The sequence below is a fragment of the Streptomyces sp. NPDC014734 genome, from assembly GCF_043083325.1.
Lineage (GTDB): Bacteria > Actinomycetota > Actinomycetes > Streptomycetales > Streptomycetaceae > Streptomyces.
Genome location: NZ_JBIBYN010000007.1, coordinates 156,950 through 272,292, shown reverse-complemented (window position 1 = coordinate 272,292; position 115,343 = coordinate 156,950). Strand labels below are relative to the sequence as shown.

Sequence of the window (115,343 nt, the reverse complement as noted above, 5' to 3'; positions counted from 1 at the left end):
GTTGCACAGGCCGACGGCCTTGTGGCCGGCCTGGAGCAGCGCCCGGGTGACGATGCCGACCGGGTTGGTGAAGTCGATGATCCAGGCGTTCGGGTTGGTGCGGCGGACCCGTTCGGCGATGTCCAGGACGACCGGTACGGTGCGCAGCGCCTTGGCGAGGCCGCCGGCTCCGGTGGTCTCCTGGCCGACGCAGCCGCACTCCAGCGGCCACGTCTCGTCCTGGTTGCGGGCGGCCTGGCCGCCGACGCGCAGCTGGAGCAGGACCGCGTCGGCGTCGGCGACGCCCGCGTCGAGGTCCGAGGTGGTGACGATCCGCCCCGGATGGTCCTGCTTGGCGAAGATCCGCCGGGCCAGTCCGCCGACGAGTTCGAGGCGGTCGGCCGCCGGGTCGACGAGCACCAGTTCCTCGATGGGCAGCGTGTCGCGCAGCCTGGCGAATCCGTCGATCAGTTCGGGTGTGTAGGTGGACCCGCCACCCACTACTGCGAGCTTCATGGTCAGCCCTTTACTCCGGTCAGTGTGACGCCCTCGACAAACGCCTTCTGGGCGAAGAAGAAGACGAGGATCACGGGGGCCATGACCAGTACGGTCGCGGCCATGGTCAGGTTCCAGTCGGTGTGGTGCGCGCCCTTGAAGGACTCCAGTCCGTAGCTCAGGGTCCAGGCGGCCGGGTTCTCGGAGGCGTAGATCTGCGGTCCGAAGTAGTCGTTCCAGGCGTAGAAGAACTGGAAGAGCGCGACGGCCGCGATGCCCGGTTTGGCCATCGGCAGGACGACCCTCAGCAGGGTGCGCAGTTCGCCGCAGCCGTCGACCTTCGCCGCGTCGAGGTACTCGTTCGGGATGGTCAGCAGGAACTGCCGCAGCAGGAAGATGGAGAACGCGTCGCCGAACGCCATCGGGATGATCAACGGCCAGAGCGTGCCGGACAGGTCCAGCTGCTTCGCCCAGAACAGGTACATCGGGATGACGACGACCTGCGGCGGCAGCATCATCATCGAGATGACGAGCATCAGCGACAGATGCCTTCCGCGGAAGCGGAACTTGGCGAGTGCGTACGCCACGGGCAGCGACGACACGACGGTCAGGACGGTGCCGAGCCCCGCGTACAGCAGGGTGTTGCGCCACCAGGTCAGGAAGCCCGGGGTGTCGAACACCTTCCGGTAGTTGCTCCACTCGAAGGGGTGCGGCCACAGGTCGCGGGTCAGCGCCTGCTGGTCGCTCATCAGCGAGGTGAGCACGAGGAAGACGAACGGCAGCACGAAGAAGAGCGCCGCCGCCACCCCGAGCGCGTGCACGGCGATCCAGTTGAGCAGCGCCTTGCGACGCGCGGTCCGTCCGGCCGGTGTGTCCGGGGCGGCTTCGGGGGCCGTCGCCGTACGGGTGTCGAGAGCCTGCGCCACGTCACTCACCTGCCTGGATCAGCCCGCTGCGGCGCCGCATCAGCAGTGCGGTGAACGCCATGGCGAGGACGAACAGAACGAGCGCGACCACGCAGGCGGAGCCGTAGTCGAAGCGCTGGAAGCCGAGGTTGTAGACGAGCTGGGGCAGCGTCAATGTCGACTTGTCGGGATAGCCGGGTTCGAATTGCTGCCCGGAGCCGCCGATCACTCCGGAGGCGACTTTCCCCGCCACGAGTGGCTGGGTGTAGTACTGCATCGTCTGGATGATCCCGGTGACCACGGCGAACATCACGATCGGCGAGATGTTCGGCAGGGTGACGAAGCGGAACCGCTGGAACGGGCCGGCCCCGTCCAGTTCCGCCGCCTCGTACTGCTCCTTCGGCACGTCGAGCAGTGCGGCCATGAAGATCACCATCAGGTCGCCCACGCCCCATACCGCCAGCGCGGTCAGCGCGGGCTTGGACCAGGCGGCGTCCGTGAACCAGCCGGGCGTCGGCAGCCCCAGCTCGCCGAGGAGCGAATTGACCGGTCCGGTACCCGGGTTGAGGAGGAAGACGAAGCCGAGCGTCGCCGCGACCGGCGGCGCCAGGTACGGCAGGTAGAACAGGGTGCGGAAGACCCCGGCCCCAGTCTTGATCTTGGTGATCAGCAGCCCGACACCGAGACCGAAGACCACCCGGCAGGCCACCATCACCACGACCAGCCAGAGCGTGTTGCGCAGCGCGGGCCAGAACAGCGGGTAGTCCGAGAAGACGAACGACCAGTTCTTCAGCCCGCTGAACTCGGGGGTGGCGAAACCGTCGTAGGAGGTGAAGGAGAAGTAGACCGTGGAGATCAACGGGTAGGCGAAGAAGACGCAGAACCCGATCAGCCACGGCGACATGAACGCCGCGGTCCGAAGCGCCGACCTGCGGCGCTTCGAACGCAGCGTGTACGTGCCCGCACGCGTCGGCGTACTCGTGGACGTGCTCATCGCGGTACTACTTCGCCTGCGCGATCGCGGCGTCGATCTCGGCGGCGGTCTTCTCCAGCCCCGCCTTGATGTCCTTCTGCTTGCCCTTCTCGATGTCGAATCCGAGGTTCTGCAGGGAGACCAGGTACGCGCCGCCGTTCACCGAGGGCGGGGTGGTGGTGCTCTTCGGGTTCGCGGCGATGTCCAGGAAGGTCTTGAACCGCGGGTCGTACTTCAGCTTCGGGGACTTCAGCGCCTCCAGCGTGGAGGGCACGTTGTGGATGGCGTTGGCGAAGTCGACAACCGCGTCGGTGTCCGTGGTCATGAACTTGACCAGTTCCCAGGCCGCGTTCTGCTTCTTCGACGTGGCGGCGACACCGGCGACCGTGCCGGTCAGGTAGCCCTTGCCGTAGGTGTCGCGCTGGTCGTCGGCGACGGGCATCGGGGCCACCCCGATCTCGAACTCCGGCTTGGTCTCCTCGGCCATCCCCAGCCGCCACTCGCCGTCCAGCTGCATGGCGACCTGGCCGGTGTGGAAGGGGTGCTTGGCGCCCCACTCGTCGCCGAACGACGCGCGGTACTTCTCCAGCTTCTCGTACCCGCCGAGGTCGTCGACCAGCTTCTTCTGCGTGGTGAGCATGGCGGCGAACGCCGGGTCCTTGACGATGTTCGACTTGCCGTCCGCGTCGAAGTACTTCGGGTCCCAGCCCCCCAGGTAGTGCTCGGTCGTCGACTCGTAGCCGTGGTAGTTGGGCATGAAGCCGAGCTGCTCGTACGAGTCGCCCTTGGTCTTCGTCAGCTTCTTGGCGACCGCGGCCAGCTCCGACCACGTCTCCGGCGGCTTGGCGACACCGGCCGCCTTGAACGCGTCCTTGTTGTAGTAGAGCCCGTAGGCGTCACCGAGCAGCGGGACGGTGCAGCGCACCCCGTCGAACTGCGTGTACTCGTTCATCGCCTTCGGGAACGTCTTGTCAGGGTCGATCCCGTCCCGCTTCAGGAAGGGGTTCAGGTCGACGAACGCCTTCGACGAGCAGAACTTGCCCACGTTGTTCGTGGTGAACGACGAGACCACGTCCGGGGCGTTGGAACCACCCGCCCGCAGCGCCTGGTTGATCTTGTCGTCGGTCATGTTGCCGATGACCTTCACATGGATGTTGGAGTGCTTCTTCTCGAAGGCGTCGACCGTCGCCTTGATCGCCGCGACCTCGCCGGGATCGCTCCAGCCGTGCCAGAAGGTGATGGTGGTGTCCTTGGACGCGTCATCCGAGGCACCGGAACTGCTCTGGCCGGTACAGGCGGAGGCGAGAAGTGTGAACGCGGCGGTCGCGGCGAGCGCGGCGGCCGTCTTCCGGCGGTTTCCGGACATGACGGTGACTCCCGGTGAACGATGGGTCGGAGAGAGGATGACGTGCGGAAGGAACGGGAAAACGGTTCAGCGCGACGTGTCGAAGACTTCGTCACGAGTGGTGGCCAGCGCACTTTCCAACGCGCCGCGCAGGACGGGACGGTGGGTCACGTCACCGGCGATCAGCCGGGGGCGGGAGGCCGCCAGTTCGAGGAGCTCGGATTCCACCCGGCGGCGCAGCGGCTCGCCGCCGGCCGCGATCACCTCGCCGGACAGCACGACCACCTCCGGGTCCAGCACGGCGATCATGGAGGCGAGACCGGTCGCGAGGCCGGTGGCGTACAGATCGAGGAGCCGGGGGTACGGGCCGTCGTCGCCCGCCCGGTCCGCCTCGGCGGCCCTGGCGATCAGCCGGGCCGCGGCCTCGTGATGGGTACCGGAGCCGCGGGCCGCCCCGTCCTCGATGCCGAGCTCCCTGGCCAGCCGGGCCAGCACCTGGGCGCCCGCCAGCTCCTGGAACCCGCCCGAGTTCGCCTTGGTGACCTGCCGGACCAGCGGCGCGCCCGGCACCGGCAGGAAGCCGACCTCACCGGCGCCGCCGGTGAAGCCGCGGTGCAGCCGTCCGTTGATCACGAGGGCGGCGCCGAGCCCCTCCTCGTTCCACAGCAGGACGAAGTCGTCGTGCCCGCGTGCCGCGCCGAGCCGTTGTTCGGCCACCGCGACCAGGTTCACGTCGTTCTCGTACTCGACCGGCATCGGCAGGAACGCGGCAAGCTCCTCCAGCAGGGTGGGGGAGTGCCAGCCGGGCAGGTGCGAGGCGTACCGCAGGCGGCCGGTGCCCGGATCGAAGGCCCCGGGGGTGCCGATGACGACCCGGTGCACCTCGGAGCGGGTGAGCCCGGCGTCCTTGATCGCCCCGTCCAGGGCGTCCGCCACCTGCCGCACCACGGAGTCGGCGCGCCGCCCCGGGGTGCGCAGTTCGAACTCCCCGACCGTCTCACCGGTCACATCGGCGACGGCCGCGAGGATGCGCTGGGCGTTCACGTCAAGCCCCGCGACGTGCGCTGCCCGCGCGTTCACCGCGTACAGCTGGGCGTTGGGACCCGGCCGCCCGACCACGGTCCCGGTGGCGACGACCAGCCCGGCCGCCTCCAGCCGCGCCAGGAGCTGGGAGGCGGTGGGCTTGGACAGTCCGGTCAGCTTCCCGATCCTGGTCCGGGAGAGGGGGCCGTGCTTCAGCAGCAGGTCGAGGGCGGCCCGGTCGTTCATGGCCCGCAGAACGCGGGGGGTACCCGGTGTGGTTCCGGCCATGAGCTTCCACCCGCCCTCTGTTAGGAAAGTTTCCTATTCTGTGAGAGGACCGTATGGCGCCCGCGCCGGGGCGTCAATGGTCGGCATCGCTGCGGCAACCAAAGCGTTACGTGGCGTCCGCCTGCCGGACGCCTCGCGATGCCCCGACACCGCGTCCGGGGGCCGGATCCGGGGCGCTGTGCCCGGGGTCGTCGTGCCGGGGGCGCCGTGCCGGGGGCGCCGTGCCCGCGGGTGTCCGGCCGCTCGCGCCTTCCCGGCTACTTGCCCTTGTTCGGCGCCGGGGTGATCGGGTTGGTGGCCAGGGTCTGCGGCGAGGTGGCCGACGAGAAGGCCGACGGGGCGGCCACCGAGGCCGTCGGATCGGCCACCGGTTCCTCCTCCGCCTGGGCCGGCACACCGCCGACCATCCGGATGCCCGCCTCGTCCATGGCCTGCTTGATCCGCCAGCGCAGCTCCCGCTCCACGCCCACCGACTTGCCGGGCATCGTCTTCGCGGCGACCCGGACCGTCATCGAGTCCAACTGCACCGTGTCCAGGCCCAGGACCTCCACCGGACCCCACAGCCGCTCGCTCCACGGGTCCTCCTTGGCCATCGCGGCGGCGGCGTCGACGATCACCGAACGGACCCGGTCCAGGTCCTCCGTGAGCGGCAGCGTCACGTCGACGCCGGCCGTCGACCAGCCCTGGCTGAGGTTGCCGATCCGCTTCACCTCGCCGTTGCGGACGTACCAGATCTCGCCCTCGGCACCACGCAGCTTGGTGACCCGCAGACCGACCTCGATGACCTCGCCGGAGGCGACGCCCGCGTCGATGGTGTCGCCGACGCCGTACTGGTCCTCCAGGATCATGAAGACGCCGGAGAGGAAGTCGGTGACCAGGTTGCGCGCACCGAAACCGATCGCCACACCGGCCACCCCGGCGGAGGCCAGCAGTGGGGCCAGGTTGATCTGGAACGCGCCGAGGATCATCAGGACGGCCGTGCCGAGGATCAGGAAGGACGCCACCGAGCGCAGCACGGAGCCGATCGCCTCGGACCGCTGACGGCGGCGTTCCGCGTTGACCAGCAGACCGCCCAGCGCGGTGCCCTCGACCGCCTGGGCACTGCGGTTCATCCGTTCTATGAGCTTGGTCAGAGCACGCCGGATCGCGATGCGCAACACGATCGCGATGGCCGCGATGAGCATGATCCGCAGGCCGGTGCTCAGCCAGGTGGACCAGTTCTCCTCCACCCAGCTCGCGGCGTGACCGGCCTGCTCGGCGGCCTCGTCGAGCGAGCTGCCGGACCCGGGTGACGGGGTTGCGGTCAACAAGGCGGACACGGGCACGACGGGACCTCCGACTGGGCTGCGACGGACCCACCACACTAACGGGGCAGCGGCCCCGGGCGGCTGCCGCGACCGAGGAGGCAGAGGCGTCCCGGGGGCGCGAAGGGCGCGTGTGGCCGATCACACACCGGGTGCGGGCCTGCCGAAACGGTCCCGCGGGGCCCCCGGCGGCCCGCCGTCAGGGGGGTCACGGGGCCGCGGCGGAAAAAATCCTTCCAGCCCGTTACCCGCACGTGGTGGCGCATCGACCGGGCGTGAGGAGAAACTTGGATCGGATCGTCCCGGCGCGAGCCACGCGCCGCCGGCGTACAAGGAGGCGTCCACCGTGCCGCATGTCCTGGTTCTCAACGCGTCGTACGAGCCGCTCGGCGTCGTACCGCTCCGCCGCGCTCTCGTCCTCGTGCTCGAAAACAAGGCCATCTGTCTTGAGGAGTCCGGCGCCTTCATGCACAGTGCCACCCGGGTCGTCCCGGCCCCCAGCGTCGTCCGGCTGAAACGCTTCGTACGGGTCCCCTACCGCGGGCCCGTACCGCTCACCCGCCGGGCCCTCTTCGCCAGGGACGGCGGTCGCTGCATGTACTGCGGGGCCGCCGCCACGAGCGTCGACCACGTCATCCCGCGCAGCCGCGGCGGCCAGCACGCCTGGGACAACGTGGTGGCGGCCTGCCGCCGCTGCAACCACGTCAAGGCCGACCGGCACCTGCCGGAGCTCGGCTGGCGACTGCACCAGCAGCCCGCCCCGCCCACGGGCCTCGCGTGGCGCATCATCGGGACGGGCCATCGCGATCCGCGCTGGTTGCCGTACTTGCAACCGTTCGGCGCGGACGACGCGATGGCCCGGATCGACGGCGTATCAGCCTAGGATCCGGGCCTTCGTCGTCCCCGGGGCCTTCGCCGTCCCCGCGGGGGCACCGTGCGGGAGCCCTCCGGCCCGTGCGGGGACACGCGCGGGCGGAGGCGGTTGCTCCCCCGCTCGTCACTCCGTCGCGGCGACGGCGTACGCCTCCACCGACCAGAGGGAGTAGCCGAACTCGGTGGCGCGGGCGTCGCCCTGGATCCTGAGGAAGCGGGTGTCCTTGGCGTCCATCCGGACCGACTCGCTGCCGCCCCGTCCGTCCCGCACCGTCGCCGCCGTGCGCCAGGTCCGGCCGTCCGGGGAGACCTGGACCCGGTAGCGGGAGGCGTACGCGTCCTGCCAGTGCAGCACCACCCGGCCGATCCGGGCCGCGGCCGGCAGCTCCGCCTGCCACCAGGCGCCGTCCTCGGCCGGTGAGGACCAGCGGGTCCCCGGGTCGCCGTCGACGGCCGCCGGCGCCGGGAAGTCCGGGGTCTCGTCGGCGGACGAGGCCGCGACGGCGGTACGCAGCAGGTCCGGGCCCGCGGTGCGGGGGAACGCCCGGACGGTGAGCGTGCTGCGTTCGTCGCCGAAGCTGAGCGGTACCTCGTACTCGCCGGCCGGGGTGCCCGCCGGGACGGTGATCTCGACGGGGACGTCCGTACCGGTGCCGCGCGGCACCCGGGTCCGTTCCGGGACGCTGACCTCGATGCCGCTGGGGGCGTCGGCGGTGAGGCTGCCGTTCACCTCGGCGGGGCGCCGGGCGGCCAGCCGGGCCTTGACCCGCTGCGGCCCGCCGCCGATCTCGGCGTCCGTCTCGTCGCGAGCGAGGTCGAGCCGGGCGGCGGGTTCGTCGCCGAACCACGGCACGAGCGCCCGCACCCGCGGAGCCGACGCGTCCCCGGAGCCGGCGCCTCCGGATGTGGACGCGTCGCCTCCCGGCCCGTCCGTCCGGTTCTCCACGACGACCGACGGCCTCGCGCCGGTGATGAGCGGGGGAACGACCGGGCTCGCGGTCGGCCGGCTGATCCGGATCGCGTCGGCCCGCAGCCCCTTGGCCGGAATCTGGGTCCAGCCGGTCCGCGACACCGGCCCCAGCACGCGCCAGCCCTCGCCCGGCACGTGCGCCTCCAGCCTCGCGCCGGTTTCCGAACCGTCCCCGGGTTCGGTCATCGCCGTCACGGCCTCGACCGGACGGGCCCGGTCCAGCCGGACCGTGTGACTGCCGGGCGCCTCCGTCACCGTGCCCGCCCTGCGGTCCGCGCCCGTCCAGGCGTCCGCCTCCCGGCGCACCCGGTCCAGGAACGGGCCCAGCACCCCCGCCCCGACCGTCGCCCCGCTCGCCCCCGTCGCCCGCCGCACCGGCTCCAGCGCCAGCGACGCCTTCCACGCGGCGGCGCCGTCGCCGCGCGACTGCGCCTGCAGCAGATCGACGGCGAGCTCGCCCGCCCGGCCGTACCGGGACAGTTGCTCGGCCCACGGCCGCACTTCGTCGTCGAGCCGCCCCTCGGCGAGGTCCTCCAGCCGCTGCGGCGTCTGCCGCATCACCGTGAACGCCTCCCGCAGCGCCCGGGCCGAGGTGTCCCGCGCCGAGGCGTCCTGGTCCGTGCGGGACCGCCAGAACGCGTCAAGCAGCGGTCGCAGATACGCCGACTCGTCGCCGCCCAGCACGGACGTCGCGCTGTTCCCGGCCAGCGCGCGCAACGCGTCCCCGGAGCGGGCGTCGCCGCCCGCGAGGTCGTCGATCGCCGCCCGCCAGGACTCCTGCGGCCGGTACCCCCGCGGGTTCCACGCGAAGTCCGCGGCGGTGAACAGCGGGATGCGGGACGCGGACGGCTGCTCCATCGCGTTCGCGAGCAGCGCCGCGGAGCCGACCGCCACCGCCGGGTCCCGGCCGGTGTACGGGCCGAGGAAGATCCGGTCCTGCGCGTAGTCGTTGACGGGGTAGTTGTCCATGGTGACCAGCGGATGCCGGAACGCGGCGCGCGCCCCCGCCAGTTCGCCGCCGGTGATGGTCCTCGGCACCACCCCGACCCCGGTCCAGGCGACCTGCACCCGGTCGTCGAGTTCCTTCGCGAGCGCCGTGCGGTATGCGGTCGTCCCGTCCTGGTAGAACTCCGTCGGCATCACCGACAGCGGCTCCGCGTCCGGATACCTCCGGGCGAGGTGCCGCTGCACCGCGCTCGCCACCCGCGCCTGCGCCCGGGCCGCCGCCTCCGGACCGCGGCCGAAGGTGTCGGCGTCGGCGTCGCAGTGCCACTCGCTGTAGCTGACGTCCTGGAACTGGAGCTGGAACGTCCGTACGCCCAGCGCCCACATCGCGTCGAGCTTCCTCGTCAACGCCCTCACGTCGTCGTCCGACGCCATGCACATGGTCTGCCCGGGGGCGACGGCCCAGCCGAGCGTCACGTGCTCGGCCCGGGCCCGTTCGGCGAGCGCCCGGAAGTCGGCCCGCCGCTCGGCGGGGTACGGATCGCGCCAACGGGACTGCCGGTAGGGGTCGTCGCCCGCCGCGTACAGATAGCGGTTCTGCTTCGTGCGCCCCATGAACCCGATCTGCGCGAGCCGTTCGGCACGGGTCCACGGCTGCCCGTAGAACCCCTCCGTCATCCCGCGCACGGCGGTGCCCGGCCAGTCCCTCACGGCGACCCCGGCGACGCCGCCGTTCCGGATCAGCTGACGCAGCGTCTGGACGCCGTGGAACAGACCGTCGTCGCCGACCCCGTCCACGGCGACGGTGTCCCGGCCCGCCACCCGGCCGACCGCGATCCGGTAGCCCCCGGAGGGCAGGTCGCCGAGAGCGGGGGCGCGCAGCGCGCGCAGGGCGTCCGCGGCACCGGCACCGCCGAACCGGACGACCGGGCCGCGGCCCGGCAGCGCCTCGTGGACCGTGCGCACCCCCGCCCCGCGCAGCAGGTCGCGCAGCGCGTCGACGGCGTACGGATCGGCCTGCGCGTCGGCGACGAGGGTGACTTCGGCGGAGAGCGGAATGTCCGCCCCGGACGTCCTGACCGACTGGGGGCGCGGCCACACGGCGGGCGGTGCGCCGTCGCCGGTGCGGTCGGGCGTGGTGAGGGAGGGGGAACCGGGTGCGGAGGGCGCCGCGACGGCCGGGGCGCCCGCGGAGAGCAGCCCGCCCAGCACGGCGAACGCGACGGCCGTCGCCCGCTTCCTGCGTCCGAGCCGCATCGCCCGTCTCCTTCGCTCCCGCCGGTGGCCTCCGAGCCCACCACCCCACGCGCGCGGGTGTCAATGCGCGAGGGGCGGTGTGCCGCAAATGCCCGATGTGGTGGATGCGGTGCGGGGCGGCCGGCCGATGGCGCGGGACGCGAAAGATGACGCCGAATGGCCGAAATCGGAGGACGACTTGCGGAGAACCGGCCCCGGCGGAACGGATTGTGACCCGCGGCACGTTGAACTCGTTGTGATAACGCCTACGTCTGCGATCGAGTCCGCTGGGTAGGCCCGCTGTGTCCTGTTCCGCCAAGGCCAGGAGGCCACCATGCCCACCGTCGCGCAGCCTCTGCTCCCCGCCCCCTCCCGACAGGCATCCGGCTGCGACCCGTTGCCCGGCTTTCTTCCCGCGCCCGGTTCCGGCCCGTTGACCAGCGAGCCGCCGCTCGCCGACGCGATACCCCTGACCAGCGAGCCGCCGCTCGCCGAGGCCACCCCGTTGACCAGCGAACCCCCGCTCGCCGTCAATGCCCCGCTGACCAGCGAGCCGGTCACCACCGGCAGCATGTGGGGCATGGAGTAGTCACCAGGAGTCCGAATGGGCCTGTCCCGGCTCGCCGCACTGCATGGCGTCGCCACCTCCCACTCCCCGTCCCCCGGCGACACGGTGCCCGTCCCGGACGGCACGGTCGTCGCCGTGCTCGCCGCCCTCGGCGTGGACGCGGCAGGCCCCGAAGCGGTACGGGAGTCGCTCGCCACCGCCGAGTCCGCAGCCCGGTCCGGACTGCTCCCGCCGACGGTGGTGGTGTGGGCCGGGGAACCGCTGCCCCCGGCCCTGGCGGACCTGCCGCCGGGCACCACGCTCGACATCGCCCTGGAGGACGTCACCGCCCCGGAGGACGTCGGCGAGCCCCCGCACCCGACCCTGCGCGTTCCGGCCGACCACCCCCGTCCGGACGCCCTGGGACACGTCGGTGCGCGAACGCACACGGCCCCGGAGCCGGGCACGGGCGTGGGCGCGGAACCGGGGGCGGCCCGGGAGGCCGGTCCGGCCGTGGGCCCGGGCCCGGGCGAGGGTGCGGATCCGGCCCGGGAGGCCGCTGCGGGGACGCCGTCCACCCCGCTCTGGTGGACCGAACCGCCGCTCGGCGTGCACCGGTTGTCGGTACGCGCCCCGGGCGGCCGGAGCGCGTCCGCCACGCTCGTCGTCGCCCCGCCCCGGGCGCCCCGGCCCGCCGCACGCTGCCACGGCTTCCTCGTACAGCTCTACTCCCTGCTCTCCGCCCGCTCCTGGGGGATGGGCGACCTCGGGGACCTCGCCGACCTCGCCGCCTGGTCGGGGCGCGCCCTGGGAGCCGGATTCGTCCAGGTCAACCCGTTGCACGCCGCGGTGCTCGGCGACCCCACCGACCCGTCCCCGTACCGCCCGTCGTCGCGGCGCTTCCCCGACCCCGTCCACCTGCATGTCGAGTCCGTCCCCGAATACGGCCACGTGCCGGACCGGTCCACCCTCGACGACCTGCGCCAGAGCGCCGCCGCGCTCGGCGACACCGTCCTGAACAAGGGCGCACTGATCGACCGGGACGCAGTCTGGGAGCTCAAGCGCCAGGCCCTCGAACGCGTCCGGGACGTCCCCCTCACCCCCGGCCGACGCGCCGCCTACTGCGATTTCCTGGCCGCACAGGGGCAGGCCCTGGAGGACCACGCCCTGTGGTGCGCCCTCGCCGAGGTGCACGGACACGACTGGCACACCTGGCCGCCCGCCCTGCGCGATCCCCGCTCCGAGGAGACCGCCCACGCCCGCCACACCCTGCGCGACCGGGTCGACTTCCACTGCCGGCTCGCCTGGCTGACCGACGAGCAGCTCGCCGCCGCCCAGCGCGCCGCCCTGGACGCCGGAATGGCCGTCGGCATCGTCCACGACCTCGCGGTCGGCGTGCACCCCGGCGGCTCCGACGCCTGGGCCCAGCAGGACGCCCTCGCCCGCGGCATGTCCGTCGGCGCGCCCCCCGACGCCTTCAACGCCCGCGGCCAGGACTGGGGGCTGCCCCCGTGGCGCCCCGACGCCCTCGCCGCGTCCGGCTACGCCCCGTACCGCGGGCTGCTGCGCGCACTGTTCGCGCACGCGGGCGCCCTGCGCATCGACCACGTCATGGGCCTGTTCCGGCTCTGGTGGGTGCCCGAGGGACGCCCGCCCACCGAGGGCACCTACGTCGGCCACGACGCCGAGGCGATGCTCGCCGTCCTCGTCCTGGAGGCGCACCGGGCCGGTGCCGTGATCGTGGGGGAGGACCTCGGCACCGTCGAACCGTGGGTCCGCGAGACGCTGGCACGCCGGGGCGTGCTCGGCACCTCCGTGCTCTGGTTCGAGCGGGACTGGGACGGCACCGGCCGGCCGCTGGCCCCGGAACAGTGGCGCGAGAGCTGCCTGGCCACGGCCACCACGCACGACCTGCCGTCCACCGCCGCCCGGCTCGACGGCGACCACGTGCTGCTGCGCGACCGGCTCGGCCTGCTCACCCGTCCCCTGGCGGAGGCACTCGCCGCGGACGCCCACGACACCGCCGAATGGCTCGGCCTGCTCGCCCGGCTCGGCCTGCTCCCGGAGGGCGAGGGCGACGAGGAGGGCGCCGTCCGGGCCGTGCACCGCTTCCTGTTGCGCACCCCGGCCCGCATGGTCGGCGTCTGGCTGCCCGACGCCCTGGGCGACCGCCGCCCGCAGAACGTTCCGGGCACCTGGGACCAGTACCCCAACTGGCGCCTGCCGGTCGCCGACGCGGAGGGCAACCCGGTCACCCTGGAGGAACTGGCCGCCGCCCCCCGCCTGCACCGGCTGATGGAGGTCTTCGAGCGCCGCTGAGGACCGGTCCGGGGCACCACCGGCGCCCGTTCCCGAAGCCCGTACGGCACCCCGGGCGCGCGTGCGTCGTGGGCGTTCGCTACGTTTGCACCGTGGACAAGAAGAACGCTATGCGCGCCGGCGCCGTCGCGGCCGGAACGACGCTGATGATGCTGCTCATGTCGTCCCCCGCGCTCGCGCTCACCCGCGACGACGGTGACGACCCCGGCCCGGGCCTGAGCGTGATGGAGACCATCGGCCTGTACGTCGTGGCCCCCATCGCCCTGTTCGTGATCATCGCGGGCCTGGTCATGATCTTCGACAAGTCCAAGAAGCAGGCCTGACCGAGTCGGGAATCGAGTCGGGCGACAGGGTCCGACCGCTCCGGGTTCCGGGAAGCGGGCGGGTCCGGGATCGGTGAGCGGTCCCGATCGCAGCCCTCTCCCGACGCTCCCGCCGAGTGCGCCGCCGGTACCCCGTGCCGGGCGGCGCACACGCGTGTCCGGACCCGGACGCCACCGGATGCCGTCGCCGGACCCCGGACGGACCGGACCCCGGGTAGGTTGCGGCCATGACCGAGTGGGACATCAAGAAGCTCCGGGTCCTGCGCACGCTGCGCGACCGGGGCACGGTCACCGCGACCGCGGAGGCCCTGCTGATGACCCCGTCGGCGGTCTCGCAGCAACTGTCCAGCCTGTCCCGGCAGCTCGGCGTCCCGCTCCTGGAGGCCCAGGGCCGACGGGTCCGCCTCACCGACGCCGCCCATCTCGTGCTGCGCCACGCCGAAGCGGTCTTCGCCCGGCTGGAGCGCGCCGACGCGGAACTGACGGGGTACCTGCGCGGTGAGGCGGGGGAGGTGCGGGTCGCCGCGTTCTCGACGGCGGTGCCGGCTCTCGTCGTCCCGGCGATCCAGCGCCTGCGCGCCGAGGGCCGCCCGGGGCCGGAGGTGCGGGTGCGGGAGGCGGAGGCCGCCCGGGCGTACGAACTGCTGGCCGCCGGTGACGTGGACCTCGCGCTGTCCCTCACCGCGCACGCCCCGACCGCCCACGACCCCCGGTTCGCGGTACGGCCCCTGCTCGCGGACCCGCTGGACGTGGCCCTGCCCGCCGCCCATCCCCTGGCCGCCGCCCCCGCGCTCCGGCTGGCGGATCTCTCCGGCGATCCCTGGATCTTCGGAGGGTCCGGACCCTGGTCGCAGATCACCACGGCGGCGTGCGAGGCCGCCGGGTTCGTGCCCGAGCAGGCGCACAGTGCCTCCGGCTGGACGGCGATCCTGGCCATGGTCGAGGCGGGGATGGGGGTCGCGCTCATTCCGCGCATGGCATCGGCGGAGCGGCACGGCGGACGGCACGGGGTGGTGATGCGGGTACTGGAGGCGGACCAGCCGCGCCGCCATGTGGTGGCGGCGGTACGGCAGGGGGCCGAACACGGGCCCGCGGTGGCCCGGGTCCTCGTCGCGCTGGGCTCGGCCGCCGAATCCTTCACTTCCGCTGAACGGAAACTGTAAAAACTTTCACTGGACCTGATGGGTGTCCGGTCGTGACAGTGGCCCCATGACCTTCGACCAGAACGAGCACCGGGACGAGAACCACCACGACGACCCCCACGCCAACGACGCGGCCCCGTACGGCGGCGGCGACCCCTACGCCGACTACCGCATCACCGACCTCCCCTTCACCGGCCTCGTCGACCTCGCCGACCGCCGCCTCGGCGCGGGCGTGATCGCCGCCAACGACGAGTTCTTCGCCCAGCGCGAGAACCTCCTCGTCCGGGAGCGCGCGGTCTTCGACCCCGAGCGCTTCGGCCACAAGGGCAAGGTCATGGACGGCTGGGAGACCCGCCGCCGACGCGGCGCGGACGCCGCCCACCCGTTCCCGGCCCCCGGGGAGCACGACTGGGCCCTGATCCGCCTCGGCGCCCCCGGCGTCATCCGCGGCATCGTCGTCGACACGGCCCACTTCCGCGGCAACTACCCGCAGCGCGTCTCGATCCAGGCCACCGCCGTCGAGGGCTCGCCCGGCCCCGCCGAGCTCCTCGCCGACGACGTGAAATGGGAGGAGATCGTCCCGCCGACCCCCGTACGCGGCCACGCCGCCAACGGCTTCGAGATCACCGACGGCCGCCGCTTCACCCACATCCGCCTCTGCCAGCACCCCGACGGCGGCATCGCCCGCCTCCGCGTCCACGGCGAGGTCCTGCCCGACCCGTCCTGGCTCGCCACCCTCGGCACCTTCGACCTGCTCTCGGTCCTGAACGGCGGCAGCTACGAGGACGCCTCGGACCGCTTCTACTCCTCGCCGACCCAGATCATCCTGCCCGGCACCTCCCGCAAGATGGACGACGGCTGGGAGAACCGCCGCCGCCGGGTCCGCGACACCAATGACTGGGTCCGCTTCCGCCTCCCCGCCCAGGGCGCGGTCCGCGCGGTCGAGATCGACACCGCCTACCTCAAGGGCAACGCGGCGGGCTGGATCGCCCTGCACGGCCGCGACGGCGGGACGGGCGAATGGTTCGAGATCATCCCCCGCACCCGGCTCCAGCCCGACACTCCCCACCGCTTCCCGCTCAGCGCCCCGGCGATCGTCACCCACGTCCGCCTCGACGCCTTCCCCGACGGCGGCGTCGCCCGCATGCGCCTGCACGGCAGCCTCACGGAATCCGGCGCCGCCGACCTGACCCGCCGCCACCGGGAGGCGGGGGCCTGACCCCTCGTGCGCCGTGCCCGCGTCGGCGGAGCCGAGAGGTTCCGGAAAGAGAACTCGGACTCATGAACGTCGGGGCGGTACGCGGCCTCTCGCCGCGTACCGCCCCATCGGTTTTCTTGTTTTCTGCAATCAGTTGATCACCGGTGTCGGTGCTCCAGGAATCGAATCAGGCATTCCAGTGCGAGTTCAAATTCTTCGACGCTCATCGTGCACGTCTCGAACTGCCCGTACAAGTCACCGATCTCAACCCGATCGGAATCGATTCTCTTCGCAGTCGCACTGGATGTCCCGAGGACGTACTCGGATTCGAAATCCCGCCACATCCTCCGCCACTCTCGAAGGTAGATCTCTGTGCTTTCCGCTCTGGTTCCGAACGGAATTATCAGAGTTTCGAGAGCCAGTCTTGTGTTCTCCTCGGTCCCGGCCGGGCCCTGAGGAATGACGAGGTCATCCTGATCGACCGTGAAGGACCACGTAGCGGCCTCCATCGTTCTGTTAATTCCCCACCGGGAAGAAGGTCGATGGTGTGTACGACCCATCCGCTGTTTTCTGTAGGAAGCCCGTCATCTTCACGCCACGAAATGTTCCGGAAACCATGGTTCCTCCGCGCTTGTATGTGCCGTTGCTGAACAGGTGCTGACCGGCTGCCATCACATCTTCAGGCGTCCAGGTGGACGGGAAGAATGTATGGCCTGCGCTGGCCACCTTGGCGAGGGTTCCGCCTCCCGGGAGGAGTGCCCCGACCGTCCCGTTCACCCTGGCCGTGCCGTCGGCGTTAACGGACAGTTCACCGTTGATGAATCGATTTTCCGGGATGCCGCCCGTCTGATCGGGATGAAGATGCCAACCGGCAAACCGGTTGTCATCCGTAATAACACCGTTCAGCACGTGGTCGCGAGCCTGCGGAGAAATGCTGTCGCAGTTGTGGACGAGTACCGGCGCAGCGCCCGCCAGCACATAGTACGTGTGCTCGCCGGGCGGCCGTCACCTGCATTTTCGCTGGTCAGCGAATTCCGGCTGGTCCGTAGGTGTACGTGGAAGTGCCGTGCTGTGCGCCCCTGTTGCCGTCGGCGTTGCCGTCAGACGGCTGCGCGCCTGAGGGCGGTGGAGTGGGCTTTGGCCGGTGTCCTGCCCGGGTTGGGGTCGGGCATGGTCAGGGGGCCGTAATCCGTCTCGACGGCCGCGCGGGCCCCTACACCCCGCCGCCCGCCTGGGCCACCCCCGAACTCCTCGCCGACGCCATCCGGATCGCGGCCACCCGTGCCCATATCGACGGGCCCGAAATCAACGGCCGCGCCCGCTCCTTCGCCTTCGGCGAGCAGATCGACACCAGGATCATCCGGTCGGCCGCCTTCCAGGGCGGGACCATGATCACCGAGGGCAAGGTCGCCGGATACGTCGCCAAGTACGCCACCAAGGGCACCGAAGCCGCGACCGGCACCCTCGACCACCGGCTGAAGAGGATCACCGACCTCTGGTTCGAGTCCGTACCCGAGCACGCCGCCCGCATGATCCGCACCGCCTGGACCCTCGGCGCCCGCGACGACCTCAAGTACCTGAACCTTCGCAAGTGGGCCCACATGCTCGGCCTCCGCGGCCACTTCTCCACCAAGGCCCGCGCCTACTCCACCACCCTTGGCGCCCTCCGGGCCGCCCGAGCCGACTGGCACCGCCGCCACACCCCTCCGGCCGCCCCGACCACCCTCGTGCTCGCTCACTGGGCCTACGACGGCACCGGCCTCACCCCCGACCTCGAACGCCTCGCCGCACTCATCGGAGGTGGCCCGACGGGCGAACAGGAGGTAGCGACTCGTGCGTGACGAAGAACTCCTCACCGTCCCCGAGGTCATGGCCCGCCTCAAGATCGGCCGCTCCGCCCTCTACGACCTCCTGCGCACCCGTCGCCTGGCCTCGCTGACCATCGGCCGCGCCCGCCGTATCCCCGCCCACGCCCTCGCTGACTAGTTCAGCGCCACCTGGAAGAGGCCGCCTAATGATCGCCCCCAAGCGCAAGAAGGCCCGCGCCAACGGCGAAGGCACCATCTACTAGCGCAAGGACGGCCGCTGGGAAGCCGCCGGCTATGTCCTCGCCGCCGACGGCAGCCGCAAACGTGTCCGGGTCTACGGCAGCACTCGGAGGGAAGCCGCCGACAAGATCGCGAACAGCAACCGCGGGCTGCCTGTCGCCACCGCAGACAGCACCGTCGGCGACTACCTCACGTACTGGCTCGGCAGCGTCGCCGTCCACCGGCTCCGCGAGAACACCCACACCCGCTACGCCGCCTGCGTCCGCCTCCACCTCGTCCCCGGCCTCGGCGCCAAGAAGATCGCACGTCTCACCGCCAAGGACGTCCGCACCTTCCTCGACCGGCTCCGCACCACCTGCCAGTGCTGCACCCAGGGCCTGGACACCGAACGGAAGGAGTGCTGCGCCATCGGCGAATGCTGCCAGAAGCAGCTGTCCCCTTCGACCGTGACCTACGTGCACTCGGTCCTCAAGTCCGCCCTCGAACACGCCGTCCGCGAAGACGAGCTGCCGCGCAACGTCGCCCGGAACGTCAAAGCCGCCGCACCCCGGCCCAGGCGCTTCCAGCCCCTCACCGCAGCCGAGGCTCGCCAGTTCCTCGACACAGCCCGCGCCGACCGGCTCCACGCGCTGTACGAACTCGCGCTGCGCACCGGGCTCCGCAAGGGCGAACTCCTCGGCCTCCACTGGGAAGACCTCGACCTCACCACCGGAACGGCCAGCATCCGGCACTCACTCCAGCGCACCCGCACCGGCGGCCTCACGCACCTGCCCACCAAAACCCGCGCGTCCGAACGCCGAATCGCCCTCCCCACCGAATGCCTCCACTCCCTCAAGAAGCAACAGGAACGGCAGGACAAAGAGCGAGAGACAGCAGGGTCTGCCTGGCAGGACAGCAGCCTCGTCTTCACCACGTCAACCGGACGGCCCCTCGACCCGGCCAACCTCACCCGCCGCTTCCGCAGCTTCCTCAACCGGGCCGGACTCCGCCGCATCCGCTTCCACGACCTCCGCCACTCGACCGCCACCCTGCTCCTGGAACAAGGTGTCGACCTCATCGTGATCAAGGAACTCCTCGGGCACGCTCACATCGGCGTCACCGCCGGCGTCTACGCCCATGTCCGACTCCGGCTCCAACGCCAAGCCATCAACGCCCTGGGGGATGCACTACAGGGGAAGCGCCTCGACCATCCGCCCCACACAGCAACAGATGACTGATCCACTCTACGAACGTCGGTGCCCCCCACGAGACCTCGTGGGGGGCACCGACGTCCGGCCCTGTTGCCGTCAGCGTTGCCGTCACACGCCGATGCAGGTCCTTTCTACGCGTCTCCGCCTGCATCGGAAATCGGCAGGTTGAAGAACTGATATACGGCTACTCGCTGGGCTTCCACAGAAGTCACCTGTGATGGTTCAGCCGCAGCAAAGATGTCGACAATCTCTTCCTCTTCGGCAGATCGGGAGAGGACTGCGGCAAAGCGGCCATTATCCATCTGCTGTTGCATTCCGGAGGGAAAGACGTCCGGTCGCGCCCCTTGGCAGCAAAGCAGAAGATCTCCCTTCTCCAAGTCGATTCGAGCACTCAGGAGACACTTGAACAGATTCGACTCAGTGAAGGGCTGCCAGTCTCGACCTGAGAATTTCATTCTCAAGCCCACCCCTTCGCTATCAAGGATCTCGAATGAGACTGGAACGACTGAGGATCCTCGCCCTACAGCTAGCAGTTCAAGCGATTCCATGCCTCACTCCCGATAGTTCGGATTTGGGATCCACTCTCCTGTTGTTTCATGCCAGCACCCACGTATGTGACACGAATCAATGGTACGGGGAACAGCTATCTCTGCCTCGTTTGCGTGAGCATTTCCGGGGATCCTCTTGTTCACGTCAATCCCTCCAGATGCACCTCTGGAGTCGATTACGTAAGTGTGGCCCTTCCGGCTCAACGCGTGAGACTTCGAGGTGGTCGTCGATACGAATCCAGAGTCGGGGGTATAGACCCCGGAGACACCCGCTACGTGCTCTTCTAGATTCATATTGTCTCCCTTGGGCGCGAATCCTCCATCGAAGATTTCGCTGGGACCTCGGGTATCGCTGCGATACACGTCCTCACAGTTGTGAACGAGTACCGGTGTCGCCCCCGCCAGCACATAGTACGTGTGCAGGTCACTGACGGTGAGGTTGTGGACCGCCGCTGTCTGAGCCGTCCAGCGCTCGATCGCGGTGATCTGGACGTACGTGCCGGCGCTGGTCTGGAGCCACTGACCGGGGTGGAGGTCGGTGGCCTTGATCCAGGCGTCGAGTTCGGGGACCCAGAAGGGGTGGCCGTCGGTCGCGGTGACCTGGGCGGTCTCGGTGCCCTTCTCGCCGTCGGTGTCGATGGTGACCTTGACCAGGTGCTTGAGGCCCTGGCCCTTGATCTCGGCGGTGACGGTCTCGATACGGCGCTCGCCGGTCTTCGGGTCGGTGGCGATGACCTTGTCGCCGGTCCTGACGTCCTCGATCGGCTTGGTGGAGCCGTCGGCCATCAGGACCTTGGTGCCGGGGACGAAGCTGTTGCACGTCCCGCCGCTCTCGCCGCCGTCGGCCTTGCCGGAGCCGCCGCTGCCGCTGGAGCCGCCGCTGTTGCGGGAGGATCCGCCGGAGTTGCCGCCGGGCTTGGAACCGCCGCTCTTGGCGCCTGAGCCGCCTCCGCCGCCGGAGGCCGACGAGGACTTCGGGGCCGCCTTGGCCTGTGCCTGTTTCTGGACCGGGTTGCCGGTCTTCTTGGTCTGGCTGACCGCCTTGTCGGTGGTTCTCTTCGCCGCCTCGGCGGCTTTCTTCTTGGCTCTCTGCGCGGCTTCCTTCTTGGCCTTCTCGATGGCGAGTTTCTTGGCCTTCAGCGCGACGGCCTCGGCCGCCTTCGCGGCCTTCAGGACGGCCTCGGCCGCCTTCTTCGCCGCGCGGAAGGAGTTGATGGCCTTGATCGTGCGGTTGACGGCCTTCAGCACGGAGGGGATCTTGCCGAGCTTGGTCCACGGGATCGCCCCGATGATCAGGCTGCCGCAGGACCACATGTCACCGCCGAAGCAGGACAGGGCGTCGTTGATGCCGACGAAGTCCTTCAGCGTGTCCCACGCCACGGAAAGGATCACCGAGGACAGGGACTTGCCCTGCATCGCCTGTGCCTGCGCGACCTGCGCCGCCGACAGGCCCGCGCCCGCCAGTGCCGCGGCCCGCTCGGAGGCGGTCAGCGCGATGGACAGACCCGTCGGGTCGGCCATCGTCACCGGGTTGTTGTGCGCGTAGGTGTAGCCGTTGGACTGGAGTACGTCGTTCAGGTCCAGGACCGGGTCGGCGGACAGGAACCGTCCGACCACCGGGTCGTACAGGCGGGCGCCGAGCGGCTGGTAGCCGGAGGCGTCGTCCCGGGTGGCGCCCAGGAACCCGGTGTGGGTCTGGAGCTTGAGGCCCACCGTGCCGTTGCCGCGCTGGTTGCCGAACGGGTCCTGCTTGCGGATCCGTACGTCCATCGAATCCCTGAGCGCGACCTCCGCGTAGGTGCTGCCCTGGTGATCGCCGGTGAGGGCGACCAGGGCGCTGCCACCCGTGCCGGCCGCGTAGCGCATGACCGCGCCGCCGGGCGCCGCGTACGTGCGCTGGGTGTTGAGCAGGACACCGCCCTGCCCCATGGTGACCTCGGCCTCGCCGAGGTACAGGGTGGCCTGCTTGTCCTTGATCGTCAGCAGCCGCGTTCCGTCGGGTCCGTAGATGTGACGGGTGTCGTTCTGCGGCGCCCACAGCTGCGCGGCCTTCGTGCCGTCACAGGCGGCCAGCACGATCGGGGCCGAGTTCGCCGAACTCGCGTCCTTCACCGCCAGGCAGAGGTTCGACCCCAGGTGGGTCAGCTGACCCGACGCGTCGCGCTTCAGCTCCTGGTCGGCCGAGCCGTCGCACTTCTGCACCCTGACCGGCGATCCGGGGGTGTCCCCGGCCGGCTGCACGCACCAGTCGTCGTGGACGCTCAGCACGCCCCGGTCACGATCGGCCTGCGCCGTCCCCGGACTGGGGGTGAAGCGCCAGCTCTGCGCCGCGGTGGAGTTGCACGAGTACAGCTGGACGGCCTGCCCGGGAGCCGCCACTCCGGAGCTCAGGTCGAGACACTTGTCGGCAAGGCCCACGTAGGGGGTCCTGCCACCCGTGCCCTGGCCGCTGATCCGGTCGACCTGGCCGTCGTACGTCCAGGTCAGGTCCTGCTTGTCGCCGTTCTGGAGGGAGCTGACGGACTTGGTCTCGCCCGTCAGCTCGTACAGGCGCTCCGCCTCCGACGTGACCTGCGCGCCCTGCGGCGTGGTGTAGGTCTTCGTCACCTTGGTCAGCGTGTGCGGCTGGGTGCCGTCGGCCTTGCCGTAGGCGTAGGTGGTGGTGGCGTCCTTCGCGGCGTCGCCGCCCAGGTCCTTCTCGGTCAGCTTCTTGCGGTTGCCGACCAGGTCGTACTCGTACTCCTGCCAGTAACCGGTGCCGTCCTTGCCCGCGGCCACGTCGAGCGTGCCGTTGGCGGCCTTGGGTGCGGCGCACCCGGTCTGGTTCTTGGAGGTCCAGGCCGACTTCAGCTGACCCAGCGGGTCGTAGGCGAAGCACTGCCGCTCCGCGATCCCGTCCGAGTGCTCCCGGATCGAGGTGACGTTGCCCGCCGGGTCGTAGGTGTACGACCGGTTGGACACGAGGTTCCCGCCGACCACGGTCTTGTCACCGGTCTGCTCGCGGTAGACCGACTGCTGCTGGAGCTCGCCGCTCGACTCGTCGTAGGAGTTCTGCGCCCACACCCGGTACGGCTGCGCGCCCAGGGTCGAGCGCAGCACCTGCCCGTAGGAGGAGTAGACCGTCTCGGAGCCGTACCAGTCCTTGCCGGAGAGCGACAGCGGCAGGCCGTCCTTGTTGTACCGGGGGACGAGCTTCTCGGCGGGGAAGTTGCCGACCGCCGGCAGCGAGGCCTCCTCCAGCATGCCCGTGTCGTTGTACATGTAGCCGTACGTGTACGAGGTCGCGAGACCCCACGTGGCGGCCAGTTCCAGCGGCAGGTTCAGCGTGGTCGAGGTCGGCTGGTAGTCCTTGGTGTAGCCGTTGATCTTCTGGGTGTACGCCAGACCGTCGGTGTAGCGGGTGGCGGTGGCGGGCATGCCCTTGCCGCCGGTGACGGTGTCGTAGCCGAACTCCGCGAGCAGCGCGCCCTTTTCGTCGTTCAGCCGCTGCTTGGTCGGCCGCGACAGTTCGTCGTAGCCGTTCCAGACGGTGATGCCGCGCGCGTTGGTGGTGGTCAGCGGGCGGTCGAAACTGTCGTAGGTCATCCGCGTGGTGCCCGAGTCCGGGTCGGTGGCGGAGTCCTGCCGGCCGCGGTGGTCGTAGGTCCACGTCCACGGGTGCGTCGTGTCGGCGGAGCTGACCGCCTTCACGAGCTGACTGTGCGTGTCGTACGTGTACTTCATCGACGTACGGCCGTCGGGGGCCGCCGGGTTGAACGTGTCCACCCGGGAGGTGCGGCCGAGCGCGTCGGTGTAGACCCGGTAGGAGGAGGCACCGGTCGGGTTGACGACCTCCGACCAGTCCTGGCCGTACTTGTACCGGGTGGCCCGCTCCGGGACCGGCTGGGAGGTGGCCTCCTTGGTGTCCGGGTCCATGACCTTCAGGACCGGCATCTCCTCGACCACCCGGCCGAGACCGTCGTAGGTGTAGCGGGTGATGTTGGGGACGGCCGTGTCGGCGAGCGGGGTGAACAGCTCGCCCGGCTTGGCCTCGTGGGTCAGGTAGGCGTTGTTCGTCTGCCAGACCTCACCGGAGCTGTTGTACAGCGTGTCGGTGATCAGATGGCCGCCGCCGTTGGCCTCCTCCTGCGTCTGCCGCTCGCGGCCGAGGCCGTCGAAGAGGGTGACGGAGGTCTCGACGCGGTCCTCGAACCCGCGCGTGCGGGTGGTGACGAACGGGGGCTTGCGCTCCGGGTTCTCCGGGTCGTACGTCGGGATCGTGTAGACGGCCTTGAAGTCCGGCACGGTCGAGACCGACGAGGAGCGGCCCGGGGCCCATGCCTCGTCGAGGCGGCCCAGCGGGTCGTACGTCGCCACGCTCACGTTGCCGTTGGCGTCGGTCGTCCTGAGGGTGGTCGAACGGCCCGGTTCCAGTTCCTGCCTCTGGGAGTGGCCGCGGGCGTTGGTCTCGGTGACCTCGAAGACCTGCCCGGAGGACGGGGTGTAGGTGATCGTGGAGGAGTTCTTGTCCGGGTCGGTCCGCTTGACCACGCGGCCGATGGCGTCGAACTCGGTGGTTCCGCCGCTCTGGAAACCGGTTCCCGCGCCGTTCAGCGACCAGGATTCGGTGGCCAGACCGCGGGTGGTGCCGGCGAGCGCGGTGCCGTAGGCCTGGTTGTCGTACGCGGTGCGGGTGGCGCCGCTCAACGTGGTCAGGTCGGCGAAGTCGGCCTTCGCGCAGGTGGTCGGCGAGACCAGTGCCTGCTTGGTCAGGCCGATCAGGTGCTTGCCGGTCTGGTGGACGTACTCCAGCTTGGTGCAGGACTCGTCCCCGGGCTTCGCGGTGTCACCGAACGACTCGACGAGGGTGGGCAGACCGTACGTCGGCTCATAGGTCGTCTCGGTCCGCACGACCCGCTCGGTCGCCTTGTCGTCACCGGTGCCCGAGGACTTGGTGTACGCGATCTCCACGGGCTCCGTGACGCGCCAGGCGCGCAACGTGCTCAGGCCGTTGTCACGCGGGCGCTTGGCCAGTTCGGTGGCGGCCGGGACGGTGACGCTGCGGGACAGCCAGTTGGTGTCCGCGTCGTCCGCGTTCGTGTAGCTGAGCTCCTCGGCGATGCGGCCGGCGAACGGTTCGGCGTCCTTGGCGATCTCGGCGCCGGTGATGTCCTTCACCGGGACGGTGTCGCCCATGCCGCGGAAGTACCGGGTGACGGACTTCGACTTCTTGCTGCCGATGGCCGGCTCGTTCTCGCCCGTGATCACCGTGGTCTGTTCGAACCCGGCGAACTGCGAGTAGGTGCGCGTGGACTTCTTGGTGAACTCGGCCTCGGCCAGCTTCCACCCGGCGTTCTTGTACGCGTACGCCGTCCTGGTGCTGAACGAGCCGTCGACGTTGGGGAGTTCCTCGATGGTGTCCACCACGTACTTGTGGAACCAGTCGATGTCCTCGACCTCGGGGTCCGGATGCCAGAACGAGGGATAGCACAGGCGGGTGTTGGACTTCAGCGTGTCCGCCTTGTCCTTGCCGGGCAGATCTCCGGTGGCACAGTCCCCGACGGCCGGCTTGTAGGTGACGACCGTGTCGCCGCCGTACTCGTTGATGACACGGGTGATGCGCAGCCTGGAGAACCCGGGGCGCGGATCGTTGGGCCGCATCACCCGGTTGGGCATGTCCTCGGCGTTGGACTCGAAACGCACCGGGTTGAGGGTGACGCTCTTGTCCTTGCTGCCCAGGCGCGCGTAGCCGGTCCGCTGGATCGACTCCAGCCACAGCGCGGTGTTCGGGCCGGTCTTCAGCACCGGGAAGTTCTGCGTGAGCGTGTACTTGTCCACCACCTGGCGCGCGGTGGTGTCGGTGCGCCGCTGGGCCGAGGTGGTGATCGAGACCAGCCGCTTGCGGCTCCAGAAGGACGGACCGGCGTTCCAGCACTTCTTGCCGGACTCGCACCGCAGGTCCGCCGGGGTGTCGTACCAGATGCGGTACTTGCCCGGGTCCTTGTCGGTGAAGTTCGCCTCCGTGCACGTCAGCGCGCCCTCGCCCAGGCAGCGCTCGTCGACCTGGAAGCCGACCCGGGCCGGAGCGGTCTCGGAGAAGATGCTGTCCTTGCGCTGCCCGTAGTCGATGTGGTCCAGGTAGCCGTCGCGGTCGTAGACGACCGGCGCCTTGAAGTTGAAGTTGCGGGCGTAGTAGTTCTTGTCCTTCTTCCACCACAGGGACATGGCGTTGCCGTGGACGTCCTCGACGTAGTCGAGTCCCCAGCGCCAGGCCTGGGTGCACCACGAACCTGCCCAGTCACCGGCCTTGTAGCAGTCCTCGTCCGGGTGGTTGCCGTACACCGGCACGGTCAGCACGGAGTTGGTGACCGGCTGCCCGGTGCTCCAGCCCGGCAGCTTGTGCTGCCCGAAGTGGTAGCGGGTGCCCTCGCGGGTGGTGATGATCCAGTACTCGCCGTCCCTGGCACCGTTGCCGCTGGTGTTGTCCTGGATCCGCTCGACCCTGGAACCGTCGCCGTTGGCGGTGAACCACGCCTTCTTGTCCTTGTCCCACACCAGCTCGGTGGTCATGCCGCCGAGCGAGAGGGTGGCGTTGTCCGAGCCCCAGCACAGGTCGGCCGTGCGGTGCGTGGCGTTGTTCGACCCGGCCTTCTTCGAGTCCTCGCGGCAGTTGGCGTAGGTGCGGGTGATGGAGCCGGGGTTGTAGTCCCAGCCGTCACCGATCCACGAGGCCTGGTTGTTGGTGGCGGAGGTGCGCCCGTCGACCGACTGCGAGGAGTAGTTGAGCGCCACCTTGGGGATCAGCCCGCCGGCCGTCTCCGGCACCTGTGCCTGGTACGTGTAGGTGAAGGCGCCGGAGGAGGCGCCTGCCGACCACGAGCCGGAGGACAGCAGGGGCGACGCGGTGAAGTCGCCGGAGGCCGATGCGCCGGTGTCCATGGCGCCGACGACCTGCGGGCCGGAGGCGTCCGCCGCCTGGAGGGCGGCGGTACGGACGGAGGCGCCGGTCGCCTTCGAGGCGGCCTCGCCGCCGAGCAGGCCGGCGACCGGAACCGAGCCGGAGAGGATCTTGCGGGTGGGGGCGTTCTTCGCGGCGGTGGACTTGGTGGGTGCCTTGTCCGCCGGTACCACCTCCACCGTGCTGCGCAGCCGCTCGGCCGTGTCCTGTCCCGCCCCGCCCGACATGGTCTGGGTGCCGCCGTCGGCGGCGCAGTCGCCGCTGTCGGGGGAGGTCAGAACACATTCGGGCAGCAGCACGAGACCGAAGCGGTCGGCGGCCTGGGGGCCGTAGAGGTCGGCGAAGCCGGTGGTGTCGACGGTGAGGGCGACCTGCGCGGCCGGTTCGGCGGTGGCCGGCGGGGTGACCTGCATGATCAGGCCGGAGACGCCGGCGTCCTGGGACGCGGCCGGTGCGGCCAGGTCGACCTTCCACTCACCGGCGATCGAGGCGGGGTCGGTGCCGTCGGGCACGCCGAGCGCGACCGGCAGGCCGTTGGAGACCGGGACCTTGGTGTCGGGCTTGGCGTCCGGGGACAGCGTCGCGGTGCCGCTGTTCTCCGTCCAGGGAGTGATGGCGGTCGGTGCGTACGGGGTGACCGGGATCTCGGGCGCGGTCGTGAGGCTCTTCTCGGCCTCCTTGTTCGCCTCGATCGAGGTGTCTTCCGGCAGATCGGGCAGGTCGACCTCGGCGATCGACCGCTCGCGGCTCATGCCGGGGCCGGGTATCGCCCACACCTCCGCGCCCAGCGTCGTCATCGTCAGCGTCGATGACAACAGGAGGACGGTGGCCACGCGGCCGCGTCGGCGGCGTTGTCGTTGTGACTCCGTCATGGCTAGGCGCCCCTTCCCCAGCCATGACAGGGGACCTTGAGCTGGCATACGCGTTGACTCCCACCGGGCGATACAAACAACAGATGAGGTGCGGAAACACCAAAGAGCACGCACCTGTTGCCGGGCGCGTGCGTGTCCGCACCCTCTGTCATGAGCTCCACATATTTCAAGATCGATACGAAAGCCCCGGAGAGGGCATCCGTGACGTGCGTCACGGTGCATGTCGTGCCGATGCGTCACTCTTGGTGATCAATGCGGTGTGTAACGGAAATTCACGACTGATCAGTGGATGTCCGGTCGTCAAAAGCCTTAGTTCCGACTCCCTTTGCCGAGTTCAAGGAATCTTCATCGCTTGGTCACAGCTTCATAAAATCTTCATATGTGGACCGAGTGTGCAGATCGTGTGATCGTGTGCGCGTCAATGCCCCGTAGTTTGCCGTCCGGGGCCGTCCGCGCTGCCCCAATCCGACTGGCCCACATGGGAGTAGACCGCCGCCGTGTCCGCGCCGCCTCGTTTTCTCAGTCCGTTCGTGCGCACGCGCACCAGGCTGACTCTCACACTCGGCCTCGTCCTGGCCGCCCTGACCGCCGCGCTGCTGCCCTGGTGGCAACCTGACGAACCACCAACGGCCAAACCCCTCGGGGCGACCGACGCGAAGCGGGCGTCGACCGGCCCTCGTGACGAGGCAGCCGCCGCGGCCGAGGCCCGGCGCACCCGCAAGGAGGTGCTCGTCGACACGGCGACCACCGCCACCTCACTGACCTGGGCGCGGCCGGACGGGAAGATGCGCACCCAGATCACCGCCGTGCGCAAGCGGGCGAAGAACGCCGAGGGGACGTGGGCACCGGTCGACAACCGGCTGCGGCGGACGAAGGACGCCGCCGGCGGCCTCGGCGTCCGCCCGGTCAACCCCGCGGTGCCGGTGCGGTTCTCCAGCGGTACGCCGGGCACCTCCGCCCACGCCGACCGCTCGTACGCCCGTCCTCCGCTGGCCGAGGACCCGGCCGCGCCGGAGTCGGTGCTGGCCGAGATCGACATCGACGGCCACACCGTCGCCTACACCTGGCCGGGCACGCTGCCCGAGCCGGTGCTCGACGGCCCCCGGGCCCTCTACCCGGAGGTGCTGTCCGGCGTCGACCTGCTGCTCGTCGCCCGTGAGGAGGGCGGCTTCGGGCAGCTGCTGATCGTCAAGAACAAGGAGGCCGCGCGGAACGAGGCGCTGGCGGCGGTGTCGTACGGGCTGCGCTCGAAGACGGCGGTCTTCCGCGCGGACGAGGACGGCGCCCGGATCCTGGTCCTCGACAAGGCGGGCGAGGAGATCGGCTCCGTCCCGACGCCCTTCGCCTGGGACTCGGCCGGCCGCGACCCCGAACGCACGGACGCCGAGTCCGCGCCGCGCACGTCGGTCGCCACCTCCGCCGACGTGCTGAAGCTGTCCGGTCTGAGCGGCATCGAACCCGGGGCGCGCCAGGCCCCGGTGCCGACGCGCCTGGAGGGCGACGGGACCGGGACGGCCCGGCTCGGCCTGCGGGTCGCCGACACCGGTCTGTTCACCGACGAGGACGTCCGCTTCCCGGTGTTCATCGACCCGACGCTCAACAGCGGGTGGCAGGCGTGGACGACGGCGTACAAGCCCTATCCGAACACCAGCTTCTGGAACGGCACCAACTTCAGCAACGGCACCTCCGACGCCCGGGTCGGCCACGAAACCGACACCAATGGCACCGCCCGCTCCTTCTGGCGCATGGGATACAACGCCAGTCTGAAGGGTGCGACGATCACCTCCGCGTCCTTCAAGGTGCTCAACAACCACTCCTGGTCGTGCACCACCCGGCAGTTCCAGTTCTGGCTGACGGGGGCGATCTCCTCCGGCACGACGTGGAAGAAGCAGCCGAGCTGGGCCAAGGAACTGCAGCGCAAGTCGTTCGCGCACGGCTGGTCCAGCAGCTCCTGCCCCGACGCCTACGAGGCGTTCAACGTGAAGGCCGCCGCCCAGGAAGGCGCCGACAAGGGCTGGTCGAACATCACGCTCGGCATGCAGGCCACCAGCGAGTCGGACAAGGAGACCTGGCGCAAGTTCCGCGCGACCTCCGCGACGCTGGAGGTGGTCTACAACCGTCCGCCGAGCGAGCCCACCAAGGGCACCTCCTCTCCCGGCGGCGCCTGCAAGACCAGCCCCGGCGTGACGATCGGCAAGACCAACATCGTGCTCTCGGCGACCGGCAAGGACCCCGACGGCAACCTCAGCAAGCTGCGCTTCCGCTTCTGGAAGACCGGCGGCACCGTCCCGGCCGGCACCCTGGCCACCCCGAACTCCGGCGGAACCGCCACGGTGACCATCCCCGCCACGTTCCCGCTGGAGGACAAGACCACCTACTCGTGGGATGTGCGCTCCGAGGACTCGGGCGGCCTGGTCTCCACGTACTTCCCGCCGGGCACCGAGCCCTGCCGGATCGTCATCGACGCCACCGCCCCGGCACAGCCCACCATCGAGAGCGAGGTCTTCCCCGAGGCCACCTCCGACGGCCAGACCTGGGCGACGGTGAAGTTCGGCGGGAAGGGCGCGATGACGTTCAGTTCCCCGGACGCGGCGAAGTTCCAGTGGGCCGTCGACGGCCTGGACTGGACCTACGTGACGGCCGACGCCAACGGCAGGGCCACCATCCCCGCCCTGAGCCCGCCGCACGCCGGCCCCAACTGGATGAGCGTCTACGCCTACGACACCTACGGCAACAAGAGCGTGCGGTCGGACTACGCGTTCTACGTCCCGCCCCGCGACCGGGCCGACGCCCCCGGTGACACCAACGGCGACGGCATCCCCGACCTGCTGCTCGTCGACGCCGTGGGCAACCTGCAGAACTGTGCCGGAAGCGCCGGCGGCGAGCTGTACGGCTGCCTGAACGCCGCGTACGCCTCGGACAAGAAGCCGAATCCGAAGAACCACTGGTACGACCCCGCCACCGGCAGGGCCGCACTGATCACGCACTACGCGGACGCCTACCCCGGTGACGGCATGACCGACCTGTTCGCGGTCACCCCGGACGGCAAGTTCTGGCTCTACCCCGGTGACGGTTACGGGAGCTTCGACGTCGACAAGCGGCTCCGGGTCCGGCTGCCCGCGGGTGTCCCGGCGCCGTCCACCTGGACGCAGATCAAGGCAGTGGGCGACATCACCGGCGACAAGCTGCCCGACCTGGTGCTGCGAGCCGGTCCCGAGCTCTGGGTGCTGTCCGGCTACACCGGCGCGACCTTCCAGACGGCGACCCTCATGAACGTGGACGCCTGGGCCCGCCGCGACGTCGTCAACATCGCCGACATCAACGGCGACGGCATCCCCGACCTGCTGTGGCGCAACCTGGACAACGGCAACATGTACGTCCGCCACGGCAAGCCCGGGTCCGGCAGCGGCGGAGTCGACCTCAACTCGCTCAAGCTCGCCGCCAACTCGCTCAACGGCGACGTCTCCTACGGCACGAGCTGGAGCGAGGCCAACGTCTCCACCGCGCTCGGTATCCCGGACGTCAACGGCGACGGCATTCCCGACATCTGGGCCATCTTCGGCGCCGACGGCCAGACACGGATCTACAACCCGTCCAGGACGAACACGAACCCACCCGTGAAGATCGTCCTGACGGTGGACTGGAGGACGGTCAAGGCCTTCGGCTGACGGCCGGATTCCGTTCCCCGGTGAGCCCCGGCGTCCCGCACGCCGGGGCTCACCCACTCTCCCCGACGGGGACGCCCCGGACCGCAAGCGCGGTCCGGGGCGTCCCCGTTCCCGTTTCCGTGCGCCGGACGTTACGCCCTGGCCGCGGCGGCGTCGGCCGCCTGGGCCCTCAGGGCGCGCTCCACGCCCGAACGCGACTCGGACACGAGCCGACGCAGGGCCGCGTTCGGGTTCGCCGAGGCGAGCCAGGAGTCCGTGGCCTCCAGGGTCTCCGGCGAGACCTGGACGGCCGGGAAGAGGCCGACCGCGATCTGCTGCGCCATCTCGTGGCTCCGCGACTCCCAGACGTCCTTGACCGCCGCGAAGAACTTCTCCGTGTACGGGGCCAGCAGTTCGCGCTGGTCGGTCTGGACGAAGCCGCCGATGACCGCCTCCTGCACGGCGTTCGGCAGCCTGTCGGACTCGACGACCGAGGCCCAGGCCTCCGCCTTCGCCGCCTCCGTGGGGCGGGCCGCGCGGGCGGTCGCCGCGTGGCGCTCGCCCGCCGCCGTCCGGTCGCGCGCGTACTCGCCCGCGATCTCGTCCTCCTCGAACACACCGGTCGCGGCGAGCCGTTCGACGAACGCCCAGCGCAGCTCCGTGTCGACGGCCAGACCCTCGACGGTCTCCTTGCCGACGAGCAGCGACTCCAGCAGGTCGAGCTGCTGCGGGGTGCGGGCCGTGGCCGCGAAGGCGCGGGCCCAGGCCAGCTGGTGGTCGCTGCCCGGCCGTGCCGCGCGCAGGTGGGCGAGCGTCGCCTCGGTCCACTGGGTCAGCCCGGCCTCGCGCCACTCCGGCGCCGCGTACTGGTCCAGGGCCAGCTTCACCTGGCGGTGCAGCGACTGGACGACGCCGATGTCCGACTCCTTGCCGATGCCGGAGAGCACCAGTGCCAGGTAGTCGCGGGTGGCCAGCTCGCCGTCGCGGGTCATGTCCCACGCGGACGCCCAGCACAGGGCGCGCGGCAGGGATTCGGCGAAGTCGCCGAGGTGCTCGGTGACGACGCGCAGCGACTCCTCGTCGAGCCGGACCTTCGCGTACGAGAGGTCGTCGTCGTTGAGCAGGATCACGGCGGGGCGGGCGGTGCCCGCCGGGAACGGCACCTCGGTGCGCTCGCCGTCGACGTCCAGCTCGATCCGGTTCGTGCGGACCAGCTTGCCGGAACCGTCGAGGTCGTAGGCGCCGATCGCGATCCGGTGCGGGCGCAGCGTCGGCTCGCCCTTGGCACCGGCGGGCAGGGCGGGCGCCTCCTGGAGGACCGCGAACGAGGTGATGTTCCCGTTCTCGTCCGTGGTGATCTCCGGGCGCAGGATGTTGATGCCCGCCGTCTCCAGCCACGCCTTCGACCAGGTCCTCAGGTCGCGGCCGGAGGTCTCCTCCAGCGCGCCCAGCAGGTCGGGCAGGCGGGTGTTGCCGTACGCGTGCGCCTTGAAGTACGCCTGGACGCCCTTGAAGAACTCGTCCATGCCGACATACGCCACCAGCTGCTTCAGGACCGAGGCGCCCTTGGCGTACGTGATGCCGTCGAAGTTGACCAGCACGTCGTCCAGGTCACGGATGTCCGCCATGATCGGGTGCGTCGAGGGGAGCTGGTCCTGGCGGTAGGCCCAGGTCTTCATGGTGTTGGCGAACGTGGTCCAGGAGTGCGGCCACTTCGAGCCCTCCGCGTACGCCTGGCAGGCGATCGACGTGTACGTGGCGAACGACTCGTTCAGCCACAGGTCGTTCCACCACTCCATGGTGACGAGGTCGCCGAACCACATGTGGGCCAGCTCGTGCAGGATGGTCTCGGCCCGCGTCTCGTACGCGGCGTCCGTCACCTTGGAGCGGAAGACGTACTGGTCGCGGATGGTGACCGCGCCCGCGTTCTCCATCGCGCCCGCGTTGAACTCCGGGACGAAGAGCTGGTCGTACTTGGCGAACGGGTAGGCGTAGTCGAACTTCTCCTGGAACCAGTCGAAGCCCTGCCGGGTCACGTCGAAGATCGCGTCCGCGTCCAGGAACTCGGCGAGCGACGGGCGGCAGTAGATGCCGAGCGGGACGGTCCGGCCGTCCTTCTCGTAGCTGCTGTGCACCGCGTGGTACGGGCCGACGATCAGGGCCGTGATGTACGTCGAGATGCGCGGGGTCGGCTCGAAGGACCAGACGTTGTCGCGCGGCTCGGGCGTCGGCGAGTTCGAGATGACCGTCCAGCCCTCCGGGGCCGTCACGGTGAACCGGAACGTCGCCTTCAGGTCGGGCTGTTCGAAGCTCGCGAAGACGCGCCGGGCGTCCGGAACCTCGAACTGGGTGTACAGGTACGCCTGCTGGTCGACCGGGTCGACGAAGCGGTGCAGGCCCTCGCCGGTGTTGGTGTACGCGCAGTCGGCGACGACCTTCAGCTCGTTGGAGCCGGCGACGAGGCCCGGCAGCGCGATGCGCGAGTCGCGGAACACCGCCGCGACGTCCAGCGCCGTGCCGTTCAGCTCGACCTCGTGCACGGCCGGGGCGACCAGGTCGATGAAGGTCTCCGCACCGGCTTCGGCGGAGTCGAAGCGCACGGTGGTCACGGACCGGTAGGTGCCGCCCTCCTGCGCTCCCGAGAGGTCGAGATCGATCTCGTACGCGTCCACGGTCAGCAGGCGCGCCCGCTCCTGTGCCTCTTCGCGGGTCAGATTGGTGCCAGGCACGCGGTCATCTCCTTGGTATGCGACGTTTTCGGTCATCCTTCCACGTCGGCCCCCGGAGCGACGCGGCCGGAGCGGACCCGCCGCGAACAGGCGGGAGGGGCGGCCGGCGCGGTGGATGCCCGCGCCGGCCGCCCCTCCCGTGCCCGGTGATGTCAGCCGTTCAGCTCGGCCGCGACAAGTTCCGCGATCTGCACCGCGTTCAGCGCGGCTCCCTTGCGGAGGTTGTCGTTGGAGACGAAGAGCGCGAGCCCGTTCTCCACGGTCTCGTCGACCCGGATCCGGCCGACGAACGAGGCGTCCTTGCCGGCCGCCTGGAGCGGGGTGGGGATCTCGGAGATCTCGACGCCCGGCGCGTCCTTCAGCAGCTCGTGGGCGCGCTCGACACCGATGGGGCGGGCGAAGCGCGCGTTGATCTGGAGCGAGTGGCCGGAGAAGACCGGCACCCGGACGCAGGTGCCGGAGACCTTCAGCCCCGGGATCTCAAGGATCTTGCGGGACTCGTTGCGGAGCTTCTGCTCCTCGTCGGTCTCGAAGGAGCCGTCGTCGACGATCGAGCCGGCCAGCGGCAGCACGTTGAAGGCGATCGGACGCTTGTAGACGCCCGGCTCGGGGAAGTCGACGGCCCCGCCGTCGTGGGTGAGCCGGTCGGCCTCGGCGACGACCTTGGACGCCTGGCCGTGCAGCTCGGCGACGCCGGCCAGCCCGGATCCGGACACCGCCTGGTAGGTGGCGACGGTCAGCGCCTGGAGCCCGGCCTCGTCGTGCAGCGGGCGCAGCACGGGCATGGCGGCCATCGTGGTGCAGTTCGGGTTGGCGATGATGCCCTTGGGCCGGTCGGCGATCGCGTGCGGGTTGACCTCGGAGACGACCAGCGGGACCTCGGGGTCCTTGCGCCAGGCGGAGGAGTTGTCGATCACCACGGCGCCCTGGGCGGCGACCTTCTCGGCCAGCGCCTTCGAGGTCGCGCCACCGGCCGAGAAGAGCACGATGTCCAGTCCGGTGTAGTCGGCCGTCGAGGCGTCCTCGACGGTGATCTCCCGGCCCTCCCACTCGATGGTGGAGCCCGCGGAGCGCGCGGAGGCGAACAGCCGCAGCTCGTCGGCCGGGAACTTACGCTCGGCCAGGATGCTGCGCATGACTGTGCCGACCTGACCGGTGGCGCCGACGATTCCGACCTTCACAGGAACTCCTTCGAAACGTACGAACTGGCACGGTTGCCGTTCCATGATGCGTATGTCCACGGCTTCCTTGTCCAATCCATTGTCCGCTCTGCGGACAGCGTCCGCCCGGCAGGCCGGGAGCGGGGCGCATGGCAGTGGGGCGGGGGCCCTGTCGAGTCCCCGCCCCACTGTCGTACGGATCACATGCCTGCGACGGCTACTGCGTGACCTTCTCGATCACGACGCTGCCGGTGCCGGCCGCGGTGCCGCGGCCGTTCACCAGGTGCACCTCGCCGAAGAACTGCCGGCCCTCGGGGGCCGCTCCGGCGACCGCCACCTCGGCGGTGATCTGGGCCGAGGCGCCGTTGGCCAGGTTCAGGGCCTTCGACTCGTCGACCTTGATCGTGCCGAGCGACGGCGCGTAGTACACGTCGCGGTAGTCGTACGTGGTGGTCCCGGCCGGGACGTCGTAGCCGTCGATGACGACGGTGTACGTGCCGGCGGAGGGCTTCACCAGGCTGACCGACTCCTCGGACCCGGCGGTCGTCGACTTGCCGACCTGGGTGGTGCCCTTGAAGATGTACAGGTCCAGGTCCGCGTTGGCGTCCGAGGTGCCGCCGATGGCGATGTCCAGCTTCTCGACGCCCTCGCCGATGGTGACCGTGTACTCCTGCTCGTCACCCGTCCTGATCGACGGCTTGTCGACCTTGGCCGAGCCCAGCGAACCGCCCTTGAGCGAGCCCACCAGGTCACCGGCGTTGTTGGTGGCCTTCCAGGTCACCGCGGCGGGGGTGCCGACCTTCGCCTCGGCGATGGTCTGCACCGCCGGGTCGAAGGTGGCGCCGAGCAGCGAGACATCCAGCTTGTACGGGTTGTCCAGCAGCGGCGACGTACGGCGGGCCTCGACCTCGATCTCCCAGACGCCCGGCTGCGGGTCCTTGTAGGAGCGCACGTCGGGGCGGCAGGTGTTGGCCGGGTTCTCGTAGTTCGGGTAGCAGAAGATCGTGGAGCTGTCCTCCATCTGCACCCCGTACGGGTGGATCGAGATGAAGCGGGTCTGGCTGCCCGAGCGCAGCGCGCCGAGGGCGACCTCAAGGGTCTTGGCGCCCTCCGGAACGGTAAGGAAGTACGAGTCGCTGCTGTTGCGCTGCACCGAGCCGGACGCCTTGAACGCGTAGGTGGGCTTCACCAGCTCCGTGGAGACGACGACCGTGGTGAGGATCTGCTGGTCCACCCCGGCGGTCTTGCTGTCGTCCACCTCCAGGATCGCGCTGTGCACGCCCGTGCTGCCGGGCTTCGCCTGCACCTTGACGGTGACCGGCACGTCCAGCGGCAGGGAGACGGTCGACGAGCCGACCAGCTTGAAGGTGCCGTCGTTGTTCTTCCACGACAGCTTGTGCTTGACGGCCTTGTCCGGGCCCGTGGTGCGGGTGACCTTGACGTCGTAGGTCTTCTTCTGGCCGACCTTGAGACCGCCCTCGCGGTCGTACAGGCCGGTGCCGAAGCCGGGGGTCTTCAGCGCGAAGTCGATCGCGGTGTCGACCGGGGCCTTCACCGTGTACTCGTGCGCCGGGGTGCCCTGCTTCTTGATCAGCTTCCAGGCGTCGACGATGTTGATCAGACCGGCGCCCTGGGCGTGCGCGGGCACGTCCTTGATGTGGGTGGCGGTGCTGGTCAGTGCGACACGCAGATCGGCGGGCGGCAGCTCGATGTGCTTCTGCTTCGCGGCCGACAGCAGCAGCGCGGTCGCGCCCGCGGCCTGCGGCGAGGCCATCGAGGTGCCCTGGAGCATCGAGTAACCGGCCGGCAGGTCGTAGCCCGCCTCCTTGACCGGGCCGCCCGGCAGCCAGGTCTGGGTGGTGTTGATCGCCGCGCCCGGGGCCGTCAGGGTCGGCGTGAAGCCGCCGTCCTCACGCGGACCGCGCGAGGAGAACGGCATCATGTCGTACTTCTTGGTGACGTTGGAGCCGTAGTTGGCGGCCCAGGTCTCCTTGGAGATGGACGCGCCGACGGAGATGACGTGGTCGGCGAGGCCGGGGTCGCCGATGGTGTTGACACCCGGGCCGTCGTTGCCGGCCGAGATGACCAGCTGGACGCCGTAGATGTCGACGAGGCGCTTGTAGAGCTCCGCGCGGGCGTTGTTGCCGTCGTTCAGCGGCGGCAGACCGCCGATCGACATGTTGACGACGTCGACGCCGCGGTTCACCACGAGGTCGATCATGCCCTCGGTGAGCGCGATGTTGGTGCAGCCGCCGTCCCAGGTGCAGGCACGCGAGGAGACGATCTTCGCACCGGGCGCGGCACCGTTCATCTCTCCGCCGAACAGGCCGTTCGCGGCGGTGATGCCCGCGACGTGGGTGCCGTGCTCGCTCTCGATGACACCGATGTTGACGAAGTCGGCCTTGTCGCCCGCCGCGTTGTAGACGACGCTCTTGCGCGTCTCGACGGTGAACGGGACGCGCTCGACGACGTCGGTCCGCGGGTCGTCCTTGCCGAAGTAGGAGACCTGGTGCTTCTCCTTGTACGGCTTCAGGGCGGTGTCGTTGGTGAAGTCGGCGTCGTCGTTCAGGTCGACGCGGACGGTACCGGTGACCGGGTCGTAGAGCACGGCCCACACGTCGGTGGTGTCACCGTCGCGGTTCAGGTCGCCCGCCATGTCGCCGCCCTTGGTGGCGGCCTCGGCGAACAGCCTGATCTTGTAGTCGCCCTTGGGCGCCTTGTAGGTGCGGCCCTGGTACGTGAACGTCGGGCCGGACACGGAGTCCGTCATCCGCAGCCAGGTGCCGTCGCCGTCGCTGACCGGGTCGGTGGCGGTCACCCAGTCGACGATCTTGCGCTCACCCGTGCTGGTCTTCTGCAGCGCCGGGTGGCCGAGGTCGACACCCGAGTCGAGGATGCCGATGGTCACCCCGCGGCCGTCGGCCTTCGGGTTCTTCTTGACGAAGTCGACGGCGCCCGTCTCGAACGACGGGTTGTACGGGTTCTTCGCCGGGGTCTTCTTGCCCGGCGCCGGGTAGCTGCCGGTGGACTTCGCCTTCACCCCGGCACCGGTGGCGCGGTCGCCCGCGGGCGTCGGGTCGTCCAGCTTGATCTCCTGCTTGAGATCGATGCCGTGGACGGACGACAGCTTGGAGGCTGCCTTGATGGTCGCGTCGGCGGTCGCGGTCGGCACGGTGGCCCGTACGTAGCCGAGCTTGTCGTACGCGCGCCCCAGCACGGACCCCTCGACGGCGTCCAACTGCTTGCTGACCTGGGCGGTCGCACCGGGAGCGGTGGCGACCATCATCGTGATGTTCTTCTCGCCCCTGGCCTTGGCCTTGGCCAGGATCTCGGCGTCGTGCGCACCGAGCTTGTCCGGCGAGGCGCTCTTGGCCGAGGAGCCCCCGGCGGAGGCCTTGAGGGGGCTGGGCGCGGGGTTGTCGACGGCGAAGACGGGTGTCGCGCCGGTGGCGGCCAGCGCGGCCACCAGGCCGGCGGCGGCCGCGATTCGGGCCGCTCGTCTCGCCCCGGGTATGAGACTGGAGGACTCGGAGGTCATCAGCATCCCTGCATTTGAAAGAGACAGTCCGGAATTCGGTACCGGATGACCGCTCACCCTTTCGTAAATGACAGGGGTTTGTGGAGAGTTGTGGGGGACGAGATGTGTACATGGCAGAATCCCGCCACCGGGGGCGAAGCGTCATCGGGAACGAAGTGGTGGATACGTGGCCGCTGTGACAGGTTTTCGGCGGGACGTTCCCGGCGAACGGGTTCTCATCCGGCGGGTCCCGAGTGAAACGGTCTTTTCCGTGAACCGGTGCTCAGAGGGGCGGGATCGCGCCACGCGTGGCCGGTCGGTTGCGCGGTCCGCCCGCGCGGCACCACCGCACGCGCCGCACGACCGGAAGAGGGGCAGTTCCGGCGGATGTCTCCACCGGAACTGCCCCGCCTCCCGGCCCGCCCGATCGCCGCCGGGCCGGGCGGGGCTCCGTCGGATGCCGGTCGGCGCGGTCGCGCCCGCGTCGCCCTACAGGCTCTGGGCGCGCAGTGCCCGCGCCAGGTCGTCCCGCGACTCCAGCACCAGCCTGCGCAGCGCGGGCGCCGCCTCCCCGTGCGAGGCCAGCCACGCGTCCGTCGCCGCCAGCGTCGACGGGTCGTCCTGGAGCGCCGGGTACAGCCCCCGCACCACGACCACCCCGATCTGGATGGACCGCTCGGCCCACACCCGCTCGATCTCGGCGAAGTACTTCTCCGTGTACGGCGCCAGCAGCTCCCGCTGCGACGGCTGCACGAGACCCGCGATGGTGGCCTCCACCAGCGCGTTGGACAGCGCCTCCGACTCCACGACGTCCGCCCAGCCGCGCGCCTTGACCTCGGCCGAGGGCCGCGAGGCCAGGCACCGCACGTGGTGCCGCTCGCCGGACGCCGTGTCGTCACGGGCCAGTTCGGCATCGAGCACCGCCTCGTCGACCGCCCCGTGCGCGGCCAGCGGCGACAGCAGCGCCCACCGCAGCTCCTGGTCGACGTCGAGCCCGTCGATCACGGCCGAACCGTCGAGCAGCCCCCTCAGGAGCTGGAAGTCGGTGTCCGCGTCGGCGACCGACGCGAAGAACCGCGCCCAGGCGAGCTGGTGCTCGCTGCCCGGCTCGGCGACCCGCAGCTCCCGCAGCGCGCCCTCGGCCAGTGCCCGGCCGCCCTCCTCGCGCCACGCCGGGGCCGCGTAGTGGACGAGCGCGGTCCGGGTCCAGCTGTGCAGCATCTGGAGGACGCCGATGTCGGACTCGCGGCCGGAGAAGGCGAGCACCAGGGAGACGAAGTCGCGGGCCGGCATCAGCCCGTCGCGCGTCATGTTCCACAGCGCCGACCAGCACAGCGCCCGCGCGATGGGGTATCCCCTGCTCGAACGGAGTTGAGAGCTTGGGGAAGGGTCGGTCAGGTCGCCGAGGTGTTCCCGCAGCGTGGCCAGCGACACCTCGTCGAAACGGACCTTGCAGTAGGTCAGGTCGTCGTCGTTGACAAGGATCAGCTCGGGGCGCTCCGCCCCGGCCAGCTCCCCGACCACGGTGCGCGGACCCGCCACGTCGACCTCGGCGCGGGCGTACCGCACCAGCTCGCCGTCCGGGGTCCGCCGGTACAGGCCGACCGCGACCCGGTGCGGACGCAGTTCCGGATGGGACTCGGCCGCCTCCTGGAGGACCGCCAGCTCCGTGATCCGGCCCGCCGCGTCGTACGTCGCCACCGGAGTCAGCGAGTTGACGCCCGCCGTCTGGAGCCACGACTTCGCCCAGGCCGTCATGTCCCGCCCGGACGTCTCGGCCAGCACCGACAACAGGTCGTCCAGCCGGGTGTTGCCGTAGGCGTGCTTCTTGAAGTAGCGCCGGGCGCCCTCCAGGAACGCCTCCCGCCCCACGTACGCCACCAACTGCTTGAGCACCGAGGCGCCCTTGGCGTACGTGATGCCGTCGAAGTTGAGCTTGGCGTCCTCCAGGTCACGGATGTCGGCCGTGATCGGGTGCGTGGACGGCAACTGGTCGGCGCGGTACGCCCACGACTTGCGGTTGTTGGCGAAGGTGATCCAGCCTTCCTCGAAACGGGTGGCGCCGACCATCGCGAAGACGCCCATGAAGTCGGCGAACGACTCCTTCAGCCACAGGTCGTCCCACCACTGCATGGTGACGAGGTCGCCGAACCACATGTGCGCCATCTCGTGCAGGATGACGTTGGCCCGGCCCTCGTACGCGGCCCGGGTCACCTTGCCGCGGAAGATGTACTCCTCGCGGAACGTGACACAGCCCGGGTTCTCCATCGCGCCGAGGTTGTACTCCGGCACGAACGCCTGGTCGTACTTCCCGAACGGGTACGGGTAGTCGAAGTTGTCGTGGAAGAAGTCCAGGCCCTGCTTGGTGATGAGGAAGACGTCGTCCGCGTCGAAGTGGCGGGCGAGCCCCTTGCGGCACAGCGCGCCGAGCGGGATCTCCAGCGTCGTGCCGTCGTCGAACGTGCGGCTGTAGGAGTCGGTGACGTAGTGGTAGGGACCGGCGACGACCGCCGTGATGTACGTCGAGATCGGCTTCGTCTCGGCGAACCGCCACACCCCGCCGTCCCGCGACTCCTCGGCCCCGTTGCTCCAGACCGTCCAGCCCTCGGGCGCCGTCACCTCGAAGCGGTACGGGGCCTTGAGGTCGGGCTGCTCGAAGTTCGCGAACACCCGGCGCGCGTCGGCCGGCTCGTACTGGGTGTAGAGGTAGACCTCGCCGTCCTCCGGGTCGACGAAGCGGTGCATGCCCTCGCCGGTCCGGCTGTACGCGCACCGCGCGTCGACCACCAGGACGTTCTCACCCTCCGGCAGATCCTCCAGCGCCACCCGGGTCCCGTCGAAGACGGCGGCGGGGTCGAGTGCCCGCCCGTTCAGCGTCACCGCGTCCACGCCCGGCGCCACCAGGTCGGCGAAGGTCGACGCGCCCGCCCGCGCGGTGCGGAACCGGATGGTGGTCACCGAGCGGAAGGTCAGCGGGCCGGAGGAGGACCCGTCACCGTCCCCGGCGTCGGACCGGGCGACGGCCGACCGCAGATCCAGGGCGACCTCGTAACCGTCGACGCTCAGCAGCTCGGCCCGCTCGCGGGCCTCGTCGCGGGACAGGTTCTCACCGGGCACGGGCACACTCCTTTGTGTCATGTTCCTTTGTGTACGTTCGAATACTTTGATCCTCCCATGCCGCCTCCCGGCCCGGCGTCCGGGAATGGCCGGTGCACCCGAAGGCGTTGTGGCGCACAGGTGTGCACGTCCTTCTGAGGAGAACGATGTCCGAGAACAGCACGGCGACCGGCAGGACCCCCGTCGACTTCTGGTTCGACCCGCTCTGCCCCTGGGCGTGGATGACGTCCCGCTGGATGCTGGAGGTGGAGAAGGTCCGCGACGTCGAGGTCCGCTGGCACGTGATGAGCCTGGCCGTCCTCAACGAGGACAGGATCGACGAGCTGCCCGAGGAGTACCGGGACATGCTGGAGAACCAGGCCTGGGGCCCGGTCCGGGTGGTCGTCGCCGCCCGGCAGAAGCACGGCGACGACATCGTCGGCCCCCTCTACACCGCGCTCGGCACCCGCTTCCACAACCGGGGCGAGGGCCCCACCCGCGAGGCGATCGTGGGCGCGCTCGAAGACGTCGGCCTCCCCACCGACCTGGCCGAGTACATCGACTCCGACGCCTACGACACCGAGCTGCGCGCCTCCCACAAGGAGGGCATCGACAAGGTCGGCCAGGAGGTCGGCACCCCGGTCATCGCCGTCCCCGGCACCGACGGCGAGCAGATCGCCTTCTTCGGACCGGTCGTGACCCCCGCCCCGAAGGGTGAGGAGGCGGCGAAGCTGTGGGACGGCACGCTGCTGGTGGCGTCGATCCCCGGCTTCTACGAGATCAAGCGGACCCGGACACAGGGCCCGGTCTTCGACTGACACGGACGGCCGCGCGGGAGCCGGTGACGTCCGGGGTGCCGGGCGTCGTCCGGCCCCGTTCAGGGGCTGTCCGACGGGTCGGGGCCCGGCGCCCGTCCAACAGGGCTTCGGGCTTGCGCTTTCCGTTGCGGCAACTTCTACGGTCATGTGTGTGGCCGGAGAGACCGGCCCGGCGAGGGAGGCACCGGCAATGGCCTGGTCGATCGCGGAGGTGGCGCGGATGTCCAGGGTGACGTCGCGGACGCTGCGGCATTACGACGAGATCGGCCTGCTGCCGCCCGCATGGATCGGGAGCAACGGGCACCGCTACTACGAGGAGGCCGATCTGCTGCGGTTGCAGCAGATCCTGCTGATGCGGGAGCTGGACCTGGGGCTGCGCGAGATCCAGGCGGTCCTGGACAGCCGGCTCGACCAGGTGGCCGTGCTCCGTGAGCACCACCGACGGCTGCTCGCGGAACGGGACCGGCTGGAGACGCTGGCCCGTACGGTCGGCCGCACCATCGCCGAACTGGAAGAAGGCAAGGACAAGGGCCATATGACGAAGATCAACAAGCCGGAGAACCTGTTCGAGGGGTTCCAGCCCCCCTCCGAGGCCGAGGCCGAGGTACGGGAGCGGTGGCCGCAGGCGTGGGAGCAGTCCCGGCGGGCCGTCGAGGCGATGAACCCCGAGGACACGGAGCGCTGGCAGCGTGAGGTGACGGCGCAGATGATCCGTATGGCGGAGTTCATGGTGGCCGGCACGCCGGTGTCCGACCCGGCGGTGCAGGCCGAGGTCGACGCCAACTACCGGGGCATCTGCCGGTTCTGGACCCCGAACGCGCCCGCGTACAAGGGAGTGGGCCAGACCTATGTCGACGACCCGCGGATGCGGGCCAACTTCGACAGGATCGCCGACGGCCTCGCCGTCTACCAGCGCGATGCGATGACCGTGTACGCCGATGCCCGACTGAGCTGACCGCACGCGTCCAAGGGCTGTTCGGCGGGTCACGGGCGCAGCCGGGGGCGAATGGCCGCGACGGTCACGGTGGGTGCCGTGGAAGATGTACGCCCTCCTGTCGAACCGGATGGCTGCGGCACGGAAGTCCCTGGGGGGCGTTGGTCGTTCGCTCGGCCTCGCCCCTGCGCCCGTGGAGCGATGTGCCGAAGCCGGCGGGCCGACCGCCCCGGCGGCCACGGTGCTGACGGCCCGCCGGCTTCACCCCTCTCTCGCTCCCCAGCCCCTCAGTCCGGTACGACGACCAGCTTGCCGCGCACATGGCCGCCCTCGCTCAGGCGGTGGGCCTCGGCCGCCTCCGCCAGCGGGTACGTCCGTGCCACCGACAGGGTGAGTCCACCGGCCACGACCAGCGCGGCAGCCTGCTCAAGACGCTCACGGACGGTGTCCGTGCCGGCGAACACGAAGCGCACCGCGTGGGCCGCCGCCCCGTGGTCGGCGATCGTGACCACGCGCTCCGGCCCGCCGGTCACCTCGACGAGGTCCGGCAGCGAACCCTTCCCGGCGGCATCGAACGCCGCGTCCACGCCGTTCGGGGCGACGGCACGGATCCGCTCGGCGAGTCCTTCGCCGTAGGTCACGGGTTCGGCGCCGAGCGCACGCAGATACGCGTGGTTGCGCGCGCTCGCCGTACCGATCACGGTGGCGCCGAGATGCTTGGCGATCTGCACGGCGACGGACCCGACACCGCCCGCCGCCCCGTCCACGACCAGCGTCTCCCCGGCCGCCACCCCGAGGTCACCGAGCGCCTGGTACACGGTGTTGACGGCCACCGGCAGCCCGGCCGCGATCTCCCAGGGGACGTTGCCGGGCCTGTGCGCGAGCCGTGCCGCGGGAGCGAGCGCGAACTCCGCGTAGCCGCCGGAGCCGATCGAACCGAAGACCTCGTCCCCCGCCCCGAAGTCGGTGACGTCCTCGCCGACCGCCACGACGACTCCGGCGACGTCACCGCCGGGCACGGACGGGAACGTCACCGGCATCATCGCCGCGACGGCCCCGCTGCGCAGCTGCCAGTCCAGCGGATTCACCCCGGCGGCCCGGACCCCGATCAGTACCTCCCCGCGCCCCGGGCGCGGCACCTCTCGGTCCACCACATGCAGGACCTCGGGCCCGCCGTACTCCGTGAACTGCACCGCACGATACGTCTCCAACACGTCTTGTCCCCTTGTTCTCTTGTCGACCTGCCCGCTCGCGATGCCCGGACCCGACGCGTCCCGCCGGGGCCGGATCGGGCGACGCGGGCAAGTCAAGCGGGTGCGGGACCACCGGTCACCCGGATTTGCTTCTGCCGGTCACCCGGATGTGCTCCCGGCCGTTCCCGGTGTCCGGCCGCCCGCCGGGGCGTCCGCCGACCCGGCGGCCCGCCGTTCCGCCCCCGCCAGGGCCAGGGTGACCGCGACGGACGCCCCCGCCATCACGGACATCGCCGTCGCGGGCGTGGTCCACTGGGCGACGGTCCCGGCGAGCGAGGCCGCGACACCCTGCAGGGTGAGCATGCCCGAGGAGTGCAGTCCGAGCGCCTGACCGGTCATCCCGTCCGGGGTCAGGGCCATCAGCCGCTCCTGGAGCAGCAGGCTCGCCGCGAACCCGACCGACGCGAGCAGGGCCAGGGCGAGCGCGAGCGGCACCGCCGGACGCGTGGCGAACAGCAGGTACGGAGCGGCCAGGAGCAGCAGCAGCGGGGTCGCCGCCCGTGCCCGCGTGCGCGGGGCGAGGAACCGGCCCACTGCCGTGTCCCCGATGAGCATCCCCAGCGCGGCGAAGGCGAAGAGGAGCCCGGCACGGTCGGGGGAGTACGGGACGAACAGCGACTCGCAGCCGACGACCAGCCCGTTCGGCACCCAGAGCGCGAGGTAGGTCCGGCGGCGCGGACCCGAGGACCACAGCACGGTGTTGATCCGCCACGTCTCGGCGACCGACGGCCGCCCGGTGGCGCGGGGCGGCCGTCGCGCCAGCCCGAACCGGGCCACGGCCGCCCCGGTCAGGTACAGGGCGGCGGCCACCAGCAGCGTCCCGCGCGCGGACAGCGTCACCAGCAGCAGCCCGCCGAGCGCGTACCCGCCGACCTGCGTCAGGCCGGCGCACATGTTCAGTACCGAACGCCCCAGCAGATAACCGTCCTTGGGAAGTACCTCGTTGAGCAGGCCGTACCGCACCCCGCCGCCCACCGCCGCGATCACCCCCTGGGCCAGGACGATCGCGAAGACGGCCGGAAGCGGGAGTCCGGGCACGGCGAGCACGGCGGTCGCCAGCCCGAAGGCGAGCGCCATCCCACTCAACGCGGCCCGGGGCGGCAACCGGTCCGCCGCCGACATGAGCACGCTCGCCCCGATCACCTGGGCGAGGGAGGAACCGAACATGGACAGGGCGGCGAGCAGCGGCGAATCGGTCGCCGCGTAGACGAGGGACCCGAGGGCCAGCCCGCTCGTGGTCTGCCCGGCGACCTGGGTGGCGGTGGTCGCGAAGAGCGGCCGGAACTGCGGTGTCCGGAGGAGTTCTCGGTAGGTGCGCATGCGGGGGAGTCTCGGCAGCCGTCCACGCGGATCGTTACTCTTTCGCGCGGAGGCGAAACGTCATGGGCCTGTGGCAGATCAACACGGACACCCTCGCCGGAAGCCGGTTCCTCGTCTCGCCGCTCGCCGAGACCGTCGCCGCCGTACAGGTCCTGGAGCGGGGGAGTGCCCACCACCCCGGCGAACGGTCCTGGCTCGACACCCATCTGCCCGCCTACCGCGCCCGGCAGGCCGCCGACCCGGTGGCCGCCCTTCTCGTGCGGGTGGCGCTCTGCGGCACGTGGAACGCGGACTTCCTCACCCCCACCCCCACGGGCGAGGGCGTGCCGACCTTCGAGGAGGAGCTGACGCCCGTACGCGCCACCACACCCGAGCGGGCCCGGTCCGACCTGCTGACGTCCCTCGGCGGCCGGCCCCTTCCGCCGCTCCTGGACCGCGACGACCTCGCCCGGTCCGCGGCCGGGGTCCTGCGCTGGGTCTGGTGCCACACCGTCTTGCCGGACTGGCCGCGCCGCCGCCGGATCATCGAGGCGGACGTCGTCGCCCGGACCGGTCAGCTGAGCCGGGACGGCTGGGCCGCCGCCCTCGACGGTCTGCGCCCGGGGATGCGCTGGCTCGGCGACAGCCGTCTGCGGATCAACGCGCACGACTACCCGCCCAAGCACCTGGCCGGGGTGCGTCTCTTCTTCGTCCCCGTCACCCAGCGCGCGGGCTGGGTGTCCTGGGACGACGGCGCCCTGCGGTACGCGGTCGTCTACCCGTGCTCGGGCGCCCTCGCCGACGCGGACCGGGAACCGGTGCCGGACGCCCTGGGCCGTCTGCTCGGCCCCGCGCGGGCGGCGGTGCTGGTCCTCCTCGCCCACCCCAAGAGCACCACCCAACTGGTGGCGCTGACCGGTCAGGGACTCGGCTCGGTGGGCCGTCACCTCAAGGTGCTGCTGGACTCCGGCCTGGCCGACCGGCGCCGGGCCGGGCGGTCGGTGCTGTACTTCCGTACGGACGTGGGCGACGCCGTGGTGGGGGAGCGGCGGGAGAGGTGAGGGGGATGGGCCCGGTTGTCCGAGGGGGGAAATAGGCTGCGGAGGAGCAGCGGAACAACTGGTTGTGTCGTCCTGTGAGTTGGTTCGTCCGCCTGCCGGGAGGACGGCATGACGCAATGTCGGCACAGTCCATCGGGAGGGGTCATGGCGGTTCGGGGCAAGGGGAGCGGCGAACGGGGCCGGCCGGCGGATCCGGACGGGCTGGGCGAGGTCCTCGTCCGCTACCGGGAACGTCCGACGATGGGCAAGCTCGCCCTGACCGTCGCTCCGGTGGTCGCGTTCCGCCTGTTCATCGACGTGCCCGAGGCCACGCACGGCGTCGGGCACCTCGTATTCGACGCCGTCTGCGCGCTGCTTTTCGTCTGGGGGGTGTTCGAACTCATCCGTTCCCTCGCCTCCTGGCTGGTCCTGTACGAGGACGGGATCGTCTACCGGGGCCGGAGCAAGGTGCGGTGGGCGCTCCGCTGGGAGGACATCCACGACGTGGTTCTGACCCGCCACGTCACCCACCTGGGGTCGACCGCGATACGGCCGGTCTCGAACCGGGTCGAGGCCCGGATAGAGCTGGCTCCCGGCCCGGGCTCCCACCGCCTGTCCGGCAACTACTTCCTGACCGACACCGGTGGCAGCTTCCTCCGCACGCTCCTGCGTTCACCGGGCACCCTGACACCGATGTTCGGCGAGATCATCGAACGCGTCGTGGCGGCGCGTGCGGGGAAGATCGTGCGCGAGCTGGCCGACGGCGGTGACGTCCGGTACGACTCCTTCGAGATCGGCGCCACGTACCTGTACGTTCACGGCGCCGCCGACGAGATCGCCTGGGACGAGGTCACCCGGCTGGTGGTGGACGACCACCAGGTCGCCATCACCGTTCCTCACCTGCGGCGCCGCATGGAGGGATTGAGGCTCGGGGCGGACGGTCGCCGGGGGAACTACCGGGTCGGCGGGGACAACACGCTGTACATCGAGGCCAAGGGGATGAGCCCGTGTCAGCGAGCCGTCATCTGGTCGGTCATGTCCCACATCGCGGATTCCCTGGAGGCCGACAAGAAGACGGACCCGCGGTGACGACACCCGTGGACGCGGCCCGCACGGGCCACGCGCGCCACCCGGCCACGACCGACGCCGCGCGGGCGGTGCGGAGGCACGGCTCCCCGGCCCGGACGAGGATCCCGCCGACGGGGCACTCGCATCGTCGGACGGTCGTGAGGCGCGGCGTACTCGCGTACTCATGGCGATTCCGGCCGGCCGACGGGCAGCTGGGCCCACACGGTCCTGCCTTCACCACTCCCTCGCGCACCGCCGCGTTCTTCGCGCCGAACCCGACTCCGTCGTCGTACTCCGGCGCGTGGCGGTACAAGGAACGCGGGCTGTGAACGAGTGGGCGCCGGGCGGGAGTCGGGGCTCCCCCGCCCGGGGCCCGGATCACTTCCGACTGGCCTTGACTTCGTCGCGCACCGCGCGAACGGACCGAATCGCCGTGATCATCTTCTGGGCGAGTGCGGGAACTTGGTCGAACAGGTGCCCCAGCACAGTGAAGCCCCCCACGACCGCAGCAGTCCCCACGGTCACCCAACCCGTCAGCTCCATATGGCTCCTTTCAGAGAGGGATCGGCACAGGCGCCGAGATAGCCGCCCCGGCCCCCAAACGAGGGCGGTCGCCCCGGCTCGCCTTATCGGCTCCGGTCTCTCTCTTCGTGAACCACACGGTTTTTCGGGCGACTTGAGTCTATCCAGCCCGATCGGACTTGTCCCGGCGTCCTCGGGGACGTCGCGGCGTGAAGGCCGCATCCTTCACCGGCCGGCCCTTCACCCGCTGGTCCTTCACCGGCTGTTCTCTCACCGGCTCAGCCATTCCACGACCTCGACCACGTCCCCGACCTTCACCGCGCCCTCGCACACCACCGCGTTCTTCGCGCCGAAGCTGACCCTGTTGCCATACTCCGGCTCGCGGCGGTACGTCGACAGGGTGCGGATCGGCTCCGGGCCCACGCGCCGGCCGGTGGTCTGGTCGACCATGGGCACGGCGCACCGTGTGGCCCGTACCGAGTGGGCGAGTTCCACCGTGCCGACGAGCATCCGGCGTACCCGGTCCTCGAAGTGCGGCTCGTCGTCGCCGGTCAGGACGATGTTGGCACGGAAGCGGTTCATCGGAACGGGGGCCGCGCCCCGGGCGGTGATGCGGGCGTTGAGGTCGTCGAGGGAGGCCGTCGAGGCGACCAGGACCGCGTGGGCGTCGGCGAAGTTGAGCTTGCCCGGGGTGTCGCCCCAGCCGTCCCGGTCGAAGCCGGGCACCACACGCACCAGGCGGGACTTCGCGCCGAGCGCGTCGGAGAACCACTCCGCGGCCTTGTCGCCCTGGTCGGCGGCCACACCGAGCGGACGGTCGAACATGCTGACCTCGCGGCGCGGGCCGTCCGGGTCCGCGTCCAGCCGCAGCGGTCCGACGTTCTCGGCGGTCAGGGACAACGACGCTCCCGAGTCCAGGACTTCGACCCGGAGCGAGGCCATCACGGGGTGTGTGCGCTGGCTGCGAAAGGCGCCGTCGTCCGCGTTCACCACCATGAACGTGCGGTCGTGTTCGAGGCCGGTCCCGAGGACCTGGGCGGAGTCGACCGGGGTTCCGGCGCAGCCCTTCACCGGGTAGTAGACGAGTTCGCGAACGGTGATGGTCACGGTGTCCCTTCCGGGGCGGCCGCTTCGAGCGCGTCGACGCTGCCGGACATGATGGTGCGGATGTGGCGTGTGAGGTGGTCGAGAGGCCAGTCCCACCAGGCGACGGCGAGCAGCCGGGCGACGGTCTCGTCGTCGTACCGGGTGCGGATCAGCCGGGCCGGGTTCCCTCCGACGATGCCGTAGTCGGGCACGTCCGAGGTGACGACGGAGCCGGCGCCGATGATCGCGCCGTGCCCGATCCGTACGCCGGGCATCACCATGGAGCCGTACCCGAACCAGACGTCGTTGCCGACGACCGTGTCGCCCCGGCCCGGCAGCCCGGTCAGCAGGTCGAAGTGCTCGGACCAGGAGCCACCCATGGACGGGAACGGAAAGGTGGACGGGCCGTCCATCCGGTGGTTGGCGCCGTTCATGAGGAACCGCACCCCGGTGCCCAGCGCGCAGAACTTCCCGATGACCAGCTTCTCGGGGCCGTAGTGGTACAGCACGTTGCGGGTCTCGAACGCGGTCGCGTCGTCCGGGTCGTCGTAGTACGAGAAGTCCCCGACCTCGATCAGCCCGGACTTCACCAGCGGCTTCAGCAGCACGACCCGGGGCTGGCCGGGCATCGGGTGCAGCACGGCGGGATCGGCCGGAGCGGCGGGTACGGAGTTCATGGCGCCCATCATCGCACCCACTCCGTATGGGGTAAGTTTCTTTTGGGAACCCTGGGTGTTCGGTGAGGCGTCCAAGAGGCGCCCGGAAGAGGAGACACACATGACGACGGCTCGATGGACCGAGGTCGACGACTACTTCAACGGGCTTCTGGTGGGACCCGACGAGGCCCTTGACGCGGCCGTCGCGGCAAGCGACGAGGCGGGGCTCCCCGCGATCCAGGTCGCCGCCAACCAGGGCAAGCTGCTCCATCTGCTGACCCGGCTCCAGGGTGCGCGCACCGTGCTGGAGATCGGGACCCTGGGTGGCTACAGCACCATCTGGCTGGCGCGCGCACTGCCCGAGGGCGGCAGGGTCGTCACGCTGGAGGCCGACCCGGCGTACGCGGAGGTGGCGCGGGCCAACATCGAGCGGGCCGGGCTCGCCCATGTCGTCGACATCCGGGTCGGTCGGGCCCTCGACACGCTGCCGGAGCTCGCGGCGGAGGGGCATGGCCCCTTCGACGTGGTCTTCATCGACGCCGACAAGCCGAGCAACCCCGACTACCTGGCCTGGTCGCTGAAGCTCACCCGTCCCGGCAGCCTGGTCATCGCCGACAACGTCGTGCGCGACGGCGAGGTGGTCGATGGCGACAGCGACGACCCGAAGGTGCGGGGTGTGCGCCGGTTCACCGAACTCGTCGCCGCCGAACCGACGTTGACGGCCACCGCGCTCCAGACGGTCGGCAGCAAGGGATACGACGGGCTGATGATGGCCCTCGTCACCGACTGACCCGCGCGGGCGCCCGGGACGGCCGTGCGGAAGGCGCCGTTCGTGCGGGACGGCTGTGTGGAAGGCGCCGTTCGCGCGGTCCTCGCCTGATCAGAAGGCGCGCAGGTATACCCGGGCCCGGTCGGCGTCCAGGTCTTCGATATAGATCTCGATCCATGCGACGGTGCGCCGTCGGTTGTCTTCGGTGCATGGGGGGCAGACGCCGGCGTGCAGAGCGCCTTTCAGTGTTTCCGGCTCCGCAAGGCCGAGGTGCCTGAAGTGTTCGGATTGTGGCAGCGGGTTGACTTTCCATGCTTTCGGCGGGTTCGGGGATCGCAGGTCCTGTGCGACGGCTTTTGCCGTTTTCTTGTCGGTTTGGAAGGTGAGGATGTAGTTGTCTTCCCGGGGGTTGATCTGGACGGCTCCTTGTACGTCGGTTGCTCCGTCGGGGATTTTCACCTTCATGAATGCTGCGGCTTCGGGGGCTCCGGCGTCCTTTTCCCAGTACGGGTGGGTGTTTCGGTGAGGGGTGGGGGTTGGTTTGTTGGTGGAGCAGGCGGTGAGGAGTATGGCGGACGCGAGTACGGTGATCAGGGCTTTGTGTTTTCTGTTTTTGTTCATCGGTTTTTCTCGTCGCCTCGTGAGATGTCTTCGCGACCGCCTTTTCGGCCCGGGTCGGCGGGTTTCGCGTCGGGGTGCGTGTTGTCGCCCAGGTCGTGGGTGAGTGTTGCGCTGCTGCCGCGCATGTCGAACTCCTGGGCGATACCGACGGTGTGGAGATGGTCCCTGCCCTTGCCCTTGCCCTCGATGACGAATCCGCCAGGGAATTCTGGTTCCGTAATACGCGCGGGAGGACGGTCAGAAGGCGTGCAGGTATACCCGGGCCCGGTCGGCGTCCAGGTTTTCGATGTAGATCTCGATCCATGCGACGGTGCGCCGTCGGTTGTCCTTGACGCATGGAGGGCAGACGCCGGCGTGCAAGGAGTCTTTCAGTGTTTCCGGCTCCGCAAGACCGAGGTGCCCGAAGTATTCGATGTGCGGTGAGGAATTGATCCCCCACGGTTCCAGCGGATCGGGGGAGCGCAGGTCCTGTGCGACGAGTTTCGCTGTTTTCTTGTCGGTTTGGAAGGTGAGGATGTAGTTGTCTTCCCGGGGGTTGATCTGGACGGCCCCTTGTACGTCGGTTGCTCCGTCGGGGATTTTCACCTTCATGAATGCTGCGGCTTCGGGGGCTCCGGCGCTCTTTTCCCAGTACGGGTGGGTGTTTCGGTGAGGGGTGGGGGTTGGTTTGTTGGTGGAGCAGGCGGTGAGGAGTATGGCGGACGCGAGTACAGTGATCAGGGCTTTGTGTTTTCTGTTTTTGTTCATCGGTTTTTCTCGTCGCCTCGTGAGATGTCTTCGCGACCGCCTTTTCGGCCCGGGTCGGCGGGTTTCGCGTCGGGGTGCGTGTTGTCGCCCAGGTCGTGGGTGAGTGTTGCGCTGCTGCCGCGCATGTCGAACTCCTGGGCGATACCGACGGTGTGGAGGTGGCCCATGTCCTTGTCCTCGATGACGAATCCGCCAGGGAAATCTGTGGACTTTCCCTTGTCCCAGTTGTAGCGGTCCCACACGTTCACTTGGTATTCGAGGGAAACCTTCGGATGTCCGTCGTTTCCAGGTTTCACCGTTACCATGCCCGAGATGTTCTGCTCGTGTGATCCGACGGCGTGATACCAGTCCGTGCCAGGTGTGAATGTTCTGCCGACGTGCTTGCTCTCCACCGGCATTGAGACCGGCCTGTCGCCCCCGGCTTTCTCGAACTCGGCAAGGGCTTCTCTGCGCCACCGCTGCTGGTTTTTCGCGATGTGCACTTCCTCTATATCGGACCGGAACGATTCGTCGTCGTGCAGCATGCTGTTCACATCGAGGTCGAGAGGCTCTCCGGTGCCGCCCAAATAGTGCATCATGTTGCGAGACGCCTGGTTCTCGCCGGTGAAGTCGCCGGCCGTCGCGATACCCACGGCCAGGGCGTGGTATTTCAGATCCTGTGCGGTCGGCTTCTCCACGCCGAACGGCCCCGACCCGGGGTCCGGGGAATGCCATGAGTACTGGGGATCCATGATTCCTGCCGCACGTAACTCGTCGCCCCGTTCCTGGAGCAGGATGCTGCGGGTCACCGGATCCAGGTCGTGCCACCACTTGGCCACCTCCTTGCGGTCCTTGGGCATGTGGGAGGCCTTTCCGGCCGCCCGCAGGGACGGGTAGGGGCTGGTCGTGGCCTTCCGGTTGAAACCGTTGAGGGTGCCGTCCATCAGGTCGGAGTCGAGAACCGCGGCATCCAGGGCGAGGCGGATGCCGTCGTCGGCGTCGGAGATCGCCTTCACGGCTTGCGCGAGCTTCTGCGTCCACGCGTCCGCCGCCGTGCGGGCGCTTTCCCGGAAGGACGGGTCATGGACGTACGCCACGCGCTCGCTCTGTGTGAGACGTGTGGAGTCGAAGGCGACGACGCCGCTGTCCGAGACGCGCATCCCCGCTTCGGTGGCGTCGTCGCGTACCGCCTCGACTCGTTTCCGGAGGTCGGTGAGTTCCGTGTGCGCGTCACGCAGGATCTCGGCGATCGCCTTTGCCTCCTGGTGCGCTCCCCGGATCTCCTTGAGAGTGACGGTGAACCTGCCGTTGGCGGCCTGTGCGCTCAGCCCCACCCAGGAATCGCCGATCGAGATGCCGTGGACATCACGTTCGTACTGGTCCGCGAGTTTCTTTAACTCGACCGCCGCTTCCTCCCACTTGCCGGCTCCGGCGGAGAGTGCGGACAGATCGGTACTCATCGCTTCGTGGTAAGTCGGCACAACTCCCCCTGCTCAGATGCCGTGGATGCGTGACTGCCGGGTCAGTTGCGCGGCGATGCCGAGGTCGTTGTTCCGGAAGCTCGTGCCGGTCTCGCTCAGCAGCTCCTTTTCGGAAGCCAGGCGGCCGAGCAACATCTTGATCTGGCCCTCCCAGGTCTTGTGCGCCCTCTTCAACGCGCCGGACGTGTCCCAGCCGTAACCGTCCTTCGGCCCGAACTCCTTGACGGTGGACTTCGTCTGCTCGGCGGCGTGCCCGCCCTCCCGCTCCACGCCGGGTTCCAGGTCCTCCCCGATCGCCTTCGCCGCCGCCTTCTTCGCTGCCGGGCTGGAAGCCAGGTCCGGGGCGCTGACACCTCCTCCTCCGGCGGCCGGGGCGAGTTGGTTCAGTCGCATCGGCGTGGACTGCCGCGTGGCCGCGTCAGCCTTGATCTGCTCCCACTCGTCCCAAGCCATGTGTTTCCCCCGTCACTCGCTTGTCGAGCAGCCTAGGGGGCTGTCCCGCAATCCCTGGGGGCGCACGACGACATCCACGGCACCTCGCCGCGGCGTCCTCGGGCGGCCATCCGGCCGCCGGGGCCGTCCGAAGCGGTTCGTTCCGGCATCCGCCGGAAAGTCGTTCGACATGACCGGGCGAGCCTGGTCATGATCGGGTGCATGATTTTGCGCGTGAATGATCCAGTTCGTATCGGTACGGAAGAGTTGGCGGGAGGACGACTGCTGGGCTGGGCCGAATGGGGTCCGCAGGACGGGGCGCCGGTGCTGCTGTCGCCGGGGGCCGCCACCAGCCGGCACCTCGGTTTCGGTGACGAGGTCGTGGACGGGCTCGGCGTGCGGCTGATCTCCTTCGACCGTCCGGGGCTCGGGGCCTCCTCGCCGCTGCCGGGCCGTACCTTCGGCGACTTCGCCGAGGACATCCGCGCGTTCTGTGCCCGGCGCGGCCTGGACCGGCCGCTGATGGTCGGCAACTCGCAGGGGGCGCCCTTCGCCCTGGCCTGCGCCGCCGCCGGGGTGGTCGGCGCGCTCGCGGTGGTGTCCGGGGCGGACGAGGTCGCCGAGCCGCGGTTCGCCGACGCGCTTCCGGACGACCTGCGGGGCCTGGTCGACCTGGCGGTGTCCGACCCGGCCGCCGCCGAGAAGGTCTTCGCCGGGTTCAGCGCGCAGGCCATGTGGGACATGGTCATGTCCCACAGCCCCGCGTGCGACCTCGCCGTCTACCGGCAGCCGGACTTCGCCGCGGCCTACCGCCGCGCCCTGGACGAGGCCTTCGTGCAAGGGGCCGCCGCGGGCTATGCCCGGGACACCGCGCTGGCCATGGGCCGGTGGGGCATCGCGCTGTCGGACATCGCCGTACCCGTCGACCTCTGGTACGGGGAGAAGGACACCAGCCACTCGCCCGACCTGGGCGCCGGTCTCACCGCGCGCATCCCGGGCGCGGTCCGGCATCTGGTGCCCGACGCGGGCGGGTCGGTGCTCTGGACGCACGCCGGCCAGGTGCTGAGCACCCTGCTGGCACATGCCCCCACCGCCTGATCCGTCACCGGCGGCCCGGTCCGGCGCGCGGCCGCACGACAAGAAGAACCCCCGCCAGTCACGTCCTGACGGGGGTTCTCCCTTCATCCGCCTGCCCGGTGAAGGTTGAGAAGACGATCACGAGGCAGGACGTTCACGGGGCGGAACGTCCACGCCCCTCCCGGTCAGGGGGCGAGCAGCAGCACGTCGGCGCGCTCCTTGGCGGCCGCGTAGCGCTTCGCCACGTCCTGCCAGTTGACGACGGCCCACATGGCCTCGATGAAGTCGACCTTCTGGTTCTTGTACTGGAGGTAGAAGGCGTGCTCCCAGGCGTCGAAGACCAGGACCGGGGTGGAGCCCTGGCCGACGTTGCCCTGGTGGTCGTAGACCTGCTCCACGATCAGCTTGCCGCTGACCGGCTCGTACGCCAGGACGCCCCAGCCGGAGCCCTGCGTGGTGGCGGCGGCCTTCGTCAGCTGGGCCTTGAAACCGGCGAAGGAGCCGAACGACTCCGTGATCGCGTCCGCGAGGTCGCCCACACCGTCCGCCGCGAGCGGCTCGCCGCCGCCGTCACCGGTCATGTTGTGCCAGTAGATCGAGTGCAGGATGTGGCCGGAGAGGTGGAACGCCAGGTTCTTCTGGAGCCCGTTGATCGACCCCCAGGAGCCCTTGTCGCGCGCCTCCTCCAGCTGCTCCAGGGTGTCGTTCGCGCCCTTCACGTACGCGGCGTGGTGCTTGTCGTGGTGGAGCTCGATGATCTGCGGATTGATGACCGGTTCGAGCGCCGCGTAGTCGTACGGGAGTTCCGGAAGCGTGTACGTGGCCATGGTTCGAACCCTCCAGCTGCTTTCCTGTTGTTATTGCAATCAAGATGCAGAAGCAGGCTAACAGCAGGAGTGGTCGATGGTGATCAGTCCTTCGTCTTAGGACCGGCGTCGTGTCGTGACGCCCGGATCGCGGCGGAGGTGGGGCGGGGGCGGGGGCCGCCCCGACGGCCCGTGGAGGCGGTGGGGCGTCCCGGCGTCAACTCCAGGGCCAGGGGGCGTTCTGATTCAGCGAGCCCACGGCCAGGCCGCCCGCGCAGGCGATGAGCCAGTCGGCCGCCGTCCACCGCTGCACGAGACTCCGCACCGCGGCACCCGCCTGCGTGGGGAGGACGCAACCGCCCACCACCAGCGCCATCAGGTCGCCGGCCTCGGTTTCCTGGTTCCCGGTCAGTGCGAAGCCGGCCGTGGTCGCCATGGTCGCCAGGAGCAGGTTCGCCGTGTTCGTCCGGCTCAGCGAGGGAAGCTCCGCCCCGGAGCCCCTGCGGACGGCGTAGAAGATCAGTACGGCCACCTCCGCGGCCATGACGAGGAGTGCTATCAGCACCATCGCTCCTTCGAAACGTACGGGCCCTGAGGTGGGAAAATCGGGGCGTATGTGATCGATTGACCGCCGAATGAAAGCATGAACGGCGAGATCTTGGCGATTTCACGGCCAATCATGCTCATTTGGCATGGACTCTTCCGGGCGAGACGCCTGGCGTCCCCGCCCCCGTGCGGAGCGGCGCGGTCGGCTTCCCGGCCCGCCCGCCGCCCACGCCCGTACCCGAACGGAGACGTCATGACCGGGAGCCCGGCCCTGCTGCTGCTCGTCAGCCACGGGCAGACCGTCTGGCACGCGGAGAACCGCTACGCCGGGGTCAGCGACATCGCGCTCACCGACGAGGGGCGCCGCCAGGCCCGGCAACTGGGCGAGTGGGCGGCCCGGCATCCGGTCGACGCGATCTGGACGTCGCCGCTCCGCCGCGCGACCGAGACCGCCGAGCCCGCCTGCCGGGCCCTCGGACTTGTCCCGCGGCGCGAGCCCGATCTGCGGGAATGCGATTTCGGCGAGGTGGAGGGACGCACCTTCGCGGAGTTCGCGGCCGGGCATCCGGGGCGGGCCGAGGCATACCGTGCCGATCCGGTGGTCCACCCCTTCCCCGGGGCCGAGGACCCCAGGACGGCAGCGGCCCGGGGGACGATGGCGCTGCGCCGGATCGCGCACGGACACCCGGGGCGACGGGTCCTCGTCGTCGCCCACAGCAGCCTGCTGCGGCTGGTGCTCTGCGAGCTGCTGTCCATTCCGCTGGGTTCCTACCGCCAGGTGTTCCCGAAGCTGCGGAACACGGCGATCAGTGAGGTGCGGATCGGCGAGCGGGGCGGCGAACTGCTCTCGCTCAACGTGCCGTGCGCCCCCGGTCCCTCCCGCCCCGCGATCGTGCCGGGCACGGGTTCCTGACGATGGCCGCGCGGCGCCGGAGACGCCGGCCTCAGCCCCTGACGGCCGCCGCCCGCCGCTGCCGTACGACACCGACGGCGATCAGTACGACGGTAAGGGCGCCGGTCGCCATCAACTGGTCACGGGTGCCGGGCTGGAACAGCATCAGGACGAAGATCCCGGCCATCGCCGTCATCGCCAGCACGGTCAGGTACGGGAAGAGCCACATCCGCACGACGAGCTTCTCCGGTGCCTCGCGCCGCAGTCGGCCGCGCAGGACCAACTGGGAGGCGGCGATGAAGATCCAGACGACGAGGATCACCGCGCCGATCATGTTGAGCAGCCACGGGAAGACGTCGTCGGGGCGCCAGTAGCTGAGCAGCACGCACAGGAAGCCGAACACGGACGAGACCAGGACGGCCGTGCGCGGGACGCCGGAGGAGATCCGGCCCAGGCGTCGCGGTCCCTGCCCCCGGGAGACCAGCGAACAGGCCATGCGCGAGGCGCCGTAGATGTTGGCGTTCATCGCGGACAGCAGGGCGACCAGGATCACCACGTTCATGATCTGCGCGGCACCGCCGATCCCGAGGCTGTCCAGGGCCGCGTAGAACGGACCGACATCCACGACTTCCGGGTCGTCCCACGGCACCAGCGTCACCACGACCGCCATCGAGCCGACGTAGAACAGCGCGATCCGCCACATCGCGGTCCGCACCGCCCCGGCGACGCCCCGTACCGGATTCTCGGACTCGGCGGCGGCGATGGTGACGGTCTCCAGACCGCCGTACGCGAAGACCGAGGCGAGCAGTCCGATCACCAGTCCCTCGCCGCCGTTCGGCAGGAAGCCGCCCTCGCCGCCGAGATGGGTGAGGCCGGGGGCGTCCGTGCCGGGCAGCACGCCGAGGATCGCCAGCACGCCCAGGACCAGGAAGAGGGTGATCGCCGCGACCTTGAGCGCGGCGAACCAGAACTCGAACTCGCCGAACTTCGTCACCGAGGCCAGGTTCGCGCCCAGGAAGACCACCATGAACAGCGCGACCCAGGCCCACTCCGGCGTACCGGGCAGCCATCCGGTGACGATCTTCGCGGCGCCGATGCCCTCCAGCCCGACGGCGACGCAGAGCAGCACCCAGAAGGCCCAGCCCACGGTGAACCCCGCCCACGGCCCGATCGCCCGTTCGGCGTGCACGGAGAAGGAGCCGGACGCCGGGTTCGCGGCCGACATCTCGCCGAGCATCCGCATCACGAGCATCACCAGCAGTCCGGAGACGGCGTACGCGACGATGATCGAGGGTCCGGCGGCGGCGATACCGGCTCCGGAGCCGACGAAGAGCCCGGCGCCGATGACACCGCCGAGGGCGATCATCGAGAGATGGCGCTGTTTGAGCCCGTGGGTGAGGGCCGAGTCGGCACCGGCGGCGGGGCCCGGGGCGGGATCCGTGGCGGGGGAGCCGGACGAGGGGGCGACCGGAGAGTCGGCCGCGGAGTCGGTGGGGGGAGACGCGGGGTTCCGGGACATGGACGAGCTCTGTTCGGTAGGGGAAGACGTGGGGGGACGCGGCGAGACGCGGGGGAGCTGGGGAAGGGACGAACGGGGTGGGGGCGGGCGGTCGATGCCTGCGCGCACAGTCTGGGCACGCACCCCGTTCATGAGGAACCGCCGTCCGCTATACGGGCACGATGCTCACACAAGGTGCACATCCGGGCACATCGTGACGCCGGGAAATGCCCTCCATGAGTCGGCGCGCCGAATTTGGCGGGAACCTACAGTTCTTCCGAGGGGTGGCCAGGAGGGAAACCTGAGGCGATCAGCCCTCACCGCCGTGACGAGCGTCACGCCGTCGTGTGATTGTCCGACGCTCTTTGTATGGACCCGACCAAGGCCCCGACCGCCGCTTTGTGAGCCGCTGACGGTGATCGACCGTTAACCCGTGGGCTAACGTCGGGTCCAGTCTGTCCCCACCTGCCCTCCCTCACCCCCGCGGAGTCCCGATGAGCACTGCTGCCGCCCCTGCCCGTACCGGAGCGGTCCTCGCCGACCTGCTGCCCGCCGCCCGCCACCGTTACGCCGTCGACACGGCCCTGGTCCTCGGTGGCGCCGCGCTCACCGGGATCGCCGCCCAGATAGCCGTCCCGGTCCCCGGCTCCCCGGTTCCGGTCACCGGTCAGACCTTCGCCGCGCTCCTCGTCGGCACCGCGCTGGGCGCCCGCCGCGGCGCCCTCTCCCTCGCCGTGTACGCGCTCGTCGGCATGGCCGGCGTGCCGTGGTTCTCCGAGGCCAGGTCCGGCATGGACTTCCCGTCGTTCGGCTACGTTCTCGGCATGCTGCTCGCCGCCGCCGTCGTCGGTGGCCTCGCCCGGCGCGGCGGAGACCGCTCCGTGCTGCGCACCGCGGGCACGATGGTGCTGGGCTCCGCGATCATCTACGCGGTCGGCGTCCCGTACCTCGCGCTGTCCACGGGCATGTCGCTGAGCGCGGCCGTCGCGGCCGGTCTTGTGCCGTTCCTGCTCGGTGACGCGCTGAAGGCGGCCCTCGCGATGGGCGCGCTGCCGACGGCGTGGAAGCTGGCCGGTCGCCGGGGCTGACCCCGCGCCCCCGCCGCACGTCGAAGAGGCTCGCCGGTCCCGTACCACGGACCGGCGAGCCTCCTTCGCGTTCGGGCCCCGGTTCGGCCGTGCGGTTCCCGGCTCGGATTTCCGGCTCGGACCCCCGGCTCGGCACCTCGGCTCAGCCGCGCGGTCTCCGGCTCGGACTCCCGGTCCGGGCCCGGGCTCAGCCGCGCGGGTCCCGTGCGGAACCTCCGGACACGGCCTTCCGCCGCCGTGTCCCGCGCACCAGCGAGACCGCCACCACCAGCGCCGCGACCAGCAACGAGAGCAACACCTGCTCGCGCCCGCCGGGGTCGGTCAGCATGTACACCAGGACGAACGTGATCATCGCGATGGTCGCCCAGGTCAGATACGGGAAGAACCACATTCGCACGGTCAGCTGCTCCGGCGACTCGCGCAGGATGATGCCCCGCATCCGCAACTGGCTGAAACAGATGACCAGCCAGACGAACAGCGCGACCGCGCCGGACGAGTTCAGCAGGAACTGGAAGACGGTGTCGGGCCACCGGTAGTTGAAGAACACGGCGACGAACCCGAAGACGACCGAGGACAGGATGGCGGCCCGCGGCACGCCCCGCCCGTTCACCCGGGCGAACGCCCTCGGCGCGTCCCCGCGCTCGCCGAGCGAGAAGGCCATCCGCGAGGCGGTGTAGAGGCCGGAGTTCAGACAGGACAGCACGGCCGTCAGCACGATGACGTTCATGACCTGCCCGGAGTGCGGGATGCCGATGGAGTTCAGGGCGGCGACGTAGCTGCCGTCCTTCACGATCGACGCGTCGTTCCACGGCAGCAGGGTGAGCACGACGAGGATCGAGCCCAGGTAGAAGACGGCGATCCGCCAGATCACGCTGTTGGTGGCCCTGCGGACGGCGCGCTGCGGATTCTGCGACTCGCCCGCGGCGAGGGTGACGATCTCGCTGCCCATGAAGGAGAAGACCACCATCAGCACGCCGGTGAGGACGGCGCCCGGCCCCTCGGGGAAGAAGCCGCCGGTGTCGGTGAGATGGGCGAAGCCGGAGCCGGGGTTGTCCGAGCCCGGCAGCACCCCGAAGACGGCGAGCAGCCCGACGGCCACGAACGCGCCGATCGCCACGACCTTGATCCCGGCGAACCAGAACTCGAATTCCCCGTACGAACCGACCGAGACCAGGTTCGTCGCGGTAAGGACCACCATCACGATCAGCGCCCACGCCCACTGCGGGACGGCCGGCACCCAGCCCTCCAGGATCTTGGCGCCGGCCGTCGCCTCGACGGCGAGCACCACGACCCAGAAGAACCAGTACAGCCAGCCGATCGAGAACCCGGCCCAGCGGCCCAGCGCCTGGTCGGCGTAGGCGGAGAAGGAACCCGAACTGGGGCGGGCCGCCGCCATCTCGCCGAGCATCCGCATCACGAGGACGACCATCATGCCGACCAGGGCGTACGACAGCAGGATCGCCGGTCCGGCGGCGGCGATACCGGCTCCGGAGCCGACGAAGAGCCCGGCGCCGATGACACCGCCGATGGCGATCATCGAGAGATGGCGGTTCTTGAGCCCCGCCCGCAGCCCCTCGGCGGACTGCGCCGGGTCCGCCCCGCCCGGCCCTCGGGACCCGTCGGGTTCGCCGGGCTTGTCGGGCCGTCGGTCCGGCCCGGTCAGAGTTGGCTGCGGCGTCATGGAATTCGAGTCCTTACGGTCTGGAGGGGCAAGAGGGGGAGTGAGCGGCGTCATGCGGCTTCGGATCCGAGGCGGAGGAGGGGACGGGGGCGGAGTCATCGCGATCGACGACAACGCGGGAGGCGGAGTCGCAGGGCGTCGCGAGCCCGCCCTCCCCTGCTCCCCGGCTCGTTACCCGTGCGGATCGCTCGTGCGCCCCGCCGCCGCGGATCGTCGCGGTGGGGAGCGCTCCGGGGAAGCTTTCCGGACACCGGAATCGGAACCCTTTGTTCCCGAACCATTGACAGGATCGTCTCCCCGCGGTGTCGTCCGCACAGGGCCTGCACACGGACTCCACACCGGCACGGACCCGGTCGGGCGGTGACACGGACGCGCCGTTCCCGGCCGGGCGGTCCGGCCGGAGGGGCCGACCCCGATGACGGCTGCCGGGCCTCGCTCGTGCCACACTCGGACACATGCGCGTGTACCTCGGCTCGGACCATGCCGGCTATGAACTCAAGAACCACCTCGTCGAGTGGCTGAAGGCCCATGGCCACGAGCCCGTCGACTGCGGCCCCCACATCTACGACGCCCAGGACGACTACCCGCCGTTCTGCCTCCGCGCGGCCGAGCGGACGGCCGCCGACCCGGACGGCCTCGGCATCGTGATCGGCGGCTCCGGCAACGGCGAGCAGATCGCCGCCAACAAGGTCAAGGGCGTGCGTGCCGCGCTCGCCTGGAGCGAGCAGACCGCGGCCCTGGGCCGCGAGCACAACAACGCCAACGTGGTCGCCATCGGTGGCCGGATGCACTCGGTGGAGGAGTCCACCAAGTTCGTCGAGGTCTTCCTCGCCACCCCGTACTCCGGCGAGGAGCGCCACACCCGCCGCATCGAGATGCTGACCGCGTACGAGACGACCGGCGAGCTCCCGCCGATCCCGGCCCACCACCCGCAGCAGGACTGACCGACACCCGTCCCTGTGCCGCCGGTGCCCCCGGCGGCACAGCCATGTCGCCGTTCGCACCCGCACCACGCCAACGAGGAGAGCCGCCGCAGTGCCCGAGGGACACACCATCCACCGCCTCGCGGCGGACCACCGGGACAGGTTCGCCGGGCGGCCGGTGCGGGTCAGCAGCCCGCAGGGCAAGTTCTCCGACAGCGCCGCGCTGCTCGACGGCCGGGCCCTCACCGGCGTCGACGCCCACGGCAAGCACCTCTTCCTCGGCTTCGGGGACACCGGCTGGGTCCACATCCACCTGGGCCTCTTCGGCAAGCTCGGCTTCGGCGCGTCCCCCGCCCCGCCGCCCACCGACACGGTCCGGCTGCGTCTGGTGAACGACGACCACCACGCCGACCTGCGCGGCCCCACCACCTGTGCGCTGATCACCGAGCCGGAGAAGGGCGCGATACACGACCGCCTCGGCCCGGACCCGCTGCGGACCGACGAGGACGGCGAGCGCGCCTGGCGGCGGATCTCCCGCAGCCGTATCACCGTCGCGGCCCTGTTGATGGACCAGAAGGTCATCGCGGGGGTCGGCAACGTGTACCGCGCGGAGGTCCTGTTCCGGCACGGCATCGACCCGTACCGCCCGGGCAAGGACCTGCGGCGCGCGGAATGGGACGCGATCTGGGCCGATCTGGTGGTGCTGATGCGCGAGGGCGTACGGAACAACCGGATCGACACCGTCCGCCCCGAGCACATGCCGGAGGCGATGGGCCGCCCGCCGCGCGTCGACGACCACGGCGGCGAGGTGTACGTCTACCGCCGGGCCCGGCAGGGCTGCCACGTCTGCGGCGGCGAGATCCGCACCGCCGATCTCGCCGCCCGCAACCTCTTCTGGTGCCCGGACTGCCAGCGGGCCTGAGGAGCCCCGGCTCCGGCGCTCCGGGCCCGCCCCCTACCGCGTTTCCGGGCCCTCAGAACCCCTGCGGCAGCCACGGCGCGACGTCCGAGGCGAACGCCCGCGACGCCTCCGCCAGCGTGCCGGGCCGCAACTCCCGTACCCGCCCGGCCTTCGCCAGCGCGGTCAGGGACTCGCCGCCCAGGTAGGCCGAACCCAACTCCCGCACCGAGAGCGCGAGATCGGCGGGGTCCTCGGTCCGCCGGCAGGTCGCGGCGCCCTTCGCGTCAGCGGTGAGCCGCCAACGCCCCGCGTTCCAGGGGCAGAACGCGTCCTCCACCTCGAACACCACGTCCACCGGCGCCTGGTACGCCCGCGCCTCCAGCGCCGCCCCCAGCTCCACCAGCCGCACATGGAGCGAGTCCCGGATCTGGATGCCGCACCGCCGCACGTCCGACACCAGGTGCAGCACCGCGTCGTCGACCGGCCGGTTGCGTGCCTCGACGGTCGACGTCAGGTCGATGCCGAGGACGAACCGCCACAGCGCCGCGTACGCCGCCGGATCCAGCGCCGCCAGGTCACCGACCCGCACCGTGCCCTTGGGACCGGACATGTCCCACGTGGGCTTGATGCGATACGTCACATAGCCGACGACCTCGCCGTCCACCTCCGCCAGCACGCACTGCTGGGCCGAGCCGCCCTCCCGCGTGCTCACCGGGTCGATCATCGACTTCCGCTCCCAGCCGGGCCCGTGGGCCGGTGTGCCGGGGCGGCCGGCGACCAGCTGGTCGTACACGCCCTCGCACGCGGCCGTCGCCTCGTCCGGCTTCGCGTGGCGCAGCCGCACCGCGTCCGTGCCGTCCGGCACCGTCAGCCGCACCCGGTCCGAGTCGATCGTCAGGGACATCTGCCGGGTGGCCGCGCCGTACCCGAACCTGCCGTAGATCACCGGCTCGGACGCCGTCAGGACGGCGAGCGGCTCGCCGAGCGCCCGGACGTCGTCGAGCTGGCGGCGCATCATCGAGGTCAGCAGGCCGCGCCTGCGGTGCGTGGAGGCGACGCTCACCATCGTCACCCCGGCGGCGGGCACCAGCGCCCCGCCGGGAACGGCGACCCGGAAGCTGAACGCTCCCGAGGTGGCGACGACGTCGGAGCCGTCCCAGATGCCGATCGACCGCTCGTGCTCGGTCAGCTCTTCGACAAGCTCACGTTCTTCCGGTGGCTCCGCCACCCCGCCGAACGCGAGTTCCAGACACTCGAACCATTGGTTCCACTCGGACGGGCGCAGTACGCGGAGCTCGGTAGTCATGCCCCATGCCTACCAGGGGCGCAGCACCTGGTCGACCCGTTTTCGAACGCATTGTCATGGGGTCCCCCTGCACCTGACGGCCTCGGGTGGATAGGGTCCCCGCAATGGCCCGTCGCGCAGGAGCAGAGACGTACCCGGCCCGATTCAGGAAATCGGTGCACCGGGCGCGCGTCGCGCTGCGCAAATCCGGGGTCGACTACTTCCGCGGCGACGGGGCCGACTGGGTCGCCCTGGTCGGCCTGCTGCTCACCGTTCCGGCCATCACCTGCGCCACCCTGCTGGAGCCGCTGTGGTTCTCCCCGGCGGCGCTCGGCCTGCCCATCGTGGCGGGCGGTCTGCTGCTGCGGCCGGCGAGCCTGCTCGGCCTGTACGCGGCCGCCGCCGCTGCCCTGATCGTGGAGTCGCTGGGACTCGGCCCGTACCAGGACGGTCCGGGCACGGTGACGCCCGGCATCGTCCTGGTGGTCGCCGCCTGCGGCTTCTTCGGACTCGTCCTCGCCCAGTTCCGGGCCAGGGTCGGGGTGCCGTGGCGGCGCGGCAGCACCATGCTCTTCGACCTGCGCGAACGCATCCGGGTGCAGAGCGCCCTGCCCCGGCTGCCGCAGGGCTGGCACTGCGAGATGGCACTGCGCCCGGCGGGCGGTCAGTCCTTCTCCGGGGACTTCGTCGTCGCCGCCCGCACCAGCGGCGGCCGGACCCTGGAGGCCGTGCTCACCGATGTCTCCGGCAAAGGCATGGACGCGGGATCGCGCGCCCTGCTGCTGTCCGGGGCCTTCGGCGGGCTCCTCGGCTCGCTGCCGCCGCACGGTTTCCTCCCGGCGGCCAACGGCTATCTGCTGCGACAGGACTGGGACGAGGGGTTCGCCACCTCGATCCATCTGGTCCTGGACCTCGAATCGGGTGATTACGAGCTCTTCTCCGCCGGGCACCCGCCGGCCCTGCAACTCCACTCCGGCAGCGGCCGGTGGGAGGAGAAGGCCGCGGAGGGCCCACTGCTCGGGGTGTACGACGGGGCGCAGTTCGACGCCGTGAAGGGCTCGCTGGCCCCCGGTGACGTGCTGATGCTGTTCACCGACGGCCTGGTGGAGGCGTCCGACCGGGACATCGAGGAGGGCATCGACCGGTTGACCGGCGAGGCCGACCGCTATGTCGCCACCGGCTTCGAGGGCGCGGCCTGGCACCTGATCGAGGCGTGCGCCAAGGACGTCAACGACGACCGGGCGCTGCTGCTGTTGTCGCGCAGCGCCTGAGAGCCTGTCGGCTGACCTCCGGCCGGGCGCTGGGGCCGACGCGCACACCGTCCGGACCGTGTGCGCGTCCGTCGGGGGAAACCGCCGCTCGGGACGGGTACGGAGGCTTTCCGGGACGGGTACGGAGGCCGCTCGGGGAGGCTTTCGCACGGGGTGGTGCGGAAGCCTCCCCGAGCCGTGGACGAGGACCCGGCGGCCGGGTCGGCCGTGGCCTCAGGCCGGGACCGAGACCTGTTTCGTCCCGTCGCCGTTCCGGCTGTCATCGCCTTCACCCCGGTCCCGTCCGCCCGGCAGGAAGCGGGCCAGCCAGTGCGACCGTCCGGCGGCCAGCGGTGACAGGACCGCGAGGACGAGCACATAGCCGGCGATGAACGGCGGGAGCCGTTCGTCCAGGCCGGCGCCCGCGGCCATGGTGGCGAGGATCAGCGCGAACTCGCCGCGGGCCGTCAGGGTGGTGGAGATGTTCGCCGCGGCCTGCGAACCGAAGCCGTAGACCCGCGCCGAGACGATGCCGGAGAGCACGTTCATGGCCACGGTCAGCACCACGGCGGCCAGTACCGGCCACATCACGGCAGGCAGGTCACCGGGGTTGATGGACAGACCGAAGGCGAAGAAGAAGATCGCCCCGAAGGCGTCGCGCAGCGGGTGGACCAGTGTGAGGATGCGCTTGCCCGACGTCGTGCTGCCGAGCATCAGACCCACCATGAAGGCGCCGATCGCGTCCGCGACCCCGAACCACTCGGAGACCCCGGCCACGAAGACGGCGGCGCCGAGGAAGGAGATGACGAGGAGTTCGTCGTCCTTGGTGTGGATGACTTTGCTGATGAGTTTCGTGCCGAACCGGGCGGTGAGCGCCAGCAGCAGCAGGAAGGCGAACGCCTTGCCCCCGTCGAGCACCGCGGCGCCCAGACTGTCCGAGTGCGACAGGACCGGCTGCAGTCCGGCGAGGTAGAGGGCCAGGAAGATGTCGTCGACCACGATGATGCCCAGGATGGTCTTGGTCTCCGGGCTGGCCAGGCGCTTCGTGTCGACGAGGATCTTGGTCACGATGGCCGACGAGGAGATGCCGATGACCCCGGCCATGACCAGGGCCTCCGAGGTGCCCCAGCCCAGCGCGAAGCCGAAGCCGAGCCCGGCCCCCACGTTCAGCGCCAGATAGACGGAGCCCGCGACGAGCATCTTGCGGCCGCCGGCCTTGAGGTCGTCGAGATGGAATTCGAGGCCGAGGTAGAAGAGCAGCAGCACCAGGCCGAGCGCGGAGAGCATTTCCAGCTCGTGCGGATCGGCGACGAGCACGATGCCCGGGGTGTGCGGGCCGAGCAGGATCCCGGCCAGGATGAACAGGGGGATCGTCGGCAGTCCGATGCGGCTGCCGAAGCGGGCGAGGACGGCGGCGGCGAGGAAGGCGCCGCCCATGGCGATGAGCGTGTCTGCGTGTCCGATGAGCTTGATCCTTTGTTGGGTCAAGAGTGCGTCAAGGAAGCGTCAGTAATTAGTTTACCGAACGATTGACGTTGCAACTATGACGCCTCCGTTCCCGCTCCCGTTCCCGCCTCCGTTCCGCTCCGTCCCCGTTGTCGGCCGCGCTCCCGTCCCCGTTGTCGGTCGCGCCCGGGCGGGCCCTTCCACTCGGGCGCGACCGGCGCGCCCCGCCCTCGCGAGGCGGCCGTCCTGCCAGGACCCGAGAGGCCCGGCCCCCGGTCACGCCTGGGGTTTCCCCCACCCCTGATTCGCCAGCAGCCGCCATGGTCCACGCCCACCCGTGATCCGTACGTTCGAATCAACGGCCGGAAGAACCGGACGAGCAACGGGCCGGAAGACCGGTCGGCGAACAACGGAAGGCGGACACCATGGGGCTGCGACGCACCAAACAGGGCGCGCAGGAGCGGGACGGGCGGTACCCGGCGGACACCCACCGACGGCCCGGCCACACCGACTACGCGGTCGAACTGCGCGGCGTCCGACGGCAGTACGGCCGTGGCGGCTCGGCCGTGCACGCCCTGCGCGGCATCGACCTCGCCCTCCCGCGCGCGGGTTTCACCGCCGTCATGGGCCCCTCCGGCTCCGGAAAGTCGACCTTCCTGCAGTGCGCGGCCGGTCTCGACCGCCCCACCGCGGGCTCCGTCCGCCTCGGCGGCACCGAGATCACCGGGATGAACGAGAACCGGCTCACCGAACTGCGCCGCACCCGCCTCGGCTTCGTCTTCCAGGCGTTCAACCTGCTCCCGTCGCTCACCGTCGAGCAGAACGTCCTGCTGCCCATGCGCCTGGCCGGGCAGCGCACCGGTACCGCCCGCAGCCGCAGCGCCGCCGCCGAGATGCTCACCGCGGTCGGGCTCGGCGACAAGGGCGACCGGCGCCCCGGCCAGCTCTCCGGCGGCCAGCAGCAGCGCGTCGCCGTCGCCCGCGCACTCATCACCCGTCCTGACGTGATCTTCGCCGACGAACCCACCGGCGCACTCGACACCACCACCGCCGCCGAGATCCTCGGCCTGCTCCGACACGCGGTGGACAGCTTCGGCGCCACCGTCGTCATGGTCACCCACGACCCGACCGCAGCCGCCTGGGCCGATCAGGTCCTCTTCCTCGCCGACGGGGCGATCGAGGACCGCCTGCCGCGCTCCGGGGCCGCGCAGATCGCCGCCCGGCTGACCGCGCTGACCGCCCCGGTCACCTCGCACCCCCTCGCTCACGCAGGAGCAGCAGCCTGATGTTCGTCCCGCGCGTCCCCAACGGCCTCGCCCGCGCGGCCGTCCGCTTCAAACCCGCGTCGTTCGCCGGGACCTTCGTCGCCCTCCTGCTGGCAGCGGCGATCGTCTCCGCGTGCGGCATCCTGCTGGAGACCGGCCTGCGCGCCTCCGTGCCCGCGGAGCGCTACGCCAAGGCCCCCGTCGTGGTCGCCGCCGACCAGAAGGCCCACCTGACCATCGGCCGTGGCGAGGGCAGGGCCGACGTGGGCGCGCTCGTGCCCGACACCGCACGCCTCCCCGAATCCCTGGTCGGCAAGGCAGCCTCGGCGCCCGGCGCCGCCACCGCGATCGGCGACGTCGGCTACCCCGTGCGCCACGACGGCACCCCCCTCACCGCTCACGGCTGGGCCTCCACCGCCCTGACCGGCACCCGACTGCTCACCGGCGAAGCGCCCCGCACCGGCGAGGTCGTCGTCCCCACCGGAACCGGGGGCCGGATCGGCGACACCATCGTCCTCGACACCCCCGTGGGCGCGAAGAAGTTCCGGATCGCGGGCACCACCGCCGCCGACGCCACCGTCCGGTTCGACGACCACGAGGCCGTGCGGCTCTCCGGCCACCCCGGCCGGATCGACGCCATCGCCGTGCTCGCCGCACCGGGCACCACCCCCCGGGCCCTCGCCGACCAGGTGCGCGCGAGCATCGGAAACACCGCCGGGGCCCGGATCCACACCGGCGACGGCCGCGGCGGCGTCGAGGACCCGAACCTCGCGGGCGCCGAGGAACTCCTCATGGGGCTCGGCGGCTCCTTCGGCGGCATCGCCACCATGGTCGCCGTCTTCACCGCCGCCGGCACGGTCGCCCTCTCCGTCGGCCAGCGCGGCCGCGAGTTCGCCATGCTGCGCGCCATCGGGGCCACCCCCGGTCAACTGCGCCGCACCATCGCCACCGAATCCCTGCTCATCGCGCCACTGGCCGGGCTGCTCGGCTGCCTGCCCGGAACCGCCCTGGCCCACTGGTGGTTCGGACAGCTCCGGGACAAGGGCGCCATCCCCGAAGCCGTCGGCCTGCACGTGTCCGGACTGCCCATGGCCGCCGCCATCGCCGCCACCATGCTCACCGCGCTCGGCGCCGGGTACTTCGCGTCCCGCCGCCCCGCCAGGATCAAGCCCGGACTCGCCCTGGCCCAGTCCGCCGTGGAACAGCCGCCGTTCGGCTGGATCCGTACCCCGCTCGGCGTCGCCGCGCTCGTCGGCGGCATCGTCCTGGCCGGCATCGCGGGTGCCAACAGCGGAGAGGACGCGGCGAACGCCGCGCTCGGCGTCGTCATGCTCTTCATGCTCGCCGTCGGCCTGCTCGGCCCGCTGATCGCCCGGATCTGCGCCGCGGCCATCGGCCTCCCGCTGCGCGGCGCGGGTGCCGCCGGCTCACTGGCCGCCGCGAACTCCCGTGCGAACTCCCGACGACTCGCCTCCGCGATCACCCCGATCGTGCTCGCCATGGCCTTCGCCTCCACGCTCGTGTTCATGCAGACCAGCCAGGAACGGGTGGTCGCACACCAGCAGCGCGACGCCATCACCGCCGACCACATCGTCACCGCTCCCGCCGGACTGGCCTCCGACGCCACCGACCGGGCCGCGGACATCCCCGGTGTCTCCACCGCCGTCGGCCTGATCCGCACCTCCGTCCTGGTGCCCGTCGGCTCCGGCGACGAGCGCATGCTGCAGAGCAGCCCCGCCCAGGGCGTCATCGGCACCGGCGACGCACTGACCAAGGTCCAGGACCTCGACGTCCGGTCCGGTTCCCTCGGAGCACTGCGCCCCGGCACCGTGGCCATCGACACCACCCTCGCCGACTCCGCGGACCGGAGGACCGGCGACCGGCTCACGCTCCGCCTCCCGGACGGCACCGAGGCATCGCCGAAGATCGTCGCCGTCTACGGCCGCGGCCAGGGCACCAGCCTCGTCACCCTCCCGGCCGCCGACCTCAGAAGCCGTGTCACCGCGCCGTACGCCTCCGAACTGCTGGTGAGGTCCACCCCCGACGCCGTACGGGAACTCGCCGCGCTCGGCACCGTCACCGACGCCTCCGGCCATGCCGCCGCGCAGGACAGGGACCGCGAGTTCAGCGCCTGGGCCAACACCGTCATGGCCTCGGTCCTCGGCGGATTCGCCGCCGTCGCCGCCGCCAACACCCTCGTGATGACCGTCCTCGACCGCCGCCGCGAACTGACCATGCTCCGCCTCGTCGGCTCCACCCGGCGCCAGGTCCTGGGCATGATCCGCTGGGAGGCCCTGCTCGTCACCGTCGCCGGGGCCGGGCTCGGCACCGCCATCGCGCTGGCCACGCTGAACCCGATGATGAGGGGGCTCACCGGTGAATCCCCGTACATCCCGCCGATGCTGTACGGGACCTTCGTCGCCGCGACGGTCGTGCTCGGGCTCGCGGCCGCGCTGATCCCGGCCCGGGCGGCCCTGCGCGATCCGGCCGCCCGTCCCTGAGCGGACGCGGCAGCCGATCGGCCGTGGAATCAGGACGGCCGCCCGTCCGTGGAACGGGCCGGGCGGCCGTCCGTACAGTCGGGTCATGACCACGCCACACAGCAACCTCGAACTGGCCGAAATCGAGGCCATCGCCCGCGCGGCCCACGCCGATCAACGCGACAAGGCGGGGCGCCCGTACACCGAGCACCTCGCCGCCGTCGCCGACGGCGTCCGGGCCGGGGGAGGAAGCGACGACCAGATCGCCGCGGCCTGGCTGCACGACGCGGTCGAGGACGGGGTCCTGCCGGAGGAATGGCTGGTCGGCGCCGCGTTGCCGCAGCAGGTCAAGGACATGGTCCTCGCCGTCACCAGACGTGAGGGCGAGGACCTTTCCGCGTACACCCGCCGCATCCTCGCCACGCCGGGCGCCCTGCTCGTCAAGGAGTCCGATCTGGCGCACAACGCCGACCCGGCCCGCCTCGCCGTACTGGAACCGGCGACCCGTACCCGGCTGACCGAGAAGTATGCGCACGTGCGGCGGCTTCTCGGTCTCACCCCGGGGGAATCCCCCACTGAACGATCGATTCAAGCCAACACGGCGAAAGACTGACCGGAGGCCGGTCGGCGAGGTCCGGAGGCCGGTCCGCACGGGCGCGGCCCCGGCCCGCACGGTGCCGCGCAGGTCCGTGTGGGGCTCCGTGCCGGTCCGGGCGGACCCGCGCAGAGTCCACGGACGCCTCTGGGGGCTTCAGTGCCCCGCCGTGTCCCGTCGGAACGCCCAGTCCATCTCCGGCTCGGTGACCGGGCGCAGCACCCGCCGTACCGGCGGCGTGCACATCAAGGTCACCGCGCCGGCCGCGACCAGGGAGACGAGGACCAGGCCGACGGGCGCCGACAACCAGTCATTGGCGTCGAACACCCCGGTGTATCCGGCGCCCTTGACCAGGAATCCGTGCAGCAGATAGCCGCAGATCGTTCCGGCGCCGAGAACGGTGAACCAGGTGCGGCGGCGCGGAACCAGGGCCAGGAAGGCGATGGTGAGCAGCAGCGCGCAGCCGAACAGCAGCAGCGTCATCACCGCGCCGGACCACCACGGGGCGCCCATCTCCTGTGCGCTGTTGCTGCGGTAGAGCCAGCCCAGCTGCATCCGCGGCGCCACCCAGTACGCGGCCACCAGGGCCGCGGCGAAGACCACCGGTGCGGCCACGCGTACCTCGCGTCGGCGGACCAGTTCGAAATGTTCGGGCCTCAGCCGGAGTCCCAGCACGAAGAACGGCAGGAACTGCAACACCCGTTGAAGATCGAGATCGTCACCGATCGTCGGTGAGAAAGAGGCGAGCACGGCGATGGTCATCGCCACCGGAAACGGATGCCGCAGTGCCTGCCACAACGGAGTGGTGATCCGCCAGATGAACAGTGCGACCAGGAACCAGGTCAGATACCAGGGGTCGATCAGACTGATCGGATGATCGGGCGAGTCGTCCGCGTACCGTTTGAACAGTGAATAGGCCGTCTCGAACACCACATAGGGCACGGCGACGCCGGTGACCAGGCGTTTCATCTTGGCCGCGGACATGTCGAACGAGCGCGAGAAATACCCGGAGACGATGATGAACGCCGGCATGTGAAAGGTGTACGCGACCATGTAGAGCGCGCGTGTGGCCCGGCTTCCCTCCATCACCGGTTCCCATGCGTGCGCCATCGCGACCAGAACGATGGCGAGATATTTGACGTTGTCGAAGTACGCGTCCCGTTTCCTGGCCGGGACGGTTGTCGCGGGCTCGTTCCCCGCGGTCGCGGGCGGTGCCGCGGCGGAGGTCATCGGCTCTCGGTGTCTGGGCTCCGACTCCCGGGTCGCCGATGGGAGCGGGGCCCTCTGAAATCCGTTCGGAGCGTGGAACATTCAAAGCACCATAGACGCACCGATCGCAATTCGTAAAACCGTCGGCAGGTATTGAATGTTCGCGTCCAATCAAAAGCGAAACCGCGAACAACCGACCATTATGCCCGGATTCATCCCTCTTGAATGGGGCATAGTGGAGGGCGCCGCGGGGGGATCAATTTCATGGCGCGCAAGTCTGAGAATTGCATGTGAATCATGTGTGCGGATACGGAAACTTTCACGGCGATAGGTTGTTGTGATTTATCGACGCACAGCCCGCTCACAGAAACGCGGGGGAGGCGGCGGGGCGATTGCCTCCGCCGCCGGGTCGTGCGCCCCGGGCGCACGCGGGGTCGCACAAGCCATGAGGATGGCGCGATCCCGTCACGTCGGTCCGTCACGCAGCAGCGGTCACAGGGGAGTTGGTGGCACGATGGACGGGTCGGAGGGGTGCTCGGCAGCATGCCTCCGGGCCGGCAAGGCGGACCGACCGAAGGTGTGATCAGTTGTGGCCATTTCGCTGTCTGTGGTGCTGATGTTGGCGATCATCCTGGTGGTCATGATCCGAGGCGGTTCCATCAAGGCCGGGCCCGCGGTCGTCGCGGCGCTCTTCGGGTTCTTCCTGGCGTCGACGGGCATGGCGCCGACGATCCAGAAGTTCATGGACTCCATAGCGCACACCATCAACCAGATCAGCTTCTGATCGGTCTTCGATCGGCTTCCGATCGGCTTCTGACCCGCCCGGCGCCCATGCCGTGCGGGGAATCGGCCGTGGGCACGCGAGCGGTTCCCCGGACACGCCCTGCCGCGCCGCACCCGACCGTGCCGCGCCCGACCACCGTGCCCGCCCGTACTCGCGACGGAACGCGAAGGCCGGAGAGCGCAAAGAGCCCGGCTCGACGAGCAGTTCGTCGAACCGGGCCCAGGCATGGAGCGGGCGACGGGAATCGAACCCGCGTAGCTAGTTTGGAAGACTAGGGCTCTACCATTGAGCTACGCCCGCAAGCACCGCACCGCAGGTCCGGTGACCGGCGGCACGAGAAGCATCGTAGCGGGTCGCGGGCGCCGCCCGCACACCCGATCCGCGATCACGCCGTCGCGTTCCGTGCCGCTCGACGTGCCGCTCGCGCAAAGCGGCCGACGCACCGTCCGGCTGCATGTACCCTACGTGTCGCACCGACGGGGTGTGGCGCAGCTTGGTAGCGCGTCCGCTTTGGGAGCGGAAGGTCGTCGGTTCGAATCCGGCCACCCCGACCATCGGCACAACACGGACCCATTCGGCACGAACCGGCGGGAAACCGACGGGAACCGGCAGGAACGCGGACCCGTCCCACGGGGGCGGGGGCCCGCTCCGGCGGGATCACGACCACCGGCGAGAGCGCATTGTGGGACTCCGTCTCCTTGCCGTTACTATGCAAAATGCGTGCCCGTGTGTCTGATGTACCGGGCTCGGTCCGCGAAGCCGCCCCCCGTGCGGCGGAGCAGAACCCCAAGAAGTCAGCCACAAGGAGACCGAACCGTGAAGAGCGCCGTGGAGACCCTGAACCCGACCCGGGTTCGGCTCACTGTCGAGGTGCCCTTCGAGGAGCTCAAGGACAGCCTCGACGCGGCGTACAAGAAGATCAACCAGCAGGTCACGGTGAAGGGCTTCCGCAAGGGCAAGATCCCCTCGCGGGTCATCGACCAGCGGTTCGGCCGCGGTGCTGTGCTGGAGGAGGCCGTCAACGACGCGCTCCCGAAGTTCTACACCGAGGCCGTCAACGAGGGTGAGCTCAATGTCCTCGGTCAGCCCGAGGTCGACATCACCGAGCTGAAGGACGGCGAGCTGCTGGCCTTCACCGCCGAGGTTGACGTACGCCCCGAGATCGAGATTCCGGACTACTCCGGCATCGAGGTCACCGTCGACGCCCTTGAGGTCAGCGACGAGGACGTCGAGAAGGCCGTGGAGCAGCTGCGCGAGCGCTTCGCCTCCACCAACCCGGTCGAGCGCGCCGCCGCCGACGGCGACGTCGTGACGATCGACCTGGAGGCCAAGGTCGACGGCGAGGTCCTGGAGGACGGCGTGGCCGAGGGTGTCTCGTACACCATCGGTTCCGGCGAGCTGCTCGACGGCATCGACGCCGCCGTCACCGGCCTGGAGGCGGGTGGCGAGGCCACCTTCACCTCCGAGCTGAAGGGCGGCTCGGCCGCGGGCAAGGCGGCCGAGGTCACCGTCAAGGTGAGCGCCGTCGCCGCCCGTGAGCTCCCCGAGCTCGACGACGAGTTCGCCCAGATGGCGAGCGAGTTCGACACCCTCGACGAGCTGAAGGCGGACAGCCGCAAGCGCCTTGAGGACAGCAAGCAGTACGACCAGGCCACCCAGGCCCAGGAGCGCGTCCTGGACGAGCTGCTGAAGCTCGCCGAGATCCCGATCCCGGAGAAGCTGCTCGCGGACGAGGTCCAGACCCGCAAGCACAACCTGGAGCACCACCAGCTCGGCCAGATGGGCCTGACCCTCGACAAGTACCTGGAGATCCAGGGCAAGACCGCCGAGGAGTTCGAGACCGAGACGTCCGAGCAGGCCGTCAAGGGCATCAAGACCCAGTTCCTCCTCGACGAGATCGTCAACAAGGAGAAGCTGAACGTCAACCAGGAGGAGCTCACCGAGCACCTCATGCGCCGTGCCGCCTCCTCCGGCATGAGCCCCGACCAGTTCGCCCAGGCCGTCGTCGAGGGCGGCCAGGTGCCGATGCTCGTCGGCGAGGTCGCCCGGGGCAAGGCGCTGGCCGTGGTCGTCGAGGCCGCCAAGGTCGTCGACACCAACGGTGAGGTCGTCGACCTGGAGGACGAGGAGGAGGCCATCGAGACGGTCGAGGCCGCCGACGGTTCCGCCGAGGCCGTCGCCGACGCCGCGACCGAGGCCGCCGACAAGGCCGAGGCCGCGGAGAAGAACGAGGCCTGAGCCTCGCGCCATCCGTCGGACGGGCCCCGGACGCTGTGCGTCCGGGGCCCGTCCGCTTCGCCCCGTCGACCGGACCCGGTGGCCGGTGGCGTACGGTGGCCCACAACCCTTGTGCGGACTGCGGACCTTGCGCTCCCAGCGAACAGTTGGGGAAGCGGGATGGCGTTGTCCCACCTGCGCGTTAGGGTCCATGAATAGGAAGGGCAGGGGAGCCCCCGCCCACCCGGTACGAAGACGCTGAGACGGCCGGAGCCGTCAGAGACGAGCAGGTGGATACGTGACGAATCTGATGCCCTACGCCGCCGGAGAGCCGTCCCTCGGTGGAGGCCTCGGTGACCAGGTCTACAGCCGACTGCTCGGCGAACGCATCATCTTCCTCGGTCAGCAGGTCGACGATGAGATCGCCAACAAGATCACGGCGCAGCTGCTCCTTCTCGCCACCGAGCCGGACAAGGACATCTACCTCTACATCAACAGCCCCGGTGGTTCGGTGACGGCCGGCATGGCGGTCTACGACACCATGCAGTACATCCCGAACGACGTGGTCACCATCGGTATGGGCATGGCGGCCTCGATGGGCCAGTTCCTGCTGACCGGCGGCAGCGCGGGCAAGCGCTTCGCGCTCCCGAACACCGACATCCTCATGCACCAGGGTTCGGCCGGCATCGGCGGTACTGCCTCGGACATCAAGATCCAGGCCCAGTACCTGCTGCGTACCAAGCAGCGGATGGCGGAGATCACCGCCCGCCACTCCGGGCAGACGGTCGAGACGATCATCCGCGACGGCGACCGCGACCGCTGGTACACCGCGGAGGAGGCCAAGGAGTACGGCCTCATCGACGAGATCATCTCGATCGCATCGGGCGTTCCGGGCGGCGGCGGCACCGGCGCCTGATCCGGCACCCACCGGACCGGGCTCCTCGCCCCGCGCACCTCTCGTACGCCGAGACATCCAGCCACAGAACGCCACCAGGATGGTGAACACCCACATGAACAACTTCCCCGGCGCCTCCGCGAGCGGCCTCTACACCGGCCCGCAGGTGGACAACCGCTACATCGTGCCGCGCTTCGTGGAGCGCACCTCGCAGGGCGTGCGCGAGTACGACCCGTACGCGAAGCTCTTCGAGGAGCGCGTCATCTTCCTCGGCGTGCAGATCGACGACGCCTCGGCCAACGACGTCATGGCGCAGCTGCTCTGCCTGGAGTCGATGGACCCGGACCGCGACATCTCGATCTACATCAACAGCCCCGGCGGCTCGTTCACCGCGCTCACCGCGATCTACGACACGATGCAGTTCGTGAAGCCGGACATCCAGACCGTCTGCATGGGACAGGCCGCCTCGGCCGCGGCCGTGCTGCTCGCCGCCGGTACGCCCGGCAAGCGGATGGCGCTGCCCAACGCCCGCGTGCTGATCCACCAGCCGTCGTCCCAGACCGGCCGTGAGCAGCTCTCCGACCTGGAGATCGCGGCCAACGAGATCCTCCGGATGCGCACCCAGTTGGAGGAGCTGCTGGCCAAGCACTCCACCACGCCGCTGGAGAAGGTCCGCGACGACATCGAGCGCGACAAGATCCTGACCGCCGAGGAAGCCCTCGCCTACGGTCTCGTCGACCAGATCGTGTCGACCCGCAAGAGCGCGGCCGGAATGGCCGCCTGACGTCCGCCTTCACCCCTTGGCGCGAGGCGATCGCACGGCTTCGGCCGTGTGAACGTGCCAAGGGGGGCCCGAACGGGGGGCAAGGCAAGGTACCGTCGGATAGAGGCACCAGGAGCCGCTGAACCAAGCTGCTCCCAGGCGAAGGGGAAGCACCTCGTGGCACGCATCGGTGATGGCGGCGACCTGCTCAAGTGCTCGTTCTGCGGAAAGAGCCAGAAGCAGGTGAAGAAGCTCATCGCGGGACCCGGTGTGTACATCTGCGACGAGTGCATCGATCTCTGCAACGAGATCATCGAGGAGGAGCTCGCGGAGACCTCCGAGGTTCGGTGGGAGGAACTCCCCAAGCCCCGCGAGATCTACGAGTTCCTGGAGGGGTACGTCGTCGGGCAGGAGCCCGCGAAGAAGGCCCTCTCGGTCGCTGTGTACAACCACTACAAGCGGGTCCAGGCGGGTGAGAACGGCGGCGCGCAGGGCCGGGACGACGCCATCGAGCTCGCCAAGTCCAACATCCTGCTGCTGGGCCCCACCGGCTCCGGCAAGACGCTGCTCGCGCAGACCCTGGCCCGCATGCTCAACGTCCCGTTCGCCATCGCCGACGCGACGGCGCTGACGGAGGCCGGCTACGTCGGCGAGGACGTCGAGAACATCCTGCTGAAGCTGATCCAGGCCGCGGACTACGACGTCAAGAAGGCCGAGACCGGGATCATCTACATCGACGAGATCGACAAGGTCGCCCGCAAGAGCGAGAACCCGTCGATCACCCGCGATGTCTCCGGCGAGGGCGTCCAGCAGGCCCTGCTGAAGATCCTGGAGGGCACCACCGCCTCCGTCCCGCCGCAGGGCGGCCGGAAGCACCCGCACCAGGAGTTCATCCAGATCGACACGACGAACGTGCTGTTCATCGTGGGCGGTGCCTTCTCCGGTCTGGAGCGGATCATCGAGTCCCGGGCGGGCGCCAAGGGCATCGGCTTCGGCGCGACCATCCGCTCCAAGCGGGAGATCGAGGCGAGCGACCAGTTCCAGGAGGTCATGCCGGAGGACCTGGTGAAGTTCGGGATGATCCCGGAGTTCATCGGCCGGCTGCCCGTGCTCACCTCGGTCCACAACCTCGACCGCGAGGCACTGCTCCAGATCCTCGTCGAGCCGCGCAACGCGCTGGTGAAGCAGTACCAACGCCTTTTCGAACTCGACGGTGTGGAACTGGACTTCGACCGCCCGGCCCTGGAGGCCATCGCCGACCAGGCGATCCTGCGCGGCACCGGGGCGCGTGGCCTGCGGGCCATCATGGAGGAGGTCCTCCAGTCGGTGATGTACGAGGTCCCGTCCCGCAAGGACGTCGCCCGCGTCGTCATCACCGCGGACGTCGTCCGCGACAACGTGAACCCCACGCTGGTCCCGCGCGAGCCGCGCACGATCGGCAAGAACGACGGCGGCAGGCACGAGAAGTCGGCCTGAGGGCGGAAGCGACGACGCGAGGGGCGCCCGGCGGATGGATCGCCGGGCGCCCCTCGCGTGGTTCTGCTGTGGTCAGATCTTGGTGCGGGACGTGTTGTAGAGCTTGGCCGTCAGGGCGGCCATGTCGTCCTGGGCCATGCCCTTGCCGGTCAGGGCGAGCCCTGTGTCGATGCCGAAGACGGTGCCGATGGTGCTGTAGTCGGCCCAGACGCAGATGGGGATCGTGAATTCCTTCGGGCCCTTCGCGGGGGTGCCGTCGCCCTCCTTGTTGGTCACCTTCATGTCCTGGCACTTCATCAGTGCGCCCTTGAAGCCTTCGGGAGTGACGGCGCGGGGGCTGCCGTCGAGCTTCGCCTCCATGCCCTCGTCGCCCTTTCCGAACTGCGACTGGGCGTTCTCGAAGGCGTTGTTGATGACCTTGGCCGGGTCGGTGACCTCGCCCCAGAAGCCCGACAGGGTCACGCTCTTGAGGCTCGCCAGGTTCTCCTTGTCGCCGGACTGGTACTGGGCGTCGGCCTGCTGGGCGTTCTTGACAGCGAGCCCTTCGAGCTGGGTCTTCTGCTCGCCGGTCACCGGACCGGAGGGCATCGAGGAGCCGGTGCTGTTCTTGTAGTCGTCCACCGACGCCGCGGGCGTCAGCTTGTACCCCTTGGTGGAGTCCGCGACGTCGCTGTTGCTCGCGCCGCCCGACGTCAGGAAGTAGACCCCGCCGCCGATGACCGCCAGGGCGACGATCACGCCGCCGATGATCAGGCCGGTCTTCTTCTTCGGCTGCTCCGGGGCGGGCGGCATGCCGCCGTACGCGGGCTGCCCGCCGTACGGGGGTGCGGGCGGCTGCTGGCCGTAGGGGTTGGGCTGCTGGGGCTGGCCGTACGGGCCGGGCTGGCCCTGCGGGGGGACTCCCTGCGGGGGAGCCTGCTGCGGGTAGCCGTAACCGGGCTGGCCCTGCTGCGGCTGGCCGTAGGGGTTGGGCTGCTGGGGCTGGCCGTACGGGCCGGGCTGGCCCTGGGGCTGGGGCGGCGGGGCGCCGTAGGGGCCGGGCTGCTGACCGTAGGGTCCTGGCTGGCCCTGGGGCGGCTGACCGCCGTACGGTCCCGGCTGGTTGTGGCTCATGTGCGGTGTCCCCTGTTCGACGTGCTCATCGATGTGCTTATACGTTTCAGACATCCTCGCGGAACGTGCGCCCGGATGGACCACCGGGAGGTACACCGTTACGGAACAAACCTGTTTCGGCACACGACTGCGACGGCCGTAAACTGTCCCCCGTGACCGAGAACACTCAGCAGACGCCAGCCAGCAACCCCGAACTGCCGACCCAGTACGCACCGGCCGAGGTAGAGGGGAAGCTGTATGAGCGCTGGGTAGAACGGGGTTACTTCGAGGCCGACGAGCACAGCGAGAAGCCGCCGTACTCCATCGTCATCCCGCCGCCGAACGTCACCGGAAGCCTGCACCTCGGGCACGCCTTCGAGCACACGCTGATCGACGCGCTCGTCCGGCGCAAGCGGATGCAGGGCTTCGAGGCGCTGTACCAGCCCGGTATGGACCACGCCGGTATCGCCACCCAGAACGTCGTCGAGCGCGAGCTCGCCAAGGAGGGCAAGTCCCGCCACGACCTGGGGCGCGAGGCGTTCGTCGAGCGCGTGTGGAAGTGGAAGAACGAGTCGGGCGGCCAGATCTCCGGCCAGATGCGCCGGCTCGGCGAGGGCGTCGCCTGGTCGCGTGAGCGCTTCACGATGGACGAGGGCCTGTCCACCGCCGTCCAGACCGTCTTCAAGAAGATGTACGACGACGGGCTGATCTACCGCGCCGAACGCATCATCAACTGGTGCCCCCGCTGTCTCACCGCGATCTCGGACATCGAGGTCGAGTACCAGGACGACGACGGCGAGCTCGTCTCGATGACGTACGGGGAGGGGGACGACACCATCGTCGTCGCCACCACCCGCGCCGAGACGATGCTCGGAGACACCGCCGTCGCCGTCCACCCCGACGACGAGCGCTACAAGCACCTGGTCGGCAAGCAGATCAAGCTGCCGCTGACCGACCGCACCATCCCTGTCGTCGCCGACCACCACGTCGACCCGGAGTTCGGCACCGGCGCCGTGAAGGTCACGCCCGCCCACGACCCGAACGACTTCGAGATCGGCAAGCGCCACGACCTGCCGTTCCTCACCGTCATGGACGAGCGTGCGGTCATCACCGTCCCCGGCCCGTTCGAGGGCCTGGACCGGTTGGAGGCCCGCTCCGCGATCGTCGCCGCGCTGCGCGCCGAGGGCCGGATCGTCGCCGAGAAGCGCCCGTACGTCCACTCCGTCGGCCACTGCTCGCGCTGCAAGACCACCGTCGAGCCGCGCCTGTCGCTCCAGTGGTGGGTCAAGGTCGGCCCGCTCGCCGAGGCGGCCGGTGACGCCGTCCGCGACGGCGAGGTCAAGATCCATCCGCAGGAGATGGAGAAGCGCTACTTCGACTGGGTCGACAACCTCCACGACTGGTGCATCTCGCGCCAGCTCTGGTGGGGTCACCGCATCCCCGTCTGGTACGGCCCGAACGGCGAGGTCGTCTGCGTCGGACCGGACGACGAGATCCCGACCGGTGAGGGCTGGACGCAGGACAGCGACGTCCTCGACACCTGGTTCTCCTCCGGCCTGTGGCCGTTCTCCACGCTCGGCTGGCCGGAGAAGACCGACAGCCTCGCGAAGTTCTACCCGAACTCCGTCCTGGTCACCGGCTACGACATCCTCTTCTTCTGGGTCGCCCGGATGATGATGTTCGGGCTGTACGTCAACGACGGCGTCCCGCCCTTCCACACCATCGTCCTGCACGGCATGGTCCGCGACGAGTTCGGCAAGAAGATGTCGAAGTCCTTCGGCAACGTCGTGAACCCGCTGGACTGGATGGACAAGTACGGCTCCGACGCGCTGCGCTTCACCCTGGCGCGCGGCGCCAACCCCGGGGTCGACGTCCCGATCGGCGAGGACTGGGTCCAGGGCTCCCGCAACTTCGCCAACAAGATCTGGAACGCCACGCGCTTCGCGCTGATGAACGGCGCCACGATCGAGGGCGAACTCCCGCCCGTCGAGCAGCTTTCGGTGACCGACCGGTGGGTCCTGTCACGTCTCAACAAGACCGTCGCCGAAGTCGACGCGTTCTACGACGATTTCCAGTTCGCCAAGCTCAGCGAGGCGCTCTACCACTTCGCGTGGGACGAGGTCTTCGACTGGTACGTCGAGCTGTCCAAGACGACGTTCTTCGCGGGCGGCGAGCAGGCGAAGGTCTCCGGCCGGGTCCTCGGCGAGGTCCTCGACGTGATGCTGCGACTGCTGCACCCGGTCGTCCCGTTCGTCACCGAGACGCTCTGGACCACGCTCACCGGCAAGGAGTCCGTCGTCGTCGCCGACTGGCCGAAGGACAGCGGCTTCCGGGACGACGCCGCCGAGCGGGAGATCGAGCTGGTCCAGCAGGTCGTCACCGAGGTTCGCCGGTTCCGCTCCGACCAGGGCCTCCAGCCCGGCCAGAAGGTCCCGGCCGAGCTGACCCTCGCCGGTACGGCGCTCGCCCCGCACGAGGCGGCCATCCGCCAGGTGCTGCGCCTCCAGCCCGCCGGGGACGGTTTCCACGCCACCGCGTCGCTGCCGGTCGCCGGGGCCACGGTCGCCCTCGACCTGTCCGGCACCATCGACGTCGAGGCCGAGCGCAAGCGCCTGACGAAGGACCTGGGCGCCGCCGAGAAGGAGAAGGCGCAGGCGAGCGGCAAGCTCGGCAACGAGGCGTTCCTCGCCAAGGCCCCGGACAACGTGGTCGACAAGATCCGCGGCCGGCTCGCCAAGGCCGAGGCGGACATCGAGCGGATCACCGCCCAGCTGGCGAAGCTGCCGCAGGGCTGAGCACACCGACGACGAGGCCCCGTACCCCCCTCGCAGGGGGTACGGGGCCTCGTCGTCGCCGGGACCCGGTGATCGCCGACCTTCTGGGGTCAGGACTCCAGCGCGACCGGGCCCGCGGTCGGCGGCTCCGCGTTGCGGCGGGTCTTGGCCCAGCCGTTGCGACCGCGCAGCATGCGCGCGAAGGCCCGCGCCGAGACGACGAACAGGTGGTACGCGTACAGCCACAGCGCCACACCCCACAGCAGCGACGTCACCAGGGACGCGTCGGGGGCGTGGTCCCGGCGGTAGAGCGGGCCCCACAGGACGAACGGGAGGACCGACGCGGCGGCCAGGGCCAGGACCAGCGGCCAGTGCTCCAGGAGCCTGCCGAGTCCGTCGGTGGTGCCCTGCCCGGTCGCGGCCGTGACGGCGAGGACGCCGAGCAGGACCACGGTCAGTGCCAGGGTCAGCAGATGGGCGAGCGGTTGCAGGAAGGTGTAGAGCGTCTCCAGCACCCCGCGGCCGCCGATGTGCCGGGACGAGACGATCCGGGGCGCGTACCGCACGCACTGGAGGTTGCCCTGGGCCCAACGGGTGCGCTGGGTCAGCAGCCGACGGGCGCCGGGCAGGGCCTCCTGGGAGACCCAGGTGTCGGCGACGTGCGTGATGCGGTGGCCGGCCAGCAGCATGTGCAGGCCGAGTTCGTAGTCCTCCAGGAGCGCGCCCTCAAGCCAGGGCCGGCGCTCGGCCGCCGCGATCCGGTCCAGCGCGGCCAGCCGGGTGAACTGGCCGTTGCCGCCGAGGCCGGTGGAACCGGTGCGGTTGCGCAGCAGTTGCATTCCGGCGTTGGACACCGCGAACTCCATGTCCTGCATCCGCACCAGGGTCCGGGCCAGGGCGTTGACCGTGCGGCCCCGTTCCGGGAACGGCCGCCGGTCGTCGGCGTTGCGCATCCGCACGCCGATCTGCACGCCTCCGACGTCCGGATCGCCGAACGCCCCGGGACCCGACACCCGTTCCAGGGCACGCGGGTCGAGCCGTCCGTCCGCGTCCACCACACAGACGACGACGCGGGTACGGTCGGTGCCCTCCGGCAGGAACGCCCCGAGGCGGTCGTACGCGGTGTTGAGTGCCGCGCCCTTCCCGGTCCTGGCGTTCGGGCGGCGGCGGGCGACCAGGTGCACGCGGGCGTCGTCCGCGGCGAGTTCCGCGACGATCGCGCCCGTGCGGTCGTCGCTGTCGTCGTCGATCACCCAGACGTGCGAGGCCGGGAAGTCGGTGCGCAGCCGGGTCACGGTGGTGCCGACGACCGCCTCCTCGTCGCGGCACGGCACGAAGAAGTGCCAGTCGAACCGGGAGGCGTCGCCCGGCTCCACGGGGGAGCGGCGCGTGTACGACCTGCGGGCCCCGGCCCAGTAGAGCAGGAAGCCCAGCAGGAGGACGAAGGGGTACAGGGCCAGGGCGACGGCGAGTGAGGTGGGCACGGCGCTGCTTTCTCGGGTCTGCTCCCGTGCGGCGGGATTCTCGTGACGGGGTTCTTTGGGACGGGGGTTCTTTGCGACGGGCTTCCGGTTCCTCGCGACGGCGGGGTTCCGTTTCCGCGTTTCCGCTTCCGCGTTTCCGGGCTTGCGCGTGACGGGGCCGTCAGGCCGCCAGCGGTAGCGTCCGCGCGTCGGCGGCGGGCCGCACGGCCGAGGCGACGAGCCGCGCGATCCGCTCGGCGGCACGCCCGTCGCCGTACGGGCTCGGCAGCCGGGCCAGCCGTCGCAGCCCGTGGTCGCCCTCGGCGAGGCGGTGGCGTGCCAGCCGCCCGATCCCGGGGCCCGGTGCCACCAGATGGGCGAAGTCGGCCATCGCCTCGGGGCGCTCGGTGGACCGGCGGACCACGATCAGCGGGCGGCCCAGCACGGTGCACTCCTCCTGGACGCCGCCCGAGTCGGAGATCAGCAGCGCGGCGTGCCGGGCCAGCCCCAGGAACTCCCCGTATCCGAGCGGTTCGAGGACCCGGACGGAGGCGAGGAGGTGGTCCAGGCGGTCCGCCTCGACGCGGGCCCGGGTGCGCGGGTGCAGGGGGAGCAGGACGGGGACCTCGTCGGTGGCGAGGGCGGCGAGCTCGGTCAGGACGGTACGCAGGGTTGCCGGGCCGTCGGTGTTCTCCGGGCGGTGCACCGTGGCGAGGACGAACCGGTCGGGGACGAGCCCGTGGCGGGCGAGCAGGCCGGTGCGCTCGTCCGGTCCGGGCAGGTGACGGCGGACGGCCTCGACGACGGTGTTGCCGGTGACGGTGATCCGGGCGGGGGAGACGCCCTCGGCGAGCAGGTTCGCCCGGTTCTCGGGCGTCGCCGCGCACAGCACGTCGGAGATCGAGTCGACGAGGACGCGATTGTGCTCCTCCGGCATCGCCGGGTCGTGGCTGCGCAGCCCGGCCTCGACGTGGACGAGGGGGATCGCCCGCGCGTTGGCGGCGAGGGCGCCCGCCAGGGTGGCGTTGGTGTCGCCCTGGACGACGACGGCGGCCGGACGGTCCGCGGCGAACAGCGCGTCCAGCTGCTCCAGGGAACGGCCGATCTGCACGGCGCGCGAGGTGCCCCCGATGCTGTCGAGCAGCTCGGGCCGGGGAAGTCCCAGCTCCTGGAGGAACCGGCCCGACATGGCGTCGTCCCAGTGCTGGCCGGTGTGGACGAGGCGGGCGGCATCGCCCAGCCGGTGGACGACGGGGGCCAGCTTCACCAGTTCGGGCCGGGTTCCCAGCACCACGGCGACGGAGCGGGTGGGGAGTGCGGTGTGCATGCGGGTGTCGTCCTGTCTCGTCCGTTCGCCGTTCCCGGCCCGATGTGCGTCGCCCCGGACCTCCTCGGGGAGGGCGGGGCGAACCGGTGCGGCCTCCGGCGCTCCGGGAAGTCCAGGCTGGGCGGCGACGGTGGCAGCACGGGTGCGCGCGGGGTGCGGCGCGGTTGCGGCGGCCCGGGCCGTCCGGACGGGGACCCGAAGACCGGGACCTTGGGCCCGCCCGGGCGGGACGTCGGACGGTCTCCCGACCACGGGTCCCGGGCCGTCAGTCCTGAACGGGGCGGACCGGCCGGCCCGGACCCGGGTAGCGGTACCCCACCCCCCGTACGGTCTCGATCGGCGGCTGGGCCCCCGTCGTCCGGGCGATCTTCCGGCGCAGCCGCAGCACCGTGTACTTCACCCGGGAGGCGTCGCTGTCCGCCGGCAGGTCCCACACCATCCGCAGCAGCTGATCCGCGGAGAGCACCTGACCCGGATGGCGGACGAGCGCGGCCAACAGGGCGAACTCGGTAGGAGTGAGGTCGAGCCAGTGCCCCGCGAGCACCGCCTCGTGCGCGCTCAGGTCCAGGGTGAACAGACCGTCCTCGATCAGGGACGCCGGCTGCGGCGCGGATTCGACGGCCCGCCGCAGTCGGGCTCGCAGCAGCGGCCCGTACAGCCGTCGGGACAGGTCGGGGGTCAGGTAGTCGTCCGCCCCGGCCTCCAGGGCGCGGGCCGCGTCCGCCACCCGGTACACCTGATCCACCACCGCGATCGGCAGATCGCTCATGTCGCGCACCCGCTCCAGCAGCTCCCACGGATCGAGACCGGGCAGGCGCAGGCTCAGGATCAGCCCGTCGGGACGGTGTTTGTACAGGGCGCGCAGCGCGCTCCCGCCGGTGTGGACGATCAGCGTCTCGAACCCCGGCACGGCGCAGAACGCGGCGAGCGCCGGATGCGGACCGTCCGGGACGGCGATCAGGATCAGTGGACGCGGGCGCACACTTCCCACCATGCGCCGCTCCGGCGCGTTCCGCCGCAGCACCGGACGCCCTCCGCCACACCGTGTCGTCGAGGCGGCACGCCACCGGGAGCGGGGCGGGGCCGTCGCCGGGCGCCGCGCACGATGCCGGTGCCCATCCGTAGACTGGCCCCGTGAGTGAGCCCCGCCCTTCCGACCGGCACGACGCCTCCGACTCCGACGACGCCTTCGCGGAGATCGTCGACGAGGCGACCCAGCGCGACCCCGACCTGGCGGTGATCGAGGTCGGGAGCCGTACGCTGCGCACCCGCTCGGGGCCGCCGCAGGGCCAGGAGGTCCCGACCCGCCCCGCCGACCCCGAAGTGGACAAGGCGCTGCGCGCGGTCGAGCAGGAGCTCGCCGGCCGCTGGGGCGAGACCAAGCTGGAGCCGTCCGTCACGCGCATCGCCGCCCTGATGGACGTGCTCGGCGAGCCGCAGCGCGCCTACCCCTCGATCCACATCACCGGGACCAACGGCAAGACGAGCACGGCCCGCATGATCGAGGCCCTGCTCGGCGCCTTCGACCTGCGTACCGGCCGTTACACCTCGCCGCACGTCCAGTCGATCACCGAGCGGATCAGCCTGGACGGCGCCCCGATGGACCCCGAGCGGTTCGTCGAGACGTACCGGGACATCCAGCCGTACGTGGAGATGGTCGACAGGGACCAGCCCTACCGGCTCTCCTTCTTCGAGGTGCTGACGGCCATGGCGTACGCGGCGTTCGCCGACGCGCCGGTCGACGTCGCCGTCGTCGAGGTCGGCATGGGCGGTGCCTGGGACGCGACGAACGTCATCGACGCCCCGGTCGCCGTGATCACCCCGATCTCGCTGGACCACACCGACCGGCTGGGCTCCACGCCCGCCGAGATCGCCGGGGAGAAGTCCGGGATCATCAAGCAGGACGCGACGGTCGTCCTCGCGCAGCAGCCGGTCGACGCCGCACAGGTGATGCTGAAGAAGGCGGTCGAGGTCGACGCCACGGTCGCCCGCGAGGGCATGGAGTTCGGTGTCGTCTCGCGCGAGGTCGCCGTCGGCGGACAGTTGCTGACGCTGCGCGGTCTCGGCGGCGAGTACGAAGAGATCTTCCTCCCGCTCTACGGTGCCCACCAGGCGCACAACGCGGTGGTGGCGCTGTGTGCCGTGGAGGCGTTCTTCGGTGTCGGCGCCGAGCGCCCCGGCCCGCTCGACGTGGACACGGTCCGCCGGGCGTTCGCCTCGGTGATCTCGCCGGGCCGTCTCGAAGTGGTCCGTTCCAGCCCGACTGTCGTCCTGGACGCGGCCCACAACCCGGCCGGCGCCCTGGCCACCGCCGAGGGGATCTCCGAGGCGTTCGGCTTCTCCCGGCTCATCGGTGTGGTCGGCGCCAGCGGCGACAAGGACGTCAAGGGGCTCCTCGAAGCCTTCGAGCCGATCTTCGCCGAGGTCGTCGTCACCCAGAACTCCACCCCCCGAGCGATGGACGCCGACGCCCTGGCCGCCGTCGCCGTCGAGGTCTTCGGCGACGAGCGCGTCCAGGTGGAGCCGCGGCTCGACGACGCGCTGGAGGCGGCGATCACCCTCGCCGAGGAGGAGGACGAGTACGCGGGCGCCGGGGTCCTGGTGACCGGTTCGGTGATCACGGTCGGCGAGGCCCGGCTGCTGCTGGGAAGGCGCTGATCCATGCGAATGCTCTGCGCGTCGACGCTGCTCGGTGAATTCTTTGTGATTGGTTTCGCCGGTCTCGTCGCCATGAAGTCCGACGATCTGACGACCGCCACGGTCTGGACGGTGTGCGGCATCGGCATGCTGCTCTCCGTGCTGCTCTGCGGGATGATTTCCCGTCCGGGTGGCCTGCAACTCGGCTGGGCGCTCCAGATCGCCCTGGTGGCCAGCGGTTTCGTCGTTCCGATGATGTTCGTCCTCGGAGTGATTTTCGGCGCGCTGTGGTGGGCCTCGGTGCACTACGGCCGCAAGATCGACGAGGCGAAGGCCCGTTGGGCGGCGGCGCAGGAGGCGGCGGAGGCTCCGGCGGGCGGCTGATCCCGTAACCTTTGGCCAAACCCGGCCGCGGACCGGTCCCCGTACCCCTGTAGCCTCGCAGAACCGCACTCGCATGCCCGCAAGGAGCCGCACACCATGACCCAGCGCACCCTCGTTCTGCTCAAGCCCGACGCCGTCCGGCGCGGACTGGTCGGCGAGATCGTCGGGCGGATCGAGCGCAAGGCCGGCTGGCGGATCACCGCGCTGGAGCTGCGCACCCTCGACCGTGCCACCCTGGAGCAGCACTACGCCGAGCACGTCGGACGCCCGTTCTACGAGCCGCTCGTCGAGTTCATGCTCTCCGGCCCGGTCGTGGCGCTGGTCGCCGAGGGCGAGCGGGTCATCGAGGGCATCCGTACGCTGGCCGGACCCACCGACCCGATCGCCGCCGCGCCCGGCTCCATCCGGGGCGACCTCGGCACGATCACCCGGGAGAACCTCATCCACGCCTCGGACTCGGAGGAGTCCGCGGAGCGGGAACTGAAGCTTTTCTTTCCGGGAGTCTTCTGACCTCCGACCGGGAGTTTTCTGACCTCGGATCAGCCGAACAGCGCTCATGACCTGGGGCGACCGAATTAATTCGGTCGCCTTTCGGCATAGCGGACCGGGTCGCGGGAACGCATCACTCCGACGTAACGTCACCATGAGTGGAACGGCCACCCGTTCCGCCCACAACGGCGAAGGACCCTCGCGCGGTGTCCGTGCACACGGCACTACGATGGAATACTCCACGCCCACAGCGCCCATCTCGCCGACCAGAACAAGCCATCGTCGCTTTTCCGGAAGGCCCGACGCATCCTCATGGGGAACAAGGGGAAATCAATGTCGTTCATCGGTCGTGACATGGCTATCGACCTCGGGACTGCCAACACGCTGGTGTACGTCAGGGGGCGCGGCATCGTTCTGAACGAGCCGTCCGTCGTGGCCATCAACACCAACACCGGCGGCATCCTCGCGGTCGGCTCCGAGGCCAAGAAGATGATCGGACGCACGCCGGGCAACATCGTCGCCGTGCGCCCGCTGAAGGACGGCGTGATCGCCGACTTCGAAATCACCGAGCGGATGCTCCGCTACTTCATCCTGAAGATCCACAAGCGCCGCTACCTGGCCCGCCCGCGAGTCGTGGTCTGCGTGCCCTCCGGCATCACCGGGGTCGAGCGCCGCGCCGTCATCGAGGCGTCGACGCAGGCCGGTGCCCGTCAGGTGCACATCATCGAGGAGCCCATGGCGGCGGCCATCGGTTCCGGGCTGCCGGTCCACGAGGCCACCGGCAACATGGTCGTCGACATCGGCGGCGGCACCACCGAGGTCGCCGTCATCTCGCTCGGCGGGATCGTCACCGCCCAGTCGATCCGGGTCGCCGGCGACGAACTGGACAACGCGATCATCCAGCACATCAAGAAGGAGTACTCGCTCCTCCTCGGTGAGCGCTCCGCCGAACAGATCAAGATCACCATCGGTTCGGCCGACGACCTGGACCAGGACGAGCACACCGAGATCCGTGGCCGCGACCTGGTCTCCGGGCTGCCCAAGACCGTGGTCATCTCGGCGGACGAGGTCCGCAAGGCCATCGAGGAGCCGGTCAACGCGATCGTCGACGCGGTGAAGACCACGCTCGACAAGTGCCCGCCGGAGCTCTCCGGCGACGTCATGGACCGCGGCATCGTCCTCACCGGCGGCGGCGCGCTGCTGCGCGGACTGGACGAGCGGCTGCGCCGGGAGACCGGCATGCCGATCCACATCGCCGAGGACCCGCTGGACTCGGTGGCGCTCGGATCCGGCAAGTGTGTCGAGGAGTTCGAGGCGCTCCAGCAGGTGCTGGACGCGCAGCCCCGCAGGTAACACGGCACGACCCACCCGCGTGCCGGCAGCGCACGCGGGTGGACAACACAGCGGTCCGCTGTGCGGACCCCTGCCGATCCGCACGGCGGATCGTTGATATACAGGCACGAATATTCCGACGAGGAAGGCACGGCCGCCGCACGTGAGGGACACACGAGAGAGCCGGCTGCTCCTGGTGCTGCTGATCGCCATCGCATTCGCACTGATCACGGTGGACATCCGGGGCGGCGAGGCATCACCGGTGGACGGCGCCAGGCGGGCCGCCGCCACGGTCTTCGGACCTGTCGAGAACGGTGTCGCGGCCGCCGTCGACCCGGTGGGCAACGCCATAGGAGCGGTCCGCGACTCCGGCACCCGGCACAACCGCATCGCCGAACTGGAACGGCAGAACGCCGCGCTCAAGACGAAGCTCGGCAGCGACGACCAGAACCGCAACCGGGTCCGCGAACTCGACAAGATGCTGAAGAAGTCGGCCGCCGGACAGTACGGCATCAAGGCCGCCGAGGTCGTCGCCATAGGAGCGGCCCAGGGCTTCTCCTGGACCATCACCATCGACGCCGGTTCCCGGGACGGCATCGAGCGCGACATGACCGTCATCAACGGCGACGGACTCGTCGGCCGGGTCACCACCGTCGCCCCGTCCACCTCCACGGTGCTCCTCGCCAACGACCCCGACTTCACCGTCGGCACCCGCATGGAGAAGACCGACGAACTCGGCTTCGCCACCGGCCAGGGCGCCCGGCCGTTGTCCGTCCAGTTCCTCAACGGCAAGGCCAAGGTGAAGAAGGGCGACCGTCTGGTCACCTTCGGCTCCAGCAAGGGCAAGCCGTTCGTGCCGGGCGTCCCGGTCGGCGAGGTCGTCCGCGTCGACCCGTCCGGCGGCGGCCTGACCCGTACGGTCTACGTCAACCCGTACGTCGGGTTCACCAAGCTCGACATCGTCGGCATCGTCGTCCAGGCCCCGCGCGAGGACCCCCGCGACATGGTGCTGCCCAAGGCTCCCGCCAAGCCGGCCAAGCCGAAGCCCACGCCGACCGTCACCGTGACGATCTCGCCCAACGGCGACATCGTCGACACCGACGGCAACGTCGTCGGGAACATCCACGAGAGCCCCGACCCGAGCGGCGGCCCGAGTCCCGGCGGCAGTCCCGGCACCGGCACCGCGGTCAACGAGCAGAGGTAGAGCTGATCCCATGCGTCTGAACCGGATTCTGCTCTCCACCGTCCTGGTCGTGGTCGCCCTCGTCATCCAGGTCTCGGTGCTCGCCCGCCTCCAACTGCCCGGCGCCGTGCCGGACCTGCTGCTCCTCGTCGTCCTCGCCCTCGCCTTCGTGTACGGGCATGTCAGCGGTGCCCTCATCGGCTTCGGCGCGGGGCTCCTCGCCGACCTGGCACCGCCCGCCGACCACGCGGCCGGGCGCTACGCCCTGGTCCTCTGCGTCATCGGCTACTTCGCCGGACTGCTCAAGCCGGAGAACGGCCAGCTCAAGTCCGCGTTCGTGCCGATGGCCGGAGTGGTCGGCGCCGCGATCGGCTCGACCCTGCTGTACGCCGTCGTCGGCGCGCTCGTCGGCGACACCGCGGCCCGTCACGTGGGCCTCGGCAGCCTGCTGTTCACCGCCGCCCTCTACGACTTGCTGCTCGCCCCGTTCGTCGTGCCGCTGGTCATGGCGGTCGCCAGACGCACGGTGAACGATCCGGTCGCCGACGCGTCCGGCGGCGGCGACGTGACGTCCGGCTGGCTGGCCTCGGGCACCGGACTGCGGGTCGGCGACCGGCGCGGCGGAATGCGCGTCAGGGCGGCCCGCGGCCGGGCGGCACGCGCCGGACGGATCAAGGGAGTCAAGCGACTGTGAGGCACCGGCATCCGGCGGCCACCCCCGGCACCTCCCACTCCGGCCCGACCACCACCGGGGGCACCCCGTGAGCAACATCCCCGAGACCGGCCGGACCCCCAGGGTCCAGATCCGGCTCGTCGTCATCCAGGTCCTTGTGTTCTCCCTGCTGTTCACCCTCGGCGGGCGGCTCTGGTACCTCCAGATCCGCAACGGCCAGGAATACAGCGACGAGGCGAAGAACAACCACGTCCAGCAGGTCGTCCAGCCCGCCGTCCGCGGCTCCATCCTCGACGCGCGCGGCGTGCCGCTCGCCGACAACGAGACCCGCCTGGTGGTCTCCGCCAGCCGCACCGAGCTGATGAAGATGGACGACGACGGCAAGGACGTCCTCACCCGGCTCGCCGGCATCCTCGGCATGAAGCCGCAGGAGGTCATCGACAAGGTCCGGCTCTGCGACGCGAAGACCCCCCAGCCCTGCTGGAACGGTTCGCCCTACCAGCCGATCCCGGTCACCGACGAGGCCACCACCCAGCAGGCCCTCACGATCCGCGAACGCGCCGAGGACTTCCCCGGCATCACCGCCGAACCCACCGCAGTGCGCCGCTACCCCGCCCCCGGCAAGGCCAACACCGCCCAGGTCCTCGGCTACCTCTCGCCGGTCACCGACGAGGAGATCACCAAGGCCCAGGACACCGACTCGCCGTACCTGCGCTCCGACCAGGTGGGCCGCTCCGGTCTGGAGCGCACCTACGACAAGGAGCTGCGCGGCAAGGCCGGGGTCACCCGCTACGAGGTCGACAACCTGGGCCGGGTCATCGGCGAGGCGAAGAACGACAAGGCGGAGGCCGGCTCCAGCGTCGTCACCTCGATAGACGCCCGGGTCCAGGCCGTCGCCGAGTACGAGCTCGACAACGCCATGAAGGAGGTCCGCAAGACCTTCGACAAGAACACCAACCAGAACTACAAGGCCGACTCCGGCGCCGTCGTCGTCATGGAGGCCAAGACCGGGCGCGTCGTCGCGATGGCCTCGCTGCCCAACTACGACCCCAACGCCTGGGTCGGCGGCATCTCGGTCAAGGACTACGCCAAGCTCACCGGGCCCAAGTCCAACTTCCCGCTGCTGAACCGGGCCATCCAGGCCCAGGCCGCCCCCGGCTCGATCTTCAAGGTCATCTCGTCGACCGCCGCGGTCAACGCCGGATACCCGTTCGACGGTCACTACCCCTGCCCCAGCTCGTACAACGTCGGCGGGCAGACCTTCAAGAACTTCGAGTCCCAGGGCTACGGGGACATCACCATCGGCCGGGCCCTCGAAGTCTCCTGCGACACCGTCTACTACGGCATCGCGCACAAGGAATGGCAGAAGGACGGCGGCAACAAGCCGAAGAAGGACCCCAAGGACTGGTTCTACAAGACCGCCCACCAGTTCGGCCTCGGCAAGGAGACCGGCATCGACCTCCCCAACGAGGTGAGCGGCCGCGTCCCCGACCGCAAGTGGAAGAAGGACTTCTACGAGGCGAACAAGGACGCCTGGTGCAAGCAGGGCAAGAAGGACGGCACCTACGTCGAGAAGATCGCGTACGAGAACTGCCTCGAAGGCGGCAAGATGCGCGCCGGTGACTCCGTCAACTACTCGATCGGCCAGGGCGACACCCTCGTCACCCCGATCCAGATGGCCACCATCTACGCGGCCATCTCCAACGGCGGCACCCTCTACGACCCCGCCGTCGGCAAGGCGATCGTCAGCGGCGACGGCAAGACCGTCCAGGAGATCAAACCCACGTCGCACGGCAAGCTGCCCTTCTCGCGCAAGACCCGCGACGAGATCGACGGGGCCCTCGCGGGGGTCGCGACCCGCGGTTCGGCCGCCTGGCGGTTCGGCGGCTGGCCGCAGGACAAGATCCCGATGCACGCCAAGACGGGTACGGCCGAGGTCTACGGCAAGCAGACGACCTCCTGGTTCGCCACGTACACCAAGGACTACTCGATCGTCATGACGATCTCCCAGGGCGGCACCGGCTCCGGCGCGTCCGGGCCCGCCGTGCGCAACATCTACGACGCCATCTACGGCCTCGACGACTCCGGCAAGCAGGACCTGAAGAAGGCCCTGCTGCCCACCCCGCAGAAGTCCCTGCCGAAGATCCAGCAGGACGGCTCCATCGACGCCCCGGAGATCAAGCCCTACAACCCGGCCTCGCAGAAGACGCCGGACGGCCAGACCCTCGCCGCGATTCTGGGGAGGCGCGACTGATGGCCGGTTTCTCCGTCTCGCGCTACGCCCCCGAACGCTCCGCCTGGGGCAAGCTCGTCGCCCGCGACTCCGTGGTCCGCCGGCTCGACTGGCCGCTGCTCGGCTCCGCGCTCGCGCTCTCGTTCATCGGCTCGCTGCTGGTGTACTCGGCGACCCGGGGACGGGACTCGCTCACCCACGGCGACCCGTACTACTTCCTGTTCCGGCACGTCCTCAACACCGGCATCGGCTTCGCCCTGATGATCGGCACGATCTGGCTCGGCCACCGCACCCTGCGCGGCGCCGTCCCGATCCTCTACGGCCTCTCGGTGCTCTTCGTGCTGGCGGTCCTCACCCCGCTCGGCGCCACCGTCAACGGCGCGCACGCCTGGATCATCATCGGCGGCGGCTTCTCCATCCAGCCGTCCGAGTTCACCAAGATCACCATCATCCTGATCATGGCGATGCTCCTCGCCGAACGCGTCGACGCGGGCGACCAGCTCCACCCCGACCACCGGACCGTCGCCAAGGCCCTCGGCCTGGCCGCCGTTCCGATGGCCGTCGTCATGGGGATGCCCGACCTCGGCTCCGTGATGGTCATGGCCGTCATCGTGCTCGGTGTGCTCCTCGCCTCCGGCGCCTCCAACCGCTGGATCTTCGGCCTGCTCGGCACGGGCGTGGCCGGCGCCGTCGCGGTCTGGCAGCTCGGCCTGCTCGACGAGTACCAGATCGCCCGCTTCGCCGCCTTCGCCAACCCGGCGCTCGACCCGGCGGGCGTCGGCTACAACACCAACCAGGCCCGCATCGCGATCGGCTCCGGCGGACTCACCGGAACGGGCCTCTTCCAGGGCACCCAGACCACCGGACAGTTCGTCCCCGAGCAGCAGACCGACTTCGTCTTCACCGTCGCGGGCGAGGAACTCGGCTTCCTCGGCGCCGGACTGATCCTCGTCCTGCTCGGCGTCGTCCTGTGGCGCGCCTGCCGGATCGCCCGCGAGACGACCGAGCTGTACGGCACCGTCGTGGCCGCCGGGATCATCGCCTGGTTCGCCTTCCAGGCGTTCGAGAACATCGGGATGACGCTCGGCATCATGCCGGTCGCCGGGCTGCCGCTGCCGTTCGTGTCGTACGGGGGCTCCTCGATGTTCGCCGTCTGGGTCGCCGTCGGACTGCTCCAGTCGATCAGGGTGCAGCGGCCGATAAGCGCCTGAGCGCCCGGTCGGGTGAGCCCGGACCGGACGGTGGACGCCCTCCGGTGCGTGCGGTTCCCGGCCGGCGACGACGCCGGAAGCGTGCGTGCCGGGGCGTGGCCGCCCGGACGGAGGCCGCCCGGCAGGCTCCGAGCCGGGGCGGGGCCCGCGCCGCCGGTGAACTTTCCCGGTCACCGCACTAGATTCGACTCATGGCGGACTCGACACGCGAGATCGCACGCACATACGAAGTCATGGGGGTCGCCCGGCTGCCCGACCTGACCCGGGTGGCCGGGGTGGCGTCCGTCGCCCACCGGGGCGTCGACGAACTGGACGCCCTCCACTACGACACCGAGGACCTGCGGCTCACGGCCGACTCCCTCTCCCTGCGCCGCTGCCCCGACGGGCACGACGCGGGGTGGCACCTCACGATCCCGATCGCCCCGAACCTCCGCGACGACCTGCGCGAACCGCTCTCCGACACCGTGCCCCACTCCTTCGCCGGACTGCTCCGCTCCAGGATCCGCGACAACGCGCTCGTCCCCGTCGCCCGACTGCTCGGCACCCGCGACGCACACCACCTGAACGACGCCGACGGCACCCTGCTCGCCGCGGTCTCCGTCGACACCGTGCGGGCCGAACGACCGGCCGGCGGACCGGCCGCGGCCTGCTGGACCACGATCGAGGTCCGACTCGCCGACGGCGGCGACCCCGCCCTCCTCGACCTCGTCGAACAACGGCTGCGCCGGGCCGGAGCCCACCCGGTCACCGCCCCCTCCGCGCTCGCCCGGGCACTCGCCGCCACCGACCCGGACCGTGCCCCGGCGAGCGCACGGGGAAGGAGCACCCCCGAAACGGCGGCCCCGGCCACCGCGGGCGATCACGTCCTCGCGTACCTCCGCGCCCAGACCGAGGAGATCGTCGCCCTCGACCCCGCCGTGCGCCGCGACCTCCTCGACTCCGTGCACCGGATGCGCGTGGCCACCCGCAGACTCCGCAGCGCCCTTCGGACCTACCGGAAGATCCTCGACCGGAACGTCACCGACCCGGTCGGCGACGAGCTGAGATGGCTGGCCGCGGAACTCGGCGTCGGCCGCGACCAGGAGGTGCTCGACGCCCGGCTGCGCGCGGACCTCGACGAACTGCCCGGCACCCTGACCCTCGGACCCGTCCGCGCCCGGCTCCGGATCTGGTCGACGGCCCGCGGGGGCGACTCCCGCGCCCGCGTACTCGCCGTGCTCGACGGCCCTCGCTACCTGACCCTGCTGAACCGCCTCGACGCCCTGCTCGCCGGACCGCCGCTGCTGCCCGCCGCGTCCCGTGCCCCGGGGCGCACGCTGTCCCGCGCCGTGCTCAAGGACTACGCGCGCCTCGCCGCCCGCGTCGACCGCGCCCGGGACCTCCCGCCCGGCCACGCCCGGGATCTCGCCCTGCACGACGCCCGCAAGGCCGCCAAACGCGCCCGCTACGCGGCGGAGGCGGCCCGCCCCGCGCTGGGGAAACCGGCCGACCGGTTCGCCGGGCGGATGAAGGCGCTGCAGACCCTCCTCGGCGACCACCAGGACAGCGTGGTGGCCCGCGACGCCCTGCGCGACCTGGCCGTCCGGGCGCACGCCGCGGGGGAGCCCTCCTTCACCTGGGGACTGCTCCACGGGCGGGAGGAGGCGGTCGCCGCCGCGCGGGAGCGGCGGCTGCCGCGGGCGTGGCGACGGGCCTCCCGGCCCGGGCTGCGACGGGCTCTGGACGGCTGAGCGTCGCGGTACGCTGGATGGCCATCTCTGCCCGCTCTCGAAAGTGCGCGATGTCTGTCGATTCGGTCTTCCCACAGCTCGAAGCTCTGCTCCCGCATGTGCAGAAGCCCATCCAGTACGTCGGCGGTGAACTGAACTCCACCGTCAAGCCGTGGGACGAATGCGACGTCCACTGGGCGCTCATGTACCCGGACGCGTACGAGGTCGGACTCCCCAACCAGGGCGTCATGATCCTCTACGAGGTGCTCAACGAACGCGACGGCGTACTCGCCGAACGCACCTACAGCGTCTGGCCGGACCTCGAAGAACTCATGCGCGAGCACAAGGTCCCGCAGTTCACCGTGGACAGCCACCGCCCGGTCAAGGCGTTCGACGTCTTCGGCCTGAGCTTCTCCACCGAACTCGGCTACACCAACATGCTCACCGCCCTGGACCTCGCGGGCATCCCGCTGGAGGCGAAGGACCGCACCGTCGACGACCCGATCGTGCTGGCCGGCGGCCACGCCGCGTTCAACCCCGAGCCGATCGCCGAGTTCATCGACTGCGCGGTCATCGGCGACGGCGAGCAGGCCGTCCTGGAGATCACCGACATCGTCCGCGCCTGGAAGGCCGAGGGCCGGCCCGGCGGACGCGAGGAACTGCTGCTGCGCCTGGCGCGGACCGGCGGCGTCTACGTCCCGGGCTTCTACGACGTCGAGTACCTCCCGGACGGGCGCATCGGCCGGGTCGTGCCCAACCGGTCGGGCGTGCCGTGGCGGGTGTCCAAGCACACCGTGATGGACCTCGACGAGTGGCCGTACCCGAAGCAGCCCCTCGTCCCCCTCGCCGAGACCGTCCACGAGCGGATGTCCGTCGAGATCTTCCGTGGCTGCACCCGCGGCTGCCGTTTCTGCCAGGCCGGCATGATCACGCGCCCCGTGCGGGAGCGAAGCATCACCGGCATCGGCGAGATGGTCGACAAGGGTCTCAAGGCCACCGGGTTCGAGGAGGTGGGCCTGCTCTCGCTCTCCTCCGCCGACCACACCGAGATCGGCGAGATCGCGAAGGGCCTGGCCGACCGATACACCGAGGACAAGATCGGCCTCTCGCTGCCCTCCACCCGCGTCGACGCGTTCAACGTGGACCTCGCCAACGAACTGACCCGCAACGGCCGCCGTTCCGGCCTCACCTTCGCCCCCGAGGGCGGCTCCGAGCGGATGCGCAAGGTCATCAACAAGATGGTCTCGGAGGAGGACCTGATCCGCACCGTCGCCACCGCCTACGGCAACGGCTGGCGTCAGGTGAAGCTGTACTTCATGTGCGGGCTGCCCACCGAGACCGACGAGGACGTCCTCCAGATCGGTGACATGGCGGTCAACGTGATCGCCAAGGGCCGCGAGGTCTCCGGCCAGAACGACATCCGCTGCACCGTCTCCATCGGCGGCTTCGTGCCCAAGCCGCACACCCCGTTCCAGTGGGCCCCGCAGCTGAGTGCCGAGGAGACCGACGCCCGGCTGACCAAGCTCCGCGACAAGATCCGCGGCGACAAGAAGTACGGCCGCTCCATCGGTTTCCGCTACCACGACGGCAAGCCGGGCATCGTCGAGGGCCTGCTCTCGCGCGGCGACCGCCGGGTCGGCTCCGTGATCCGCGAGGTCTACGAGTCGGGCGGGCGGTTCGACGGCTGGCGCGAGTACTTCAGCTACGACCGCTGGATGAAGGCCGCCGAGCGGACACTGCCCGAGCTCGGCGTGGACGTCGACTGGTACACCACCCGCGAGCGGTCCTACGAGGAGGTCCTGCCCTGGGACCACCTGGATTCCGGCCTCGACAAGGACTGGCTCTGGGAGGACTGGCAGGACGCCCTCGACGAGACCGAGGTCGAGGACTGCCGCTGGACCCCGTGCTTCGACTGCGGCGTCTGCCCGCAGATGGACACCAGCATCCAGATCGGCCCGACCGGGAAGAAGCTGCTGCCGCTGACGGTGGTGAAGTAGCCGACGGCCGTGCGGCGGGCGCCCCGGCCGTGCCCGTCCGGGTGAGGCCCCTGACACGAACGCCCGCTCCGGGACCCCGGAGCGGGCGTTCGTGTCATGAGAGGCCCTCGGCCCTCGCCCGCGGTGACGCCCCGCGGGGAGCGGGGCCGTTCGAGCCCGGGGAACCCGGAAGCCCCCGTGCGCGTACTCTGGGTACTGCAACGACTGTGCCCAGCGCGGCGCCCGACCAGAGATCTCCCGCCCGGAGAGCAGAACACCGAGCGGGGCGAGCCGGACCGGACACCCCGGGCCACCCCGCATCTCGTGGGCGGTACGCCACCGCGTCCGCCCCGCACCGAGGAGAAGAACCACTGGGCAAGCGACAGCCCGAAGGCCCGCCGCCCGCACCGGCGGTGCAGCGCATCCGACTGCGCTACACCAAGCGCGGCCGCCTCCGGTTCACCAGTCACCGCGACTTCCAGCGCGCCTTCGAGCGGGCCCTGCGCCGCTCCGAGGTGCCGATGGCCTACTCGGCGGGCTTCACCCCGCACCCGAAGGTGTCGTACGCCAATGCCGCCCCCACCGGCACGGGCAGTGAGGCCGAGTACCTGGAGATCGCCCTCACCGAATCGCGGGACCCGGCCGTTCTGCGCGGGCTGCTCGACACCTCGCTGCCGGACGGCCTCGACGTGGTCGACGCCGTGGAGGCCCACACCTCGGGCCTCGCCGACCGGCTCACCGCGTCCGTGTGGGAACTGCGCCTCGACGGAGTCGCCGTGGAGACGGCGGCCGAGGCCGTGGAGGCCTTCAACGGCGCGGAGACCGTCGAGGTGCAGCGCCGGGCCAAGAACGGCGTGCGCACCTTCGACGCGCGGGCCGCCGTGGTCGACCTGCGGGCTCTCGACGCGCGGGCCGATGGGCCCGAGGACAGGCCCTGTGCGATACTGCGGCTGGTTGTTCGGCACGTGACACCTGCCGTGCGACCTGACGACGTCCTGTCCGGTCTCCGCGTTGTGGCCGACCTGGCGCCGCCGGTCCCGGTAGCGGTGACCAGGCTGGCGCAGGGGCTCTTCGACGAGGAGTCCGGCACGGTGACCGACCCGCTCGCGCCCGACCGCGAGGCAGCCCCGGCCGCCCTTTCCACGGCCACCGGGACCGCCGTCGCGACGGCGCCGGAAGGTGCAGGTTCCGCGTAAGGCGGTCGTTGCAGCGCAGTCCCGGGACTCGGGAGCCACCTGGGTCGGACCGCGCGATGACCCATAAGACTTTCGCCAGGCCGTGCGCACATCACGTACGGAACCGGCGAGCCAGACATTGAGCTCCTGTGCGGCGCCCGCGCCCCGGACGGCGGTTTCGCGCACATCACGCGGACCGCGCCGGACCGGAACCAGACGCGGCGCCCGGGAGCCTGACGGGAGAACCGCCCGCATGCCCCAGTCCAACGAACCCGGCACGACCGGGAACGTCGAAGAGAACAACGCCCCCGGCGACAAGCTGCCGCCGCGCCGCAGGCGCCGTGCCGCGTCCCGCCCGGCGGGCCCGCCGGTGACGGAGACGCAGGACGCCGCCCCGGCCATACCGGCCACCGATGCCGCGCAGGGCGACACCGCCGCCGGAACGGCGAGCGCCCCGGAGGCGGAGGCCGCGCCGCCGGCCCGTGCGCGTCGTCGTGCGGTGCGCAAGGCGACCGCTCCCGCCGGTGCGCCCAAGGCCGCCGAGGCCGTCGAGTCCGCCGTCGAGCAGGTGGCCGAGCCGGAGGCCCGGACCTCCGGGGCGACCGAGGCCGCCGCGGAGGCGGAGGCCGCGCCGCCGGCCCGTGCGCGTCGTCGTGCGGTGCGCAAGGCGACCGCTCCCGCCGGTGCGCCGAAGGCCGTCGAGACCGTCGAGTCCGCCGTCGAGCCGGTGGTGGAGGCGGAGGCCACGGCCGACGCCGACGTCGTCGAGGCGCCGCCGGCGCGTACCCGTCGTCGTGCGGCGCGCAAGGCGACGGCTCCGGCCGGTGCGCCCAAGGCCGCCGAGGCCGTCGAGATCGTCGAGACCGGGGAACCCGCCCGGGTCGTCGAGAGCGGCGCGGAGGAGACCGCCACCGAGGCCGCCGCCGAGCCCGCGCCGCGCGGACGCACCCGGCGCAGGGCGTCGGCCCCGGCGGGCGCGCCGCAGACCGCCGCAGCGGTGAGCGAACCCGTCGCGCCGGTGGCGGAAGCCCCCGCGGAGGAGGCCGAGGAGGCCGAGGAGGACGTCGTCGAGGTGGCCGCCACGGCCGGGACCGAGCCCGCCCCGGAGGCGGAGGCCGCGCCGCCCGCGCGTACCCGTCGCCGTGCGGTCCGCAAGGCGACCGCTCCCGCCGGTGCCCCGAAGGCGGCGGAGACCGCCCGGGCCACCGAGGTCGTCGTCGACACCGCCGAGAGCCACCCCGAGCCCGTGTCCGACGCGCCGGAGGCGGCCGAGGCCGAGGAGGCCGCACCGCAGGGCCGTCGGCGCCGTCGCGCCACCGCCCCCGCGGGCAGGCCCGAGTTCACCGCGCAGGCCGAGGAACCGGCGCGCAAGGGCCGTCGCGCGGCCCGGCCCGCCGTTGCCGTGTTCCAGGCACCTGTCTTCACCGAGCCCATGTTCCAGACGCCGGAGACCGCGGCCGCGGCTGCCGCCGCCTCGCGCCACGTGGAGACCACGGAGGCCGTGGAGGCGGTGGAGGCCGAGGAGGAGCCCGAGACGACGGTCGAGGCGCGGCCTGCCGTCGCCGAGGCCGCCCCGCAGGCCGGTTCGCGCCGTCGTCGCCGCCGTCGCGGCGAGGCCGTCGAGCCCGAGCAGGCGGCCCCGGTGGCCGAGGAGCACGTCGAGGACGAGGCCGAGCCGGACGTCGAGGCCGAGCACGAGGCGGAGCACGAGGGCGAGGAGACCGACGAGTACGGGGACCGCCCCGCACGCCGTCGCCGTCGCGGAGGCCGCCGTCGTCGCCGGGGCGAGAACAACGAGGGCGACGAGACCCAGGAGCAGCACGCCGAGGAGGCGGGCACCGAGGACGCCGACCACGCCGAGGACGAGCACGAGGGCGCCGCGGAGGCCGAGGAGGACGACGCGGACCACGAGGCGTCCGCCTCCGGCACCAGCAGCAGCCGTCGCCGTCGCCGTCGTCGTCGCCGCAGTGGTGACGCGACGACCGACGCCGAGGCCGGCGCGGACGACCCGGAGCGCACGGTCGTCAAGGTGCGCGAGCCCCGCAAGAAGGAGGAGCGGGAGCCGGGCACGGGCTTCGACGAGGTCCAGTCCATCAAGGGTTCGACGCGGATGGAGGCGAAGAAGCAGCGCCGCCGCGAGGGGCGCGAGCAGGGCCGCCGCCGGGTGCCGATCATCACCGAGGCCGAGTTCCTGGCCCGCCGCGAGGCCGTGGAGCGGGTCATGGTCGTCCGCCAGAGCGGCGAGCGCACCCAGATCGGCGTTCTTGAGGACAACGTGCTCGTCGAGCACTACGTCAACAAGGAGCAGGCGACCAGCTACGTCGGCAACGTCTACCTGGGCAAGGTGCAGAACGTACTGCCGTCCATGGAGGCCGCCTTCGTCGACATCGGCAAGGGCCGCAACGCCGTGCTCTACGCAGGCGAGGTGAACTTCGAGGCACTCGGCATGGCCCACGGGCCGCGTCGCATCGAGACCGCGCTCAAGTCCGGCCAGTCCGTCCTCGTCCAGGTCACCAAGGACCCGATCGGTCACAAGGGCGCCCGCCTGACGAGCCAGGTCTCGCTGCCCGGCCGCTACCTGGTCTACGTGCCCGAGGGCTCGATGACCGGCATCAGCCGCAAGCTGCCCGACACCGAGCGGGCCCGGCTGAAGACCATTCTGAAGAAGATCGTGCCCGAGGACGCGGGCGTCATCGTCCGTACCGCGGCGGAGGGCGCGAGCGAGGACGAGCTGCGCCGCGACGTCGAGCGGCTCCAGCAGCAGTGGGAGGAGATCCGGAAGAAGTCGAAGAGCACCGGCGGCTCCAACGCGCCGACCCTGCTCTACGGCGAGCCGGACATGACCGTCCGGGTCGTCCGCGACATCTTCAACGAGGACTTCTCCAAGGTCATCGTCAGCGGCGACGAGGCGTGGGACACCATCCACGGCTACGTCTCGCAGGTGGCGCCCGACCTGACGGACCGTCTGTCGCGCTGGACCTCCGAGGTCGACATCTTCGCGACGTACCGGATCGACGAGCAGCTGATGAAGGCGCTGGACCGGAAGGTCTACCTGCCGAGCGGCGGTTCGCTGGTGATCGACAAGACCGAGGCGATGGTCGTCGTCGACGTCAACACCGGCAAGTTCACCGGTCAGGGCGGCAACCTTGAGGAGACCGTCACCAAGAACAACCTGGAGGCGGCCGAGGAGATCGTGCGTCAGCTGCGGCTGCGCGACCTCGGCGGCATCGTGGTCGTCGACTTCATCGACATGGTGCTGGAGTCCAACCGGGATCTGGTGCTGCGGCGCCTGCTGGAGTGCCTGGGACGCGACCGCACCAAGCACCAGGTCGCCGAGGTGACCTCGCTGGGCCTGGTCCAGATGACCCGCAAGCGGGTGGGCCAGGGGTTGCTGGAGTCCTTCTCCGAACCCTGCGTGCACTGCAACGGGCGCGGTGTGATCGTGCACATGGAGCAGCCGTCCTCGGCCGGTGGCGGGGGCAACGGCAAGCGTTCCAAGAAGCGCGGCCGCGGCGCGGGCCACGACCACGAGCACGTGGTGGAGACCGGAACCGGTGCCGAGACCGCGGTCGAGACCGAGGCGGAGGTCGCCGCCGAGGTGGCCGCCCCGGTGGCACTGCCCGAGCCGGAGTTCGCCCCGGACGAGGAGCTGTACAGCAGCGCCGCCGAGGCCGAGGAGGCCGCCTCGCGCGGCCGTGGCCGACGTCGTGCGACCCGTAAGGCATCGGCACCGGCCGGAGCCCCGAAGGCCGCGGCGGCCCCCGCCCCGGTGGCCGAACCGGAGCCGGTCGTGGTCGCGGAGCCCGAGCCGGTGTCGGCGCCCGAGCCGGACGCCGAGGCCCCCGCGGCCGAGGCCCCGCAGGGGCGCACCCGTCGGCGGGCGACCCGCAAGGCGACCGCACCGGCGGGCTCGCCGGCCCCGGCCGAGCAGGCCGAGCCGGTCGAGCAGGCGGCAACGGTGGTGGTTCGGGCGGCCGCCGAGGCCCCGGCGGCCGAGGTCGCGCAGCCCGAGGTCGTGGCGGCGGAGGTCGTGGCGGAGGAGGTCGTCCCCGAGGCGGCCCCGCCGCGCGCCCGTCGCCGGGTGACCCGCAAGGTCACCGCCCCCGCGGGTTCGCCGACGGGTGCCGACGCGGCGGAGGTCGTCGTGGTGACCGGTTCCACCGAGGCGGAGCCCGACATCGCGTCGGCGCCCACCGCCGCGCCGACCGGGGCCGCCGAGGTCCCGACGGCATCGGAGGACGAGGCCGCGGCAGCCGAGGCACCGGCCAAGAAGGCGGTCCGCAAGACCGCCAAGAAGGCCACCGCCAAGAAGGCGGCCACGAAGAAGACCACGGCCAAGAAGACCGTCGCGAAGAAGACGGCGGCGAAGAAGACCACGGCCAAGAAGGCGGCGGCGAAGAAGACGGTCGCGGCCGAGCAGTCGGCGCAGCCCTCCGTGTCGGTCGACACCGAGAGCTGACCCCGGCCGTCGGCCCCTGTCGGAAGAGGCGCGAGCCCGTGCGCGGGCTCGCGCCTCTTCGGCGGGTGAGGGGCAGGTGACGGGCGAGTGACAGGCAGGTGCGGGCTGTGTGGACCGTGTCTCATCGACCCTGCCCTGAACGAAACTTGCTGTGAAAAGCCTGATAATGTGACGCGGCTGACGTCGGATATGGCATTCCCCGACATGCTCACGAGGATGTCCATCGGTACGGCGGTCCGCTTCCGGCAGGACTGACCACCTTCCGTGCCCCAGCTGTGACACTCCCCGGGGCAAAGGGTGATTTGAACGCAATATATTGATACAGAATCGGCAATGCGCCGAGGCGGCGGAACCACGTGCCGGTATGCGCACGTCTATGGAGTCGCCGCCGGTCACAGCTCTTGCGGTGTTCAAGGAGGATGTCCATGTCGAGCGACCCCAGGGAAACCATCCCTGCTGCCCGACCGGCGATCGGTGACGAAGAGATCGAGGCCGTGGTGCGCGTCATGCGCAGCGGTCGCGTCGTGCAGGGCCCGGAGGTCGCGGCCTTCGAGGAGGGCTTCTCGGAAATCGTCGCCGGACGCCACTGCGTCGCGGTGAATTCCGGCACCTCCGCGCTGCATCTGCTGCTGCTCGCCCTCGGGATCGGTCCCGGCGACGAGGTCATCGTCCCGTCGTTCTCCTTCGCGGCCTCCGCCAACGCCGTCCGGCTGGTCGGCGCCGACGTGGTCTTCGCCGACATCGAGCCGGGCAGCTTCGGGCTGGACCCGGCCGCCGTCGAGGCGGCCATCACGCCCCGCACGGCGGCGATCATGCCGGTGCACCTGTACGGCCACCCGGCGGCGATGGACAAGATCATGCCCATCGCCGAGAAGCACAAGCTCGCCGTGGTCGAGGACGCCTGCCAGGCCCACGCCGCCGCACTGAACGGCACCCCGGTCGGCAGCTTCGGCTCCGGCGGGACGTTCAGCTTCTACCCCACCAAGAACATGCACTCCCTTGAGGGCGGCATGATCTCCACGGCCGACGCCGGGATCGCGCGCACCCTGCGGCTGCTGCGCAACCAGGGCATGGAGCAGCGGTACGCCAACGAGATCGTCGGCGCCAACATGCGCCTGACGGACGTGGCCGCGGCCGTCGGCCGCGTCCAGCTGACCAAGCTGGCCGGCTGGACCGAGCAGCGCCGCGCCAACGCCGCGTACCTCGACGCCCACATCACCGCCCCGAGCGTCACGACGCCGCCGGTCTCCGAGGGCGCCCGGCACGTCTACCACCAGTACACGATCCGGGTACGGGGCGACCGCGACGCCGCGATGGCGAAGCTCACCGAGGCGGGCATCGGCAACGCCGTCTACTACCCGACCCCGATCCACCGGCTGAAGCCGTACTGGGAGCCCGACCAGAAGGCCGGCCGGACCTGGGACCTGCCCGAGACCGAGCGCGCCGCGGCCGAGGTCGTCTCGCTGCCGGTTCACCCGGCCCTCGGCCGGGGCGAGCTGGAGCGCATCGCCGACGCCGTGAACGCACTGGGGGAGAACCTGTGACCACCGCACCTCTGCGGGCCGGGCTCGTCGGCCTGGGCTCCATGGGCCGTCACCACGCCCGTGTCCTCGCCGGGCTCGACGGCGTGACCCTCGTCGGTGTCGTCGACCCGATGGGCGACAAGAACGGCTGGGCGCAGGGCGCCCCCGTGCTGTCCACGGTCGAGGAGCTGATAGCACTCGGAGTCGACTACGCGGTCGTGGCCTGCCCCACCGCGCTGCACGAGCAGGTCGGCCTCCAGCTGGCCGCGGCCGGTGTCTGCGCGCTGATCGAGAAGCCGGTGGCCGACACCGTCGAGGGCGCCCGCCGTCTCGTCGACGCCTTCGAGTCGCGCGGCCTGGTCGCCGGCGTCGGCCACATCGAGCGGTGCAACCCGGCGCTGCGCTCGCTGCGCACGCGTCTGGAGACCGGCGAGCTCGGCGACGTGTACCAGGTCGTCACCCGCCGCCAGGGCCCGTTCCCGCACCGCATCGCCGACGTCGGTGTGGTCAAGGACCTCGCCACCCACGACATCGACCTGACGGGTTGGGTGACGGGCCAGACCTACACGTCCATCGCCGCCCACACCGTCTCCAAGTCCGGCCGCCCGCACGAGGACATGGTCTCCGCCGTGGGCCAGCTCTCCGACGGAACCATGGTCAACCACCTGGTCAACTGGCTGAGCCCGCTCAAGGAGCGTTTCACCTCGGTCACCGGCGAACGCGGCACCTTCATCGCCGACACCCTCACCGCGGACCTCACCTTCCACTCGAACGCCGCGGTGGCCACCGAGTGGGAGGCGCTCCAGGCCTTCCGGGGCGTGTCCGAGGGCGACATGATCCGGTACGCGATCCCGAAGCGCGAGCCGCTGCTCGTCGAGCACGAGCTGTTCCGGGACGCGGTACTGGGCACGTCGGACGATATTTGTACATTGCGGCAGGGGCTGCGGACCGTCGAGGTGGCGGCCGCCGTTCTCGAGTCGGCAGTGAGCGGAACGACCGTCCGACTGGACGCCAACAGCGCGGCGAGCTGAATTCTCGACGGCGGGCACACCCCATGTGCCCGGTCCGCTCCGCCCTCCGAGGGGCGGAGCGGACACCGGCTCGTTCGTCTTGCACCGGAGGAAGAACAGAATGAAATCCCCTGCCCGTCGACCGCGGCTTGCCGTGATCGTCGCCAACGGCATCACAGGCGACTCGCGGGTTCAGAAGACGGCTGTGGCCGCCGCGCGTGACGGATGGGACGTCACGCTGATCGGCAGGAGCGACACCAAGCGTGTCCAGCGGTCGCGGATGGGTCCGATCGAGGTGATCCGCGTCCCCGTGGCCAAGGAGTACATGCGTTCGGTCAAGGCGCGCAGGGCACATCCGCTGCGCGGCACCATGACCCAGTTCCGGCTCCAGGACCAGGCGGCGCTGAGCCGCTACCGTGCCTCCTACCACGCGTGGGTGCGTCGTACGTCGGCGGAGACCACCTGGTCGGGCGCCCCCCGGCGCGTGTCGTTGAAGGCCGTGCTGCGCGCGCGTCGCGCCGTCTACAAGCTGCGGGTGCGTGCCTTCAAGTGGGAGCAGCGCCGGGTGCCCAAGAACGCGGCGCCGGTTCGCGACTGGCGTCAGGACTGGCCGCAACTTGTCGACCTGGACCTGGCGTTCGGCCCGGTGATCGAGGAACTCAGGCCGGACGTCATCCACGCCAACGACGCCACCATGATCGTGACCGCCGCGTCCAGCGCCGCACGCCTCAGGGCGGGCGGCCACCGGTGTGTCTGGGTCTACGACGCGCACGAGTACATCCGGGGCGTCGAATGGCCCAACCCGCGGCAGGCGTACGCCCTTCCCGCGGCGGAGGCGGAGTACATCGGCCGGGCGGACGCGGTGGTCACCGTCTCCCCCCAGCTCGCCGAACTGCTCAAGAACGACCACGGGCTGTCCAAGCTCCCTCTGGTCGTGGGCAACTCCCCGGTCCGCGAGGTGATCGGCTCCGGCTCGGTGCGTGCCTCCGTCCGTGAGGTGTGCGGTCTCGGCCCCGAGGTCCCGCTCATGGTGTATTCGGGCTGGCTGGGACCGGAACGCGGTGTGGACGCCGTGATCAACGGTCTTCCCCGGCTTCCCGGTGTGCACCTGGCTCTGGTCTGCAGCCGGACGACGCCGCTGCTGGAGCAGATGCTGGCGACCGCCGAGACGCTCGGCGTGCGCGACCGCATCCACCTGGTGCCCTACGTGTCGCAGCACGAGGTCGCCGATTACCTGTCCTCGGCGGACATCGGTCTCACCCCGTTCCGGCGCGTGCCCAACTGCGAGGTCTCGCTGCCGACCAAGGTCTCCGAGTACCTGCAGGCGCGGCTCCCGCTGGTCACCAGCGACGTGCGGGTGATCAAGGCGTATGTGGAGGAGAAGGACCTCGGAGAGGTCTTCACCTGGGACGACCCCACCACTTTCGTCGACGCCGCGTCCCGCGCGCTGAAGCGCCGTGCCGAGCTCACCGGGCACATCACCGAGGACGTGCTCAAGGAACTGTCCTGGGAGCACCAGAGCGCCGGACTGCTCAAGCTGTACCGCACCCTGTCGAAGAAGACGCCGCCGGTGCCGGTCACCGAGGTGCCCTGGAACATCCAGGAGACCCCCGGCAGCCCGACGATAGGCGCGAGCAGCGGCAAGGCCGGTGCCCCGGTCTGGACCGCGCTCGGTTCCACACCGATCAAGCTGGGCATCGGACCGGCCAACTACGCCGGTCAGGGCGCGGCCTTCGCCCAGGCGGTGTCGCAGGCGAACCCCGACGTGTCCGTCGAGGTCGTCATGAACAAGCGGGCGGAGAGCTTCGACTACCCGGCGGACGTGTACGTCGACGCCGACCGGCTGGTCGACCTCGATGTCCAGGTGCAGCAGGTACAGCGGATCGTCGGCCGCTACAGCCACCTGCTCGTCGACGCCTTCATGCCGGCCTTCGGACTCCTGAACGGCGACACGATCGCCGGGGACCTCGCGGCGCTGCGCAAGGCCCGCATCAAGGTCGCGCTCCTGTCGCACGGCAGTGACATCCGCCACCCCGCGAAGCATCTGGAGCGGCACGAGTACTCGCTGTTCCGGGACGCCCCCGACGGGATCGCCAAGAAGCTCCAGGTCAAGGCCGAGAGGAACCGGCGCATCGCCGACGAGAGCGGTCTGCCGGTCTTCGTCACGACCCCCGATCTCCTCGACGACCTGCCGATGGCCAAGTGGGCGCCGCTCGTGGTGGACGTGGAGTCGTGGGCGGCCGATCGTGCGGTGATGGAGCGGAAGCGGCCCATCGTGCTGCACGCCCCGTCCAAGCGCTGGACGAAGGGCACGGACCGGATCATGCCCGTGCTCACCGAGCTGCACGACAGGGGCGTGATCGACTTCAGGCTCGTCGAGGGCATCCCCTGGGCCGAGATGCAGGCGCTGGTGAAGGAGAGCGACCTGGTCGTGGACCAGGTCACCACGGGCAGCTACGGCACGTTCGCCGTCGAGGCGATGGCCGCCGGCAAGCCGGTGATCGCCTACATCAGCGACGCGGTGAAGGCAACGGCCAACGGTGACCTGCCGATCGTGAGTGCCACCCCGGACACCCTGCGCGAGGTGCTGGGCTCCTTGGTCGACGACCGGGAGGGGACGGCTGCCATCGGCCGTGCCTCGGCGGAATTCGCTCGTACTTACCACGACGGACGCTGGACCGCACAGGTGCTGAGCGGTTTCCTCAAGTGACGCGTCCGGGGGAAAGGTTGTTGATGGAGACGCAGGACCTCGGTATCGAACGGCCCGCCAGAGGCAGGGTCGTGATGCTGGTCGACAACAAGGTCGAGGGCGATTCTCGGGTCCAGAAGGCCGCCGAGTCCATGGCGGCAGCCGGCTGGGACGTGACGCTGCTGGGCCTGGTGCGCGCCGGCAAGGGGCGTAGCTGGAAGCTGGGCGACGCCGAGGTGCGGCTGCTGCCGTTGAAGGCGCCACTGGCGAAGCGGCACGCCGAGCGGCACCGCTCGTTGCTGCGTCGCCCCCTGGCCTACCCGCCCGGCCCCCTCGCCGCGTACCGGCGGCAGTGGGCCAAGGCGTGGCGTGCGGACGTCGCCACCCGCCGGGCCGCGCTCAAGGTGGCACCGCAGGCTGTCGGCACGCCGGGATTCCGCAAGTCGGAACAGGCCCGTCTCGCGGTCGCCGGGCCGGCGTCGAAGGTGATGCAGCGCTGGATCGACTTCCGGGCGCGGCAGTCCACGGAGGCGCAGAAGGCGGGGAGGCGTCTGCGTGGTCCGATCGACCGGGTGTTCACCGCGGCCTGGAAGACCACCAAGGGGAATCGCGCCTGGCGTCGGCTCGAACCCGCGCTGTGGGACTACGAACTGACGTACGGCAAGGTGATCGACGCCCTTGAGCCGGATCTGATCCACGCCAACGACTTCCGGATGCTCGGAGTCGGGGCCCGTGCCACCGTCCGGGCCCGGGCGGCGGGCCGCCGGGTCAAGCTGGTCTGGGACGCGCACGAGTTCCTGCCGGGGGTCCGTCCGTGGGAGGACAACGCGCACTGGATCCCGGGCAATACGGCGCACGAGAGCGAGTTCGCCCCCTACGCCGACGCGGTGGTGACGGTGTCCGAGGGGCTCGGGGACCTGCTGCGCGAGCGTCATTCCCTGACCGCACAGCCCACGGTCGTGCTCAACGCCCCCGATCGGCCGGTCGAGCGGCGTGCCGCGGACGACGCCGAGCCGATGCCGGACCTGCGGGAACAGTGCGGCATCGGCCCGGACGTCCCGCTCGTGGTCTACAGCGGTTCGCCCGGACCGCAGCGCGGCCTCGGAGAGATGGTGGAGGCGCTGCCGCACCTGGACGGCGTGCACATGGCGCTCGTCGTGCCCAGCCCGGCCGCCGGCTACATCAAGGGCCTGCTCGCCCGGGCGGAGGAGCTGGGAGCGGGGGACAGGCTCCACGCGGTGCCCTACGTGCCGCACTGGCAGGTGGTCCCGTTCCTGTCCGCCGCGAACGTCGGCTGCATCCCGATCCACCACTGGCCGAACCACGAGATCGCGCTGATCACCAAGTTCTTCGAGTACTCGCACGCGCGGCTGCCGCTGGTCGTCAGCGACGTGAAGACCATGTCCGAGATGGTCCGTTCGACCGGACAGGGCGAGGTCTGCGCCGCCGAGGACGTGACGGACCTGGTCCGCGCGATCAAGCAGACGCTGGCCGACCCCGACCGCTATCGCGCCGCCTACGACAAGCCCGGACTGCTGGACAACTGGACATGGGAAGCACAGGCCGAGGTTCTCGACGGTCTTTACACCAATCTGCTCTCCGACGGCGAGAAGGCGGAAAACGGACGATGACGAAGGCTCCTGACGTCAGTGTGGTGGTCGCCGTGTACAACACGATGCCCTACCTGACGGAATGCCTGAACTCCCTCGTCGGGCAGAGCATCGGCCTCGACCGGCTGGAGATCGTCGCGGTCGACGACGGCTCGACGGACGACAGCGGCGCCGAGCTCGACCGTTTCGCCGAGCGCTACCCCGGCACGGTCAAGGTCGTCCACCAGACCAACTCCGGTGGTCCCGCGATGCCGAGCAACCGGGCGCTGGAACTCGCCACCGGCAGATACGTCTACTTCATCGGTTCCGACGACTACCTGGGCGAGGAGGCGCTGGAGCGGTTGGTGTCCTGCGCCGACTCCAACGGCTCCGATGTCGTCGTCGGCAAGATGGTGGGCACCAACGGCCGGTACGTGCGCCAGTCGCTCTACAAGGCGAACGACCCGGACGTCAGCCTCTACGGCCCGGAGCTTCCCTTCGCCCTTGCCAACACCAAGCTCTTCCGCCGGGAGCTGGTGGAGAGGCACAAGCTGCGCTTCCCCGAGGACCTGCCGGTCGGCAGCGACCAGCCCTTCACCATCGAGGCGTGCGTGCGGGCGCGCCGGATATCCGTGGTCGCCGACTACACCTGCTACTACGCGGTGAAGCGCGGCGACTCCAGCAACATCACCTATCGTGCGAACCATCTGTCACGGCTGCGCTGCACCTCCGTGATCATGGAGCACGCGGCCGGGCTGATCGAGGCCGGGCCGAAGCGGGACGCCGTCCTCAAGCGTCACTTCACCTGGGAGCTCTCCAAGCTCATCCAGGACGACTTCGTGGAGCTCGACGACGGAACCAGGCGCGAGATCTGCGCCGGCATAGCCCGGCTGGCGGACTCCTATCTGACCGATCCGCTGAGCGACGGGCTCCCGGTCAAGCTGCGGGCGCGGCTCCGGCTCGCGCAGCGCGGTGCCGTCGACGAACTCTGCCGCGCCATCAGCGACGAGGCCGAGCACGGTGCTCCCCCCTTCCAGCTGGAGAACGGCCGGGCCTTCGCCCGGTACCCCGGCTTCCGCGACGCGGCGCTCGAACTCCCGGACCGCTGCTTCGAACTGGTCGGGGAGAAGGTCCCGGGACGGCTCGCGGACCGGACCCGGCTTGTCGAGTCGGAGTGGGTGCAGACCGGCGACGAGCTCTCGCTCGCGCTGACGGTCAGCGTGGGCGTCGTCGGCGAGACCGACTCCGTGGTGATGCGCCTCGTCGAGGGCGCCATGCCCAAGAGCGCGGACAAGGCCCGCGCCCGCCGGGTGCCGGACGGGCACGAACTGCCGCCGGTACGCGGTGAGTTCAGTCGTGAACTCGAATCGGACGGTGGCGCCACCCTGGTGCGCGCCCTGATTCCGTTGGAGCCGCGCAAGGTCAAGCGTGGGCTGCGTGTCTTCATGGACGTGGCCGGGAACACGTACGAGATCCCGGTGCGGGCGGACGGCCTGCCCATGCCGTTGGCCCGTTGCTGGCACGGCGAGAAGAAACCGTACCGGGCGGCGGCACAGCTCAACCCCAAGGGGCGTGTGATCATCAGCACCGGCCCGCTCCATCTGCTCCAGAAGCCGCTGGGCTCGCGGCTGCGATCCCGACTGACCCGCGTCATGCGCTCCAAGAGGAAGTAACCATGAACATCTGTGTAGTCGCCCTGGGCAAGATCGGTCTGCCGCTCGCCGTGCAGTTCGCGGCCAAGGGCCACCGGGTGATCGGTGCCGACGTCAACGAGAAGGTCGTGGAGCTGGTCAACGCCGGCGTCGAGCCGTTCCCCGGCGAGCACGACCTCGACATCAAGCTCAAGGAGACCGTCGAGGCCGGGCTGCTGAGCGCCACGACGGACACCACGGCCGCCGTGGCCGCGTCCGAGGCCGTCGTGGTCGTCGTCCCGCTCTTTGTGGACGCCGAGGGCACGCCCGACTTCGGCTGGATGGACTCCGCGACCAGGGCCATCGCCGCCGGACTCAAGCCCGGCACGCTGGTCAGCTACGAGACCACGCTGCCGGTCGGCACCACCCGCACCCGCTGGGCGCCGATGCTCGAAGAGGGCTCCGGTCTCAGGGCCGGCGAAGACTTCCACCTGGTGTTCTCCCCGGAGCGAGTGCTCACCGGCCGGGTCTTCGCGGACCTGCGCCGCTACCCCAAGCTGGTCGGCGGGATCGACGAGGCGTCGACCGCGCACGGCGTGTCGTTCTACGAGTCGGTTCTGGACTTCGACGAGCGCACGGACCTGCCGCGGGCCAACGGTGTCTGGGACCTGGGCACGTCGGAGGCGTCGGAGCTGGCCAAGCTCGCCGAGACGACCTACCGGGACGTGAACATCGGCCTGGCGAATCAGTTCGCCCGCTTCGCCGACCAGCAGAACATCGACGTCCTCAAGGTCATCGAGGCCTGCAACTCCCAGCCGTACAGCCACATCCACCGGCCGGGCATCGCCGTCGGCGGCCACTGCATCCCGATCTACCCGCGGATGTACCTGTGGAACGACCCCTCGGCGACCGTGGTGCGTTCGGCGCGCGAGGCCAACGCGGCCATGCCCGAGTACGCGGTCGACCTGCTCGCCGCCGCCTACGGCGACCTGGACGGGGCGGGCGTGCTGGTGCTGGGCGCGGCCTACCGCGGCGGCGTGAAGGAGACGGCCTTCTCCGGCGTCTTCCCGACCGTCGAGGCGCTGAAGGCGCGTGGCGCGGTGCCGTTCGTCTCCGACCCGATGTACACGTCCGAGGAACTGGCAGCGCACGGCCTCGTCCCGCACGAGGGCCAGACCGTCACCGCCGCGATCCTCCAGGCCGACCACGCCGAGTACCGCGAGCTGGCCGCCGCCGACCTCCCGGACGTCCGGGTCCTGGTCGACGGCCGTCGCGTCACGGACCCGGCCCGCTGGGAAGGTGTCCGCCGGGTCGTCATCGGCGGCTGAACCCGCGTCCGCCCGCCGGGCCCCCCCCCCCCCGCCCCCCCGCGCGGGCGCCCCCCCCCCGTGGG

Annotated in this window: 83 protein-coding genes, 2 tRNA genes and 1 pseudogene (1 of these 86 cut by a window edge); 49 read left to right on the top strand and 37 right to left on the bottom strand. The window is 70.5% G+C overall.

All coding sequences use genetic code 11. The features are described 5' to 3' along the window. The 6 genes from ACF1CT_RS14665 to ACF1CT_RS14640 all read right to left on the bottom strand — a co-directional run. Window positions 1-495: the 5' end (the start) of a 6-phospho-beta-glucosidase gene (locus tag ACF1CT_RS14665; RefSeq protein ID WP_391784171.1), read on the bottom strand. Its footprint begins 771 nt before the window's first position; 495 of the gene's 1,266 nt are visible here — the first part of the coding sequence; its start codon is at window positions 493-495; the stop codon falls past the left edge of the window. Window positions 496-497: 2 nt separating this feature from the next. Beyond that, window positions 498-1,400, bottom strand: coding sequence for a carbohydrate ABC transporter permease (locus ACF1CT_RS14660; RefSeq protein WP_391784170.1), 903 nt, complete (start codon window positions 1,398-1,400; stop codon window positions 498-500). 1 nt (window position 1,401) lies between these two features. Continuing rightward, window positions 1,402-2,283, bottom strand: a complete 882-nt coding sequence (locus ACF1CT_RS14655; protein WP_391784227.1) for a carbohydrate ABC transporter permease — start codon at window positions 2,281-2,283, stop codon at window positions 1,402-1,404. A gap of 97 nt (window positions 2,284-2,380) precedes the next feature. Then, window positions 2,381-3,718 (bottom strand): ABC transporter substrate-binding protein, encoded by a 1,338-nt coding sequence (locus ACF1CT_RS14650; RefSeq protein WP_391784169.1) that lies wholly within the window; start codon window positions 3,716-3,718, stop codon window positions 2,381-2,383. A gap of 66 nt (window positions 3,719-3,784) precedes the next feature. Beyond that, complete coding sequence (locus ACF1CT_RS14645; protein WP_391784168.1) at window positions 3,785-5,008, bottom strand: ROK family protein; 1,224 nt, start codon at window positions 5,006-5,008, stop codon at window positions 3,785-3,787. Window positions 5,009-5,265: 257 nt separating this feature from the next. After that, complete coding sequence (locus tag ACF1CT_RS14640; protein WP_391784167.1) at window positions 5,266-6,333, bottom strand: mechanosensitive ion channel family protein; 1,068 nt, start codon at window positions 6,331-6,333, stop codon at window positions 5,266-5,268. A 325-nt stretch (window positions 6,334-6,658) separates the two neighbouring features. On the opposite strand from ACF1CT_RS14640, the gene ACF1CT_RS14635 reads away from it, so the two are divergent. Beyond that, window positions 6,659-7,195 (top strand): HNH endonuclease, encoded by a 537-nt coding sequence (locus ACF1CT_RS14635; RefSeq protein WP_391784166.1) that lies wholly within the window; start codon window positions 6,659-6,661, stop codon window positions 7,193-7,195. Between the two features lie 114 nt (window positions 7,196-7,309). Here ACF1CT_RS14635 and ACF1CT_RS14630 read toward each other — a convergent pair whose 3' ends face one another. Beyond that, a complete protein-coding gene (locus ACF1CT_RS14630; protein WP_391784165.1) occupies window positions 7,310-10,357 on the bottom strand; it encodes a beta-N-acetylglucosaminidase domain-containing protein in 3,048 nt (1,015 codons plus the stop codon). A gap of 313 nt (window positions 10,358-10,670) precedes the next feature. On the opposite strand from ACF1CT_RS14630, the gene ACF1CT_RS14625 reads away from it, so the two are divergent. From ACF1CT_RS14625 to alc, 5 genes are all read left to right on the top strand, one after another. Beyond that, window positions 10,671-10,925: a hypothetical protein gene (locus tag ACF1CT_RS14625; protein ID WP_391784164.1), complete on the top strand. Its 255-nt coding sequence runs from the start codon at window positions 10,671-10,673 to the stop codon at window positions 10,923-10,925. A 15-nt stretch (window positions 10,926-10,940) separates the two neighbouring features. Next, on the top strand, window positions 10,941-13,202 hold the full coding sequence (gene malQ / locus ACF1CT_RS14620) for a 4-alpha-glucanotransferase (RefSeq protein WP_391784163.1): 2,262 nt from the start codon (window positions 10,941-10,943) through the stop codon (window positions 13,200-13,202). A gap of 92 nt (window positions 13,203-13,294) precedes the next feature. Next, a complete protein-coding gene (locus ACF1CT_RS14615) occupies window positions 13,295-13,525 on the top strand; it encodes a hypothetical protein (protein ID WP_391784162.1) in 231 nt (76 codons plus the stop codon). 227 nt (window positions 13,526-13,752) lie between these two features. Beyond that, window positions 13,753-14,688 (top strand): LysR family transcriptional regulator, encoded by a 936-nt coding sequence (locus ACF1CT_RS14610; RefSeq protein WP_391784161.1) that lies wholly within the window; start codon window positions 13,753-13,755, stop codon window positions 14,686-14,688. A gap of 46 nt (window positions 14,689-14,734) precedes the next feature. Next, window positions 14,735-15,886: an allantoicase gene (gene alc, locus ACF1CT_RS14605; RefSeq protein WP_391784160.1), complete on the top strand. Its 1,152-nt coding sequence runs from the start codon at window positions 14,735-14,737 to the stop codon at window positions 15,884-15,886. A gap of 137 nt (window positions 15,887-16,023) precedes the next feature. On the opposite strand, the gene ACF1CT_RS14600 is transcribed toward alc, so the two are convergent. Together ACF1CT_RS14600 and ACF1CT_RS14595 are read right to left on the bottom strand one after the other, a co-directional pair. Continuing rightward, the gene (locus tag ACF1CT_RS14600) at window positions 16,024-16,374 is read right to left on the bottom strand and encodes a hypothetical protein (protein WP_391784159.1); all 351 of its coding nucleotides are present in this window, start codon (window positions 16,372-16,374) and stop codon (window positions 16,024-16,026) included. A gap of 7 nt (window positions 16,375-16,381) precedes the next feature. After that, window positions 16,382-16,843 (bottom strand): EndoU domain-containing protein, encoded by a 462-nt coding sequence (locus tag ACF1CT_RS14595; RefSeq protein ID WP_391784158.1) that lies wholly within the window; start codon window positions 16,841-16,843, stop codon window positions 16,382-16,384. Between the two features lie 152 nt (window positions 16,844-16,995). Between ACF1CT_RS14595 and ACF1CT_RS14590 the strand changes: the two genes are divergently transcribed. The 3 genes and pseudogenes from ACF1CT_RS14590 to ACF1CT_RS14580 all read left to right on the top strand — a co-directional run bounded on the left by ACF1CT_RS14590 (window position 16,996) and on the right by ACF1CT_RS14580 (window position 19,130). Further along, on the top strand, window positions 16,996-17,706 hold the full coding sequence (locus ACF1CT_RS14590) for a replication initiator (RefSeq protein ID WP_391784157.1): 711 nt from the start codon (window positions 16,996-16,998) through the stop codon (window positions 17,704-17,706). A 28-nt stretch (window positions 17,707-17,734) separates the two neighbouring features. Next, the gene (locus ACF1CT_RS14585) at window positions 17,735-17,851 is read left to right on the top strand and encodes a hypothetical protein (protein ID WP_391784226.1); all 117 of its coding nucleotides are present in this window, start codon (window positions 17,735-17,737) and stop codon (window positions 17,849-17,851) included. Window positions 17,852-17,879: 28 nt separating this feature from the next. Next, window positions 17,880-19,130, top strand: a pseudogene (locus ACF1CT_RS14580) (tyrosine-type recombinase/integrase). A gap of 104 nt (window positions 19,131-19,234) precedes the next feature. Here the strand turns inward: ACF1CT_RS14580 and ACF1CT_RS14575 are convergent. Together ACF1CT_RS14575 and ACF1CT_RS14570 are read right to left on the bottom strand one after the other, a co-directional pair. After that, window positions 19,235-19,651: a hypothetical protein gene (locus ACF1CT_RS14575; RefSeq protein ID WP_391784156.1), complete on the bottom strand. Its 417-nt coding sequence runs from the start codon at window positions 19,649-19,651 to the stop codon at window positions 19,235-19,237. A gap of 3 nt (window positions 19,652-19,654) precedes the next feature. Next, window positions 19,655-27,385 (bottom strand): ricin-type beta-trefoil lectin domain protein, encoded by a 7,731-nt coding sequence (locus ACF1CT_RS14570; RefSeq protein WP_391784225.1) that lies wholly within the window; start codon window positions 27,383-27,385, stop codon window positions 19,655-19,657. A gap of 572 nt (window positions 27,386-27,957) precedes the next feature. On the opposite strand from ACF1CT_RS14570, the gene ACF1CT_RS14565 reads away from it, so the two are divergent. After that, window positions 27,958-31,128 carry a DNRLRE domain-containing protein gene (locus ACF1CT_RS14565; RefSeq protein ID WP_391784155.1) on the top strand — a complete coding sequence of 1,057 codons (3,171 nt, stop codon included), beginning with the start codon at window positions 27,958-27,960 and terminating at the stop codon, window positions 31,126-31,128. Between the two features lie 131 nt (window positions 31,129-31,259). On the opposite strand, the gene pepN (ACF1CT_RS14560) is transcribed toward ACF1CT_RS14565, so the two are convergent. The 4 genes from pepN (ACF1CT_RS14560) to pepN (ACF1CT_RS14545) all read right to left on the bottom strand — a co-directional run bounded on the left by pepN (ACF1CT_RS14560) (window position 31,260) and on the right by pepN (ACF1CT_RS14545) (window position 41,630). Then, on the bottom strand, window positions 31,260-33,836 hold the full coding sequence (pepN, locus tag ACF1CT_RS14560; protein ID WP_391784154.1) for an aminopeptidase N: 2,577 nt from the start codon (window positions 33,834-33,836) through the stop codon (window positions 31,260-31,262). A 152-nt stretch (window positions 33,837-33,988) separates the two neighbouring features. Then, on the bottom strand, window positions 33,989-35,017 hold the full coding sequence (locus tag ACF1CT_RS14555; RefSeq protein ID WP_391784153.1) for an aspartate-semialdehyde dehydrogenase: 1,029 nt from the start codon (window positions 35,015-35,017) through the stop codon (window positions 33,989-33,991). A gap of 196 nt (window positions 35,018-35,213) precedes the next feature. Continuing rightward, entirely contained in the window at window positions 35,214-38,540 is a 3,327-nt protein-coding gene (locus tag ACF1CT_RS14550; RefSeq protein ID WP_391784152.1) for a S8 family serine peptidase, read from the bottom strand. Window positions 38,541-39,002: 462 nt separating this feature from the next. Beyond that, a complete protein-coding gene (gene pepN, locus ACF1CT_RS14545; RefSeq protein WP_391784151.1) occupies window positions 39,003-41,630 on the bottom strand; it encodes an aminopeptidase N in 2,628 nt (875 codons plus the stop codon). A gap of 146 nt (window positions 41,631-41,776) precedes the next feature. Here pepN (ACF1CT_RS14545) and ACF1CT_RS14540 point away from each other — a divergent pair, with 146 nt between their 5' ends. Next, window positions 41,777-42,427, top strand: coding sequence for a DsbA family protein (locus ACF1CT_RS14540; protein ID WP_391784150.1), 651 nt, complete (start codon window positions 41,777-41,779; stop codon window positions 42,425-42,427). A 190-nt stretch (window positions 42,428-42,617) separates the two neighbouring features. Further along, window positions 42,618-43,382 carry a MerR family transcriptional regulator gene (locus ACF1CT_RS14535; RefSeq protein ID WP_391784149.1) on the top strand — a complete coding sequence of 255 codons (765 nt, stop codon included), beginning with the start codon at window positions 42,618-42,620 and terminating at the stop codon, window positions 43,380-43,382. 266 nt (window positions 43,383-43,648) lie between these two features. On the opposite strand, the gene ACF1CT_RS14530 is transcribed toward ACF1CT_RS14535, so the two are convergent. Together ACF1CT_RS14530 and ACF1CT_RS14525 are read right to left on the bottom strand one after the other, a co-directional pair. Then, window positions 43,649-44,575 carry an NADP-dependent oxidoreductase gene (locus ACF1CT_RS14530; protein WP_391784148.1) on the bottom strand — a complete coding sequence of 309 codons (927 nt, stop codon included), beginning with the start codon at window positions 44,573-44,575 and terminating at the stop codon, window positions 43,649-43,651. 138 nt (window positions 44,576-44,713) lie between these two features. Further along, window positions 44,714-45,934 carry an MFS transporter gene (locus tag ACF1CT_RS14525; RefSeq protein WP_391784147.1) on the bottom strand — a complete coding sequence of 407 codons (1,221 nt, stop codon included), beginning with the start codon at window positions 45,932-45,934 and terminating at the stop codon, window positions 44,714-44,716. A gap of 62 nt (window positions 45,935-45,996) precedes the next feature. Between ACF1CT_RS14525 and ACF1CT_RS14520 the strand changes: the two genes are divergently transcribed. Both ACF1CT_RS14520 and ACF1CT_RS14515 read left to right on the top strand, forming a co-directional pair. Next, on the top strand, window positions 45,997-46,974 hold the full coding sequence (locus ACF1CT_RS14520) for an ArsR/SmtB family transcription factor (RefSeq protein WP_391784146.1): 978 nt from the start codon (window positions 45,997-45,999) through the stop codon (window positions 46,972-46,974). 144 nt (window positions 46,975-47,118) lie between these two features. Further along, a complete protein-coding gene (locus ACF1CT_RS14515; RefSeq protein ID WP_391784145.1) occupies window positions 47,119-48,042 on the top strand; it encodes a hypothetical protein in 924 nt (307 codons plus the stop codon). A 357-nt stretch (window positions 48,043-48,399) separates the two neighbouring features. Here ACF1CT_RS14515 and ACF1CT_RS14510 read toward each other — a convergent pair whose 3' ends face one another. The 3 genes from ACF1CT_RS14510 to ACF1CT_RS14500 all read right to left on the bottom strand — a co-directional run bounded on the left by ACF1CT_RS14510 (window position 48,400) and on the right by ACF1CT_RS14500 (window position 50,306). Beyond that, the gene (locus ACF1CT_RS14510; RefSeq protein WP_391784144.1) at window positions 48,400-48,564 is read right to left on the bottom strand and encodes a hypothetical protein; all 165 of its coding nucleotides are present in this window, start codon (window positions 48,562-48,564) and stop codon (window positions 48,400-48,402) included. Between the two features lie 249 nt (window positions 48,565-48,813). Then, entirely contained in the window at window positions 48,814-49,650 is an 837-nt protein-coding gene (locus tag ACF1CT_RS14505) for an MOSC domain-containing protein (RefSeq protein ID WP_391784143.1), read from the bottom strand. Further along, on the bottom strand, window positions 49,647-50,306 hold the full coding sequence (locus ACF1CT_RS14500; protein ID WP_391784142.1) for a CatB-related O-acetyltransferase: 660 nt from the start codon (window positions 50,304-50,306) through the stop codon (window positions 49,647-49,649). The genes ACF1CT_RS14505 and ACF1CT_RS14500 overlap by 4 nt, the downstream gene beginning before the upstream one ends. A gap of 100 nt (window positions 50,307-50,406) precedes the next feature. On the opposite strand from ACF1CT_RS14500, the gene ACF1CT_RS14495 reads away from it, so the two are divergent. After that, the gene (locus ACF1CT_RS14495) at window positions 50,407-51,075 is read left to right on the top strand and encodes an O-methyltransferase (RefSeq protein WP_391784141.1); all 669 of its coding nucleotides are present in this window, start codon (window positions 50,407-50,409) and stop codon (window positions 51,073-51,075) included. A 90-nt stretch (window positions 51,076-51,165) separates the two neighbouring features. On the opposite strand, the gene ACF1CT_RS14490 is transcribed toward ACF1CT_RS14495, so the two are convergent. The 5 genes from ACF1CT_RS14490 to ACF1CT_RS14470 all read right to left on the bottom strand — a co-directional run bounded on the left by ACF1CT_RS14490 (window position 51,166) and on the right by ACF1CT_RS14470 (window position 54,335). After that, on the bottom strand, window positions 51,166-51,675 hold the full coding sequence (locus ACF1CT_RS14490; RefSeq protein WP_391784140.1) for a hypothetical protein: 510 nt from the start codon (window positions 51,673-51,675) through the stop codon (window positions 51,166-51,168). Then, a complete protein-coding gene (locus tag ACF1CT_RS14485; protein WP_391784139.1) occupies window positions 51,672-51,800 on the bottom strand; it encodes a hypothetical protein in 129 nt (42 codons plus the stop codon). The genes ACF1CT_RS14490 and ACF1CT_RS14485 overlap by 4 nt, the downstream gene beginning before the upstream one ends. A 112-nt stretch (window positions 51,801-51,912) precedes the next feature. Then, window positions 51,913-52,422 carry a hypothetical protein gene (locus tag ACF1CT_RS14480; RefSeq protein WP_391784138.1) on the bottom strand — a complete coding sequence of 170 codons (510 nt, stop codon included), beginning with the start codon at window positions 52,420-52,422 and terminating at the stop codon, window positions 51,913-51,915. Continuing rightward, window positions 52,419-53,861, bottom strand: coding sequence for a hypothetical protein (locus ACF1CT_RS14475; RefSeq protein WP_391784137.1), 1,443 nt, complete (start codon window positions 53,859-53,861; stop codon window positions 52,419-52,421). The genes ACF1CT_RS14480 and ACF1CT_RS14475 overlap by 4 nt, the downstream gene beginning before the upstream one ends. 33 nt (window positions 53,862-53,894) lie before the next feature. Further along, window positions 53,895-54,335 (bottom strand): hypothetical protein, encoded by a 441-nt coding sequence (locus ACF1CT_RS14470; RefSeq protein WP_391784136.1) that lies wholly within the window; start codon window positions 54,333-54,335, stop codon window positions 53,895-53,897. 201 nt (window positions 54,336-54,536) lie between these two features. Here ACF1CT_RS14470 and ACF1CT_RS14465 point away from each other — a divergent pair, with 201 nt between their 5' ends. Beyond that, window positions 54,537-55,412, top strand: coding sequence for an alpha/beta fold hydrolase (locus ACF1CT_RS14465; RefSeq protein ID WP_391784135.1), 876 nt, complete (start codon window positions 54,537-54,539; stop codon window positions 55,410-55,412). 164 nt (window positions 55,413-55,576) lie between these two features. Here the strand turns inward: ACF1CT_RS14465 and ACF1CT_RS14460 are convergent, their stop codons facing one another. Further along, complete coding sequence (locus ACF1CT_RS14460) at window positions 55,577-56,218, bottom strand: superoxide dismutase (RefSeq protein WP_391784134.1); 642 nt, start codon at window positions 56,216-56,218, stop codon at window positions 55,577-55,579. Window positions 56,219-56,414: 196 nt separating this feature from the next. After that, window positions 56,415-56,765 (bottom strand): hypothetical protein, encoded by a 351-nt coding sequence (locus ACF1CT_RS14455; protein ID WP_391784133.1) that lies wholly within the window; start codon window positions 56,763-56,765, stop codon window positions 56,415-56,417. Between the two features lie 231 nt (window positions 56,766-56,996). On the opposite strand from ACF1CT_RS14455, the gene ACF1CT_RS14450 reads away from it, so the two are divergent. Beyond that, window positions 56,997-57,656 (top strand): histidine phosphatase family protein, encoded by a 660-nt coding sequence (locus tag ACF1CT_RS14450; RefSeq protein ID WP_391784132.1) that lies wholly within the window; start codon window positions 56,997-56,999, stop codon window positions 57,654-57,656. A 31-nt stretch (window positions 57,657-57,687) separates the two neighbouring features. Here ACF1CT_RS14450 and ACF1CT_RS14445 read toward each other — a convergent pair whose 3' ends face one another. Further along, window positions 57,688-59,154 carry an amino acid permease gene (locus ACF1CT_RS14445; RefSeq protein ID WP_391784131.1) on the bottom strand — a complete coding sequence of 489 codons (1,467 nt, stop codon included), beginning with the start codon at window positions 59,152-59,154 and terminating at the stop codon, window positions 57,688-57,690. A 473-nt stretch (window positions 59,155-59,627) separates the two neighbouring features. On the opposite strand from ACF1CT_RS14445, the gene ACF1CT_RS14440 reads away from it, so the two are divergent. Continuing rightward, complete coding sequence (locus tag ACF1CT_RS14440) at window positions 59,628-60,221, top strand: biotin transporter BioY (protein ID WP_391784130.1); 594 nt, start codon at window positions 59,628-59,630, stop codon at window positions 60,219-60,221. 187 nt (window positions 60,222-60,408) lie between these two features. On the opposite strand, the gene ACF1CT_RS14435 is transcribed toward ACF1CT_RS14440, so the two are convergent. Continuing rightward, window positions 60,409-61,902, bottom strand: a complete 1,494-nt coding sequence (locus ACF1CT_RS14435; protein WP_391784129.1) for an amino acid permease — start codon at window positions 61,900-61,902, stop codon at window positions 60,409-60,411. 455 nt (window positions 61,903-62,357) lie between these two features. Between ACF1CT_RS14435 and ACF1CT_RS14430 the strand changes: the two genes are divergently transcribed. Together ACF1CT_RS14430 and ACF1CT_RS14425 are read left to right on the top strand one after the other, a co-directional pair. Further along, window positions 62,358-62,846 (top strand): ribose-5-phosphate isomerase, encoded by a 489-nt coding sequence (locus ACF1CT_RS14430; protein WP_391784128.1) that lies wholly within the window; start codon window positions 62,358-62,360, stop codon window positions 62,844-62,846. Window positions 62,847-62,937: 91 nt separating this feature from the next. Continuing rightward, window positions 62,938-63,747, top strand: a complete 810-nt coding sequence (locus ACF1CT_RS14425; RefSeq protein WP_391784127.1) for an Fpg/Nei family DNA glycosylase — start codon at window positions 62,938-62,940, stop codon at window positions 63,745-63,747. Between the two features lie 52 nt (window positions 63,748-63,799). Here the strand turns inward: ACF1CT_RS14425 and ACF1CT_RS14420 are convergent, their stop codons facing one another. After that, window positions 63,800-65,032, bottom strand: a complete 1,233-nt coding sequence (locus ACF1CT_RS14420; protein ID WP_391784126.1) for a GNAT family N-acetyltransferase — start codon at window positions 65,030-65,032, stop codon at window positions 63,800-63,802. A 104-nt stretch (window positions 65,033-65,136) separates the two neighbouring features. On the opposite strand from ACF1CT_RS14420, the gene ACF1CT_RS14415 reads away from it, so the two are divergent. Continuing rightward, window positions 65,137-66,282, top strand: a complete 1,146-nt coding sequence (locus tag ACF1CT_RS14415) for a PP2C family protein-serine/threonine phosphatase (protein ID WP_391784125.1) — start codon at window positions 65,137-65,139, stop codon at window positions 66,280-66,282. 213 nt (window positions 66,283-66,495) lie between these two features. Here ACF1CT_RS14415 and ACF1CT_RS14410 read toward each other — a convergent pair whose 3' ends face one another. Next, complete coding sequence (locus ACF1CT_RS14410) at window positions 66,496-67,698, bottom strand: cation:proton antiporter (protein ID WP_391784224.1); 1,203 nt, start codon at window positions 67,696-67,698, stop codon at window positions 66,496-66,498. Between the two features lie 434 nt (window positions 67,699-68,132). On the opposite strand from ACF1CT_RS14410, the gene ACF1CT_RS14405 reads away from it, so the two are divergent. The 3 genes from ACF1CT_RS14405 to ACF1CT_RS14395 all read left to right on the top strand — a co-directional run bounded on the left by ACF1CT_RS14405 (window position 68,133) and on the right by ACF1CT_RS14395 (window position 72,065). Then, window positions 68,133-68,993, top strand: a complete 861-nt coding sequence (locus ACF1CT_RS14405; RefSeq protein ID WP_391784124.1) for an ABC transporter ATP-binding protein — start codon at window positions 68,133-68,135, stop codon at window positions 68,991-68,993. Next, the gene (locus ACF1CT_RS14400) at window positions 68,993-71,473 is read left to right on the top strand and encodes an FtsX-like permease family protein (RefSeq protein WP_391784123.1); all 2,481 of its coding nucleotides are present in this window, start codon (window positions 68,993-68,995) and stop codon (window positions 71,471-71,473) included. Before ACF1CT_RS14405 ends, ACF1CT_RS14400 begins: the two co-directional genes overlap by 1 nt. An 85-nt stretch (window positions 71,474-71,558) precedes the next feature. Next, window positions 71,559-72,065, top strand: coding sequence for an HD domain-containing protein (locus ACF1CT_RS14395; protein ID WP_391784122.1), 507 nt, complete (start codon window positions 71,559-71,561; stop codon window positions 72,063-72,065). A 138-nt stretch (window positions 72,066-72,203) separates the two neighbouring features. Here ACF1CT_RS14395 and ACF1CT_RS14390 read toward each other — a convergent pair whose 3' ends face one another. Beyond that, entirely contained in the window at window positions 72,204-73,358 is a 1,155-nt protein-coding gene (locus ACF1CT_RS14390) for an acyltransferase family protein (RefSeq protein WP_391784121.1), read from the bottom strand. Between the two features lie 487 nt (window positions 73,359-73,845). Between ACF1CT_RS14390 and ACF1CT_RS14385 the strand changes: the two genes are divergently transcribed. Then, entirely contained in the window at window positions 73,846-74,040 is a 195-nt protein-coding gene (locus ACF1CT_RS14385; RefSeq protein ID WP_391784120.1) for a hypothetical protein, read from the top strand. Between the two features lie 226 nt (window positions 74,041-74,266). On the opposite strand, the gene ACF1CT_RS14380 is transcribed toward ACF1CT_RS14385, so the two are convergent. Beyond that, a tRNA-Gly gene (locus ACF1CT_RS14380) sits at window positions 74,267-74,340 on the bottom strand. A 177-nt stretch (window positions 74,341-74,517) separates the two neighbouring features. Between ACF1CT_RS14380 and ACF1CT_RS14375 the strand changes: the two genes are divergently transcribed. The 5 genes from ACF1CT_RS14375 (at window position 74,518) to clpX (ending at window position 79,391) form a co-directional block, all read left to right on the top strand. Continuing rightward, window positions 74,518-74,594: transfer RNA gene (locus tag ACF1CT_RS14375), tRNA-Pro, on the top strand. 262 nt (window positions 74,595-74,856) lie between these two features. Continuing rightward, window positions 74,857-76,278, top strand: coding sequence for a trigger factor (gene tig / locus ACF1CT_RS14370; RefSeq protein ID WP_391784119.1), 1,422 nt, complete (start codon window positions 74,857-74,859; stop codon window positions 76,276-76,278). A gap of 289 nt (window positions 76,279-76,567) precedes the next feature. Next, complete coding sequence (locus tag ACF1CT_RS14365) at window positions 76,568-77,173, top strand: ATP-dependent Clp protease proteolytic subunit (protein ID WP_391784223.1); 606 nt, start codon at window positions 76,568-76,570, stop codon at window positions 77,171-77,173. Between the two features lie 79 nt (window positions 77,174-77,252). Then, complete coding sequence (locus ACF1CT_RS14360; RefSeq protein WP_391784118.1) at window positions 77,253-77,936, top strand: ATP-dependent Clp protease proteolytic subunit; 684 nt, start codon at window positions 77,253-77,255, stop codon at window positions 77,934-77,936. A gap of 156 nt (window positions 77,937-78,092) precedes the next feature. Further along, window positions 78,093-79,391: an ATP-dependent Clp protease ATP-binding subunit ClpX gene (gene clpX, locus ACF1CT_RS14355; protein ID WP_391784117.1), complete on the top strand. Its 1,299-nt coding sequence runs from the start codon at window positions 78,093-78,095 to the stop codon at window positions 79,389-79,391. Window positions 79,392-79,463: 72 nt separating this feature from the next. Here the strand turns inward: clpX and ACF1CT_RS14350 are convergent, their stop codons facing one another. Then, complete coding sequence (locus ACF1CT_RS14350) at window positions 79,464-80,504, bottom strand: hypothetical protein (protein WP_391784222.1); 1,041 nt, start codon at window positions 80,502-80,504, stop codon at window positions 79,464-79,466. 152 nt (window positions 80,505-80,656) lie between these two features. Here ACF1CT_RS14350 and ACF1CT_RS14345 point away from each other — a divergent pair, with 152 nt between their 5' ends. Beyond that, on the top strand, window positions 80,657-83,278 hold the full coding sequence (locus tag ACF1CT_RS14345; protein WP_391784116.1) for a valine--tRNA ligase: 2,622 nt from the start codon (window positions 80,657-80,659) through the stop codon (window positions 83,276-83,278). An 89-nt stretch (window positions 83,279-83,367) separates the two neighbouring features. Here ACF1CT_RS14345 and ACF1CT_RS14340 read toward each other — a convergent pair whose 3' ends face one another. The 3 genes from ACF1CT_RS14340 to ACF1CT_RS14330 form a co-directional block, all read right to left on the bottom strand. Continuing rightward, window positions 83,368-84,741 (bottom strand): glycosyltransferase family 2 protein, encoded by a 1,374-nt coding sequence (locus tag ACF1CT_RS14340; RefSeq protein ID WP_391784115.1) that lies wholly within the window; start codon window positions 84,739-84,741, stop codon window positions 83,368-83,370. Window positions 84,742-84,901: 160 nt separating this feature from the next. After that, window positions 84,902-86,047 carry a non-hydrolyzing UDP-N-acetylglucosamine 2-epimerase gene (gene wecB, locus ACF1CT_RS14335; RefSeq protein WP_391784114.1) on the bottom strand — a complete coding sequence of 382 codons (1,146 nt, stop codon included), beginning with the start codon at window positions 86,045-86,047 and terminating at the stop codon, window positions 84,902-84,904. Between the two features lie 265 nt (window positions 86,048-86,312). Beyond that, complete coding sequence (locus ACF1CT_RS14330; RefSeq protein ID WP_391784113.1) at window positions 86,313-87,041, bottom strand: response regulator transcription factor; 729 nt, start codon at window positions 87,039-87,041, stop codon at window positions 86,313-86,315. 140 nt (window positions 87,042-87,181) lie between these two features. Here ACF1CT_RS14330 and ACF1CT_RS14325 point away from each other — a divergent pair, with 140 nt between their 5' ends. From ACF1CT_RS14325 to ACF1CT_RS14240, 18 genes are all read left to right on the top strand, one after another. Next, window positions 87,182-88,705 carry a bifunctional folylpolyglutamate synthase/dihydrofolate synthase gene (locus ACF1CT_RS14325; RefSeq protein WP_391784112.1) on the top strand — a complete coding sequence of 508 codons (1,524 nt, stop codon included), beginning with the start codon at window positions 87,182-87,184 and terminating at the stop codon, window positions 88,703-88,705. A 3-nt stretch (window positions 88,706-88,708) separates the two neighbouring features. Then, on the top strand, window positions 88,709-89,068 hold the full coding sequence (locus ACF1CT_RS14320; RefSeq protein WP_391784111.1) for a DUF4233 domain-containing protein: 360 nt from the start codon (window positions 88,709-88,711) through the stop codon (window positions 89,066-89,068). 96 nt (window positions 89,069-89,164) lie between these two features. Beyond that, a complete protein-coding gene (ndk, locus tag ACF1CT_RS14315) occupies window positions 89,165-89,578 on the top strand; it encodes a nucleoside-diphosphate kinase (RefSeq protein ID WP_391784110.1) in 414 nt (137 codons plus the stop codon). A gap of 312 nt (window positions 89,579-89,890) precedes the next feature. Next, entirely contained in the window at window positions 89,891-90,910 is a 1,020-nt protein-coding gene (locus ACF1CT_RS14310) for a rod shape-determining protein (RefSeq protein ID WP_391784109.1), read from the top strand. A gap of 142 nt (window positions 90,911-91,052) precedes the next feature. Then, a complete protein-coding gene (mreC, locus tag ACF1CT_RS14305) occupies window positions 91,053-92,093 on the top strand; it encodes a rod shape-determining protein MreC (RefSeq protein ID WP_391784108.1) in 1,041 nt (346 codons plus the stop codon). A gap of 10 nt (window positions 92,094-92,103) precedes the next feature. After that, window positions 92,104-92,766 carry a rod shape-determining protein MreD gene (mreD, locus tag ACF1CT_RS14300; RefSeq protein ID WP_391784107.1) on the top strand — a complete coding sequence of 221 codons (663 nt, stop codon included), beginning with the start codon at window positions 92,104-92,106 and terminating at the stop codon, window positions 92,764-92,766. Window positions 92,767-92,833: 67 nt separating this feature from the next. Next, on the top strand, window positions 92,834-94,999 hold the full coding sequence (gene mrdA / locus ACF1CT_RS14295) for a penicillin-binding protein 2 (RefSeq protein WP_391784106.1): 2,166 nt from the start codon (window positions 92,834-92,836) through the stop codon (window positions 94,997-94,999). Further along, the gene (gene rodA, locus ACF1CT_RS14290; RefSeq protein WP_391784105.1) at window positions 94,999-96,189 is read left to right on the top strand and encodes a rod shape-determining protein RodA; all 1,191 of its coding nucleotides are present in this window, start codon (window positions 94,999-95,001) and stop codon (window positions 96,187-96,189) included. Before mrdA ends, rodA begins: the two co-directional genes overlap by 1 nt. 191 nt (window positions 96,190-96,380) lie before the next feature. Next, on the top strand, window positions 96,381-97,919 hold the full coding sequence (locus tag ACF1CT_RS14285) for a CHAD domain-containing protein (protein WP_391784104.1): 1,539 nt from the start codon (window positions 96,381-96,383) through the stop codon (window positions 97,917-97,919). Window positions 97,920-97,969: 50 nt separating this feature from the next. Then, window positions 97,970-99,895 (top strand): TIGR03960 family B12-binding radical SAM protein, encoded by a 1,926-nt coding sequence (locus tag ACF1CT_RS14280; protein ID WP_391784103.1) that lies wholly within the window; start codon window positions 97,970-97,972, stop codon window positions 99,893-99,895. Window positions 99,896-100,287: 392 nt separating this feature from the next. Further along, window positions 100,288-101,070 carry a TIGR03936 family radical SAM-associated protein gene (locus ACF1CT_RS14275; protein WP_391784102.1) on the top strand — a complete coding sequence of 261 codons (783 nt, stop codon included), beginning with the start codon at window positions 100,288-100,290 and terminating at the stop codon, window positions 101,068-101,070. 232 nt (window positions 101,071-101,302) lie between these two features. Further along, a complete protein-coding gene (locus ACF1CT_RS14270) occupies window positions 101,303-105,508 on the top strand; it encodes a ribonuclease E/G (RefSeq protein ID WP_391784101.1) in 4,206 nt (1,401 codons plus the stop codon). Window positions 105,509-105,927: 419 nt separating this feature from the next. Then, window positions 105,928-107,052, top strand: a complete 1,125-nt coding sequence (locus ACF1CT_RS14265) for a DegT/DnrJ/EryC1/StrS family aminotransferase (protein WP_391784100.1) — start codon at window positions 105,928-105,930, stop codon at window positions 107,050-107,052. Beyond that, window positions 107,049-108,062: a Gfo/Idh/MocA family protein gene (locus ACF1CT_RS14260; protein ID WP_391784099.1), complete on the top strand. Its 1,014-nt coding sequence runs from the start codon at window positions 107,049-107,051 to the stop codon at window positions 108,060-108,062. Before ACF1CT_RS14265 ends, ACF1CT_RS14260 begins: the two co-directional genes overlap by 4 nt. Before the next feature lie 100 nt (window positions 108,063-108,162). After that, window positions 108,163-110,751, top strand: coding sequence for a glycosyltransferase family 4 protein (locus tag ACF1CT_RS14255; RefSeq protein ID WP_391784098.1), 2,589 nt, complete (start codon window positions 108,163-108,165; stop codon window positions 110,749-110,751). Window positions 110,752-110,774: 23 nt separating this feature from the next. Next, complete coding sequence (locus ACF1CT_RS14250) at window positions 110,775-112,361, top strand: glycosyltransferase family 4 protein (RefSeq protein WP_391784097.1); 1,587 nt, start codon at window positions 110,775-110,777, stop codon at window positions 112,359-112,361. Then, window positions 112,358-113,992 (top strand): glycosyltransferase family 2 protein, encoded by a 1,635-nt coding sequence (locus ACF1CT_RS14245; RefSeq protein WP_391784096.1) that lies wholly within the window; start codon window positions 112,358-112,360, stop codon window positions 113,990-113,992. The genes ACF1CT_RS14250 and ACF1CT_RS14245 overlap by 4 nt, the downstream gene beginning before the upstream one ends. Before the next feature lie 2 nt (window positions 113,993-113,994). After that, on the top strand, window positions 113,995-115,278 hold the full coding sequence (locus ACF1CT_RS14240; protein ID WP_391784095.1) for a nucleotide sugar dehydrogenase: 1,284 nt from the start codon (window positions 113,995-113,997) through the stop codon (window positions 115,276-115,278). Window positions 115,279-115,343: the final 65 nt, after the last annotated feature.

What these genes read in the sequence shown, in the direction of transcription:
- ACF1CT_RS14395 (WP_391784122.1), top strand. Translation starts at nt 71,559, where the DNA reads ATGACCACGCCACACAGCAACCTCGAACTGGCCGAAATCGAGGCCATC.
- ACF1CT_RS14285 (WP_391784104.1), top strand. Translation starts at nt 96,381, where the DNA reads ATGGCGGACTCGACACGCGAGATCGCACGCACATACGAAGTCATGGGG.
- ACF1CT_RS14420 (WP_391784126.1), bottom strand. Translation starts at nt 65,032, where the DNA reads ATGACTACCGAGCTCCGCGTACTGCGCCCGTCCGAGTGGAACCAATGG.
- rodA (WP_391784105.1), top strand. Translation starts at nt 94,999, where the DNA reads ATGGCCGGTTTCTCCGTCTCGCGCTACGCCCCCGAACGCTCCGCCTGG.
- ACF1CT_RS14515 (WP_391784145.1), top strand. Translation starts at nt 47,119, where the DNA reads ATGGCGGTTCGGGGCAAGGGGAGCGGCGAACGGGGCCGGCCGGCGGAT.
- ACF1CT_RS14350 (WP_391784222.1), bottom strand. Translation starts at nt 80,504, where the DNA reads ATGAGCCACAACCAGCCGGGACCGTACGGCGGTCAGCCGCCCCAGGGC.
- ACF1CT_RS14310 (WP_391784109.1), top strand. Translation starts at nt 89,891, where the DNA reads ATGTCGTTCATCGGTCGTGACATGGCTATCGACCTCGGGACTGCCAAC.
- ACF1CT_RS14465 (WP_391784135.1), top strand. Translation starts at nt 54,537, where the DNA reads ATGATTTTGCGCGTGAATGATCCAGTTCGTATCGGTACGGAAGAGTTG.
- ACF1CT_RS14460 (WP_391784134.1), bottom strand. Translation starts at nt 56,218, where the DNA reads ATGGCCACGTACACGCTTCCGGAACTCCCGTACGACTACGCGGCGCTC.
- ACF1CT_RS14410 (WP_391784224.1), bottom strand. Translation starts at nt 67,698, where the DNA reads ATGGGCGGCGCCTTCCTCGCCGCCGCCGTCCTCGCCCGCTTCGGCAGC.
- ACF1CT_RS14575 (WP_391784156.1), bottom strand. Translation starts at nt 19,651, where the DNA reads ATGGAATCGCTTGAACTGCTAGCTGTAGGGCGAGGATCCTCAGTCGTT.
- ACF1CT_RS14510 (WP_391784144.1), bottom strand. Translation starts at nt 48,564, where the DNA reads ATGGAGCTGACGGGTTGGGTGACCGTGGGGACTGCTGCGGTCGTGGGG.
- ACF1CT_RS14475 (WP_391784137.1), bottom strand. Translation starts at nt 53,861, where the DNA reads ATGAGTACCGATCTGTCCGCACTCTCCGCCGGAGCCGGCAAGTGGGAG.
- ACF1CT_RS14415 (WP_391784125.1), top strand. Translation starts at nt 65,137, where the DNA reads ATGGCCCGTCGCGCAGGAGCAGAGACGTACCCGGCCCGATTCAGGAAA.
- ACF1CT_RS14585 (WP_391784226.1), top strand. Translation starts at nt 17,735, where the DNA reads ATGGCCCGCCTCAAGATCGGCCGCTCCGCCCTCTACGACCTCCTGCGC.
- ACF1CT_RS14435 (WP_391784129.1), bottom strand. Translation starts at nt 61,902, where the DNA reads ATGACGCCGCAGCCAACTCTGACCGGGCCGGACCGACGGCCCGACAAG.
- ACF1CT_RS14265 (WP_391784100.1), top strand. Translation starts at nt 105,928, where the DNA reads ATGTCCATGTCGAGCGACCCCAGGGAAACCATCCCTGCTGCCCGACCG.
- ACF1CT_RS14455 (WP_391784133.1), bottom strand. Translation starts at nt 56,765, where the DNA reads ATGGTGCTGATAGCACTCCTCGTCATGGCCGCGGAGGTGGCCGTACTG.
- ACF1CT_RS14650 (WP_391784169.1), bottom strand. Translation starts at nt 3,718, where the DNA reads ATGTCCGGAAACCGCCGGAAGACGGCCGCCGCGCTCGCCGCGACCGCC.
- ACF1CT_RS14450 (WP_391784132.1), top strand. Translation starts at nt 56,997, where the DNA reads ATGACCGGGAGCCCGGCCCTGCTGCTGCTCGTCAGCCACGGGCAGACC.
- ACF1CT_RS14630 (WP_391784165.1), bottom strand. Translation starts at nt 10,357, where the DNA reads ATGCGGCTCGGACGCAGGAAGCGGGCGACGGCCGTCGCGTTCGCCGTG.
- ACF1CT_RS14360 (WP_391784118.1), top strand. Translation starts at nt 77,253, where the DNA reads ATGGTGAACACCCACATGAACAACTTCCCCGGCGCCTCCGCGAGCGGC.
- alc (WP_391784160.1), top strand. Translation starts at nt 14,735, where the DNA reads ATGACCTTCGACCAGAACGAGCACCGGGACGAGAACCACCACGACGAC.
- mreD (WP_391784107.1), top strand. Translation starts at nt 92,104, where the DNA reads ATGCGTCTGAACCGGATTCTGCTCTCCACCGTCCTGGTCGTGGTCGCC.
- ACF1CT_RS14655 (WP_391784227.1), bottom strand. Translation starts at nt 2,283, where the DNA reads ATGTCGCCGTGGCTGATCGGGTTCTGCGTCTTCTTCGCCTACCCGTTG.
- ACF1CT_RS14495 (WP_391784141.1), top strand. Translation starts at nt 50,407, where the DNA reads ATGACGACGGCTCGATGGACCGAGGTCGACGACTACTTCAACGGGCTT.
- ACF1CT_RS14480 (WP_391784138.1), bottom strand. Translation starts at nt 52,422, where the DNA reads ATGAACAAAAACAGAAAACACAAAGCCCTGATCACTGTACTCGCGTCC.
- ACF1CT_RS14470 (WP_391784136.1), bottom strand. Translation starts at nt 54,335, where the DNA reads ATGGCTTGGGACGAGTGGGAGCAGATCAAGGCTGACGCGGCCACGCGG.
- ACF1CT_RS14600 (WP_391784159.1), bottom strand. Translation starts at nt 16,374, where the DNA reads ATGGAGGCCGCTACGTGGTCCTTCACGGTCGATCAGGATGACCTCGTC.
- ACF1CT_RS14405 (WP_391784124.1), top strand. Translation starts at nt 68,133, where the DNA reads ATGGGGCTGCGACGCACCAAACAGGGCGCGCAGGAGCGGGACGGGCGG.
- ACF1CT_RS14365 (WP_391784223.1), top strand. Translation starts at nt 76,568, where the DNA reads ATGCCCTACGCCGCCGGAGAGCCGTCCCTCGGTGGAGGCCTCGGTGAC.
- ACF1CT_RS14270 (WP_391784101.1), top strand. Translation starts at nt 101,303, where the DNA reads ATGCCCCAGTCCAACGAACCCGGCACGACCGGGAACGTCGAAGAGAAC.
- ACF1CT_RS14440 (WP_391784130.1), top strand. Translation starts at nt 59,628, where the DNA reads ATGAGCACTGCTGCCGCCCCTGCCCGTACCGGAGCGGTCCTCGCCGAC.
- ACF1CT_RS14570 (WP_391784225.1), bottom strand. Translation starts at nt 27,385, where the DNA reads ATGACGACGCTGGGCGCGGAGGTGTGGGCGATACCCGGCCCCGGCATG.
- ACF1CT_RS14245 (WP_391784096.1), top strand. Translation starts at nt 112,358, where the DNA reads ATGACGAAGGCTCCTGACGTCAGTGTGGTGGTCGCCGTGTACAACACG.
- ACF1CT_RS14485 (WP_391784139.1), bottom strand. Translation starts at nt 51,800, where the DNA reads ATGCGCGGCAGCAGCGCAACACTCACCCACGACCTGGGCGACAACACG.
- ACF1CT_RS14550 (WP_391784152.1), bottom strand. Translation starts at nt 38,540, where the DNA reads ATGCTGATGACCTCCGAGTCCTCCAGTCTCATACCCGGGGCGAGACGA.
- ACF1CT_RS14490 (WP_391784140.1), bottom strand. Translation starts at nt 51,675, where the DNA reads ATGAACAAAAACAGAAAACACAAAGCCCTGATCACCGTACTCGCGTCC.
- ndk (WP_391784110.1), top strand. Translation starts at nt 89,165, where the DNA reads ATGACCCAGCGCACCCTCGTTCTGCTCAAGCCCGACGCCGTCCGGCGC.
- ACF1CT_RS14250 (WP_391784097.1), top strand. Translation starts at nt 110,775, where the DNA reads ATGGAGACGCAGGACCTCGGTATCGAACGGCCCGCCAGAGGCAGGGTC.
- malQ (WP_391784163.1), top strand. Translation starts at nt 10,941, where the DNA reads ATGGGCCTGTCCCGGCTCGCCGCACTGCATGGCGTCGCCACCTCCCAC.
- ACF1CT_RS14390 (WP_391784121.1), bottom strand. Translation starts at nt 73,358, where the DNA reads ATGTTCCACGCTCCGAACGGATTTCAGAGGGCCCCGCTCCCATCGGCG.
- ACF1CT_RS14625 (WP_391784164.1), top strand. Translation starts at nt 10,671, where the DNA reads ATGCCCACCGTCGCGCAGCCTCTGCTCCCCGCCCCCTCCCGACAGGCA.
- ACF1CT_RS14520 (WP_391784146.1), top strand. Translation starts at nt 45,997, where the DNA reads ATGGGCCTGTGGCAGATCAACACGGACACCCTCGCCGGAAGCCGGTTC.
- wecB (WP_391784114.1), bottom strand. Translation starts at nt 86,047, where the DNA reads ATGCACACCGCACTCCCCACCCGCTCCGTCGCCGTGGTGCTGGGAACC.
- ACF1CT_RS14400 (WP_391784123.1), top strand. Translation starts at nt 68,993, where the DNA reads ATGTTCGTCCCGCGCGTCCCCAACGGCCTCGCCCGCGCGGCCGTCCGC.
- ACF1CT_RS14255 (WP_391784098.1), top strand. Translation starts at nt 108,163, where the DNA reads ATGAAATCCCCTGCCCGTCGACCGCGGCTTGCCGTGATCGTCGCCAAC.
- ACF1CT_RS14500 (WP_391784142.1), bottom strand. Translation starts at nt 50,306, where the DNA reads ATGAACTCCGTACCCGCCGCTCCGGCCGATCCCGCCGTGCTGCACCCG.
- ACF1CT_RS14430 (WP_391784128.1), top strand. Translation starts at nt 62,358, where the DNA reads ATGCGCGTGTACCTCGGCTCGGACCATGCCGGCTATGAACTCAAGAAC.
- ACF1CT_RS14240 (WP_391784095.1), top strand. Translation starts at nt 113,995, where the DNA reads ATGAACATCTGTGTAGTCGCCCTGGGCAAGATCGGTCTGCCGCTCGCC.
- ACF1CT_RS14445 (WP_391784131.1), bottom strand. Translation starts at nt 59,154, where the DNA reads ATGTCCCGGAACCCCGCGTCTCCCCCCACCGACTCCGCGGCCGACTCT.
- ACF1CT_RS14645 (WP_391784168.1), bottom strand. Translation starts at nt 5,008, where the DNA reads ATGGCCGGAACCACACCGGGTACCCCCCGCGTTCTGCGGGCCATGAAC.
- ACF1CT_RS14540 (WP_391784150.1), top strand. Translation starts at nt 41,777, where the DNA reads ATGTCCGAGAACAGCACGGCGACCGGCAGGACCCCCGTCGACTTCTGG.
- ACF1CT_RS14525 (WP_391784147.1), bottom strand. Translation starts at nt 45,934, where the DNA reads ATGCGCACCTACCGAGAACTCCTCCGGACACCGCAGTTCCGGCCGCTC.
- ACF1CT_RS14535 (WP_391784149.1), top strand. Translation starts at nt 42,618, where the DNA reads ATGGCCTGGTCGATCGCGGAGGTGGCGCGGATGTCCAGGGTGACGTCG.
- ACF1CT_RS14330 (WP_391784113.1), bottom strand. Translation starts at nt 87,041, where the DNA reads ATGGTGGGAAGTGTGCGCCCGCGTCCACTGATCCTGATCGCCGTCCCG.
- ACF1CT_RS14610 (WP_391784161.1), top strand. Translation starts at nt 13,753, where the DNA reads ATGACCGAGTGGGACATCAAGAAGCTCCGGGTCCTGCGCACGCTGCGC.
- ACF1CT_RS14280 (WP_391784103.1), top strand. Translation starts at nt 97,970, where the DNA reads ATGTCTGTCGATTCGGTCTTCCCACAGCTCGAAGCTCTGCTCCCGCAT.
- ACF1CT_RS14320 (WP_391784111.1), top strand. Translation starts at nt 88,709, where the DNA reads ATGCGAATGCTCTGCGCGTCGACGCTGCTCGGTGAATTCTTTGTGATT.